This window comes from Streptomyces sp. WZ.A104 (assembly GCF_002382885.1).
Taxonomy (GTDB): Bacteria; Actinomycetota; Actinomycetes; order Streptomycetales; family Streptomycetaceae; genus Streptomyces.
The window spans coordinates 1-93505 of record NZ_NWVL01000029.1 but is presented as its reverse complement, the minus strand read 5'-3'; the positions used below and the strand labels follow the sequence as shown (position 1 = coordinate 93505).

Below are 93505 nucleotides of genomic sequence, written 5' to 3'. Positions count from 1 at the left end.
CGCCCGAAGCCACGGCGGCGGTGCGGACGGTGCTCGGTGAGGGCGGGGCCCCCGAGGCGCTGGCCCGCCCGGCCGTCGGCACCCTGGGCGAGCAGGCGGCCGAGCTGCTGCGCGCCGACCCCTGGCAGCTGCTGGCCGTGCCCGGCGTCCGGCCGGAGCAGGCGGACGGCTTCGCCCGGGCCCTGCTGGGCGCCGGATGCGGCCCGGACGACCGGCGCAGGACGGCGGCCCTGGTCGGCTGGGTGCTGGAGCGCGCCGCCCTCCAGGGCCACACGGCCCTGGACGCCGAAGCCGTACGGGCGGCGCTCGCCGAGCGTGCGGTCAGCGACCCGGACGCGGCGGTGCGGGACGCCGTGGAGGAGGGCGTCGCCCTCGTCTTCCAGGAACGGGAAGAGGAAGACGGAGAGGCCGGGCTCGCCGAGCCGGAGGCGGCCGAGGGCGAAGCGGAGGCGGCCCAGGAAGCCGGTCAGTCCCAGCAGCCGGTCCAGGTGCTGCTGGGCCTGGACCGCTACGCCCTGGCCGAGGAGAGCCTCGCGGACGGCCTGGCCCGGCTGGTGAACGCCTGCGAGAAGGGCGCCGACTGGGCGGAGGCGGCGGGGTCCGCCCCCTCCCCTTCGGCCGCCGAGCTGATCCGTACGGCCGCCTCGGCCGGGCTGGTCGTGCACAGCGGCGGCGAGGCGGCGCGGGCCGAGCCCGCCGCCCTGATCGCGGCGGCGCGCGGGCTGGGCCTGCGGGCCCTGGGCGCCACCCACAGCGAGGACGGCCGCCGACGGCTGGCGGGGGCCACCGGCAACCCGGACTCGGCGGTCACCCTGGCGGGCCTGCTGTCAGGTGCGCAGGGCCCCGGCCGGGACGCGGACGGGGCGCTCGCCCTGGATCTGCTGGTCGTGTTGGACGCCCCACAGCTGGACGTGGAGAGCGCCGCGGTCCTCGTCGAGGCGCTGGCCGACGGCGCCCGGCTGGTGCTGAGCGGCGACCCCGGTGTGCTGGGCTCGGCGGGCGCCGGGCGGGTGTTCGCCGATGTGCTGGCCGCACGTGCCTGCCCGCAGGTCGTCTCCCGCACCCCGGACCCCGGTCCCATCGGTGAGCTGGTCTCCGGCATCGGCATCGGTGAGCTGAGCCAGGTGGAGGCGCCCGGCAAGGAGGTGGTGATCGTCCCGGTCCGTGACGCGGGCGAGGCGGTCCACCGCACCGTTCAGCTGGTCGCGGACTCGGTGCCCCGGGCCTTCTCCATCCCCGCCGAGGACACCCAGGTGATCACCGTGGGCCACGGCGGGGCGGCCGGGACCCGGGTGCTGAACGAGGCGCTGAAGCAGCGCCTCAACCCCGGCCCCGGGCGGTTCGGCGGCTTCGACCCGGGCGACCGCGTGATCCATGTGCCCGCGCCCGGCCGTGCGGTGCCCGGGGTGGTGCGCTCGGCCGACGCCGAGGGCCTGCACCTGGACTGCGGTGGCGTCCCCGTCGTCGTACCGCAGGAGCGGGTGGAGTCGGCGGTACGGCACGGCTGGGCCCTCAGCGCCCACCAGGCAGCCGGAATGCGCTGGCCCGCCGTCGTCGTGGTGCTGCCGGGCGACGCGGCGCAGGGCCTGAGCCGACCGTGGGTCTACACCGCTTTCGGCCGGGGCGAACGTCATCTGTCCGTGGTGCACGGGGTGGACCAGGCGCTCGCGCACGCGGTGGCGCAGATTCCGGCCCCGGAGCGGACGACCCGGCTGCGGCCGCTCCTCGAAGCGCTCCCGACACCCGACGCGGCGTCCTGAGCGGACCCGGCCCCGGACAGCGGTGGGCCCCGGCGCGATGCGCCGGGGCCCACCGTCACGTCCGGTGCGAGAGGGAAGAGAACACCAGAAGCGGGTTTCGGCGTCAGGCGCCGCCCCCGGCCGGTCCGGCGAAGTCCTCCTCCGGCTCGTCCTCCTCGTCGAAGACCGCACTGACGTCGAAGCGGCAGACCACCAGCTCGGGTTCGGCGTCCTCGAAGGGCGCCGCGAGCCATTCGCCCGGTTCCGGAAGCGCGTCCGCGGCCGAGACCCAGAGGGTGGAGTCACCCTCCTCCAGGCCGAACTCCTTGTGCCGGGAGGCGATCTCGTCCGGTTCGTACTCTCCGAAGAGCACGCCGAGCGCCGCATGCACGCTGGTACCGACCACGGGGGCCGAATCCTCCTCGCCCGGCCCCGCGTCGAGGTCGGCGAGGCGCTGGGCCTGAGCGAGGAGGCGCGGGGGCTCCGCGACCGCGTAGTCCCGCCGGATCAGGACGCTGAGCGCGCTGGGCTCCGTGGGGCCCGCGTAGGGCGGCAGGGAGTCGTCCGCGCCGGGGATCTCGAAGGGGGTGACCTCGTCATAGCGGTCGTAGAGGAGTTCGTCGTAGACCTCGGCGGCAGCGGCAAGGGCGTTGAACGCGTCGTAGACGGCGGGGTCGTCGTCCCCGGTACGGCGTTCGACCGCGTCGAGGTGACGGTCGATCGCGGCTTTGACCGCTTCGGCGGCGGCACGTACCTCGGCAGCGGTGGGCTGCGCAGCATCAGACATAGTGCAGACGCTATCCGTACCGGGGCGCTGCCCGCACAATAGATGCGATGCCGGAATACGAATTCATCGACGTGTACGTGCCGCGCGGGGTGTCCCGCAAGGAAGCGGCCCGACTGCTGACCGACCACGCCGAGTACGGGCACTGGGAGCTGGACCGGCTGACGCTGCGCCTGGACGGCAGCCGCCGGGTGCGGCTGCGCAGACGGATCATCCGTCAGCTACGGGCCACCTGGTGACATGGAGCGGGCCCCGCAGCCGCGGGGCCCGCTCCCTGTTCTTCTGTCTGTACGCGCCCGGGCTTCTCCTGCCGTACGCGCCCGGTGTCAGGCCGCGCTGCGGGAGCGGCGGTAGAGCACCGAACCCATACCGGCCAGCAGCAGCCCGGCACTCGCCGGGATGAGCAGATCGAGCCCGCCGGAACCGGTCTGCGCGAGCTGCTCCTGCGGAATGTTCCGGGTCTCGGGAGCGTTCGGCTCGGCCGGCGGGTCGACCGGCTTCTCCGGCGTGACCGGGGGCTTCTCCGGCTCCTCGGGCGGCGGGGGTGGCACCTCGGCGTCGTTGGAGCAGCTGTTACCGAAGGCGGGGTTGAGCAGTCCGCCGATGGTGACGCTGTTCCCGCAGAGATTCACGGGGATGTCGAGCGGTGCCTGGACCAAGTTGCCGGAGAGGATGCCGGGCGAGTCCTGGGCGGTCCCTTCCGCCGAGGCGCCGCCCGGGGCCCGATGACGGCCGTTGCCGGGCTCGGTGTGCCGGTCCGTGGCGGTGGTGTCGCCCGCCTGGGCGCCGTTTCCGGAGCCGTCGGGCGCGGTGCGGTCCTGGGAACCGGCGGACCGGTCGGACTGCGCGGACCGGTCGGATGCTGCCGCTCCGTTTCCACAGTCGTTCCCGCTCGTGGGGTTGAGCAGTCCGCCGACGCTGACGGAGTTCCCGCAGACGTTGACCGGGATGTCGATCGGGACCTGCACCGAGTTGCCGGACAGCACGCCCGGCGAGCCGGACGCCGTACCGGCCGCGCCGGAGTCGGCGTGGGCGTATCCACCACTGAGCGCGAGCACTCCGCCCGCCGCCGCCATGGTGATCAGGCCTTTACGAGTGACCTGTCGCATAGGTTCGTTTCCTGCCTTCTGCCTTCCGAAAAACCCCCGGACATGACCGTGCGGGAGCCGAATGCCGAACGGTCCCGGAGTGCATGGAGTGCACTCCGGGACCGATCGAGCTCAAACCCTTACAGGTTGACGTTCAACGTCACGCGTTGACGCAGGTGTTGCCGAAGGCGGGGTTCAGCAGACCGATCACGGAGACCGTGTTGCCGCACACGTTGATCGGCACGTGGACCGGAACCTGAACGACGTTGCCGGACAGCACGCCGGGGCTGCCGATGGCCGCACCCTGGGCACCCGCGTCGGCCGAGGCCATGCCCGCACCCGCGAGAACGAGGCCACCCGTAGCAGCCGCAACTGCGACGACCTTCTTGATCATTATTCCTCCTAGTTGGAAATGCGGTCCCAGCCGCGGACCGCAAACCTTGTAACGAGGAGGGTCTGAAGGAGCTACGTGTGAACGGCTCGTTTCACTCGTTCGGACATATCCGCACAGGCGGACGATTCAGCGGCGACTCGGCGGCGAACCGGGCACGGTCGGCCGCAGGGCGGTCAGGAGTGGTCGATGAACCGGTCGAGCACCCGTACACCGAACTGGAGGCCCTCGACCGGCACCCGCTCGTCGACGCCGTGGAACATCCCGGCGAAGTCCAGCTCCGGCGGCAGCTTCAGCGGGGCGAAGCCGAAGCCCCGGATGCCGAGGTCGTCGAAGGACTTGGCGTCGGTGCCCGCCGAGAGCATGTAGGGCACCGCCCGGGCGATCGGGTCCTCGGCGACCAGCGCGGTCTGCATGGCGTCCACCAGGGCCCCGTCGAAGGTGGTCTCCAGGGCCTTGTCCGCGTGCACGTCCTCGCGCTTCACGTTGGGGCCGAGGATCCGGTCCAGGTCGGCGAGGAACTCCTCCTCGTACCCCGGCAGGTAGCGGCCGTCGACATGGGCGGTCGCCTGGCCCGGGATGACGTTGACCTTGTAGCCCGCACCGAGCTGCGTGGGGTTGGCGGTGTTCTGGAGGGAGGCGCCGATGAGCTTGGCGATGCCGCCCAGCTTGGCGAGCGTCTCGTCCATGTTCTCCGGGTCCAGCTCGGTGCCCAGCGCGTCCGAGAGCTCGTCCAGGAAGTGCCGCAGCGTCTTGGTGACCCGCACCGGGAACTTGTGGCGCCCCAGCCGCCCGACCGCCTCGGACAGCTCGGTGATCGCGTTGTCCTTGTGGATCATCGAGCCGTGCCCGGCGCTGCCGTCCACGGTGAGCTTCATCCAGTGCATGCCCTTCTGGGCGGTCTCCACCAGGTACAGCCGCAGGTTCTCGTTGACGGTGAAGGAGAAGCCGCCGACCTCACTGATGGCCTCGGTGACGCCCTCGAAGAGCCCCGGGTGGTTGTCGACGAGGTAGCGGGCCCCGAACGTGCCGCCCGCCTCCTCGTCGGCGAGGAAGGCCAGCACGATGTCGCGCGGGGGCTTGCGGCCGGTGCGCATGCGCTCGCGTACGACCGCGAGGGTCATCGCGTCCATGTCCTTCATGTCGACGGCGCCCCGGCCCCAGACACAGCCGTCCGCGATCTCCCCGGAGAACGGGTCGTGCGTCCAGTCCGCCGCGTTGGCCGGGACGACGTCGGTGTGCCCGTGGATGAGGAGCGCCGGCCGGGAGGGGTCCTCGCCCTCGATCCTTGCGACGGTGGAGGCCCGCCCCTTGTGCGACTCGAAGATCTGCGGTTCCAGGCCGACCTCCGCGAGCTTCTCCGCGACGTACTCGGCCGCGAGCCGCTCACCGGGGCCCGAGTGGTCGCCGTAGTTGCTGGTGTCGATCCTGATCAGGTCACGACAGAGGTCGACGACCTCCCTCTCGGCGTCCCCACCGGTGACGGCCTTGCCCGTGCTGCTCTCGCTCACGCTGGTTCCTTCCACTGTCGCTGTGGTGCTCCTCCTCATCCTCCCGCGCCGTCGGCGTACGCCCAAGACCGCCCATCGCCCGTCGTACGGCGTTCCCAGCCACGGGGGCGTGATCGAGCACCCTCGAATGTTTGCTATGGTTTTCCACGTCGGAACGGGCCAGGGCCCGCGAGACAGACACCTTGTCCGGGTGGCGGAATGGCAGACGCGCTAGCTTGAGGTGCTAGTGCCCTTTATCGGGCGTGGGGGTTCAAGTCCCCCCTCGGACACCAGCTAAGACCCCACTTCACGTGGGGTTTTTTGCTTTACCGGGCTGTGGCGTGACCAACCACGTGACCAACAGCCGAGCGATTCCCCAGGTCAGACCAGGGATGACAGGCCGAGTCGGCCCGCTCCGGAGGCGGCGAGCTTCCGCGCTCCGTCCTTACGTGAGTGCCCGTACCGGGCCATGGTGTAGCCCGGCGAGTGGTGCCGGACGTTCGCGGAGGCCCGGCGCTTCTGCTCCTGGGCCCGGATCTGCCGGGCGGTGGGCGGGTGCGCCGTCGCCGCCGGGTCGGCGGGCACCGCCGCGCCGAGGGGGCCCGACCGGATGTTGTGCACGTGACGGACGGACTTGGGGGGGCTCCCACAAACCAAGCAAGCCCCGGCCCATCAGCCGGGGCTTGTTTCATGTTTTCGTTGCCTCGACTACCCCAGCGGGCAGGGCGGTTCCGGACTGGAACGGTTCGGGGAGCACGTCACCAGTGCGACCGAATGGAAGACAGTTCCGTTCAGGTAGTGCCCCAAGGACACGTCCCCGCCCCAGGTCAGCTGTTCCACAGCAGCCTTCACGAGAAGGACCAGCCGAGTCACTTCCCGATCCGCTTCCGATGCGAACCGGGGTGCGAACTCCGCAAGTTGGAGGCCGAGCCATTCCCCAGCTTCCTTCGGTTCCTCCCACGTCCCCCGCACCATGGAGGCCGGTTTCATCAGCCAGTGAGCTGTCTGAATCGGAGGAACGCCCGTTGCCGGGAAGTCGGCCACCGCATTTCGGTAGCGCTCCCTCAACGCCTCCTCGATTCCCACGGGCGGGGCGTGCTCCGGCGGCGGTCGCCGGATGCTCTCGTTGTCGAACGCCTTCTTCTCTCCGACCCATGCGTAACCGTGGTGGTGCACTGCCGCTCCGTTTCGGGCAATGGCGACGGCCCCGCCCGTCGGCGTGTGGGCGGGGCCGTCAGTCAGGTGGTGCTCAGGGATCAGGCGGAGAGGTCGAACCGCGTGGGGTCGATGCCCGCCGCGTCCAGCTCCGCCGTGGTGAACCGCAGCGGCTCAGCACTCGGCCGCTTGCTGTCACCCATGGCCCACGCGCCCGGGCCGATCTTGGCGAGCGTCACGCACGCCTCACCGTCCGGGTGCGTGCTGCCGCCGCACGCCTTCGAGAACTCGGCTCCCTCGATGGAAAGCCCGTACAGGTCGGTCATCGTCGTGCCCTTCCTGATCTGCTTGACGGCCCCACACAGGGCCGTCCCCCGCCCCTAACGGACGGAAGCCTTTGTGACCCTCATGGCTTCGGCTATCTGCTCGACCACGTCGGCGGGGAGCATCCCCAGGTGCACGTACGCGTGGCCGTTGTGGGTGACGGTGGGCCGTATGCCGCTCCACGCGCTCTCGGGGATACCGAGGGCTGCCAGGGCCGCCCGGATTGATTCGGCGGCGTCAGTGGCTCGCGTCCGGCCGTCTCTCCAGGTCTGCATGTCCATCAGTGCCCGGTCCCGTGCATCCGCAGCAAGATGTTGCAGTCAGTAACGGTCGAACCGTCCCGTTCCATCTCAGCGGCCTTCCGGAGCTGCCCCAACCGCGCGCACTCGGGGCAACCCGGTACGGGTCGGGGCGAGGGGCGTTCCTTTCGCATAGGCAGCGCCACCGTTGGTTCGTGCCACCGATTCGGTTCCGTCTTCATCACGCCGCGCCCTCCCGATCGCTTCCGAAGTCGATGGAAGGACCCTAGGAAGTGAGCAGTCGTGGGCTCCACGAACTTGCATGGGCTTGCACGGCAATTTGCTTGGCTGGTAGCACTATTGACGCTGTCTCTGCTGCTCAGCCAAGCTCATGCAAGCCCGAGCAAGCACCTGGACCAGGGAGCCAGCCATGGCCGTAGAGTTTGTCGGTATCGACCCCGACACCGACCGGGACCACTGCCCCACCGTGTGGGCGGACGCGGAAGCTCAGGAGATCTTGTTGCAGGGATGGAAGCCGAGCCCCGAGACCCAGGCGGAGTGCGAGGAGAGCAGCCCCGCGAACGGCCCGGTACCCGACAGCGAAGCCATCGTCAGGATTCCGGCCCGAATGATCCCGATGATCAGGGAGGCATGTGATGCCGTCGAGCGCGCCCAGCTTCGCTGAGCTGCTTGGCCAGTGTGAGCGGTCCGCCGTCCACCTGGAGCTGCGAGACTCCTACGCCCCGACGGACCGGTTCGAGGCATGGAAGCGGGGCGAGCGGATCAATTGGGAGGACCGCGAATCCTGGTGGCACCCCTATGACCAGTTGATCACGGACACCGTGGCCCGGGGCGTGGCGATCCGCCGGGCCCGGGTGATCTCCGAGCCCGTATCGGAGTACATCCGCTGGGAGCACTACGTCACTCACGCCAACGTCACTGCGGGCGAGGAGGTCCGGTGGCTGCCGCGACGACAGACCACGAGCATCCCCCTTCCGGGGAATGACTTCTGGCTGTTCGATGGTGCGCTTCTCCGAGTGCACCACTTCTCGGGTGACGGCGTGGTGGTGGAAGACGAGATCACTGCGGACCCGGAAACCGTGAAGCTGTGCTCCCACGCCTTCGAAGCGGTCTGGGAGCGAGCGATCCCGCACCACCTGTACGAGATCTGACGAAGGCCAGCTCCATGCCCCCACACCCCTCTTCAAGCGTCCAGAAGGCCCGCGAAGACCTCGCCGGCCGTCTGCGCGAAATCCGGAAGGATGCGGGGATCAGCGGGCGGGAGCTGGCTGTCAGGTGCGGCTGGTCCGAGTCAAAGTCGTCCCGGATTGAGAACGCGAAGACCCCTCCCTCGGACGCGGACATCAGGGCGTGGTGCCGGGCCTGCTCCGCCGACGATCAGACCCCTGACTTGATCGCGGCAAACAGGCAGTCCGCCAATGCTCATGTGCAGTGGAGAGGGCTCCAGCGGAGCGGTCTCCGTCGCCTGCAAGAGTCCACCGGGGATCTGTACCAACAAACCAAAACGTTTCGGATCTACGTTTCCGACGTGATCCCCGGATTCCTCCAGACGCCCGGATACGCCGCTGCCCTTCTGTCGTCCATCGCGGACTTCCGGGGAACCCCCAACGACGTGAGTGATGCTGTGGCGGCCCGCATAAGGCGTAACGCGGTGCTGAGCAACGGCGTACACCGGTTCTCGTTCGTCCTGGAGGAGTCGGTGTTGCGGTACCGGCTGTGCGGCGCCGAAACCATGGCGGCACAGCTTGGCCACCTGCTCGGGGTTATGGATCTCCAGAACGTCGCCGTGGGTATCGTCCCGTTCTCAGCACAACGGACCGTGTGGCCCATGCCCACCTTCACGATCTTCGATGACACCAGGGTGCACGCGGACAGTCTGGACGCTGCTTCCACCCTCACGCAGCCCAGCCAGGTCGAGCTGTACGCCAGAGCCTTCGAACGGCTCTCACAGGAAGCTGTGCGGGGAGCAGCTGCACGGTCTCTCATAGCGGGTGCGTTGGCGTCCCTGGACTGAGTCCGGCGGCCAGCAGGAGGCTCTACCGCTCGGAGCTGGACCGGTTGGCCACGTGACCGACGTATGACCAACAGCGGTCCGAAACAGCAGGAAACAGGGGGGAAGCATGACCAACCAAGACTGTCAACTCTGTGCCCTATCGCTGGTATCCTCGCAGGTCACAGGACTAGTGGGCTGGTGCCCGAGTGGAGAGTTCACGTCCCCCTCGGACACCAGCAGGAGCCCCACTTCGGTGGGGCTCTTTTGCGTCACCGGGCGACTACGGAGAGGGGCCGCTGATGAGGGGCCGCAGGAAGGCGCCCGCCTCGCCGCTCCCGCAGCGGGACGGGATCGACCCGGTGCGCGTGCGGTTGCCGGAGGATCCCGAGGGGCGCTGGGGAAGCGTCCGGGAGCATCTTCTTGCGCGGTTCGGCGGGGCGATCGGGGCCGAGCGCGTCGCGGCGATGCTCCGTGAGGGGCGGTTCGTGGGGGCCGAGGGGGCGGCCGTACGGGGCGATGAGCCGTACACCGCCGGGCGGTACCTCTGGTTCCACCGGGACTTCGCGGACGAGGAGCCGGTGCCCTTCCCGGTCGGGGTCGTGTACCGGGACGCGCATCTGGTGGTCGCCGACAAGCCGCACTTCCTGGCCACCACGCCCCGGGGGCGGCACATCACGGAGACCGCGGTGGCCCGGCTTCGGCGGGAGCTGGGGCTGCCCGCCCTTCAGCCCGCGCACCGGCTGGACCGGCTGACGGCGGGGCTCGTGCTCCTCGTGGTGCGGCCCGAGGAGCGGGGCGCGTACCAGACGCTGTTCCGGGACCGGCTGGTGCGGAAGGAGTACGAGGCGGTGGCCCCCTACGACCCGGAGCTGGTCCTCCCACGGACCGTACGGAGCCGGATCGTGAAGGAGCACGGGGTGCTCGCCGCCCGGGTGGAGCCGGGCGAGGCGAACAGTGAGAGCCGGGTGGAGCTGGTGGAGCACCGGGGGCCGCTCGGGCGCTACCGGCTGCTGCCCGCGACCGGGCGGACCCATCAGCTGCGGGTCCATATGAACGCGCTGGGGGTGCCGATCGTCCACGATCCGCTGTATCCGGTGGTGGCAGCGGAGACGCTCCCTGAGGACTTCTCCCGGCCTCTCCAGCTGCTGGCGCGGGTACTGGAGTTCACCGATCCGGTCAGCGGGGAGCCGCGCCGCTTCGAGAGCAGGCTGCGGCTCTCCGCCTGGCCGGAGAGGTGAGGGGGGCGCGGCTCAGTGGCCGCGCTTGATCCAGTCGTCGAGCTGCGGGGCCTCGGCGCCGATGGTGGTGGGGTCGCCGTGGCCCGTGCGGACGGCCGTGTCGCCCGGGAGCGTGAGCAGCCGGTCCCGGATCGAGTCGATGATCGTCGGGAAGTCCGAGAAGGACCGGCCGGTGGCGCCTGGGCCGCCCTGGAAGAGCGTGTCGCCCGTGAAGACCGTACCGAGGCCGGGGGCGTAGAGGCAGACCGCGCCGGGGGCGTGGCCCGGGGTGTGCAGGACCGTGAGGGTGGTGCCTGCCACGGTCAGTTCCTGGCCGTCGGTCAGGGTGCCGTCGGGGGCGCGGTCCGGGTGGGTCCGCTGCCAGAGCGGAAGGTCGTCCGGGTGGAGCAGGATCGGGGCGCCGGTGGCCTCGGCGAGGGCGGGGGCGGCGTCGATGTGGTCGTTGTGCGCGTGGGTGCAGACGATGGCGCGCAGCGTACGGCCGCCGAGTGCGGCCTCGATGGCGGCGGCGTCGTGGGCGGCGTCGATGACGATCGCCTCGGTGTCGTCGCCGACGATCCAGACGTTGTTGTCGACGTCCCACTCGCCGCCGTCGAGGGCGAAGGTGCCGGAGGTGACCAGGTGGTCGATGCGGGCGGCCATCAGAGGACCACCACCGAGCGCAGGACGTCGCCGTCGTGCATCCGGGCGAAGGCCTGCTCGACGTCGCCCAGGCCGATGGTCTCGGTGACGAAGGCGGCGAGGTCGAGGCGGCCCTGCTGGTGGAGGTCGATGAGCATCGGGAAGTCGCGGGAGGGCAGGCAGTCGCCGTACCAGGACGACTTGAGCGAGCCGCCGCGGCCGAAGACGTCCAGGAGCGGCAGTTCGAGCTTCATGTCCGGGGTGGGGACCCCGACGAGGACGACCGTTCCGGCGAGGTCGCGGGCGTAGAAGGCCTGTTCGTACGTCTCGGGGCGGCCGACGGCCTCGATGACGACGTCGGCGCCGTTTCCGCCGGTGAGGGCGCGGATGGCCTCGACGGGGTCGGTGGAGCGGGAGTTGACGGTGTGGGTGGCGCCCATCCTCTTCGCCGTCTCCAGCTTGCGGTCGTCGATGTCGACCGCGATGATCTTCGCCGCGCCGGCCAGCCGGGACCCCGCGATCGCCGCGTCGCCGACGCCGCCGCAGCCGATGACGGCGACCGAGTCGCCGCGGCCGACCTGGCCGGTGTTGATGGCGGCGCCGATGCCCGCCATGACGCCGCAGCCGAGGAGCCCCGCGACCTCGGGGGCGACCTCGGGGTCGACCTTGGTGCACTGGCCGGAGGCGACGAGGGTCTTCTCGGCGAAGGCCCCGATGCCGAGGGCGGGCGACAGCTCCGTGCCGTCGAGCAGCGTCATCCTCTGCTTGGCGTTGTGGGTGTCGAAGCAGTACCAGGGGCGGCCGCGCAGACAGGCGCGGCACTGGCCGCACACCGCACGCCAGTTGAGGATGACGAAGTCGCCGGGGGCGACGTCGCTGACGCCTTCGCCGACCGACTCCACGACGCCCGCCGCTTCGTGGCCGAGGAGGAAGGGGAACTCGTCGTTGATGCCGCCCTGTTTGTAGTGGAGGTCGGTGTGGCAGACGCCGCACGCCTGGATCTTCACGACGGCCTCACCGGGGCCGGGGTCCGGGACCACGATCGTCTCGACCCGCACCGGCTCGTTCCTCCCCGGTGCGATGACTGCCTGGACCTGCTGTGCCATAACCCTGCTCTCCCTGCTCCCGAGCTTCGCGAAGATCGAACGCGGACCACCGTACGCCTCGGGGGCGGGTCCTGTGCCACGTCGCACGGAAGGCTCCGGGGGCTGCCGGACAGCGCCTACGGGGCGAGCACGTCCAGCTCGTGCAGGGCGCCGACCGCGATCTCCTTGGTGATCCGTTCGGCGGCCTCCGGGTCGCCCTCGCGGACCGCCTCGGCGAGCCGGACATGCAGGGTGACGGCGGCCGGGTCGGGATCCTCGAACATGACCTGGTGGTGGGTGCGGCCCGCGAGCACCTCGGCGACGACGTCCCCGAGCCGGGCGAACATCTCGTTGCCGGAGGCGTTGAGGACGATCCGGTGGAAGGCGATGTCGTGTTCGAGGTAGCCCTCCAGTTGCCGGCCGCGCGAGGTGGCGACCATGCCGAGGGCTCGCTCGGTGAGCTCGGCGCACTGTTCGGCGGTGGCGTGACGGGCGGCGAGGGAGGCGGCGACCGGTTCGATCGCGGAGCGCAGCACGGTGAGGGAGCGCAGCTGACGGGGGCGGTCGGAGCCGGCCAGGCGCCAGCGGATGACCTGGGGGTCGTAGACGTTCCAGGCCTCGGTGGGGCGGACGGTCACCCCGACCCGGCGGCGGGACTCGACCAGGCGCATGGATTCCAGGACCCGGACCACTTCGCGGACGACCGTACGGGAGACGTCGAAGCGCTGGGCGAGCTCGTCGGTGCGCAGCACGCTGCCGGGCGGGCACTGGCCGGAGGAGATCTCCAGACCCAGGGTGTCCAGCACATGTGTATGCAGCCCCTGGCTCTGTGTGGTCATGGGTCAAGCCTACGGGGCGACCCCCGGGAACAAAAAGTACGACGTATGCGTCACAGGCACTTGAATAAGTCGTACCTAATGGGTTTCAGTAGCGCGACGGACCGATGTCGAAGAAGACAGCGAGGCACCCATGAGCACCCCCCACGTCGTCGTGGTGATGGGCGTAGCAGGAACCGGCAAGACCACGATCGGTCCCCTGCTCGCCGCCGAACTCGGCGTTCCGTACGCCGAGGGCGACGACTTCCACCCCCCGGCGAACATCGCCAAGATGTCGGCCGGCATCCCCCTGGACGACGACGACCGCCGGCCGTGGCTGGACGCCATCGGCGAGTGGGCGCACGGGCGGGCGGGGCTCGGCGGAGTCGTCTCCAGCTCGGCGCTCAAGCGGATCTACCGCGACCGGCTGCGGGACGGGGCCCCGCACGTCGTCTTCCTGCATCTGACCGGTGACCGGGCGCTGATCGAGGAACGGATGGCGGACCGCAAGGGCCACTTCATGCCCACCGCTCTGCTCGACTCCCAGTTCGCGACGTTGCAGCCGCTCCGGGCCGACGAGGCCGGGGTGAGCGTCGACGTGTCCGGCACTCCTGAGGAAATCACCCAGCGAGCCGTCGCCGCGCTGCGCCGGCTCGAAGACTAAGGACCACCACCGTGACCAGTCTCAGCGTCGAGATGCTGGCAGCGGACGCCGCCGAACCGATCACCTCGGCAGGCAACGCGCAGTTGGGCATCGCCGTACTGGCGGGCATCGCCGTCATCGTTCTCCTGATCACCAAGCTGAAGATGCACGCGTTCCTGGCGCTGACCATCGGTTCGCTGGCGCTCGGCTCCTTCGCCGGGGCGGCGCCGGCCGACACGATCGCCAGTTTCACCGCGGGCCTCGGCTCCACCGTCGCGAGCGTGGGCGTCCTCATCGCGCTCGGCGCCATCCTGGGCAAGCTGCTCGCCGACTCCGGCGGGGCGGACCAGATCGTCGACACCATCCTGGCGAGGGCGAGCCGGGGGGCCATGCCGTGGGCGATGGTCCTCATCGCCTCGATCATCGGCCTGCCGCTCTTCTTCGAGGTCGGGATCGTGCTGATGATCCCGGTGGTGCTGCTCGTCGCCAAGCGCGGCAGCTTCTCCCTGATGCGGATCGGCATTCCGGCGCTGGCCGGGCTCTCCGTGATGCACGGACTCATCCCGCCGCACCCCGGCCCACTGGTCGCCATCGACGCCCTGGACGCCAACCTCGGCGTGACACTGGCGCTCGGTGTGCTGGTCGCCGTCCCGACAGTGATCATCGCCGGGCCGGTCTTCTCCCGCTACGCCGCGCGCTGGGTGGACATCGAGCCGCCGGAGAAGATGATTCCGCAGCGCCCGTCCGAGGAGCTGGACCGGCGCCCGAGCTTCGGCGCCACCCTGGTGACGATCCTGCTGCCGGTCGTGCTGATGCTGCTCAAGGCGCTCGTCGAGATCGTGGTGGACGACCCCGGGAACAGCGTCCAGCGGATCACCGATGTGATCGGTTCGCCGCTGATCGCGCTGCTCGCCGCCGTACTCCTCGGCATGGTCACCCTCGGCCGGGCCGCCGGGTTCACCAGGGGCCGGCTCGCCGGGACGGTGGAGAAGTCGCTCGCCCCGATCGCCGGGATCCTGCTGATCGTCGGCGCGGGCGGTGGCTTCAAGCAGACGCTGATCGACGCCGGGGTGGGGCAGATGATCCTGGACTTCTCCGAGAACTGGTCGGTCCCCGCCCTGCTGCTCGGCTGGCTGATCGCCGTCGCGATCCGCCTCGCCACCGGTTCGGCCACGGTCGCCACCATCTCCGCCGCCGGTCTGGTCGCCCCGCTCGCGGCCGACATGTCGACCTCGCACGCGGCCCTGCTGGTGCTGGCGATCGGTGCCGGTTCGCTCTTCTTCAGCCATGTGAACGACGCCGGGTTCTGGCTGGTGAAGGAGTACTTCGGGATGGACGTCGGCCAGACCGTGAAGACCTGGTCGGTGATGGAGACGATCATCTCCGTCGTGGCGATCGCCTTCATCCTGCCGCTGTCGCTGTTGCTGTAGCGGTCCCGTAGAGCCCCGTACGCCGTGTGCCCGCCCCCGATCCCCTCCGCGGCGGGCACACGGCGTACGTACGGGGTGTTCAGCGGTCGGCGGACTCGCTCTCGGCCGCCTTCTCCAGCCGGAACGCCTCGTTGCCGAGGCCGATACGGGCGTGCACCTCGGGCTTGACCGAACGCAGGACCGTTCCGTACACGAGACCGCCCACGAGCGCGAGGGCGATCACCCCGGGCAGCAGCCAGCTGAGGGCGGAACCGGGGCCGGTGCCGACCAGCACGTCGAAGTCGCGGACGGTGAAGACGGCGATCGACAGGAGCGCGAGTCCGGCGAGGCCGGAGGCGACCAGGCGCGGGGCCTGGGCCCGGCCCGCGCCGCGCTTGACGAAGAAGGCGATGACGGCGAAGGAGGCCGCTGCCATCAGCAGGATCACGCCGAGCGCCCCGACGTTGCCCATCCAGGTGAAGAGCCGCAGGACGGGGACGGCGGGGTCACCGACCGGGTTGTCGTCGGTGAGGGCGAAGGCCAGCACGATCACCACGGAGACGCCGGACTGGAGCAGCGAGCCGGTGCCGGGGGCGCCGCTCGCCCGGTTGGTACGGCCGAAGCGGGCGGGCAGCAGACCCTCGCGGCCCATCGCGAACGCGTAGCGGGCGACGACGTTGTGGAAGCTGAGGAGCGCCGCGAACATCCCGGTGACGAAGAGGATGTGCAGGACGTCGGTGAAGGTGGAGCCGAGCCGCTCCTCGGTGAGGCCGAACAGCAGGCCGGGGCCCTCCTTGAGGGAGGAGCCGGCGATGGAGCCCGGTCCGGCGGCAACGGTCAGCGCCCAGGAGCTGATCGCCAGGAACAGCGCGGCGTAGCCCACGGCGAGGAACATCACCCGGGACACGACGACCTGCGGGCGGCTGGTCTCCTCCGCGTACACCGGGGCCTGCTCGAAGCCGACGAACGCGGCGATGCAGAAGCACAGGGCGGTGCCGAGGCCCACGCCGGTCAGGGTCTCGGGGTTGAAGGCGTGCAGCGACAGGCCCTCGGGGCCCGGCTTGCTCACGGCGGCGATGTCGAAGATCACGACGAGCGCGCACTCGATGACCAGCAGCACACCGAGCACCTTGGCATTGAGGTCGATCTTCAGCCAGCCGAGGACGCCGACGACGGCCGCCGAGACCAGGGCCGGTATCCACCACGCCACCTCGATGTCGAGGTACGTGGCGAAGATGACGGAGACCTCGAAGCCGAGAATGCCGTAGATGCCGACCTGCATCGCGCTGTACGCCACCAGCGCCACGAGCGAGGCGCCGGCGCCGGCGGTCGGGCCGAGGCCGCGGGCGATGTAGGCGTAGAAGGCGCCCGCGTTGTGGACGTGCCGGCTCATCTCGGCGTAACCGAAGCCGAACAGCATCAGGACGATGCCGAGGATGATGTAGAGGAGGGGCTGGCCGACGATGCCCATCACACCGAAGACCGTGGGCATCACCCCGGCGACGACCATCAGGGGGGCGCTGGCGGCGACCACCGAGAGGAGCAGGCCGGAGGTGCCGAGCCGGTTCGCGCGCAGGGCGCGTTCCTCGCCCTTGTAGGTGTTGATCCCGCCGGTATCGGCCGTCACCTTCGTGGTGCCGGTCTCGCTGGAAAACGAACTGCCCGTCGACATGGCGGGGGTGGTCCCTTCTTCGGTGGTGGCGATGGGTGCGACGTGCGTCAGGGGGTGCCGAGTGCGTACGCCCGCGCGGCGGCGAACGCGTCGTGGGGCTCGCGGCCGGAGTACGACCAGGGGGCGGCGGTGGCATGCGGGCCGATGCGGTGGAAGAGTGCGGCGGCCTCGGCGGTCCGGCCCTCGCAGACCTTGGCGTGGGCCAGGAAGTTGAGGTCGACGCGGTGGCGCGGGTGGTCCTCGCGCTCCCACTCCAGCCACCAGTCGAAGGCGGCCTTCATCACCTGGCGGGCCCGGCGCCCCGACCAGTGGCCGGACGCCACCGGGTCGTCGGGCTCGATGCCCGCGGCGGCCAGGACCCGGTAGCGCTCGGCATGGGCGATGACCGGGAGAACGGCCAGCGGGGAGTCGGCGGGGGCCTGTTCGGCGGCCCAGGCGGCGAAGTCGTACACCTCGTGGAGCGGGTCCTGACCGCTCTCGGGGCTGCTTTCGGCCAGCAGACCGGTCATCAGGTGGTGGGCGTGGTGGTGGTCGGGGTGCCGGGAGCGCACTTCCTCGAAGAGCCTGCCGCACTCGTCACCGCCGCCCTCGCGCCCCCGGTCCAGCAGGAGCAGCGCCAGCCAGGGGGTGGGGTCCTCGGGGGTGATCCGGGCCGCGGCCAGACAGGCTTCCCGGGCGCGGACGGCGTCGGCGGGCCTGGCCTTGGGCCGCAGGGCCCGGGCGACGGCGGCGCAGCCCAGCAGCGTGGCGGCGTCTGCGCTCTCGGGTTCGACGAGCAGCCAGTCACCGGCCCAGTCGACGGCGGACGGGGTCCAGGCGAGGGCGAGGCAACGATGTCCGCGGCGGTCCCAGTCCGGCCCGGTGGCCACGAGAAGGGCGCGTGCCTCGGACCACCTGCCCTGGGTGAACCGGTCTCGGACGGCGATGAGTTCGCTGTCGTCGAGGGCGGGGTCGAAGGCACGGTCCGGGCGGCTGCCCCGACGGCGGGAGCGGCCCAGGGGCGGCGGAGGCGGGGACATGCCGCAGACTTCCTTCGACGCGGTGTGCGAGCGGATGATCGCGCACAGCCAAGCGGTAGGCAAGGCCCCGCGTCAAGGGGAGCCTTGCGTCAACTCGGCTCGCTTTCCTGATAGTTGGCTGGAAGTCATCCCGCTGGGCGAGGCGTTCGCACGACGTGCGGGCTGGGCGGGCGGGCACGGAGTGGCGCCTGACACACTGGGGGAATGGAACCTCGCGAACCTCTCAGCCCCTACCTTCTCGCCTTTCCCGGGCCGCTGCGCGACCAGCTGGTGGCAGCGGTCCTGTCCGGCGAGAAGGTGTCCACCTCCGGACTGCTGGCCGAGTACGAACGGGAGCAGGAAGAGCTTCCCCCCGTGGGCGAACGGTCCGCGCTGATCGACTCGCAAGGGCGGGAGGTGGCGGTGCTGGAGATGACCGGCGTACGGGTGCTGCCGCTCGGGGAGGTGGATCTGCAGCATGCGCTGGACGAGGGCGAGGGGTACACGTCGGTGGCCGAGTGGCGGGCGGCGCACGAGGCGTTCTGGCACAGCGCGGAGATGCGGGAGGCGCTGGGCGATCCGTCGTTCACGGTGAACGACGAGACGCTGATCGTGGCGGAGCGGTTTCGCGTGGTCGAGCGGCTGGGGTGAGTACCGGGGCTCTGCCCCGGCCCCCGCTCCCCCATGGCCGGAGAGGCTTGATTCTGCCGCCCGTACCGCGGCCTGCGGGAGGGGTTCAGAAGGCGACCGCTTCCGCCGCGGCCCGGCCCGCCGCCCTGCCCGAGAAGATGCAGCCGCCCAGGAACGTGCCCTCCAGGGAGCGGTAGCCGTGGACACCGCCACCGCCGAAGCCAGCCGCCTCGCCCGCCGCGTACAGGCCGGGCAGCGGGGTGCCGTCGGGGGTCAGGACGCGGGAGGACAGGTCCGTCTCCAGACCGCCCAGGGACTTGCGGGTCAGGATGCTCAGGCGTACGGCGATCAGCGGGCCCGCCGCCGGGTCCAGGATGCGGTGGGGTTTCGCGGTGCGGATGAGACGGTCGCCGAGGTAGGCGCGGGCCCCGTGGATCGCGGTGACCTGGAGGTCCTTGGTGAACGGGTTGGCGATCTCACGGTCGCGGGCGGTGATCTCGCGGCGGAGCTCCTCGGCGTCGATCAGGCCGTCACCGGTCACCGCGTTCATGCCCCGGACCAGGGCCGGGAGGTCCTTCTCGACGACGAAGTCCACGCCGTTGTCCATGAACGCCTTCACCGGTGCGGGCACGTCCGCGCGGGCCCGGCCGATCACGTCGCGGACCGACTTGCCGGTCAGGTCCGGGTTCTGCTCGGAGCCGGAGAGCGCGAACTCCTTGCCGATGATGCGCTGGTTGAGGACGAACCAGGTGTAGCCGTGGCCCGAGCCCATGATGTGTTCGAGCGTGCCGAGCGTGTCGAAGCCGGGGAAGAGCGGGACCGGCAGCCGCTTGCCGCGTGCGTCCAGCCAGAGGGACGAGGGGCCGGGCAGGATTCGGATGCCGTGCCTGGCCCAGATCGGGTGCCAGTTCTCGATGCCCTCGGTGTAGTGCCACATCCGGTCGCTGTTGATGTGGTGGGCGCCCGCCTTCTCGGCGATCCCGAGCATCAGCCCGTCGACATGGGCGGGGACCCCGGAGAGCATCTTCTCCGGCGGGGTGCCGAGGCGCTTCGGCCACTGGGCGCGGACCAGGTCGTGGTTGCCGCCGATGCCGCCGGAGGTGACGATCACCGCTTGGGCCTTCAGCTCGAAGGAGCCGGTGGCCTCCCGGCTGCTCGCGGTGCCGCGCTCGGCCCCGCTGGGCTCCAGGACCTCCCCGGTGACCGTGTCGAGCGCCCCGGCCGTGCGGGCGAGGCCGGTGACCCGGTGGCGGAACCTCAGCCGGACGAGCCCCTTGGCGACGCCCTCGCGCACCCGCCGTTCGAAGGGGGCGACGACGCCGGGGCCGGTGCCCCAGGTGATGTGGAAACGGGGTACGGAGTTGCCGTGCCCGGTGGCGTCGTAGCCGCCGCGCTCCGCCCAGCCGACGACCGGGAAGATCCGCAGCCCCTGCTGGTGCAGCCAGGACCGCTTCTCCCCGGCGGCGAAGTCCACGTACGCCTCGGCCCACCTGCGCGGCCAGCGGTCCTCCTCCTCCCGGTCGAAGCCCGCCGTGCCGTACCAGTCCTGGAGGGCCAGCTCCCGGCTGTCCTTGATGCGCAGCCGGCGCTGCTCGGGCGAGTCGACGAGGAAGAGACCGCCGAAGGACCAGTGCGCCTGACCGCCGATGGACTGCTCGGGCTCCTGGTCGAGGAGGATCACCGAGCGTCCGGCGTCGACCAGTTCGGCCGTGGCCACGAGCCCCGCGAGTCCTGCCCCGATCACGATCACATCAGCGTCGTACGCCATGGGTTCCATCCTGTTCGGGGAGGCTCAGGGGCGGCGAAACGTTCAAGTTACCCGTGCGTCAGATCTTCGGTACCCGCCGGTGCCACGTCAACCACCAGGGTGCGGTTGGATGGGTGCATGAGGCCTTCCGACGAGATCCTGGACATCGTCGACGAGAACGACGAGGTCATCGGGCAGGCCCCGCGCGGTGAGGCGACCGCGCGGGGGCTGCGCCATCGCTGCGTGTTCATCGAGGCGCGTGACGCCGGGGGGCGGGTCTTCGTGCACCGCCGCACGCCCACGAAGCTGGTCTTCCCCTCCCGCTACGACATGTTCGTCGGCGGGGTCGTGGGAGCGGGCGAGTCGTACGACGAGGCGGCGCTTCGGGAGGCCGAGGAGGAGTTGGGGGTGTCGGGGCTGCCGAAGCCCGAGCCGCTGTTCCGGTTCCTGTACGCCGGTGCCGAGCACACCTGGTGGTCCGCCGTCTACCAGGTGCGCTGCGAGCTTCCGGTGGTGCCGCAGGCCGAGGAGGTCGCCTGGCACGCGTTCCTCGACGACGGCGAGCTGGAGCGGCGGCTCGGTGAGTGGGCCTGGGTGCCCGACGGCCTTGAGGCGTACCGCCGGCTGCGGGAGTTCCGGTCCGTCTGAACGTGGACGAGATCCCCTAAGGTGCCCGTGTGAACAAGATCGCGCAGAGCGTACGGCTGTGGTTCGCGCCGCAGCGCGTCCGGGAGGAGGGAAACACCCCCGACTACCGGTTCTCGCTGGCCAACGAGCGGACGTTCCTCGCCTGGATCCGGACGGCTCTGGCCCTGATCGGCGGAGGTTTCGCCGTCGACCAGTTCCTGCCGGAGCTGGCGTGGGGCGTCCGGGCGGGCCTCGCGCTCGGGCTGCTGGCCGCCGGGGTGATGTGCGCGCTGCGCGCGGTCAACCACTGGGCGCGGTGCGAACGGGCGATGCGCCGGGGCGAGGATCTGCCGGTGTCCCGCTTTCCGACGCTGCTGTCACTCGCGGTCGCCGTCGTCGCCGTGGCGATGGTGGTGGTGGTCCTCTTCGGCTGGGAGGGCCGGTGACGGCGGCAGGCGACCGGGACCCGGGGCTCCAGCCCGAGCGGACCCGGCTGGCCTGGCGGCGTACCACGCTGTCCGCCACCGTGGTCGCGCTGCTCGCCGTGCGGCAGGCCTCGCACAGCGGTGCGACCCCGGCCGCGCTGGTCGCGGTGGCGCTCAGCGCGCTGGCCTGGCTGGGGTTGCTGGTGGTGGCGCACCGCAGGGTGGTGCACATGGGCGTGGCGCGTCCGGAGCCGCTCGCGTCCAGCGGGGCGCTGCTGACGGCGCTGTGCACGGTGGCGCTGGCGGGGTTCGCGGCGGCGATGCTGTTCTGAGGCTCCTGGGCCCGGGGAAGCCTCAGGCCTCCCAGTCCACCGTCACCACGATCTTCCCCCGGGTCCGCCCCTCCTCGTTGAGCCGGTACGCCTCGGCGGCCTGCTCCAGCGGGAACACCCGGTCCACGTGGACGGTGACGATGCCCTGTTCGGCCAGCTCCGCGACCTGGGCCAGATCGTTCGCGTCGGGGCGGACGAAGGCGTAGCGGCCACCGTAGGAGAAGACCTCGCTGTCCGCGACGGAGGCGAGCCGCCCGCCGGGGGCGAGGGTGTCGGCGGAGGCGCGCAGCGCGTCGCCGCCCACCGTGTCGAAGGCGGCGTCGAAGCCCTCGGGGACCAGCTCCCGCAGCCGGTCGACGAGCCCCTCGCCGTACTCCACCGGCTCCGCGCCGAGGCTGCGCAGATGGTCGTGGTTGCGGGGGCTCGCGGTGCCGATGACCCGGCAGCCGGTGTGCCGGGCGATCTGGACGGCGAGCGATCCGACGCCGCCCGCCGCCGCGTGGACCAGAACGGTGTCGCCGTCGCGGACCTTCAGGGTGCGGTGCAGCACCTGGTACGCGGTCAGCCCGGCCAGCGGCAGGCCCGCGGCCTCCTCGAAGCTCAGGCTCAGCGGCTTGCGGGCGAGGGTGCGCACGGGGGCGGCGACGTACTCGGCGAACGTGCCGCGCGAGAGGAAGTCCTCGCGTACGTAGCCGATGACCTCGTCGCCCACCGCGAACTCGTCGACGGCGACGCCGGGTTGCACGACGACCCCGGAGACGTCCCAGCCGGGGATCACCGGGAAGACGGCTTCGAGGGCGCCTTGGAGGTAGCCCTCGCGGGCCTTCCAGTCGACCGGGTTGACGGCGGCGGCCCGCACCTTCACCAGGACCGAGTCGGGGCCGACCTTGGGGTCGGGCCGCTCGCCGTACTCCAGGACGTCGGCCGAGCCGTACGCGTTGTAGCTGATCGCCTTCATCCCTCGACCTTCCGCGCAGGTCAGCGATGGCGCAACTCAGGGCCGCGCCCCCACGGGGAGCGGCGGAAGCGAACCCTCCCCGATAACCGGCGCCGCAGGCACTGGACGACATACCGACTGGTCGGCATCATGGTGGGCGTTCGTTCTGTCGCCCCGGAGGTGCGCCCCATGAGTCCCGTCCCCCCACCAGGCATCGACCCCGAGCAGCTGCGCGGACACCTCGACCGCGAGCGCCCCGGGCTGGTGAGCGGGCCCCTCGAAGCGCGGCTGATCGAGGGCGGCCGCTCGAACCTCACGTACGTCGTCGGCGACGGGACGGGCCGGTGGGTGGTGCGCAGGCCTCCGCTCGGGCACGTCCTGGCCACCGCGCACGACATGAAGCGCGAGCACCGGGTGATCAGCGCCCTGCACCCCACCGCCGTCCCGGTGCCGGAGCCGGTGCTGCTCTGCGAGGACGAGACGGTGCTCGGTGCGCCGTTCTACGTCATGGAGTACGTGGAAGGCACCCCGTACCGCACCGCCGAGCAGCTCGCCCCGCTGGGCCCCGAGCGCACCCGGGCCGCGGTCCTCGGGCTCGTCGACACCCTGGTCGATCTGCACGCGGTGGAGCCGGGGGCCGTGGGGCTCGGTGACTTCGGGCGGCCGGACGGCTTCCTGGACCGGCAGCTGCGGCGCTGGGGCAAGCAGCTGGACGCCTCCCGCAACCGTGATCTGGCGGGCATCGACGAGCTGCACGCCTCCCTCGGCCGCGCGCTGCCCTCCTCCCCCGCCCCCGCCGTCGTCCACGGCGACTACCGGCTGGACAACGTGCTGCTGGGCTCCGACGACCGGATCAAGGCCGTTCTTGACTGGGAGATGTCCACGCTGGGCGATCCGCTGACCGACCTCGGGCTGCTCGTGATGTACAGCTCCGATCTCGGTCTGGCCGGCTCCCCGGTCTCCACCACCAGCGGCGCGGCCGGGCACCCGGCCCCCGCCGAGCTGATCGAGCGCTACGCAGCCCGATCGGGCCGGGACACCTCCGCCATCGCCTGGTACACGGCGTTCGCGTGGTTCAAGCTCGCCGTGATCCTGGAGGGCATCCACTACCGCTACACCCTCGGCCAGACCGTCGGCGCGGGCTTCGACCGGATCGGCGATCTCGTCCCCGTCTTCATCGAGCACGGCCTCACCACCCTCCAGGAAGGCTGAACACCCATGGACTTCGCATTCGACGCCCGTACCGAGGAGCTGCGTTCCCGGCTGCTCGCCTTCATGGACGAGCACGTGTATCCGGCGGAGCAGGTCGCCGAGGAGCAGCGGGCGCTGCTGGCCTCGCCGTGGGACACCCCGGCGGTGGTGGGCGAGCTGAAGGCCGAGGCCCGGCGGCAGGGGCTGTGGAACCTCTTCCTGCCGGACGCGGAGTACGGGGCGGGGCTGACGAACCTCCAGTACGCGCCGCTCGCGGAGATCACCGGGCGCTCCCCGCATCTCGCGCCGACCGCGCTGAACTGCGCGGCGCCGGACACCGGGAACATGGAGGTGCTCCTCCAGTTCGGCACCGACGAGCAGCGGAAGCAGTGGCTGGAGCCGCTGCTCGCCGGGGAGATCCGTTCCGCGTTCGCGATGACGGAGCCGGAGGTGGCGTCCTCGGACGCGACGAACATCGAGACCCGGATGATCCGGGAAGGCGGTGACTACGTCATCAACGGGCGCAAGTGGTACATCTCCGGGGCGATGAACCCGGACTGCGCGGTCTTCATCGTGATGGGCAAGACCGACCCGGACGGCGACGACATCCGCCGCCAGCAGTCGATGATCCTGGTCCCCCGCGACACCCCGGGCCTCGAAGTGCGGCGCGCCATGCGGGTGTACGGCTACGAGGACCACTCCCACGGCGGTCATGCCGAGGTGGTCTTCCGCGACGTACGGGTGCCCGCCGCGAACCTGATCGGCGAGGAGGGCGGCGGCTTCGCCATCGCGCAGGCGCGGCTGGGTCCGGGGCGCATCCACCACTGCATGCGGCTGATCGGGATGGCGGAGCGGGCCATCGAGCTGATGTGCCGGCGCGCGGTGGAACGTACGGCGTTCGGCAGGCCGCTGGCCCAGCAGGGCGTCGTGCAGAACTGGATCGCGGACGCCCGGGTGACGGTGGAGCAGCTGCGGCTGCTGGTGCTGAAGACGGCCTGGCTGATGGACACGGTGGGCAACAAGGGCGCGCACACCGAGATCCAGGCCATCAAGATCGCCACCCCGCGCGCGGTCGTGGACATCCTGGACTCCGCGGTACAGCTGCACGGGGCGGGCGGGGTCAGTCAGGACTTCCCGCTGGCGGAGCTGTGGGCGGCGGCGCGGACGCTTCGGCTGGCGGACGGGCCGGACGAGGTGCACCAGCGGTCGCTGGCCCGGCGGGAGATCAAGCGGTACGTCTGAGAGCCGGGTGCGGCCCCCTCCCGCAGGACTGCGGGAGGGGGCCGCACCCGGACTGCCCGAGGGTCAGAAGGTGAGCTTCCAGCCGTCGATGTAGCCGGTGTCGTACCGGGCGACGTCCTGGACGCGGAGCTTCCATTCGCCGTTGGCGGCCTTGTCGGAGGCGTTCACCGTGTACGTCGCGACGACGTTGTCGGCCGAGTCGCCGCCGCTGGCGTTCTTCAGCCGGTAGGCGGTGCCGTCCGGGGCCAGCAGGTCGATGACCAGGTCACCGCGCCAGGTGTGCTTGATGTCCACGCCCACCTGGAGTGCGGCCGGGGCGTTGCCCGTCCGTCCGGTGACCGCGATCGAGGAGGTCACGGCCGATCCGGCGTCCGGGATGGCGACCCGGGTGGGGTTGGAGTAGACGTCGTCCGCGGGCGGTTCGCCCGTGGAGTCCGCGGACAGGGTCCAGATCGCGTGGGCGGCGGCGTCGCTGTTGCGGTCCAGGGCGGTGTCGTTGATGTTGCCCAGGTTGTCGCAGGACGAGTGGTAGCAGCGGTCGAAGGCCTGCCCCGCGGTGCCGCCCCACTTCTGGGCCTGGGCGGCGGACTTGGTGTATCCGGCGCCGGTGAAGAGCCCGCCGACGGGGACGCCCGCGCTCTTGAACGGGGCGTGGTCGGAACGGCCGTCGCCCTCGGTCTCGATCTCGGTGGGGACGCCCAGGCCCGCGAAGTAGTCCTTGAACGTCTTCTCGATGACCGGGTCGTCGTCGTAGACGAAGTAGCCGGCGTTGGGCGAGCCGATCATGTCGAAGTTGAGATAGCCGGAGAGCTTGGAACGCTCGGCGGACGGCAGGTTGTTGACGTAGAACCGGGAGCCGACCAGGCCCAGTTCCTCCGCCCCCCACCAGGCGAACCGCAGGTGCTTGTCGGGCTGGTACCCGGCGCGGGAGACGGCGAGGGCGGTCTCCAGCACGGCCGCCGATCCGGAGGCGTTGTCGTTGATCCCGGCGCCCGAGGAGACGGAGTCGAGGTGCGCCCCGGCCATCAGGACCTCGTTCGGGTCACCGCCGGGCCAGTCGGCTATGAGGTTGTAGCCGGTGGCGCCGTTGGAGGTGAACTGCTGGACCGTGGTGGTGTATCCGGCCGCATCCAGCTTGGCCTTCACGTAGTCGACGGACGCCTTGTAGCCGGGGCGGCCGTGGGCGCGGTTGCCGCCGTTGTTCGCGGCGATCGTCGAGAACTGCGAGAGGTGGGCCTTGACGTTGGCCAGGGGGATGTCGGGGGCCGCCGCGGCGGCAGCCACCGGTGTCGTCGCCCCGGCCGCCTGCGCGGTGGGCGCGGCGGTCGCGAGGAGGGCTGCGAGGGCGACGGCGGCGATGGCCGCCGGGGATCTGCGCAGGGTGAAGCGGTTCGGTCTCATTCACGGGCTCCGGATTCCGTTGGGGACTGACGGAACGTGCGGGGGGTACCCGGCCGCGCGGTGCCCGGCCGGGTCCTGGAGCTGGCTGTGCGCGATGCGTGACCGATGCTCAAGGAAATGACAGTACTCCGTCAAGAGCGGAAACCGGACAAGTCCGTTCTATTAACGAACCAACCCTCGCCCGTGAACGTCTGCGCCTCCGGGGGAGGCCGGACATGCCTCATACATCCAGACTCACCCCGCCGCGCGGAACGGGCCAGTGGATCGTCGCCGCCGCGAGCCGCCCTGGGCCTACGGGCGCAGCGCCCTCAGCAGCAGGTCCGCGAGGTGGTCGGCGACCTCCTGGCGACTGAGCGGGCCGTCGGGGCGGTACCAGGTGGAGAGGTGGTGGACCGAGCCGAAGTGGTAGTCGACGACCAGGTCGGCGGGGGTGGCCGAGGAGAAGACACCGCTGCGCTGGCCCTCCTCGATCAGGGCCCGGAACCGCTCGTGATAGCGGCGGCGCTCCACCCGTACCTGCTTGTTCTTCTCCGGGCTCAGATGGTGCATGGAGCGGAAGAAGATCGCCGCGTCGTCCAGGTTGTCGATGGTCGTCACGACCACGTCGGCCGCCGCGTCGCGCAGCCGCTCCTCCACGGGGGCGTCGGCGTCCGCGAAGGCGTCCAGGCGCTCCTGCTGGAGCCGCAGCACCCGGGCGTAGACCTCCTGGAGCAGATCCTCCTTGGAGCCGAAGTAGTGGTAGAGCGCCCCCTTGGTGACGCCCGCCGCCTCGACGATCTCCTGGACCGAGGTGCGGTCGTACCCGCGCTCGGCGAAGAGCCGGGTGGCGGCGGCCAGCAGCCGTTGGGGGACGGGAGTGCCGTTCTGGTCCGTCGCCTTGGCCATGAGCCGCCACCTTCCTTTCGTACCGTGCGTGTGCTGTTTCGACGCCGTTCTAACGGGAGGAACGCAGTTCCCGCCTGAGGATCTTCCCACTCGCCGTCTTCGGCGGCTCGGTCAGGATCACCAGCTCGCGCGGATACTTGTACACGGCAAGCCGTTCCTTGCAGTACACACCGAGTTCGTCGGGTTCCACGGAGGCTTCCGGACGCGGGCTGACGCAGGCCCGGACGGTCTCTCCCCGGTACGCGTCCGGCGCGCCCACGACCGCCGCCTCGCGTACCGCCGGGTGGGTGCGGAGGACGTCCTCCACCTCGCGGGGCCGCACCTTGAACCCGGAGGCGGGCCGCGCGGCCCGGGGCCCGGTCGACGGCCGCCGGAAGGCGTGCAGCACGGTCGGGGGCGGGGTGACGGGGGCGCGCTGGACCTCGCCGAGCAGGGCGAGCCATGGCTTGGCCGCGCAGGGGGAGGTGCCGGGGGCCACGTCGCTCACGCTCCGCCCGCCTCCTCCCACTTCTGCTGGAGGCGGTTCATGCTGCCCATCCAGCGGTCGGGGTCGGCGGCTCGGGCCTGGTAGTACCCGGCCACCTCGGGGTGCGGCAGGACCAGGAAACGGTCTGCCTCCATCGCGTCGAACAGCGCGTCGGCAACGCCCTCCGGCTCGATGGCGCCGGGCGCGAGGACCAGCTCGCCGGCCGAACCCGCGGCGGTGAGCATGTCGGTCCGCACGCCCTGCGGGCAGATCGCGTGGACCTTGACCCCCCGGTGCCGGTAGGTCAGCGAGAGCCATTCGGCGAAGGCGACCGCCCCGTGCTTGGTGACGCTGTAGGGAGCCGCGCCGATCATCGTCAGCAGCCCGGCGGCGGATGCGGTGGTGACGAAGCGGCCGCCGCCGCGCTCCAGCCACTCGGGGAGCAGGGCCCTGGCCGCGCGGACGTGGGCCATGACATTGACGTCCCAGGCCGCCGCCCAGACCTCCTCGTCGGCGAACGCGTCGCCGGGCGAGGCCAGGCCCGCGTTGGCGCAGTAGACGTCCACCGTGCCGCCCAGCGCCTCCCGGGCCGCGTCCACGACGCCCGAGGCGTCCCCGGCGACGGCAGAGCCGCCGATCTCCTTCGCCAGCGGCTCGATCCGTGCCAGGTCGAGGTCGTTGACCACGACCCGCGCCCCCTCGGCGGCGAACCTGCGGGCCAGAGCGGCTCCGATACCGCCTCCGGCCCCGGTGACCACCACGCCCGCGCCCCGCACCGTATCCATCGCCGTCCTGCCTCTCTCCCGCCCGGTCCCGTCCGGCCGGTCCCGCCGGCCATCGGCAGACTAACCGGTCGGTATGTACTCGGGGAAGGGCCGGGAGGAGGGATGGCCGGGGCCCGGAGTGCGGGCTCGGGAACCGGCGCGGCGCGGGTCGTTCCGTGCTGGCCCCGCCCGCGCTAGCGTGCGTGGGCATGACAGTCGGCTCGATCACGGGGGCGCGATCATGGAGGTAGCTCAATGAGTCTGTCCCGACGTGGCCTGCTGGCCGCCGGAGGCGCCGTCGGCGCGCTCGCGGCGACGGCGACGGGCGCCGCTCCCGCCTCGGCCGCCGCCCCGGGGCACCGTCCCGGACCCGGGCGGGGCCGGGTCCGTACCGGCTTCGACCGGCTGGCGGCGGACGGGTACCGGCTGCTGCGGGGCCAGCGGGTCGGCGTCGTCACCAACCCGACCGGGGTCACCGCGGACGTCCGGCACATCGTCGATGTGATGCACCCGGACTCGCGGGTGAACCTGACCGCCGTCTTCGGCCCCGAGCACGGCTTCCGGGGCACCGCTCAGGCGGGCGGTTCGGAGGGGCGTTACGACGACCCGGCGACCGGGCTGCCGGTCTACGACACGTACCTCAAGAGCGGGCAGCCGCTCGCGGACATCTTCACCGCCTCGGGCGTGGACACGGTGCTCTTCGACATCCAGGACGCGGGCGCGCGCTTCTACACGTACATCTGGACGCTGTACGACTGCATGGAGGCGGCCGCGCTCGCGGGCAAGCGGCTGGTGGTGCTGGACCGGCCGAACCCGGTTACCGGGCGGGCGGCTCTGGGGCCGGTGCTGGACCCGGCGTTCGCCACGTTCGTCGGCCGCCGGGAGATCGCCCAGGCGCACGGGATGACGGTGGCGGAGCTGGCGCTGTTCTTCAACGCGGAGTTCCTGCACGAGAATCCCGTACGGCTGGACGTGGTGAGGATGTCCGGGTGGCGGCGCTCGGACTTCTTCGACGACACCGGGCTGCCCTGGGTGCCGCCGAGCCCGAACATGCCGACGCCAGGGACGGCCCTCGTCTACTCCGGCACCTGTCTCTTCGAGGGCACCAACCTCTCCGAGGGCCGGGGCACCACACGGCCGTTCGAGCTGCTGGGCGCGGAGGGCATCGACCGCCGCTGGGCGGCCGCCGCGAACGCGCTGGAGCTGCCGGGCGTCGCCTTCCGCGAGGCGTACTTCGCGCCGGTGTTCTCCAAGTTCGCGGGGAAGACGGTGGGCGGGGTGCAGGTGCACGTGCAGGACCGGGAGGTCTTCGACCCGGTCCGCACCGGCATCGCCCTGCTGGTGACGGCGAGGGAGACGTGGAGCGGCTTCGCCTGGCGCCCGGACCGCTGGATCGACAAGCTCACCGGCAGCACCCGGGTCCGCACGATGATCGACGCGGGCGCGGACACCGACGCGGTGGCGGGCGCCTGGCAGGAGGACCTGGCGGCCTTCCGGGCGAAGCGGCGACGCTATCTGCGGTACGGGGGGTAGCGGGGGCGGAGAGGGTGGCGCCGGGCGGCCTCTCAGGCACCGAGGTCCAGGTCGCCGAGGTACTCGCCGTCCTCCGTCAGCCCCCGCTTGCGGTAGCCGAGCCGGAGGTAGAACTCCTCCGGTCCGCCCTCCCCCGGGTGCCAGGTCACGGTCGAGCGCCTCCCGCCGCGCCGCCGGATCTCCTCGTTCACCGCGCCCACCGCGAACCGCCCGTACCCCCGGCCCTGCTCCCCCGCGGCGACGGCGAGCCGCCAGAGCCCGGAGCGCGGCGGGGCGTGTGGCACCCCCGCGTCGTAGTCGAAGGACACGTCGAAGAAGGCCATCACGAAGCCCACGATGCGCTCGCCGTCACAGATCAGCCGGGGCCAGGCGACCTCGGGGTGCACGTAGGCCTCGGCCAGGGACTGCGCGACGGGCGAGACGAACTTCCGCTGCTCGGGCGCGACTTCCAGCCGACAGGCGGCGATGACGTTATCGGGGGTGACCTTTTCCAGGCGCGGGTGACTCGCTGTCATGCGCACACCCAACCGCACCCGCCCGGGTCGCCGCCACCGCATTCCGGCGCGGCCGCACGCCCTCTCACCACCTGCCCGCGCGCCGTTCCGCTTCCGCCCGCGCCACCCCGCCCGACATGGGGAGTCTCAGCCAATGGACGGGTTTCATCTTTCGACGGAGCCGAAACGGGCAATCGTACGTCCATTCCTTGACGTCCAAGGACGAGCGACGGAGGTGGAGAGTGCCATGGCCGGTTTCCGGAGTCTGGCGAGACAGGTCCGCGATCCGCTGGGCGATCTGGCCCTGCGGCGGTATTCGTTGCGCAAGTGCCTGGAGAGATTCGCCCCGTACGGTCACCGGGCGACCTGGGACCATCTGTGCGCCCGGCACGGGATCGATCCCGAGGACCGGGCACCCGATCCGGCGCGCCTGGTGAGCGCGCTGGAGGAACTGGAGGAGGCGCGGGCCGTCTGGCTCGCGTACGAGGCGGGGTTCGCCGAGCGGCGGCGGCGCGAGAAGCACGCGGGGCTGCGGCGGCCAGGCGCGTTCGACGACTGGCACCGCCGTACCTGGGGCGGGCACGGGGTGGCCCGCTGCGCCGACCCCGGGGTGCACCCCACCGAACCGCTGGCCGAGGTGCTGCGCCGCCTCATCGCCGCCCTCGGTTCCGGACCCGGCTCCGCCTGCCCGGTCTGCGCGGGCACCGGCATCGAGTGGCAGGAACGGGGACGCGAGTCCTGGGCGGGTCCGGTGTGCACGGGCTGCGGGATCGCGGTGCCCCGGCCCGCCCTGACGGACCGCACGCTGGCGATGGCCCGGCTGCCGCGACACCGGAAGCCCACCGCGACGGCGGCGTAGCACCCAGGGGGTGGCTACGAGGAACGCTTGCGCTCCGGCATCAGACGGGAGCCGGTGATCCGCTCACCCGTGATGTCGTCGGGGTTGGACAGCACACAGGTCTCCAGCGACAGACAGCCGCACCCGATGCAGTCGGTCAGATGGTCGCGCAGCCGGTGCAACTGCTCGATCCGCTCGTCGAGTTCCTTGCGCCAGACCTCGGAGAGCCGAGCCCAGTCCTCGTGGTTCGGCGTGCGCTCCTCGGGCAGCTCGGCGAGCGCGTCCCGGATCGTGGCCAGCGGGATGCCGACGCGTTGTGCCGCCCGCACGAAGGCGACCCGGCGCAGCGCGTCGCGGGAGTAGCGGCGCTGGTTGCCGCTGGTGCGACGGCTGCTGATCAGGCCCTTGGCCTCGTAGAAGTGCAGGGCCGAGACAGCGGCCCCGCTGCGCGCCGAGAGCTGGCCGACCGAGAGTTCGTGGAGTGTCTGTGGGATCTGGGGCACTCCTCAAACCTACTGCCATGTCGTTGACAGGAACGCGCCGCACCATGATGCTGAGCAAGCGCTTAGACATCGCGCCGGAGGGTGCGGCGAGCCGGAAGGCAGGGACCGGGAACATGGCAGAGCCGAAGATCTTCACGTCCGCACAGGAGCTGCGGGACGGAGTGGGCGAGCAGCTGGGACACAGCGACTGGCTGGAGATCGAGCAGAAGAGGATCGACCAGTTCGCCGAGGCGACCGGCGACCACCAGTGGATCCATGTGGACCCGGAGCGCGCGAAGGAAGGACCCTTCGGCACGACGATCGCGCACGGCTATCTGACGCTGTCGCTGCTGCCCGCGCTGGTGCCGCAGGTGATGCGGGTCGAGGGCATGAAGATGGGCATCAACTACGGGACGAACAAGGTCCGTTTCCCCTCGACCGTCCCGGTGGGCTCCCGGCTGCGGGCCACGGCGGTGCTCCGGAGCGTCGAGGAGGTGGGCGGCGGCGTGCAGGTCACGGCCGTCGTCACGGTCGAGCGCGAGGACAGCGAGAAGCCTGCCTGCGTGGCCGAGTCGGTGTCCCGCTACTACTTCTGATCCGGGGCCGTGAACACCTGCGGCCCGGGGGCCGAGACCGCGTACGATCCGGAGCCGTGACTACCTGCGGTCCGGGGCCGTACGGGCTCCGACCATCCGCAGGACGAGGCCGGCGTACAGCTCGCCGACCTCGTCGGGCGTGCGGCTGCCCTGGGCGTTGAACCAGCGGGCCACATCGATGCAGAGGGACAGCACCGCGAGCGTGGTGCCGGGAATGTCCGGGACGTCGAACTCACCGTCCCGCACACCCTCGCTGATGATCCGGCGCACCACCGCGTCGCTCTTGCGGCGCAGCGCGACGATCTCCGTACGGTGCTCGTCGCCGAGGGCGTCGAGCTCGTACTGCACGACCCGGGCGGTGGTGTGCCGCTCGGCGTGCCAGCGGACGAAGGAGCGGGCGGCCCCGGCGAGCCGCTCGGCGGCGGTGCCGTCCCGGTCCGCCTCGGCCTCCAGGACATACAGCGCCCGTTCGTGGCCGATCTTGCTGATCCGGTGGAGCAGCTCTTCCTTGGTCTTGTAGTGGATGTAGAGGGCAGCGGGGCTCATCCCGGCCCGCCCGGCGATGTCACGGGTGGTGGTCGCGTGGTACCCGCGCTCGGCGAAGGCGTCCACGGCGGCGACGAGGAGCCGCCTGGCCGCCTCGGGAGTGACCTCGCCCCACGGGGCGTCCTCGCCGCTCGTCTCCTCCGCCGTACTCATCGCTCAGGGCCCCTCTCCGTCAACAGGACGAACACCATACCCCGAACCTGAGCAAGCGCTTAGGGCTGTCTCCGCTCAGAGCCGTCTCGCCGTCCTGCCGGGTCAGAGCTTCTGGAAGGGGTCGTGCTCGGCGAGGATCTTCTCCAGCCGGGCCTGGTCCACCCGGCTGACGATCTGCCCGGCCTCCTGGCGGTCCCGGATCACCTTGGCCAGCGTGAAGCAGGACGTGACGAGGTAGAGCACGCCGATGGCGAGGAAGCCGCGCACCCAGGCGTCGGCGTCGAGGAAGAAGATACCGAGGGCCACCGCACCCATCGCCACCAGGAAGGAGGCGACGGCCTGGCCGTAGAAGGCGGCGGTGCTCTGCTGCTTGACCGATGTCGTGTCACTCATGGGTCGAGCATCCGCCGGCGTGGCGCACGCCACATCCGCGCACGTACTCAGGCGGCTACTCAGACACCCGTGCGAACCGGGGCCGACGGCGCTCAGAACGCGGAGACACCCGTCAGCGCGCGGCCGATGATGAGCTTCTGGATCTGGCTGGTGCCCTCGTAGAGCGTCATCACCCGGGCGTCCCGCAGGAGTTTGCCGACCGGGTACTCGTCGATGTAGCCGTAGCCACCGAAGACCTGGAGGGCGTTGCCGGCGCAGCGGACGGCGGCCTCGGAGGCGTACAGCTTGGCCTTGGAGGCGGCGGTGGCGAACTCCTGGCCCCGGTCGACCAGATCAGCGACCCGCCAGGTGAGCAGCCGGGCGGCGTCCACGTCCACGGCGATGTCGCTCAGCAGCTCCTGGACGAGCTGGTGGCGGGCGATGGCCTTGCCGAACTGCTCGCGCTCACCGGCGTAGCGCACGGCCGCGTCCAGGGCGGCCTGGGCGATGCCCACACAGCCCGCGGCGACCGACATCCGCCCCTTGGCCAGGGCGGACATGGCGATGGAGAAGCCCTTGCCCTCGGGGCCGAGGAGGGCGGCCGCGGGTACCCGGACATCCTCCATCACCAGTTCGGCGGTGGCCTGGCCGCGCAGGCCGAGCTTGCCGTGGATGGCGCGCCGGGTGAGGCCGGGGGCGTCGGCGGGGACGAGGAAGGCGGAGACCCCGCGGTGGCCGGGGGCCTCGTTCGTGCGGGCGAAGAGCAGCACCACGTCGGCCCAGGTGCCGTTGGTGATGAACATCTTGGTGCCGTTAACGACGTAGTCACCGCCGTCGCGTACGGCCCGGGTGGCGAGGTTCCCGGCGTCCGAACCGGTGCCGGGCTCGGTGAGGCCGAAGCAGCCGATCGCCTCGCCCGCCGTCAGCCGGGGCAGCCACTGCCGCTTCTGCTCCTCGCTCCCCCAGGACGCGAGGGTCTTGGCGACCAGACCGAGCGATACGGAGACGATGCCGCGCACGGAGGAGTCGCCGCGGCCCAGCTCCTCGGTGACCAGACAGTAGGAGAGGTGGTCCCCGCCGGAGCCGCCGTACTCCTCGGGGACGGTGAGCCCGAGGAAGCCGAGGTCCCCGAGCTTCTTCACGATCGACCTGTCGACATTCTCGGCCCGGTCCCACGCGGCGGCGTGTGGCGCGACCTCGCGGGCGACGAAGTCCGCCGCCAGCTTGCGGACGGCTTCCTGCTCCTCACTGAGCGTCAGGTCCATCGTGCGCCACCCCACCTCTCGCCAGCGCTTTAATTAGCACTGCTAGTTTCTGGCTCGGGGGCCCTACTATGGGCCGCATGGCCCGACCGCGCAAGCCCCTCCTCAGCAGAGACCGCATCGTCGGGGCGGCGAGCGCGCTCGTGGACGCCGAGGGGCTCGACGCCGTCTCCACCCGTCGTCTTGCGGCGGTCCTGGGCGTCAGCGGGCCCTCGCTCTACAACCACTTCCGCAACAAGGACGAGATCCTCGACGCGGTCGCCGACGCCGTCTCCGTACAGGTCGACCTGTCGATGTTCGAGGAGTCGGACCCGCGCGACTGGCGTGCGGCCCTGCACGACTGGGCGCTGTCCTACCGGGCCGCCCTCGCCGCGCATCCGCACATCGTGCCCGTGCTCGCCCGGGGCCCCGGGCGCCGTCCGGCGGGGCTGCGGGTCGCCGACGCGGTGTTCGGGGCGATGGTGGGGGCGGGGTGGCCGCCCGCGCAGGCGACCCGGATCGGGGCGCTGATGCGGTACTTCATCACCGGGTCCGCGCTGGGGTCCTTCGCCGGGGGGTTCGTCGACGACGAGAGTGCCTACGACCCGGCCGACTACCCGCACCTGGGCCAGGCGCACCTGTTGGCCGACCGCCGGCGGCAGGTGGACGACGGGGCGTTCGAGGTGGGGCTGCGGGCGTTGCTGGACGGGCTGGCGCTCCAGTACGAGGAGTACGCACGGCCTGCGGCGCCGTCGCCCGGCCGCTTTGACGATTGACGGTCCTCGACAATCGAGTGGGTGCCGAAGCGTCCCGACCCTACGGTCGTGGCCATGACGACGCCCCCGACACTCCTTCCGGTCCCCGTACCGGCCCGCCAGTGGCGCACCCCGGCCGCCGCCTGCACCACCGTCGTGCTGTGGGCCTCCGCCTTCGTCTCGATCCGCAGTGCGGGCGAGGCGTACTCCCCCGGTGCCCTGGCCCTCGGGCGGCTGCTGGCGGGGACGCTGGTGCTCGGGGCGATCCTGCTCGTACGACGGGAGGGGCTGCCCGGCAAGGGTGCCTGGCCGGGGATCGTCACCTCGGGGCTGCTGTGGTTCGGGCTGTACATGGTGGTCCTGAACTGGGGCGAGCGGGAGGTGGACGCGGGCACGGCGGCGATGCTGGTGAACATCGGGCCGATCCTGATCGCCCTGCTGGGCGCCCGGATGCTCGGCGAGGGGCTGCCGCGCCGACTGCTGGCGGGGATGGGCGTCTCGTTCGCGGGCGCGGTCGTGGTCGGCCTCGCGATGTCCGGACACGGCGGCTCCTCCGTGCTGGGCGTGGCGCTGTGCCTGCTGGCCGCGCTGGCGTACGCGGCGGGCGCGGTGAGCCAGAAGCCGGCCCTGGCGCACGGCTCCTCGCTCCAGGTCAACACCTTCGGCTGCCTGATCGGGGCCGTCGCCTGCCTGCCGTTCACCGGGGCGCTGGTCTCCGAGGCGGCCGACGCGCCGCTGTCCGCCACGCTGAACATGGTCTACCTGGGCGTCTTCCCGACCGCGCTGGCCTTCACGACCTGGGGCTACGCGATGGCCCGGACCACCGCGGGCCGGATGGGCGCGACCACGTACGCGGTTCCGGCGCTGGTCGTGGGGATGGCGTGGGTGCTGCTGGACGAGGTGCCGACCTCGCTCGGCATCGTCGGCGGGGCGCTCTGCCTGGCCGGGGTGGCGGTCTCCCGGAGCCGTCAGCAGACTGGCTCCACACGCGGAAATCCGGCCCGGCCGGTGGAGGGATCCCGTCATGACCCGGAGCGCCAAGCGGAACGGACGTAGCGGAACCAAGGGAAAGGCCGGACGAGGCGGCGGCAGCGCCCCGGAGGCGGACCGGCGGGCGGCGGAGGCGGACCGGCGGGCGGCCCGCTACGGCGGGTCGCTTCTGGACGGGTTCGCGGTGGCCGACAGCGGTGACGACGATCCGGTCCTGGTGACCCCGGAGGGACATGCGCGTGACGCCTGGCGGGAGGACTACCCGTACGACCGCAAGCTGCGCCGCCGCGACTACGACCGGGCCAAGCGGGCGCTCCAGATCGAACTGCTGAAGCTCCAGCACTGGGTGAAGGAGCGCGACGAGCGGCTGGTGATCCTCTTCGAGGGGCGGGACGCGGCGGGCAAGGGCGGCACGATCAGACGGTTCACCGAGCACCTCAATCCGCGCGGTGCGCGGGTGGTGGCGCTGGAGAAACCGACCGAGCGCGAACGCACCCAGTGGTACTTCCAGCGCTATGCGGCGCATCTGCCGAGCGCCGGGGAGATCGTCCTGTTCGACCGGTCCTGGTACAACCGGGCGGGCGTGGAGCGGGTGATGGGGTTCTGCACGACCCACGAGTACCTGGAGTTCATGCACCAGGCGCCGGGCTTCGAGCGGATGCTCGCCCGGGACGGCGTCCGCCTGGTGAAGTTCTGGTTCTCCGTCTCCCGCAACGAGCAGCGCAACCGGTTCATGATCCGGCAGATCGACCCGGTACGGCGGTGGAAGCTGAGCCCCGTCGATCTGGCGTCGCTGGACAAGTGGGACGAGTACACCGAGGCCAAGGAGCTGATGCTCTTCCACACCGACACCGCCGACGCGCCCTGGACGGTGGTGAAGAGCAACGACAAGAAGCGGGCCCGGCTGGAGGCGATGCGGCATGTGCTGGACCGCTTCGACTACCCGGGCAAGGACCCGGAGGCGGTCGGGGTGCCGGACCCGCTGATCGTGGGCCCGGCCTCCCGGCTGTTCGAGGAGGGCGAGATGGACGCCCGGCTGCTGGGGCCGGTGACATCGACGTCCCGGACGACGGACTACTGACCCTCTCCCCGGTGTCCTGGGTCATGAATTCCGGAAGACCACCAGGGCTCGGCCGCCCTTGCCCGCGACCATGTTGTCGAAGGCGGCGGGAATGCCGTCCAGGGCGATGCGCTCGGTGACCATCATCGACAGGTCGAAGCGGCCCGCGCGGATGTGGTCGGCGAGGGCGGGCAGATCGCGGGCCGGGTCGCTGTTGCCGTACACGCAGCCCGTCAGGGAGCGGCCCCAGTGGAAGATCTCCAGGGCGTTGAAGGTGACCTCCTGGTCCTTGCCGCCGATGCCGACGACCGTGGTACGCCCGCCGCGCCGGGTGGACTCCCAGGCGGCGCGGATGGTCGCGGGCCGCCCGACGCACTCCACGGCGACGTCCGCGCCCTGGCCTCCGGTCAGTTTGCGGACCTCGCGCGCGGTGGTGGCGGAGGCGATGGCGTAGTCGGTGGCTCCGGCCTGCCGGGCGAGCTCCTCCTTGGCCGGGGAGACGTCGACCGCGATGATCCGGGAGGCGCCCGCGATCCGGGCGGCCTGGAGCACGGCGAGGCCGACGCCGCCGATCCCGAACACGACGACGCTCTCGCCCTCACGGACCCGGGCGCTGTGGTGGATCGCCCCGTAGCCGGTGAGGACCGCGCAGCCGAGGAGCGCGGCGTCGGTGAGAGGGACGCCGTCGGGGGCGGGGAGCACGCAGTTCGCGGCGACGACGGTCTCCTCGGCGAAGGCCGCGACGTTGAGCCCCGGGTGGAGCTCCGTGCCGTCCGCCGTACGGGCATGGAGGTTGGCGGTCCCCTTGAGGGCGTCGGCGCAGAGCCACACCTCGCCGATCCCGCAGTGGAAGCAGGCCCCGCAGGAAGGCGCCCAGTTGAGGACGACGCCGTCGCCCGGGGCGACATGGGTGACACCCTCGCCGACCGCCAGGACGGTTCCCGCGCCCTCGTGGCCGAGGACGGCGGGCACCGGGACGCGCATGGTGCCGTTGGACAGGGACAGGTCGGAGTGGCAGACCCCGGCGGCGGCGAGCGCGACGCGCACCTGGCCGGGGCCGGGCTCCGGCAGGACGATGTCGGTGATCTCCAGCGGAGCTCCGACGGCGGGCAGTACGGCGGCGCGGACCACGAACAGACTCCTGGATGAGGGACTTATGGGACGGTTGCGGGTTCAGAACTGGAGCGACTTCGTCTGGAGATACTCCGCCAGACCGTGCGCCCCCAGCTCGCGCCCCACCCCCGACTGCTTGTAACCGCCGAACGGGGCCAGCGGGTTGAACCGCCCGCCGTTGATGTCGACCTGCCCGGTGTCCATCCGGCGGGCGAAGGCCACCGCCTCCTCGTCGTCCTTGGCCCACACGGCGCCCGCCAGCCCGTAGACGGTGTCGTTGGCGATCCGCAGGGCATCGTCCACGTCCTCGTAGCGGAGGATCGAGACGACCGGGCCGAAGATCTCCTCCTGGGCGATGGTCATGTCCGGGGTGACGTCGGCGAAGACGGTGGGGCTGACGTAGTAGCCGCTCTCCAGAGGGGCTTCCGGGCCGCCCGCGACCAGCCGGGCGCCTTCCGCGACGCCCCTCTCGATGTAGCCGCGCACCCGGGCCTGCTGCTTGGCGTTGACGAGCGGGCCGACCCGCTCCCCGGCGACGTACTTGGTGACGGCGTTCGCCGCGAGCTCCACGGCCTCGTCGTACCGCTCGGCGTCCACGAGCATCCGGGTCCAGGCGCTGCACGTCTGGCCGGAGTTGGTCATCACGTTGGCGATGCCGACGTTGACGGCCTTGGCGAGGTCCGCGCCGGGGAGGATGACGTTGGCGGACTTGCCGCCCAGTTCGAGGGCGACGCGCTTGACGGCGGCCCCGGCGGTGGCCCCGATCTGCTTGCCGACGGCGGTGGAGCCGGTGAAGGAGACCAGGTCGACGTCCTCGTGCGCGGCGAGCGCCTGGCCCGCGACCGGTCCGAGGCCGGTGACGAGGTTGAAGACGCCGGGCGGCAGACCTGCGGCCTCGGTGGCCTCGGCGAAGAGCTGGGCGGTGAGCGGGGTGTCCTCGGCGGGCTTGAGGACGATCGTGCAGCCCGCGGCGAGGGCGGGGGCGACCTTGGCGACGATCTGGTGGAGCGGGTAGTTCCACGGGGTGATCGCGCCGACGACGCCGACCGGCTCCAGGAGCACGGTGGAGTTGCCGATCCGCTCCTCGAAGGTGTGGCGCGCGGCCAGTTCGGCGTACGAGGAGGCGACCAGCACCGGGACGCCCGCGTGGACCATCTGCGAGAGCGGCAGCGGCGAGCCCAGCTCGGCGGTGATCGTCTCGGCCAGCTCGTCCTTGCGGGCGGCCAGCGCGTCGGCGAGCGCGGTGAGCCGGGCCGCGCGCTCGGCGGGCGGGGTGGCGGCCCAGGCGGGGAGAGCGGCCCGCGCGGCCCGTACCGCCGCGTCGACGTCCTCGGCCGTGCCCGCCGGCACGTGGGCGATGACCTGCTCGTCGGCCGGGTTCACGACCGCGATCGTGTCCCGGCCGACGGCGGGCCGCCACGCGCCGTCGATGTACATCTGGTCATGGGCCTTCATGGCTGTTTCCTCCCGGACGTGCTGTGCGGAGCGCCGAAGCCGTGCGGCGGGCGCGGGGCCCTGCCACACCCGCCCAAACTAGCGCCGTTAGTTTTTCGGCGCCAGGGAGCCTCCGGAGACACCGGTCACGCCGGTCATGCCGGAGTGCGCGCCGGGCGCGGGCGCCTTCCGGCGGCGGCCCTCCGGCGGGTGCCGTCCGGCGAGTGCCGTCCGGCGAGTGCCGTCCAGATGGTGCTAGATGGTGCCGAAGAGGATGCCCGCCCCGAGCACGACGAGGGAGGTGAGCACGGCCCACTTGACGGTGAACCGGGTGTGGTCGCCGAACTCGACCTTCGCCATGCCGACGAGGACGTACACGGCGGGTACCAGCGGCGAGGACATGTGCAGCGCCTGGCCCGCCAGGGAGGCGCGGGCGATCTCCAGCGGGGAGACCCCGTGGGCGGCCCCGGCCTCGGCGAGGACCGGGACGACGCCGAAGTAGAAGCCGTCGTTGGACATGAAGTACGTGAGCGGCAGGCTGAGCAGGCCGGTGACGATGGCCATGTGCGGGCCCATCGCGTCGGGGACGGCGCTCACGACCCAGTCGGCCATGTGCTCGACCATGCCCGTACCGGTGAGGACACCGGTGAAGACGGCGGCGGCGAAGACCATGCCGGATACGTTCAGGACGTTGTCGGCATGGGCGGCGATCCGGGCCCGCTGGTCCGGCATGCGGGGGAAGTTGACGGTGAGGGCGAGGGCCGCGCCGAGCAGGAAGAGCACCGGGATCGGCAGCAGCTCCATGATCATCGCGGCCAGCAGGGCGACGGTGAGGCCGGCGTTGAACCAGTAGAGCTTCGGGCGGAGCGTGGACCGGTTCGGGTCCAGGCCCTTGAACTCCTCCTCGTCGTCGCCTTCGTCCTCGTCGGGGTCCGCGTCCGTGAACCCCGAGGCGGTGCCAGAGGAGTCGGAGCCCGAGGCGGCGCCTGAGGAATCCGGGCCCGCGGCGGTCCCCGAGGAATCCGGGTCCGAGGCGGCCGGGCCCTTGCGGAGACGGTCCTCGCCGCCCGTGCCGACGGCTCCGACCGCCACGGTCTCCGGCTCCGCCTCCCGCACGAGCTCCTCGTCCAGTGTGAGCAAGCCCAGGCGCCCGCGCTCGCGGCGGCCGAGCACGTACGCCAGCAGGAACACCGCGAGCAGTCCGACGGCGAGCGCCGGGATCATGGGCACGAAGATCTCGGAGGCGTCCAGTTCGAGGGCGGTCGCGGCGCGGGCGGTGGGTCCGCCCCAGGGAAGGGTGTTCATGACGCCGTTCGCGGTGGCCGCCACGCCGGTCATCACGACGAGGCTCATCTTGAGGCGTTTGTAGAGCGGATACATCGCCGAGACGGTGATCATGAAGGTGGTGGAGCCGTCGCCGTCCAAGGAGACGATCGCGGCGAGCACCGCCGTACCGACGACGATCCGCAGCGGGTCGGCCTTGCAGAAGCGGAGGATGCCCCGGACGATCGGGTCGAACAGGCCGACGTCGATCATCACACCGAAGTAGATGATGGCGAACATCAGCATGGCGGCGGTCGGCGCGAGGTTGCCGACGCCGTCGATGACGTAGTCGCCGAGCTGCGCTCCCTGCCCGACGGCGACACAGAACAGTGCGGGGATCAGTACCAGCGCCGCGATCGGCGACATCTTCTTCGTCATGATCAGGACCAGGAAGGTCGCGATCATGACGAAGCCGAGGATTGTCAGCATGGGGGATACCTAACGTTCATCCTTGAACTCCCACCGGTCTCGGCGGTCCGGACGACGTTAGGGGTCCTCTCGTAGCGTTAACAAGATGTCGACGCGTGAGCAATACGAGCAAAACCCCAGGTCAAAGCGCTGCCGCTAGGGCAAGGGGGTGACGGATACCGGAATGGCGTTCAGCACGGCCGTACCGGACAGCGGGTCCAGAAAAGTGCCGTCGAGCAGCTGGTTCACGTTCGCCCCGGGGTGGGCGGCGGCCACCGACATACGGGTCCCGGGGCGGCTGTGGCCCCAGCCGTGCGGGAGGCTCACCACTCCGCTGCGTACGGTTTCCGTGATCTCGGCGGGGGCCTCGACCGCGCCGCCGGAGGACTCGATCCGTACGGTGGCCCCGTCCACGAGCCCCAGGCGGGCCGCGTCGTCGGGGTGGACCTGGAGGGTGCAGACGTTGGTACCGCCGCTCAGCGAGCCGACGTTGTGCATCCAGCTGTTGTTGGAGCGCAGATGGCGGCGGCCGACGAGGACGAGCGGGGCGGGCCGCTCCCCCAGCGCCCGGCGCAGGCGCGGCAGATCGGCGGCGATCGGGGCGGGGAGCAGTTCGATGCGGCCGGAGCGGGTGCGCAGGATTTCCGGGAGCCGGGGCCGCAGCGGGCCGAGGTCGATGCCGTGGGGGTGGGCGAGGAGCTGCTCCAGCGTCAGACCGTACGGGCCGAGGCGCAGCATGAGGTCGAGGCGCCGTTCGGGCCCGCTCTCGCCGGTGAGTTCTGCGGCCAGTTCCTTCGGGGCCCCGGCCCGGGTGAGCGCGGTGTCGATGGCCAGGTCGTCCACGGCGGAGGGCGGGGCTCCGTGCTTCCCGCTCACCGCGAGGATCAGCCGGGCGAGGACCTCGCTCTCGTCCATCCGTCCGTCCTCCAGGAGGACGGGGGCGCGGGTGTAACGGACCTGGTTGTGCACGGCGAAGGAGTTGAACGCGAAGTCGAAGTGGGCGCTCTGCGAAGGCGGCGGCGGGGGCAGGACGACGTCGGCGCGGCGGGAGGTCTCGTTGAGGTACGGGTCGACGCTGACCATGAAGTCGAGCCGGTCGGCGAGGGCCGCGTCCAGGCGGTCGCCGTCGGGTGCGGAGAGTACGGGGTTGGCGGCGAGGACGAGCAGGGCACGGATGCGGCCCTCGCCCGGGGTCTCGATCTCCTCGGCCAGGGCGGCGATGGGCAGTTCGCCCTTGGCCTCGGGATGCCCGGAGACCCGGCTCACCCAGCGCCCGAGGGTGAAGCCCTTGCCGGGGGCGGCCGCACGTGACCCGGGGGCGGCTTCGCGCGGGGCGCGCGCGGTCGCGGTCGCGGAGAGCGGGAAGAGCGCGCCGCCGGGGCGGTCCAGGTTGCCGGTGAGGATGTTGAGAACGTCCACGAGCCAGCTGGCGAGGGTGCCGTGCTCGACGGTGCAGCTGCCGATCCGCCCGTAGACGGCGGCAGTCGGGGCGGCGGCCAGTTCACGGGCGAGCGCGGTGGTGGTGGCCGCATCCACGTCACAGGCGGCGGCGACCGCCTCCGGGGTGAAGTCGGCCAGGGAGGAGGCCAGTTCGTTGAGCCCTTCCAGGTGCTCGGCGAGCGGTCCGGGGGCGGCGAGCTTCTCGGCGATGAGGGTGTGCGCGATCGCCGCCAGCAGCAGGGCGTCCGCGCCGGGCCGGATCGCGATGTGCCGGTCGGCGAGGCGGGCTGTGCGGGTGCGGCGCGGGTCGATGACGGTGAGGGTGCCGCCGCGGCGGCGCAGCGCCCTGAGCCGGCCGGGGAAGTCGGGGGCGGTGCAGAGACTGCCGTTGGACTCCAGCGGGTTGGCGCCGATCAGGAGAAGGTGGTCGGTGCGGTCGAGATCCGGTACGGGGATGGCGTGCGCGTCACCGAAGAGGAGGCCGCTGGAGACGTGCTTGGGCATCTGGTCCAGGGTGCTCGCGGTGAACACGTTGCGGGTGCGCAGGGCCCCGAGCAGCAGGGGCGGGTAGAGGGCGCCCGCCATCGTGTGCACGTTGGGATTGCCGAGGACCACGCCGACGGACTGCTGCCCGTGGGCCTCGGCCAGGGCCGGTACGCGCTCGGCGATCAGGTCGAACGCCTCGCTCCAGGAAGCGTCGTGGAACTCCCCGTCCGCACCGCGCACGAGCGGGACGCGCAGCCGTTCGGGGTCGGCGTCCAGGCCTCCGAAGGACGCGCCCTTGGGGCAGATGAAGCCCCTGCTGAAGATGTCGTCGCGGTCGCCGCGCGCACCGGTCACGGTGGCCCCCTCGATGGTGAGGGTGAGGCCGCAGGTGGCCTCGCAGAGGGGACAGATACGCGGTGCGGTGCGGGAGTCGTGGGACATGGGCCCTCCCCGGGGCGGCTGCGGCGACGGCACGCGGACATGGGCCGGGCGGGGGTGGGAGCCCCGGCGGGACCGAGCATACCGACCGGTACGCACGGCGGGGAGGCGTCGTACGGCACGGATCGACGACGGCGCGGACCGGGGGGCGACAGCGACGGGAGCACACACCGAGACGACGTCGGCCGGGGTGACGTGGACCGGGGCGGCACCGACCGGGGGCGGCACCGGCCGGGCACGATCTCCTCGCACCCCCGCCCGGGGTCAGGCGCGGCGAGCGGCCCAGACGGTGCGCTCGGTGCGTACCGTCAGGTCGTCGCGGCGCAGGATGCCTCGCGGGTCAGCCGTGTCGAGGAGCTGGTCGAGCGCGGTGAGGTCCTCGGGGGACAGTTCGTCGGCGACGGCGCCGCGGATGCGGCTCAGGACGCCGAGGGCGTAACGACCGATCGCTTCGCCGCGGTCGCCCTCGATGTTCACGGTGATGGTGCGTTCGTCCTCGACGGTGAAGCCGGCGGTGGACAGCATCGGGCCCCAGTCGGCGCCGCGGTGGGGCAGGTGTTCGGCTTGGCGGCGGTCGGCTGCGGCATGGACGCGGTCTTCCAGGCCGGGGCTGCCCTGGGGAGCGTTCTCGGGCAGGAATCGTGGGTGGCCGGCCAGTTCGACGACGGCGAACAGGCCGCCGGGGGCGAGCGTGTCGCGGACGGTGCGCAGTGCGCGCTCGGGGTGGGTCATGTGGTGCATCGAGGCCGATGCCCAGATCAGGTCGGGTGAGCCGAGGTCGGGCCAGGCGGCGGCGTCGAGGTCGGCCTGCACGGTGCGCACCCGTTCCTCGACCCCGCGGGCACACGCCTTGGCGCGCAGGCGCCGGAGGTGTTCGGCGGACATGTCGACAGCGGTGACGTACGCGTCGGGGAAGCGGTCGAGGAGGGCGAAGGTGCCCGCGCCCGTGCCGCAGCCCAGGTCCACGACGTGGTGGGGGCCGTTCCGCAGGGGTAGCGATGCGGTGATGGAGGCGGTGTGCTCGGCGAGGACTTCGGCGTCCAGGTCGAGGATCTCCGCCTGCCCAGCGCTGTCCCGCTCGTGGTGGTGGCCGGGCGAAGCGCCGTGGTGGTGGGTATGCGGGTGTGTTTGGCTCATGCTCTTCACCCTAGAACCGCTATGCGCCAGGGGCGAAACATCTTGCCGCTTTCGCAAGCCGATGGCGGCGGATGCTGCCTGACGCGCAAAACAGGAAGCGCGGCGCGGGACAAGGAGCACGGCGCAGGACAAGAGGTGACCGCCCCGGAGGCCGCCACGCGGGCTCGCGCCGTCACTCGGGAGCGCCGTCACTCGGGAGCGTCGTCGCCGTCGTCACGCTGGTGGCCACGGCGGGCATCCCGGTCGAAGAGGCCCAGGATCTCGCAGGGCCCGCCCTCGGCGCCGATCGCGTGCGGCATCATCGTGGGGAACTCGGCGGCCTGGTTGGTCTCGACGCGGAAGCGGCGCCGGCCGAGCATGAGGATCGCGGTGCCGGACAGCACGACGAGCCATTCGCGCCCCGGATGGGCGCGCATGCGGGCGGGATTGTCGGGCGGGGGGTCGGTCAGGCGCTGGCGCACCACGCTCATGCCGGGGTCGGCCTTCAGGGTCCAGCGCATCCGGCCGTGAACGCTGTCGATCGTCGGGCTGGTGATGACGTCGTCGGTGGCGGTCTCCACGAGCTGGTCCAGCGTGGTGTCCAGGGCGCGGGCGAGGGTGACCAGCTGGTCGAGGGCGAGGCGCCGCCGGCCGTTCTCGATGCGGCTCAGCGACGACTGGCTGAGGTGGGCACGGGTGGCCAGTTCCTCCAGCGACAAGCCCTGCGCGACCCGGAGCGCGCGGATACGTCTGCGTACGAGGCTGTCCAGCTCACCACTCTCTTGCGTCATGAGCAACATCTTATGCCCTGAATGCAAGACAGGGTCGGCTTCGTGTTCAGGTGGTCCGCGCCGGCCAGGCAGACCGCCGAGGCCCTCGCGGCCCGCCGACCGCACGCCCGCCGCCCGCACGCGAGCCCGCACGCCCGCGCGCTCAGCTCAGTCAGTCAGTCAGTCAGTCAGTCAGTCAGTCAGTCAGTCAGTCCAGCGTCTGCGCGAGGTACGCCCTGACGAGCGTCCGGGTCTCGGCGACGATGGCCACGTCGCCGGGCGGGTCCGTACGGAAGGCGAGCTGGAGCAGGGCGTCGGCCGCTTCGACGCTGACCAGGATCGCCCGGGACAGACCCTCGTCGGGCCGGCGGCCGAGATGCCCGGCGAGCAGCCCGGCGAGCCGGTCCGCCAGGCGCCGGTTGGCGTCGTCCGACGCGTCCTCGGCCGGGAACGGCGGCCCGAAGTCGACCAGGGCGAACCCGGGAACGGTCCGCTTCATCGCCAGGTACTCGTCCAGCACCGCGTCGATGGCCGCGCGCCAGTCGTCGGCGGGGAGGGCGGCGAGCCGGGCGGCGATGCGCTCGGCGTAACTGTCCAGGTTGCGCAGCGCGAGGGCGTCGACAAGGGCGCGCTTGTTGGAGAAGAACCGGTAGACGGAGCCGATCGGCACTTCGGCGCGCTCGGCGACAGCACGCGTGGTGAGCTGCTCGTAGCCGGTCTCGTCCAGGAGCGCGGCGCAGGCGTCGAGTATCCGGGCCAGGCGGTCGGCGCTGCGCTGCTGCACGGGAGCGCGGCGGAGGTTCGGGTTCGCATGGGGCACGGGCTCCATGATGCCGTGGCCCCCGCGCCCGCCGAACAGCGGCGGCACCCCTCCGGGGAAGCCGGTACCCACCACGAACGGCCCGCCACGTGCCGTATGCCGTTGACGTCCCCCCACTCCTATTCCTACGGTAGAGCATAGGATTCGTTGTCCGGCGGATCCGAGGGCTTCTTGGGCACCAGGAGTGCGGGATGAGCGCGATCGAGCAGGCGAGGAAGACGGCCGAGGGGCTGACGTACTCCTCCGGATTCGGCAATGAGCACAGCTCGGAGGCGGTCCCCGGGGCGTTGCCGCACGGCCGTAACTCCCCCCAGCGCGCCCCGCTCGGGCTGTACGCGGAGCAGCTGAGCGGCTCCGCCTTCACCGAGCCGCGCGCCCACAACCTCCGTTCCTGGCTCTACCGAGTCCGCCCCTCCGCCGCGCACCCGGCCTTCACCCGGATCGACAACGGCGGGCTGCGCTCGGCGCCCTTCACCGAGTCGGCGCCCGACCCGAACCGGCTCCGCTGGAACCCCCTGCCCGACCCCGCGCCCGGCACGGACTTCCTCAGCGGGCTCTGGACGCTGGGCGGCAACGGGGACGCCACTCAGCGCAGCGGGATGGCGATCCACCTCTACCACGCCAACTCCTCCATGACGGACCGGGTGTTCGGCGACTCCGACGGCGAGCTGCTGATCGTGCCCGAACGCGGCGGGCTGCTGCTGCGCACCGAACTGGGCCTGCTGCGCGCCGAACCGGGCCACATCGCGCTGATCCCGCGCGGCGTCCGCTTCCGGGTGGAGCTGCTGGAGGAGACCGCGCGCGGTTACGTCTGCGAGAACTACGGCCGCCCGTTCGCGCTGCCCGACCTCGGCCCGATCGGCGCCAACGGCCTGGCGAACGCCCGGGATTTCCTCTCCCCCGTCGCCGCGTACGAGGACGACGACCGCCCGGTGGAGGTGGTGAACAAGTTCTGCGGGAACCTCTGGTCGGCAACGTACGACCACTCGCCGCTCGATGTCGTCGCCTGGCACGGCAACTACACCCCGTACGTCTACGACCTGCGCCGATTCAACGTGATCGGCACGATCAGCTACGACCACCCCGACCCGTCGATCTTCACGGTCCTGACCTCGCCGTCCGACACCCCGGGGCTCGCCGGGGTGGACTTCGTCGTCTTCGCCCCGCGCTGGCTGGTCGGCGAGGACACCTTCCGGCCGCCGTACTTCCACCGGAACGTGATGAGCGAGTACATGGGCCTGATCGAGGGGGCGTACGACGCGAAGGCCGACGGCTTCGTCCCCGGCGGTGGCTCCCTGCACAACATGATGTCGGCCCACGGCCCGGACCGGGAGACCTTCGACCGGGCGAGCGCGGCGGAGCTGAAGCCGCAGAAGATCGACGACGGTCTGGCCTTCATGTTCGAGACCCGCTGGCCGGTCACGGCGACCGCCCAGGCGGCCACCGCCGACCACCTGCAACGCGGCTACGACGACGTGTGGCAGGGTCTGAGCCGCAACTTCCGGCCGTAGGCGGCACCCGCCGGCCGTAGTCGGCACCGGAAGAGCACGCACGGGCGGTACAGGACGGGACGTGACGGGGACGGACATGACCGAGAGCCATGAGCAGGCCGGGGCGGACAGCGGCGTGGACCAGCCACACCACCCGCCCGCCTTCGCCCCCGACTCCCTCGTACTGAACCGGAAGCTGCCGCTCTGGTATCAGGTCTCGCAGTCGCTGCGGGCCTCGATACTGGGCCGCCCGCAGGACGCCTCCGCCCGGCTGCCCACCGAGGAGCAGCTCGCCGCGCACTACGGCGTCAGCGTGCTCACGATGCGCCAGGCACTGAAGGAGCTGGAGACCGAAGGGCTGATCAGCCGGCACCGGCGGCGCGGCACGTTCATCGAGCCGCGCGCCCGCCGGGTCTCGCCGGTGCGGCTGCTGGGCTCGGTCGACGCGATCGTCGCCCAGCAGTCCGGGGAGGCGACGACGGTTCTCGGCCACGGGGCGGTACCGGTGCCGGGCGATCTCGCGGAGTTCTTCCCGGACTGCGGCGAGGTGGTCAGCTACCGGCGGCTGCGCCGCGACGGCGAGAGCGACGAGCCGACCAACTGGGCGGAGAACGCGGTACGTCCCGACGTCGCCGCCCGGATCGACGTCACCGACCTGGAACGCTGGCCGATGACCAAGGTCCTGCGCGATGCCGTCGGGGTGAAGATCTCCCGGATCACCGACACGGTGGAGGCCCGCCTCGCCGACCCGGTCACCGCCGAACTGCTCCGGGTCCCGCTGCTCAGCCCGATCCTGCACTACACGGGCGTGACGTACGACGAGGAGGGGCGCGTCGTCGACGTGGCCCGCATCCGCTACCGGGGCGACCGCTTCTCGTTCTCCGTGACGGTGGAGGCGCACTGACCCGATCCCGCGTGCCCGCCCCCGCCGCTACGATGCGCGAGGGTCACTGCGGACAGGGGAGGACGGCTCGGTGGCAGCGCGCAGGACGGCGGCGGCCGGATCCGGCGGGGACACGGAGTCCTCACCGCCGGACGCTCCCTCACCGCAGGAAGGCTCCTCACCGCAGGACGCCTCCTCGCCGCTCGACGGGTTCGTACCGCTGGACGAGCTGATGCCGTGGTCGGTGCGTCCGCTGAGGACCGGCCGCTCCTGGATCGGCGGCCCCGACCCCGCCGCGCTCCGGGCCCGCTGGGAGCGGCTGGCCGCCGCCGAGGGCGCCGAGCAGGAGCGGCTGTTCGGCCCCACCCGTACCCGTACGCCGCACACATCGGTCGCCGCACTGCCCGGGCAGTCCACCGGGACGGGCCGCTTCGCCCGAGAGCCGGGCGACTGCCCCGGTCCCGTACGGATCCTGCACGGACCGTTCGACGAACAGTGGCTGCTCCCGGACCACCGGCTGATCGACGCGGCCCGCCCGGAGCTGTGGCGGGTCGCCGACGGGCAGCAGCTCTTCGCGGTCGAACACGGTTATGTGCCCCGGTCCGCCGGGCCCCTCCCCCTGTCCGTGAGCCGTCTCCTCCCCGACGGCCACTCCCCCGCCGGGCGGCCGGGCCGGATCAGGCCGCTGTACCGGCGGCCCGGCGCCACCGAACCCAATCTGGCACCGGGCCTGCTGGATGTGGTGCGCGCCCGGCTGGGGCCGGAGATCACCCCCGAAGCCGTACTGGCCTGGGCCCTGGCCGCCGCCCGGCCCTCGCCTTCCGGCTGCCGGGTCCCGCTGCCCGCCGACGCCGAGGTGTGGGCACAAGGAGTGGAGCTGGGCCGGGAACTGACGCGCATCCAGCTGCGCGGGGCCCGGGGCGGGGAACGCCCCCGGTTGCCGGGCGGGCGCAGGCCCTATGTACGGGCGGCGCTCCCGGCCCGGCCGACGGAGATCGCGTACGACGCGGAGGCCGAGGTCCTGATCGTCGGCGATGGCCGGATCTCGCCGGTGGCGGCGGGGGCCTGGGAGTTCAGGGTGAGCGGCGTACGGGTGCTGGAGCTCTGGTTCACCCGCCGGGCGGCGGCAGCGGCGGGTGCGGCGGCCGAGGGCGCGGAGGGGCTGGCGGCGGTCGGTGCGCGTGGGTGGACCCGGGAGTGGACCTCGGAGCTGCTGGAGCTCGTCTCCGTACTGACGCTCCTGGACGGGCTGCGCCCCCGGCGGGAGGCCTTGCGGTCCCGGCTGGAGGGGGTGCCGCTGATCTCCCGGGACGAGCTGCGGGCGGCCGGGGTGCTGCCGGTCCCGGCCTCAGCACGGCGCCCCGCCTCGGTCCTGGGGCACCAGGAGGAAGGGCCGGAGGGACAGTTCGCGCTGCTGTGAGGGCGCAGGACCCTGGTACGAGGGGGGCCGGGGGTGGCGGAAGGGCCGGTCGGCAGGGTAAGCACGGGCCATGAACACTCAGCCCCTCCCCCTCGAAGGCCTCACCGTGGTCGCCGTCGAGCAGGCCGTCGCCGCCCCCTTCGCCACCCGGCAGCTCGCCGACCTCGGAGCCAGGGTCATCAAGGTGGAGCGTCCGGACGGCGGCGACTTCGCGCGCGGCTACGACACGGCGGCACGCGGTCTCGCCTCGCACTTCGTCTGGTGCAACCGGGGCAAGGAGTCCCTGGCCGTCGACCTGAAGGACCCGCGCGGACTGGCTGTGGTGCGTGAACTGATCGCCGGGGCCGATGTGTTCGTGCAGAATCTGGCGCAGGGGGCGGCGGCCCGGCTCGGCCTCGACGCCGCGGCCCTCTGCACCGAACACCCGCGTCTGGTGGCGGTCGACATCTCCGGTTACGGGGCGGGCGGACCGTACGCCCACAAGCGGGCCTACGACATGCTCGTGCAGTGCGAGGCGGGCCTGGTCTCGGTGACCGGGACCGCCGGGCAGCCGGTGAAGGCGGGCGTTCCGGCGGCGGACATCGCGGCGGCCATGTACGCGTTCTCGGGGGTGCTGGCGGCGCTGCTGCGGCGGGCGGGCACCGGGCGGGGCGGGCCGGTGGAAGTGTCCATGCTGGACGCGCTGGCCGAGTGGATGGGTCATCCGCTGCACCAGGGGATGCACGGCTCGACACCCCCGGAGCGCACCGGGCTCGCGCACTCGGTGATCGCCCCGTACGACGCCTACGCCACGGCGGACGGCGAGCAGGTGCTGCTCTCCGTGCAGAACGACCGGGAGTGGCGGCGGCTGACGGAACAGGTGCTCGGGCGGCCCGAGCTGGCCGAGGACCCGGACTTCGCGACGAACGCGGCACGCACCGCCCACCGTGAACGGACCGATGAGGCGGTGGCCGGGGCGCTGGCGAAGCTTACGGGGCGGGAGGCGCTGGCCGGGCTGGAGGCGGCGGGCATCGCCTGTGCCCGGCTGAACACGGTGGCCGACGTGGCGGCGCATCCGCAGCTGGCGGCGCGGGACCGGTGGCGGGAGGTGGGGTCGCCGGTGGGGCCGTTGCGGGCGCTGCTGCCGCCGATCACGCTGCCGGGGAGCGAGGAGGCGCGGATGGGGTCCGTACCGGCGCTGGGTGAACACACCGATGTGCTGCTGCGTGCCCTGGGGATGACGGACGAACAGACATCGGCGCTGCGCCGGGACGGAGTGATCGCCTGAGCCGACCCGAGCGGTGGGCCGGTCCGGAGGGCGATGACGCGCGTGGGTCAGCGGCGGCTGCCGAAGAGCGAACGCCGCAGTCGCCGCAGCGGCGCGAAGAGCGAGACGCGCGCGCTCCTGCTCCTGCGGGTGTGCGAGACGTCACGCGAGGTCAGCTCGCGCATCAGCAGCGTCGCTTCCGCCGACTCGCGCTGCGGGACGACGGGGCCGCCGAGCACCGCCAGATGGCGGTCGAGGCGCGTACTGGTCGCACCGCTTCCGCAGGTAATGGCAGGTACACGCGCCCTGCTCCGCATCGTTATCTGTTCCATGTCACTCCCCACCCGTACAAGGGCACCCGGTCCGGGCAGGTTAACCCTATCGTCCCTCAGTGACACCCGTGTATCCCGGCCACAGGATTGCGCACACACGTACGGAGGTTGACAGGCCGTTACCGAATGCGCGCGATTCCAGGGCGACTTGGGGCAGTTCGGCGGGTTTGCCCCTTGGGTTGCCCGCCGCTCGACCGTGGAGCGGGAGGCCTCGATCGGCGAGGACTCCCGCGTGGGGGACGGTGGGTGGCGGAACTCGTGTGTCAGAGAGCGGACTTGAGGACCGGGAGATAGCCGCCCGACTGTCCGGCGGCGGTGGGGTGGTATGACTCACCGATGTTGAGCCAGTTCACGCTGTGCAGCCAGGAGTTGCCCGAGCAGATCTCGTGTCCGGTGAAGGTGGGGCGGACATCGCCGAAGGTGAAGCCGTGGTCCGCCGCGCGCTTGGCGGTGGCCGTGTTGAGGTGGTCGGACGCGCCGTTGATGGCCGCGCGCTCCTTCTCGCTCAGACCGGCGATGCAGCTGCCGCCGAGCCGGTAGAAGCGGGGGTAGCCGAGGACGACGACCTGGGCCGAGGGGGCCTTGGCGCGGATCGCCGCGTACACGGAGTCGAGCCGGCCGGGCAGGGTCGAGTCGACGTAGGCGCGGGCGGTGGCGATCCGGTTGAGACAGGCCGCCTCGGACTGCAGGACACAGGTCGTCATGACGTCCGCGAAGCCCGCGTCGTTGCCGCCGACGGAGATCGACACGAGGTCGGTCGAGGCGTTCAGCGGTCCGAGCTGCCCGCTCGTGACGTCGTTGGTCCGGGCACCCGAGCAGGCGGTGAAGTGGAACGAGGCGGGGGAGTTGGCGGCTGCCCAGAGGGCGGGGTAGGCGCGGGAGCTGCGCTTGCAGCTGGAGCCGTCGTAAGCGCCGGCTCCGACGCCGGAGGAGTACGAGTCGCCGAGCGCGACGTAGTCGACGGCCTTGACGGACGCGTCGGCGTGCGCGATCCCCGCACCGGTCAGGGCGAGAACTGCACCGAGCAGGAGAGAGGACGAGAACGCCACGAGTCTGGACATTTTCATGGGACCTCCTTGAGCAGGGGGTATCTGCCTACTCCGTAGTAGCAGCACCCCGACCACACTGGAAGTGTCCATGCCAAAAATAGATCCGGAGTGCTTCCGTCCGCCCCCGCGAGTTCACCCGGTGCGCCCTCGGGCCCCGGTGAGCTCCCGTCAGTTCCCGCCGCGCTTCCTGGGGAAACCCGGGTGCACGGGCTGCCCCCGTGCCGGATCATGGACGCCATGCCTGCCTCCCCCGAATCCGCTCTGCCGATCCGGCTCACCGTCGACGACAGCGATTCACCGTCCGACGTCGTCGACGCGCTCTTCCTCGGCCGCTTCGCGACGGGCGAGCAGCCGTACGCGCACAGCTCGTCCCTCGACCGGGTCAAGGCCGGGGCGACCCTGCTGCCCCCGCACGCCACGGTGTTGCGGGCCGCCCGCGACGACGACCGCAGCGCCACGCTCGCCGAGGGCGAGGGCTGGACCCTGCTGGCCTCCCGGTGGAACCGCGGCGCTGACGTCACCGTCACCGCGACCAGCGCGGAGCTCGCGGAGCGGATTCTCGGCGAGGCCACGGAAGGGGCGCAGGACGAGCCGGAGCCCCAGCCCGACAACGTGACCATGGGCTTCTGGTACGTCTCCCCGCGCCGCGGCCCCTACCGCACCACCCGCCGGATCACCGCCGGGAGCTGGGACGAGGTCCGCCCCAACTACACCGCGCCGGTGGCCGACGCCATGGACCGGCTGATGAAGGTGACCCCGGACGACATCGCGGGGCGGCTGCTCCTGCTGCACGGCCCGCCCGGCACCGGCAAGACCTCGGCCCTGCGCACTCTGGCCCGCTCCTGGCGCGACTGGTGCCAGGTCGACTGCGTGCTGGACCCCGAGCGGCTGTTCAACGACGTCGGCTATCTGATGGACATCGCGATCGGCGAGGACGACGGCTCGGCGAAGGGCGGCCGGTGGCGGCTGCTGCTCCTGGAGGACTGCGACGAGCTGATCCGCGGCGAGGCCAGGCACACGGCGGGCCAGGCTCTGTCCCGGCTGCTGAACCTGACGGACGGTCTGCTGGGCCAGGGCCGGAACGTTCTGGTGGGGGTCACCACCAACGAGGACCTGGAGCGGCTGCACCCGGCGGTCGTCCGGCCGGGCCGGTGTCTGGCCCGGATCGAGGTCGGCGGGCTGACCCGCCAGGAGTCGTCGGCCTGGCTGGGCACGGAGGAGGGCGTGAGCCGGGAGGGCAACACGCTCGCCGAGCTGTACGCGCTGCGCCGGGGCATCGGCCCCGCTTCGGTGCCGAAGCAGGACGCGGGGGCGGACGCGGGGCTGTACTTGTAACTGCTGGCGGTTGACGTACGCCCCCTGCCGCGCGGGGCAGGACGACCGCGGGCACGGACAAGGCTACGGATCAGTCCCCGTACTACGGATCAGTCCCCGTACGCGGCCCGCACCGCGTCCCGGGCGAGTGCCAGGGCCTGTTCCCGGGTGAGGCCGAGCCGCTCGGCGGTCTCCGCGTAACTCTGCGCGGCGGTCGCGGCCCGCTGCTCGGCCGCTCCCCCGGCGGCCGCGACGAAGGTCCCGTTACGGCCCCGGGTCTCGATCACGCCGTCCGACTCCAGGGCGCGGTAGGCCTTGGCCACCGTGTTGGCGGCGAGGCCCAGCTCCTCGGCGAAGCCGCGTACGGTCGGGAGGCGGTGGCCGACGGGCAGGGCTCCGGAGCGGGCCAGTTCGGAAAGCTGGTTGCGCAGTTGCTCGTACGGGGCGATGCCGGAGTCCGGGTCCAGCACGATCTTCGCAGTCACGGGCTTCTCAGTCACGGGCCGATTCTCCCCCACCGGCGGAAATCCGGTTCTCCAACACCGGCGAAAAAGGAGAGGCGCCCGGGGCCCGGCTGCACCTACCGTCCCCCGCATGACTGTGATCGTGCGCGATTTCCGGCCGTCCGACGCCGAGGAGTGGACCCGTGTCCGCCGGGCTTCGGTCCCCTACATGGTGGCCACCCCCGAGCAGGTACTCCACGACCAGGCCCACGCCCATCCGGACCGGCACTACCGGCTGCTGGTCGCCGAGGAGGACGGTGAGATCATCGGTACGGCGCAGGCGGGCATCAGCCACGACAGTCCGGAACCGGGGCAGGGGTTCGTCACCCCGCACACGCGCCCCGGCCGCACCGGCCGCGGCGCGGGCTCGCTGCTGCTGAGCACGGCGGAGGAGCACCTGGCGCAGGCCGGGGCCACGGTGGTGTACGCGTGGGTCCTGGACAACCCGGAGAGCCTGGGCTTCGCCCATGACCGGGGCTATCTGCCCAAGCGCTCCGCCCACTTCCAGCGTCTGGACCTGGCGGGCGGTTCCCTGCCGCCGCGTCAGGAGGTTCCGGCGGGCGTCGAGCTGAGGACGGGCGCCGACTTCGCCGACGATCCCCGGCCACTGTTCGACGCGGACGTCGAGGCGACGGCGGACGAGCCGGGTGACATCCCCATCGAGCTGGACGACTACGAGGACTGGCTGACGAACATCTGGCGGCATCCGGCCTTCGACCAGGAGCTGACCTCGGTGGCGCTGGTGGACGGGAAGGTCGCGGCGTTCAGCGCGGCCACCACCGACGGAGCGCGGACCTATCTGAGCGCCATGACCGGCACCCTGCGGGACTTCCGGGGGCGGGGCCTGGCGAAGCTCGCGAAGAACGACTCGCTGCACCGGGCGCGGGCCGCCGGGTACACGGACGCGTACACCTCCAACGACGCGGGCAACGGGCCGATGCTGGCCGTCAACGAGTGGTTCGGCTACACGGTCTGCGCCACGGAGGTCCGGCATGTCCGCACCCTCCCCTGAGCCCGGCGCGCCCCGCGCTGGCGGCGCCCGGGACGTGGTCGTCGCCCTGACCAAGGCGGGCCGCACCAAGATCAGGTATCCGGCGGAGCTGGTCCGCGACGACAGCGTCCGTATCACCGTACGGGCCCCGTGGGCCGCGCCCGGGGTGCGGGACTTCGGCTTCGTCCGGTTCGAGCCGGGCGATGTCCTCACCGAGCACTACTGGCGTGACCGGTGGTTCGCGGTGAAGGAGGTCCGGGGCGGCGACGGCGGGCTCAAGGGCTGGTACTGCGACATCACCCGGCCCGCCGTCCTGGCCGACGGGGTGCTGGAAGTCGAGGATCTGGACCTGGACCTGTGGGTGTCGGCGGACGGCTCGTCCGTACTCCGGCTCGACGAGGACGAGTTCGAGGCGAGCGGCCTGGCCGGTCGCGACCCGGCGGCGGCCGGGGCGGCGGCCTCAGCCCTGGACGAGCTGGAACGCCTGGCCCGGACCGAAGGGCTGGCCGGTCTCCTCTCCTGAGCCCCTCACCGGTCGGTGTGCGGAGGGGCCGCGGGCCGGTGAGCTCGTGGGAGCTGCCCGCCACCGGGAGCGGCCAACTGCCGGTGGCGGCCGGGATCAGCTGGTGAACACCACGGGGAGGCGGCCCGGTCAAGGGCGGGGACGGAAGCCGGCGACCAACTCCACCTCGTATCCAGCCGGGTCCTCCAGATAGGCGGCGCAGTGGGTCTCACCGCCCGCGAACGGATGGCGGTCGGGGAACAGCAGGCGCCAGCCGTGCTCGGGGGCCTCGGCCGTCAGCGCGTCGAGGGCGGCCCGGTCCGCGACATGGAACGCCAGGTGGTTGAGGCCGGGGCGGCGGCGGTCGTGGCCGTCGGCGGCGAGGTCGGGCGACTGCTCGACCACGACATAGGCGTCGCCGCGCCGCCAGCTTCGGCCGTGCGCCCAGCGCTGGTACGGGACATGGCCGAGGCGGCCCAGCAGCCAGCCCCAGCTGCGTTCCGCCCCCGCCAGGTCCGCCACCCACAGCTCGATGTGGTGCACGCGCCCGGTGACCTCTCCGGCGGCGGGCAGCGGGACGCCCCGGCGGACGCGGCCCGGCTCGTACGCGATGGGGTCCCCGTCCCGGTGCCAGTGGATCATGAAGTGCTCCCCCGCCCGGTAGCCGTCCAGGCCAGCCCGGCAGTAGGCGACCATGTCGTCCGGCAGGGCTGCCAGCGGGGACCAGACCAGCTCGGAGCACTTCTCCGGCTCGGCGTTGCGCGGTGGGCACTCCGGGTCGTACTCCGCGACGAAGAACCAGCCCATGCGGGCGCCGCCGCCGGGGCCCCGGTGCTGCATCACGAGCGCCACTCTCAGCTCGTCGGGGTCCAGATCGAGGCCGATCTCCTCGGCGGCTTCCCGGATCATCGCCTCGCGGACGTCCTCGCCGTCCTCCGCGTGGCCCGAGGGCATGTGCAACAGGCCGTCCGCATAACCCGTGTTGGAGCGGCGGGCGAGCAGCACGTCGGGGCCCCGGCGCAGGATGAGGTGGACGTCGACAACCTCGGTGTGCCGGTGCGGGGGCATCGCGCGGGCCACCAGGGCGTAGCGCTCGTCATCGACCTCCCCGCCCCACAGCCGCGCGTCGGCGGCGAGGTCCTCGTGGTGGACGCGCTCGGTGTGCGCGGAGAGCAGAGGGGTCAGCGTGGCGGCGGACAGCCCCACCCCGCCCCACACCCCTTCGACGAGGACCAGCCGCCCGCCCGGCTTCAGCAGACCGAACCAGTGCTCCAGGGCCGCCGCCGGATCGGGCAGCAGCCAGAGGACATGGCGGGCCACGATGGCATCGAACGCGCGCTCCCCGACCGGGGGCCGGGCGGCGTCCCCGACCAGCACCTCGGCTCCGGTCCCGGCGAGCTTGGCCCGGGCCCGGTCCGCCATCCGGGGCGAGCGGTCGACGGCGGTGACACGGTGGCCCTGGCCCGCGGCGAGCAGGGAGAGACTGCCGGTGCCGCACCCCAGGTCCAGCACATCGCCGCGGACGGCGGGCAGCCAGCTCTCCAGCCGCCCGGCCCAGGCCTCGCGCACCGCGGGGTCGAGGAGTCCGTGGTCGGGCTCCTCGTCGAAGGATCCGGCCGCCGCGTCCCAGTCGATCGTGGTCATGGTGTCGATGCTCTCAGCCACCACTGACAGTGCGGGAGTCCTCGGCCGTTTTCCGGCCGCCGCGCCTTCTGACGACCAGCCGGTGGACGAGCGGCCAGGCCACGATCAGCGCCACCATCGCGTGGACCGTGACGGAGAAGGGGGTGTTGACCAGCCGGTCGCGCCGCCGTCGCTGATCCGGAGTGCGCGGCGCAGCTGCTGTTCGGCGGCCGGGCCGAGGATCACCCCGATGACGGCGGGCAGCACCGGCAGTCCGTAGCGCCGCATCCCGAACCCGATCAGTCCGATGACCAGGAGGACCACCAGGTCGAGGGACTCTCCGCCGACCGCGTACGCGCCGACGGCGGCGAAGACGAGGATGCCCGCGTACAGGGAGGCGATGAGCCCCCCCATCGATCGGCCATCGCCCCTCCCCCTCCCCCGCAAGGCCTGTGCACCCTTCGTCTCGTCGTCGAGTATCAGGCACCCCACCGACAGTCGTCGTGCACGGCCGGATACGAGACTTCCTGAGCGCCCTCTTAGCCTCGCCTTAACGGCACCATAAGGATCGCCATCACCCTGCCCCAGCAGGCGTTTTCGGCGTTTCGAGCGGCTAGCTTGCTGATCGCCCAACCCCGCAGCCGTGCCGTTCCAGAAGGAGATCCACCCATGACCGCTCGACGCAAGGCCACCGGGATCCTCGCCCTCGGTTTCGTCCCGATCGCGCTGGCCGGGCCGGCCGCCACCCCGGCCGTCGCGCACGGTTCGCTGACCGATCCGGTGAGCCGGGTGTCCGCGTGCTTCGCGGAGGGTCCGGAGAGCCCGAAATCGGCGGCGTGCCGGGCTGCCGTCGCGGCGGGCGGTACGCAGGCGCTGTACGACTGGAACGGGGTGAACATCGCCAACGCGGCGGGCAAGCACCGCGAGCTGATCCCGGACGGCAAGCTGTGCAGCGCGGCCAACGACAAGTTCAAGGGGCTCGACCTGCCGCGCGCCGACTGGCCGGCCACCGCGATGTCGGCGGGCAAGCACACGTTCCGGTTCCGCGCGACGGCCCCGCACAAGGGCTCGTTCGAGCTGTACATGACCAAGCCCGGCTATGACCCGACGAAGCCGCTGGCCTGGTCGGACCTGGAGGCGAAGCCCTTCGCGGAGGCCGCCGAACCGGTGCTGGAGAACGGTTCGTACGTCTTCGACGGCACGATCCCCGAGCGCGCGGGGCGGCAGCTGATCTACACGGTGTGGCAGCGCTCCGACTCCCCAGAGGCGTTCTACGCCTGCTCCGACGTGACGTTCGGCGGCGGTTCGGCGGGCAGCGGCACTCAGGACGGCGGGGCGGAGAAGGAGGAGGGGCAGCAGGGCGGTGGCTCCGGTGCCCAGGCCCCGGCTCCGGCCCCCTCCGCGCCCTCCGAGGACGCGATCGCCGAGGGCGCCGAGAAGTCCTCCGTCGAGCACAACGGGCACGGCGACGACGACGCGAACACCGGGGCGAAGGTCAACACCGCCGCTCCGGCCTCCCCTTCGGACAAGGACAAGGACAAGGACAAGGCCGACAGCGCGGGCGAGGGCAACGCTCCCGAAGTCAACACCGCGAGCAAGGACGAGGTGCTCGCCGAGACCGGTGGCTCCGGCAGCAGCACCTACCTCGCCATCGGGGGCGCCGGGGTGCTCGCCGCCGGTGCGGCCGTGCTGTTCGCCTCGCAGCGCCGCCGGGCCGCCGCGTCGACGGGCCGTCACAGTCGCTGACCGGCACTGACCGGCGCAGCAGCCTTCCGTACCCCTGCCGCGTCCCTCCGGGACGTCGGGCGCGGCAGGACGTGACGGGCCGGGGCCCGCCGTCCGCCCCACCGGACGGCGGGCCCCGGCCCGTTGTCGTATCGCGATGTGCCGTAACGCGTCGTCGGGGCCCGCGGGTCAGCCGATCACCGAGGCGCAGGTGGTCGGAGTGGCACGGGCCGGGTCCAGGGCGTTGGCCACTTCATGGAAGGCGATGCGGTCGATGGTGCCGATCGCCACGTGCTCGGACAGGTCGAGCGGGCACAGGTCCTGGAGGAGGACGTTACGTACGTTCGGGCCGTCCAGGTACTGCGTGCGGTACGGGGTCACGACCTGGTCGTACTTGGTCGCGATGACGGTGTAGCGAACACCGGGGACGGTGTCGCCGCCCGCGGTGAGCTTGGTGATGAAGGGCGAGCCGGCGACCTGGTCGGCGAGGCCGGGCGTCTTGTCGGTGATGAACTTCTCGACGCCGGGGAAGAACGGCAGCAGCTTGGTGAGGCCGAGCAGCGTGGTGCCGTGGTTGCTCGGGGCGATGCCGACGAGGGCGTTGACCTTGTCGGCGCCGCCGAGGAACTTCAGGTAGTAGTTCGGCATCATGCCGCCCTGGGAGTGCCCGACGATGTCGGCCTTCGGGGCTCCGGTGGCGGCGAGCACCTTGTCGACGAACACATCGAGCTGTTCGGCCGACTTGTCGACAGGGCCGAGGCCGTGGAAGAACGGCACGCCGGGGAGCTGGCCGTAGTCGAGGGAGAAGACGCAGTAGCCCCGGTTGACCAGGTAGGGGGCGAGGAACAGCCAGTTGTCGATGGAGTTCCCGAAGGTTCCGTGGACCAGGACGACCGGGCGGGGATGGGCGGCGGAGGGCTTGCAGGAATAGTCGTTCCAGCCACGGGAGGTGGCCGTCGCGGCGGCGGGGGTGGCCGCGCTCGCGGTCGCGGTGGGGGCGACGAGAACGGTGAGGGCGAGTAGCAGGGCTGCGAGAGAGGTGCGCACGCGGGGAACGCGCGCAGCACGGATCCAGGGCAGCATCGTGTGGTCTCCTTGCGGCTCAAGGGAGTGCGATGGCGGTGCGCCCTGTGGCCCGGACCACAAGCTCTGTGTGCTCATGCCAAATTACGCACGAGTAAGGTGGGGAGGGAAGTTACGCGTCGGTAAAAACTGGCGCGGTGTCACCGTAGATCAGGTGATGGACGTCCGGGGATCGGGTCATGGACGCCGGAGACCGGGTCATGGGTGTCCGGAGACCGGGGCATGGGTGTCAGTTCAACCCCGTCGGGAAGCGCCGGACGCCCCGCGTGTCAGTTCAACCCCGTCGCTCAGGCCGCGAGTCCCGCCGGTTTCACCGCGCCGGGCCCGAACCTCTCCCGCAGCCGGTCCGCCACCTCCTCGATCCGGCGCGTCCGCTCGTCCGCCGGGTCGAAGGTGAGCTGACGGGAGGCGCGTCCGGCGTCGGCCAGCCCCTCCGCGCGCAGCGCGATCCCCCGCACCCGGGCCCGCTGGAGCCCGAAGGACTCGTGGATGCGGTAGGCGAGCGCGGTGAGCGCGGCCGAGTGCGCGGTGGGCTCCCGCAGCGTCCGGCTCCGGGTCAGGGTCGCGTAGCCGGTCCGGTTCGCGAACCGCACCGAGACCGCGAGCGACCCGCACACCCGCCCCTCGCCCCGCAACCGTGCCCCCAGCTCCTCGGTGAGCGAGAGAAGCGCGCGGCGGTGCCGCTCGGGGGCCAGTTCGTCGCACGGGAAGGAGCGTTCGGCGGCGATCGAGCGGGCAGCCGCGTTCGGAGCGACCCGCGTACGGTCGATACCCTGCGCCCGCTCCCACACCTCGCGCCCGGTGCGTACGCCGGTGATGCGCTGAAGCGTGGCCAGGGGTGCGGCGGCGATCCGGCCGACGGAGTCGAGCCCGTATCCGCACAGGGTGCGCGCCGTGGCTGCCCCGACACCGTCCAGGGCGACGGCCGGGAGCGGCGCGAGGAACGCCGCCTCCTCACCCCGGTCCACCACGAAGGTGGTCCCGGGCGCGGCCCGCCGGGCGGCCGTCCGGGCCACGAGGGGGTTGCTCCCCGCCCCGATCGCACAGTCCACGCCGTGCAGGGCGAGCGCCCGGACCCGGATCAGCGAGGCCAGGCCCCGCGCGTCCCGCCCGAAGTAGCGCAGTGCGCCGCTCACATCGGCGAGCGCCCCGTCGGGCGGGGCGGCCTCGACGACCGGGGTGAGCGTGCCGAGCAGGGCGAGCAGACCGGTGTAGTCGGCGCTGTCGGGGGGCCCGCCGGCGGTCCTGCGGAACCGCAGGGAGAGGACGCACGGGCCTTTTGCCCCACTGCCGTTCATCCCGCGCTCCCTTGCGACTGGTGCCACAACTTCCTTCCCGTGGGCGTCCCTTCGCCGGGTGGCTGAAGGTCGGCCCAGGGGTTCATCTCGTAGCCGGTCTCCATCCGTATACGACGTCCGGGCCCGGAGGCCCCTTCCCCGGCCTCCCCCTCGGCGCCCTCCCCGGCCCCCTCTTCCGGGCCCTCCGCCAGCCGGGCCGCCACCGCGTCGAGCCCTCCGGTGCGCCGGAGTTCGGCCAGCTCCGCGAGGTTCCAGGCGGCCGCCCCCACCACGCTCAGGCTGCGCGCGCCGCGCCGCTGCACCACCCCGCGCACCAGCAGCAGCCAGGAGTGGAAGACCGTGTGGGCGCAGACGGCGTGACTGTCCTCGAAGAACGCCAGGTCGGCCAGGCCGGTGCCGTCGTCCAGGGTGGTGAAGACGACCCGGCGGCCGGAACGCATCGGCGGCGTCTGGGTGGCCACCTTGGCCCCCGCGACCAGCACGGTCTCCCCGTGCCGGGCCTCGCGCAGCCGTTTGGCGGAGACCACGCCCAGCTCCTTCAGGAAGGCCTGGTGGTCCCCCATCAGATGGCGTGAGACATCCATGCTCAGCACCCCGAGCTCGGCACTCAGCCGCTCCGCCTCGTTGAGGTCGGGCAGCCCGACGGAACCTGTGCGGTGCCCCTCCCCCAGCGGGAGCTGGTCCCCGCCGGCACCGGAGCCGGAGCTCCGGTGGGCCCGGTGCAGCTCGGAGAGGTGCAGCAGCAGGTCGCGGCGGTTGGCGCCGAAGGCGTCCAACGCGCCCACCTGCGCGAGCCGTTCGGCGATCGGGCGGCCCGGGCGGGCGCGCTGCCAGAAGTCCAGCAGCGAGGCGTAGGGCTGCCCCTCCTCGATCCGGGCGGCCTCGGCCTCGCTGATGCCGTGGACGTCCGAGAGCGCGAGCCGCAGCCCCCAGACTCCCTTCCGACCCCCCTCATCGGGCACCAGTTCGATTCTATGGGCGACCGCCGAACGGTTCACATCCAGTGGCAGTACCGGCACCCCGCGCCGCCGGGCGTCCGCGAGCAGCAGCCGCTTCGGGTACATCCCGGGGTCGTGCGTGAGCAGACCGGCGTAGAAGGCGGCCGGGTGGTGCGCCTTGAGCCAGGCCGACTGGTACGTCGGCACGGCGAACGCGACGGCGTGCGCCTTGGCGAAGCCGTAGCTGCCGAACGCCTCGATGATCCTCCAGGTGCGGGCGATCACCTCGTCGTCGTACCCCATGGCCGCCGCACGCCGGGGGAACCACTCCCTGATCAGCTCCTGCGACTCGGGGTGGGAGAGTCCGCGCCGCACCCGGTCGGCCTCGCCCCGGCCGCAGCCGGTCATGATGTCGACGATCTCGATGATCTGCTCGTGGAAGACGACCACGCCGTAGGTGCCGCTCAGCGCTTCCGCCAGGTCACGGTGGGGGTAGCGGACCGGCGCGCGGCCGTGCCGGGCCTCGATGAACGGCCGCACCATGTCGGCCGCGACCGGCCCGGGCCGGAACAGCGAGATGTCGACGACCAGGTCGTGGAAGGTGGCGGGCTGGAGCCTGGCGACCAGGTCGCGCTGGCCCGGCGACTCGATCTGGAAGCAGCCCAGCGTCTCGGCGGTGCGGATCAGCCGGTACGTCTCCGGGTCGCCCGGCGGTACGGCGTCCAGGTCCACGTCCGTGCCCGAGGCGCGTTTCAGCTCCGCGACGGCGTGCGCCATCGCCGACTGCATCCGTACGCCCAGCACATCGAGTTTGAGCAGCCCGAGGTCCTCCACGTCCTCCTTGTCGAACTGCGCCATCGGGAAGCCCTCGCCGCTGGTGGGCATGACCGGCGCACGGTCCATCAGCCCGGCGTCCGAGAGCAGCACCCCGCACGGGTGCATGGCGATTCCGCGCGGCAGTGCGTCGAGCCCCTCCACCAGCTCCCACAGCCGCCCGTACTTCTCCCGGTTCCGTGCGACCTCCTTCAGCTCGGGCAGCTCCTCCATCGCGGCGCGGGCGTCGCGGGCGCGGATGTGCGGGAAGGCCTTGGCGAGCCGGTCGGTCTCGGCCGGGTCCATGGAGAGCGCCGCCCCGACGTCCCGGATGGCGTGGCGCACCCGGTAGGTCTCGGGCATGGCCACGGTGGCGACGCGCTCGGGTCCGAAGCGTTCGATGATCCGGCGGTAGACGTCGAGGCGGCGGGCCGATTCGACGTCGATGTCGATGTCGGGCAGCACGAAGCGGCGCTTGGACAGGAAGCGCTCCATCAGCAGTCCGTGCTCGACCGGGTCAGCGTGGGCGACACCGAGGAGGTGGTTGACCAGGGACCCCGCTCCGGAGCCGCGCGCGGCGACCCGGATACCCATCTCCCGTACGTCGTCGACCACCTGGGCGACCGTCAGGAAGTAGGAGGCGAAGCCGTGGTGGGCGATGATGTCCAGCTCCTCGCGCATCCGCTCCCAGTAGGCGCGGTCACGGTCGTAGCCGCGCCGCACCATCCCGGCGGCGGCCCGGGAGGTCAGCACCCGCTGGGCGGTACGCCGGCCGACGCCCACCAGATGCGGTTCGGGGAAGTGGATGCCGCCCAGCCCGAGGTCGGCGGCGGGGTCGACGCGGCAGGCCTCGGCGGTGTGCCGGGTCTCCGCCAGCAGCCGGGCCGCCGCGCCCTGCCCGAGCCCGGCGGCGGAGGCGATCCGCTCGGCGGTCTCCCGCATGGCGCCCTCGCCCTTGAGCCAGCGCTCACCGCTGTCCAGGGGCGAGCGGCGCGGGTCGAGGGGGACGAGCCCGCGGGCGGAGTCGAGGACGTCGGCGATGGGCCCCTGCCCCGGGTCGGCGTACCGGACGGCGTTGGTCAGCACGGCCCGTACACCCTGTTCCGCGGCGAAGCCGAGGGTACGGGCGGCCAGCCGCAGCGATCCGGGGCCGGTGCCCGCGCGGCCGTGGTGGACGGCTTCGAGGCGCAGGTCGTCGCCGTACACCTCCCGCCAGGGCGCGAGCAGCGCGGCGGCCCGGTCGGGGCGTCCGGCGGTGAGCGCCCGGCCCACTTCGGAGGCGGGCCCGAGCAGTACGGTCAGCCCGTCGGCGGGCAGTGCGGCCCGGGCGACGAGGGGCGGGCCCGCGGCACCGGCGTCCCTACCGCCCGCGCCCCGCGCGTGGGCGGCGGTGACGAGACGGCACAGCCCGGCCCAGCCGCGTGCGCCGTCCCGGGCGAGGAAGGTGACCCGGGGTGCGGATTCATCGACGAAGGCACCCCCGCGTACCGGGGTGCGCGGACGCACGGCCCGGCCCGGCCCCTTCGCGTACGGCTCCACCGCGAGGTCCGCCCCGAAGAGCGGCCGGACGCCGACCCTCTTCTCCCGGCAGGCCTTGGCGAAGCGGACCGCCCCCGCGAGGGTGTCGCGGTCGGTCAGCGCGAGGGCGTCCATCCCCCGTTCGGCGGCACGCTCGGCGAGCCGCTCGGGGTGCGAGGCCCCGTACCGCAGGGAGAACCCCGAAACGGTGTGCAGATGCGTGAACCCGGACATCCGCACCTCCTTGACCGCTACGACCGTTCCGCCACTCACCACCCCCTGCTCTCCACCATAGACCAAGCTTCGAACATTCGTACGATAACCAATGTGGGTCGCACCACGCCGACCCACCGCCCCGCACCCCCCGTTCCCCCCTTCTCCGATCCACCCCTTCCGCCATTCAGCCCTGTCCCGCCTGCGCGGACACCGTCCCGACCGGACGGTTGGGGCATGACTTTCGTCGACGAGGTGAAGAACGCCGTCACTCCACGGGCCGCCCTGCTCGTCATCGGGGTGCTCGGACTGCAACTGCTGTTCATCGCGTCCTACGTCGGGGCCCTGCACAAGCCGAAGCCGACGGACGTCGCGTTCGGGGTGGTGGCACCGCAGCAGATGTCCCAGCAGCTCGTCGACCGGCTCGACGACCTGCCCGGCGGGCCGCTGGACCCCCGTACGGTGAGCAGCGCCGCCGAGGCTCGCGATCAGATCATGAACCGCGAGATCGACGGCGCCCTGATCGTCGCGCCGGAGGGCCGCACCGACACCCTGCTGGTCGCCTCCGGCGGCGGAACCGCCCTGACCACCGCGCTGGAGCGAATCCTCAGCGAGGCCGACGCCTCCCAGCAGCGGGCCGTGCGGACCGTGGACGTCGCCCCGGCCTCCGACGAGGACTTCAACGGACTCTCGTCCTTCTACCTGGTCGTCGGCTGGTGCGTGGGCGGCTACCTCTGCGCCTCGATCCTGGCGATCAGCGCCGGCGCCAAGCCCGCCAACCAGCAGCGCGCACTGATCCGGACCGGGACCATGGCGCTGTACTCGATCGTCGGCGGCATCGGCGGCGCGATCGTCATCGGCCCGATCCTCGGTGCGCTGCCCGGCAGCTTCTGGGGGCTGGCCGGCCTGGGCGCCCTGGTCGTCTTCGCGGTCGGCATGACCACGCTCGCCCTACAGGCCCTGACCGGCATCGTCGGCATCGGCCTGGCCGTCCTGATCATCGTCATCGCGGGCAACCCGAGCGCGGGCGGCGCCTTCCCGCTGCCGATGCTCCCCGACTTCTGGCGGACGATCGGGCCCGCCCTTCCCCCGGGCGCGGGCACCTGGGTGGCCCGCTCCATCGCCTACTTCCAGGGCAACGCGGTCACCGGCCCGCTCCTGGTGCTCTCCGCCTGGGCGGTCGTCGGCACGGCCGTGACCCTGCTCCTGTCGATGCGGCGCCGGCCGGAGAAGGGCGCGGCCCTCACCTCCTGACGATCCGCCCGTGAGGCCGCCGACGATCCACTCGTGGGGCCGCTGACGACCCGCCCGTGGGGCCGCCCGGCGGCCCCATCTGACGTACACCCCAACTTCTGATGTCAGGTTGACTTGACGCCTAGACATGACAGGTCCATGACGACATCGTGGAGCCGCCTCGTACCACCCGACGAGGAGCACGGCCGGGACACCCCCCTTCCACCCCCACGGAGGTCGCTCATGCGTCGTCGATTCACCGCCCCGCTCGCCGCGGTCGCCCTGTCCCTCCCGCTCACCCTGATCACCGCCGGTTCGGCCGCGGCAGCCCCCGCCGACAAGCCCCAGGTCCTCAGCTCCTGGACCCAGACGAGCGCTTCCAGCTACAACGCCTGGAACGCCGCACGCAACAACCAGGGCGCCTGGGCCGCGTACGGCTTCAACTGGTCCACGGACTACTGCAGCAGCTCCCCCGACAACCCGTTCGGCTTCCCCTTCCAGAACTCCTGCGCCCGCCACGACTTCGGCTACCGCAACTACAAGGCCGCAGGCACGTTCTCCGCACACAAGAGCCGCATCGACTCCGCCTTCTACGCGGACCTCAAGCGCGTGTGCGCCGCGTACTCCGGCGCCAAGCGCACCTCGTGCAACAGCACGGCCTGGACCTACTACCAGGCCGTGAAGATCTTCGGCGTCGCCCCGGCCGAGACCGCCCCCGGCGATCTTCCCCAGGCCGCCTGACCCGTCACCGCTCTTTCGCGCACGGGAAGAGGCCCCCGGTCCGGCCGGGGGCCTCTCCTCGTTGCCGTACTCAGGACGCGTACGCCCTCGGGGTCAGCGGTCAGCCGATCTCGGCGCCGTAGGCGGCCAGCGCCTCCGGTACCGGCTGGAAGAAGGTCGTACCGCCCGAGGAGCAGTCGCCGCTGCCGCCCGAGGTCAGGCCGAGTGCGGTGCCGCCCGCGAAGAGGGCGCCGCCGCTGTCGCCCGGCTCGGCGCAGACCGTCGTCTGGATGAGGCCGCGGACGATGTCGCCGTTGCCGTAGTTGACCGTGGCGTCCAGCGCGGTGACCTCGCCCTCGTGCACCTGGGTGGTCGAGCCGCTGCGGGTGACCGCCTGGCCGACCGTGGCGTCGCCCGCCCGGGTGATCTGCCGGGTGGAGCCGTTGTAGAGGTTGACCTCGCTCGGGCGCGCGATGTCCGAGGTGTACTTGACCAGGCCGTAGTCGTTCTCCGGGAAGCTGGAGCCCTCGGTCCTCCCGATCTCCGAGCCGCCCTGGGTGTCCGACCAGCTGGCGACCGACTCGGTGCAGTGGCCGGCGGTCAGGAAGTACGGTTCGCCGTCCTTGACCACGTTGAAGCCGAGCGAGCAGCGGGAGCCGGAGCCGAAGATCGCGTCGCCGCCCGCGATCAGCGGCTTGAACTCGCCCGCCGTCCTGTTCAGTTCGGCCGTGCCTCCGAGCCCCTCGACCACGGCCGAGAGCTTCTTCCAGGCCGCGCCGTCGACCGTGCTGTCGGCGGTGACGAGCACCTTGTTGGTAACCGGGTCGACCGCCCAGGAGGTGCCCGGGATCGTCGCCTTGTCGGTGAGGGCCTGCCGGGCCGACTTCAGCTCGGCGAGGGAGTTCTCCACGATCCTGGCCCTGCCGCCCGCCTGGCGGACCCGCTCGGCGGCGGCCTCGTCGACGACGTTGACGACGAGGGCCTTCGCCTTCGTGTCGTAGTACGTCCCGGCCGCGTCCGTGCCCAGGTCCCGGTCGAGAGCGGAGGCCAGCTTTCCGGCCGCGTCCGCGCTGAGCGCCTTGACCGTGAACTCGGATACCTCATCGCTGGCGTTCGCAGTCTGGAACGTGAATCCCGCTGCGACCAGAGCGACGACGGCCGAACCGGCCAGCGTCGCGCGCTTCCTGGATATGCGTCGATGCTTCAACTTCGACCTCCTGTGGGGCCGCGCACGGAGCAAGTGGGGTGCCCGTACACGGAGGATGGGGCGCCCACTATTCCGAGGTCGCCGATAGCACACAAGGTCGACTTCGAGACGTGCACACCACACCGACGCTTCGCACGCGGGGCGTTCACTTACCCCGGGTCACGCCATGTCGGTTCCGTTTGCGAACACCCGGTGCGATCATCGGCGGCCCCTGAGTGAGGACTAGTCCTGTCCGGTATTCGCCCAGCCGGTCCGGATGGCGCACCCACTTGTCCGGATTCCGACGGAGATCGTCCGCCGGGAGCCTCTCAGAGCCTTCACAGTTCCTGTCACCGAACAGTCCCCGTAACGCCTCTGATGGGTCATCATCGAACGACGGCACACGCCGGGCACGCCGTGCCCGGACCGGCCGGGTGACCGATCTGAGGAGGCGCGGGTGCGCAGTCGGGTGCGCGCGGCGGACGGGCGGCATCTGATGGTCGAGCGGCTGGGCGATCCGCGGGGCAGACCGGTCTTTCTGCTCCACGGGACCCCGGGCAGCAGGCTCGGGCCCGCTCCCCGCGGCATGGTCCTGTATCAGCGCCGCACACAACTGATCACCTACGACCGCCCGGGGTACGGCGATTCGGACCGGCACGAGGGCCGCCGGGTCGGCGATGTCGTCGAGGACGTCCGGGCGATCGCCGATTCCCTGGGCCTTGCCCGCTTCGCCGTCGTGGGCCGCTCCGGCGGGGCCCCGCACGCGCTGGCCTGCGCGGCCCTGCTGCCCGAACGGGTCACGCGCACCGCCGCCCTGGTCCCGCTCGCCCCCTGGGGCGCGGCCGGGCTCGACTGGTTCGACGGGATGGCCGCGTCCAATGTGGACGCGTACTCCACAGCGGCAGCCGACCCGGACGGGCTCGCGGAGTCCTTCATCGTCCGCTCGGCGCAGATCCGGCGCGACCCGGTGAAGCTCCTGGACGATCTGCGCCGGGAGCTGACCGACTCCGACCGGGTGGTGGTCAATGACGCGGGCATCCGGTCGATGCTGTTGCGCAACTACAGCGAGGGGCTGCGCATCTCGGCGTACGGCTGGATCGACGACGCCATCGCCTTCTGCAGCCCCTGGGGCTTTGAACCCTCCCGGATCAGCGGCCGGGTGCTGCTCTGGCACGGGGTGAAGGACGTGTTCTCCCCGGTCGGCCACTCCCGCTGGCTGGCCGGGCAGATCCCGGGTGCCACCGCCGTACTGGAGCCGGCGGCGGCACACTTCGACGCGTTCTCCGTCCTTCCCCGCGTCCTCGACTGGCTGCTGGACGACCGGGCCGATCCGGACCGGCCGCTGCCCTCCGCCGTACCGCTCTGACGCGGGGAGAGCAGCGCCGCGCCGGGCCCGTACGCCAGGGCCCGGCGCAGAGATCAGGCTCGCCCGATCACACCGCCAGCGGTTCCAGTTCGCGCCGGAACCTGCGCTCGTCCCGCGCCATCCGGGTCAGCGGGTGGTCGTCTCCCAGCTGGCGGGCCAGCTCGTCGACGACCTCCGCCCGCACGTGCAGGGCCTCGTCCTTGCGCCCCATGGCATCCAGCGTGACCGCGATGTTCGAGGTCATCGCCAGTGTCTCCGGGTGGTGCGCCCCGAGGGCCTCCTTGAGCTGACCGGAGACCGTGCGCTCGGTCCTCAGGACGAGGTCGAGATCGCCCGCTTCGGCCGTGGCGTTGGCCAGGTTCATGACGCAGAACAGCGTGTGCGGGTGATCGTGCCCGAAGATGTCCCGCATCGAGGCGACCACGCGGCGGTGCACCCGCTCCGCCTCCTCCGCCTCTCCCACACCCGACAGATAGATGCCCAGGTTGTTCTGGGCGGCCAGGGTGGAGGGGTGCTTGTCCCCCGGCACCTTCATGTACTGGTCGACGACCTCCTGGGCGGTCTCCCGGGCCTCCGCCGCCTCGCCCGCCGCGAACAGGTCGGCGGCCAGATTGAGGTCGCAGGCCAGCGAATCGGGGTTGGCGGTGGTGTACTTCGCCCGGTACCGGGCGCGGGTGGCGACCGTCAGCCGGTGCGCGTCCTCCAGCCGGCCGGCCCGCCGCAACGACACCGCCAGGCTCTTCGCGGCGCTCAGGGTGGTGGGGAAGCTGCGCCCCAGGGTCCGCTTGCAGCTGTCGTAGGCGCGGCTGAGCAGGCCCACGGAGTCCTCGTACCGCCCGACCTCCCGCAGATCGCGGGCCAGGTTCATCGCGGAGGACAGGCTGTAGGGGTGCTCCGGGCCGAGCACCTGGGAGCGCAGGTCGTAGACGTCCTGGTCGATCTCGCGGGCGCGGGCGTACTGGCCGACGCTGCGCAGGTTCAGGGCCAGGTTGTTGGCGGCGGCCAGGGTCCGGGGGTGGGAGTCGTGGAAGATCTGGCCGAATCCCTCGTGGGCCTCGGTCGCCATCTCGATCGCCCGGCCGTAGTCCCCGAGCAGCCCGAGGTCGATGGCCAGGCTGCTGGTGGTCATGTAGGTGTGCGGGTGCTCCGGGCCCAGCACCTCGCGCTGCCGCTGGAGCGTGAACTCGTCGAGCTCCTTCGCCTCCACGTAACGCCCGCGGGTGCGCAGGATGTTGGAGAGGTGGAAGCAGAGGTACAGGTACTGCAGGTCCCGCTCCCCCAGCTTCTCCTGCCAGATCTCCCGCAGCTCGTCTCCCAGCGCCCCCGCGGTCCTGACGTCGCCGCGCTTCCAGAGGTAGCGGACCCGGTCGATCAGGAGCCTGCGGGTCTCCGGCTCCTTGCAGTTGCGGGCGTCGGAGGGGCCCAGGTGCGGCCAGATCGTCGTGAAGCGCGGCCAGGTGTCCGGGTTGTCGATCGGCTCGTCGTCATCCGGGCGGGCGCCGGCCAGGATGCGGTGGACGACGTGCCGGGCCTCGCGCTGCTCCTCCTCGCTGAGCTGCGCCTTGATCACGGCCTGGACGAGGCGGTGCACCTGGATGGAGTTGGAGACCTGGTCGACCTTGGCGAGGGCGAACCGGCCGATCTCCCGGATGACCCGGCCCAGCACCAGCTTCTCCTGGAGCGAGGAGTCGTACGGTTTCAGCGCGTCGATCATCTCCTTGCTGTAGAGGAGGTTCGCGGAGATCGGTTCCGGGGCGAAGAAGGCGCAGAGCTGGAGCAGCCGTACGGCCGCGGGCGAGCGCTCCTTGAGCCGGGCGATGGAGATGTTCCAGGTGGCGGCGACCGGTTCCGGGTAGCCCGCGGGCTGGTTGAGGGCGAGGACCTGGGGCGCCTGCTGGGCGAGCTGTTCGAGATAGGCGTCGATGGGGGTGGCGGTCTCCGCGATCCAGGCCGCCGCCTGCTCGACGGCGAGCGGCAGGTCGCCCACGGCGGTGGCCACCTGGTCGGCGTCCTCGTCGCTGAGCCCCGGGGCCCGGCGCTGGAGGTGCTCGATGGACTCCTCGCGCAGGAAGACGTCCACGGGCAGGGCGTCCCCGTGCTGGGACCAGCTCTGGTTGCGGGAGGTCACCAGGATGTGGCCGGAGCCTCCCTGCGGGAAGTAGCGGCGCAGCTGCTCGGGGTCGTCCGCGTTGTCGAAGACCAGCAGCCAGCGGTCCGAGGGCACCCCGCGCCGCAGCAGGTCGACGGCCTCCTGCGAGGCGACCGCCATGTCGTCGCCGCCCTGGGCGCCGAGCCGGACGGCGAGTTCGGCGAGCGAGGCGACCACGTCGTCGGGCTGTTCGGACGATATCCACCACACCAGGTCGTAGTCGGCCATGAAGCGGTGCACGTACTCCAGGGCCACCTGGGTCTTGCCGACACCGCCGAGTCCGTACAGGGTCTGCGGCTGCGGCAGGACGACGGCCAGACCGCCGCCGAGCTGGTCGCGCATCCGCTCCAGGACGAGCGAGCGGCCGGTGAACCCGGGGTTGCGGGGCGGTGCGTTCCAGATCCTCGGTACGGTGCCGGGGAACCGGGGCCCCGGGGCCACACCGTCGACCAGCTGCACCGGCCGGTCCAGGGCGCGCATCAGGGCCGTGGTGGCGTGCACCTCGTCGAGGCGGAAGAGGTCGACCGGGTTGCGGTCGATGTAGGGGGCGCTGAGGCGTACGTCGCCGACCCGCAGGGGCAGCAGCTGGCGGCGGCCGCCGCCCGGGTCCTCGGCGACCGCCCGCTCCCACAGCTCCACGCCGCGCTGCGACTTGAGGTAGGCGGTGGAGAGCAGCACCACCGTGCGGGCGGTGTTCTCGGTGGCGGGGCTCGCGGTGTCCTCGGGCGGGCGGTCGGCGGAGACGTCTCGCGGGACGACCCGGAAGCCGGCCCGGGTGAGGACGGACTCGATCCAGTCGGCCCACATCCGGTTCTCCGCCACATAGCTGAGGAAGAGGTCGGCGGGCAGGGCGGGCCTGCGCCGGGTGAAGGCGTCGCGGATCCGCAGGCGGACCTCTTCGCCGATCGGGGGCATCGAGGTGATCTCGCGGCCGGTGATGACCGCGGTGAGCCGTTCGAAGGCGGAGAGCAGCGAGTTGGTCAGCCCGGCCTCGTCGCCGAAGGTGGCGAGTGTCTCCTCGTAGGCGTAGTAGGGGCGGTAGGGGATCTCCACCGCGCCCCAGTAGGCGGTGAGTTCGTCGCCGGACATGTCACGGGGCAGCCGGTCGAACTTGAGCCGGGCCAGTGCCCGTCCGGCGTCCGCCTTCTCCTTCTCGCCCTCGTCGATACGCATGGGGACGGGGAAGATGGAGATGGGACGGCCGGTGTAGCGCTCGGCGATCTGGCGGGCCACGGAGGCCGCGCCGTCGATGGACTGGTCGCTGAGGGTGAAACAGTCGACGAGCACGTCCGGGAGATGGACGGTGCAGATGTCGGCGATGTCGCTGAGGCCGGTCCGGCTGTCGATGAGGACGTAGTCGTAGTTGGCCTTCATGTCGTCGCGCAGCGCGTCGAAGAAGTGGCCGCCGCCGAGCCGGTCGTAGAAGTTGTCCCAGTCGAAGGTGGAGACGGTCGCGGAGTACTCGCGGTTCTGCCGTCCGGCGGAGACGAAGTCGAGCGTGCCGCCCTGCGGGAACTCCCAGCCGAGCGTCTCCGGGGTCAGCGACACGGCGTGCGGCTGGATGCGGGCGTAGTCGCGGTGCCAGTCGTCGGCGCGCTGGGCGGGGCTGGTCGCGGCCCAGGCGTACTCGGTGATCAGGTCGATCACTCCGGTGGTGGCGCCGAGGGTGGCGGGGTCGAGGAAGGGGTGGAAGAACCGGTGGAGTCCGGGCGCCTCCAGGTCCCAGTCGACGGCCAGCACCCGCTTGCCGTTGGCCGCGAGGATCCAGGCGGTGTTGGCGAGGGCCATGGTGCGCCCGGTACCGCCCTTGTACGAGTAGAAAGTGACGATGCGTCCGTCACGACCGGTACTCATATGTCCTCCGCTTCCGTCGCGAGGTCGTGCGGATCGGGTGTGTAGCTGGTGGCGCCCATGGGGCCGGTGAGCCGGGTCCGTTCACTGTGTCCGCCGCCGGTGCCCGGCGGGTAGGCCGTCGCGTGTCTCAGATACTGCTGGGCGGCCACCTCGACGACCTGGGGCAGGAGTTGCCCGAAGGCCTCCATCGTGGGCACGCCCCGGGCGGCGGCCCGGCAGAAGGTCCGGCCGTGGCGCATCCTGGCGGGCATGGTCGCTTCGAGTTTCCCGGTCAGCTCGGCCTCCGCGGCCCGGCTCTGGTGGTCGTCGCGGCTCCACGGCACGACCATGGTCACCCAGGGGCGGTTCTCGGCGTCGAAGGCGGCGAGCCTGAGGCGGCGGTCCTCGTCCTGGAGGGCCCAGCGGTCGACGATGAGGATCTCCGGGGTGCTGGGCGGGGCCTTGCCCTCGGGCTGGCCCGACTCCTCGTCGAAGGAGGTGATCTGGGCCTGGTAGTTGAGCGAGCGCACCAGCTCCTCGGCGACGTAGGCCAGGGGGCGGGCGGCGTCCGGGTGGTAGGGGTTCCAGTCCTGCGGGTGGTCGCCGTAGTAGTCGGCGTCGCGCCCCTCCGGCAGCTCGTGGCGGGTGGGTGCGGCGATGGTGATCCGCATCGGCCGGGGGGCGCCGACCCCGCTGCTGGGGGAGCCGAAGGCACTGGGAGCGAGGCGGTAGTCGACGGGGCGGCCGGTGTCGATACGGACCGAGTCGGCGACGCTGACGATGCGTTTGGCCAGTTCGTAGACGGCCCGTTCGTACTCCTGGGCGAAGAGCCTGAGCTTGATCAGGCCGTAGAGGCCGTCGCTGACGTAACGGTCCCCGAAGTCGCGGTGGTTGAACTGTAAGCGCTCAGCCGATCCGGGGAGCTGGCTCGGCGGCACCGGCACCCAGAGGGCGGGGACGATGGCCTCGGCGGGCTGGTTGGAGCGGGCCCGGTGGTGGATGGCGCGCTGCTCGAAGGCGTACCACTCCTTGCCGCACATCTCGCTGGCGAAGTAGCGCGGCGAGAACAGCGGGACGAAGACCCGGCAGGTGGCGAGGACGTCACCGAGCCGTTCCGACCAGCCCTCCCCGGAACGTATCTCCCGGTCCATGAATCCCGCGGGCGCGCCCGCGGGCAGGTCGGTCATGGCCATCACATGACCGCAAAGATCTTGGAAAAGCCGCTCGACCCACATATCGGGGTCCGTACCACCGCCGTACCCCGGTGTGTGGGCGTAACTCAGAAAGAAGTACGGCCGATGGTCCGCCGCTCGCTGCTGCGTCGATGCGTGCACACGACCCCCGTCCTGTATGAGCACCCGCACCCAAGGTCGGTGATGAATGCGAGCGGATTCATCATTCCGGAGTGGACCTTGTTCCACCCCCCTGACGTTCAGTCATTCAACGCCGCTTTCCAGTCATTCATACCCAGGTTTCGTCAGAGTCTTTCTTGATCGAAAGTAATCCTGGGGTGCTTATCCCTGCTTGTCCCCGTGTGTACCGCGCCACTCCCCCGGTGCACCGCCCCGCTCGCCTCCTTGCGCAGGAGATCCAGCAGCCGCAGCCCGTCCACCGTCGGCTCGGCCGCCCCTTCGAGGAGGTCGAGCGCTTCGGGCACCCCCCGGAGGAAGCGGGGGTCCAGCGCGGCGAGCCCCACGCGCTCATAGGCGTCGGCCAGCAGCCGGGAGAACGGGACCTCCTCTTCCTGCCAGGGCGACCGATGGGCCCAGGCCCCGTCCGAGGCGTAGAGGTCCGTGACGTCGAGCAGGGCCCGCAGTCCCGTACGCCGGTGGCCCCGCAGCAACGCGAGCGCCAGCTCCTCCGCGCCCCCCGTCACCGGCAGGCCGAGCGCCCCGTAGCCGTGCGGCCGCCCCTCCTGCCGCCCCGGCCCGCACGGCACGGGCGGCTGCACCGGTGTCAGCGTCGTCAGACCGGCCGCCGCGGCCGCGGCCTGCTCCGGGGCGGCCTCCGCCAGCAGCGCCCACGCCCGGCCGATGACCGCGGCCCACCGGTCCGCCGCGTCCGGCGCGAGGCGCGGTGCGGCGGGTGCGGTGAAGCAGTCGCGGTACGGGTCGAGGTCGTCGAGCAGGAACGCGGGGGCACCGGCGGCCGCGAGCCGTCGGACCGGGCGCCAGCCGGGGGCGTCCCTGCCGTCCAGCGCGATCGCGCGGCGGGTGCCGTCCCCGCTCCGGACCTCGAACCCGTCGCCGGTGGCGCGCACCGAGACGCGGCCGCTCTCCCCGGGGCCACCGAGCCGCAGCTCGCCGAGGGTGGGCAGGGCGATGCGTCCGGCGCGGTACGTGACGGGGACGGCCAGGTCGAGACCCCCCCGTACGGCCGCCGCCGCGACCTGGGCGGAGAGCCGCAGCGCGGCGCCGACGGCCTCCGGGCTCCCGGCGCGCAGCCCTTCGAGCACGTCCAGCAGCCAGGTGCGCGCATACGGGTGGGCCAGGACCTCGTCGAGGGCGGCGGCACCCGACTCGCAGGACTCGGCCTCGGCCGCGATCGCCCAGGCCTCGTCCCACTCCTGCCCCGCGCGGCCGTCGAGATCGGCGTGCAGCAGGGCGAGCAGAGTGCGGGTCAGATCCTGCTGGGCGGCGGCCAGGTCCGCCGGGTCGCCCAGCGCCGGGGAGACGGTGGCCGACTCGGTGCGCTGCTGGATGCCCCGGACGAGCGCCTCCAGGTCGGCGCAGTAGACGGAGGGGTTGTCGAAGCCGCCGCTCGCCGAGCGGTAGCGGTGGGTGTAGAGCCCGCCGCCGCACGAACGTACGACGGGGCACCGGCGGCAGGCCTCGCCGACCCCGGCCAGGCCGAGCTGCCGGGCCCGGACTCCCGGGTGGTCGGCGACCTCGTCCAAGGAGTGGGTGAAGACGTCGAAGCCGGTGGCGGCCGCGCCCTCGTAGGCGCTCTTGAGCGAGTCGACCTGCTCCAGCTGGCCGTCCGTCTCGACGACGACGAGGTCGGTGGGGGCCAGGCCCAGGGATTCGGTGAGGCTGGGGCCGCCGCCGAGGGTGGAGAGCACCGAGGAGAAGAGGCGGACCGGAACCGGTCGCCCCTGTTCCTGCCAGCGGTCGAAGACCGCGAGGAGCCAGGTGGCGTACGCGGTGGGCGATCCGTCCGGGCGGGGCGGCGGCTCGTCCCAGGTGGCGTGCGGGAGGAGGAAGTCGACCAGCGGCGGTTCGAGTTCGGTCAGGGCGTCCAGGACCGCGACGGGGTCGTTCTCGATGTCGATGGTGCACAGGAGGCCGAGGTTGAGATGGCGGTAGCGGTCCTGGCCGAGCAGCTCCACGGCCTTGAGGACCAGGGGGTGGCTGCTGCGCCCGTCGGCGTAGCGGCGGTGGCGGTCGTTGGCGGCCTTGTCGCCGTCCAGCGAGATGCCGACCTTGACGCCGAACTCGTCGAAGAGGTCCAGATAGCGGGGGCTGAGCTGGAGGCCGTTGGTGTGGATGCGTAGATCCAGGTCGGCGATGCCCGCGAGCGCGGAGCCGAACTCCTCGCAGACGGTCCGCAGCCGTGCGGGACCGGCGAGCAGAGGCTCCCCTCCGTGCAGGATCACTGTCACGGAGGGCAGTGCATGAGTCCCGGCGTGCTCAGCGAGGCGCTGGGCCGTCCGGCGAATGACGTGGTCAGAGATAACCTTCGGCCTGGTTCGCCAGCTCTGATCCGCGTGTTCATAGACATAGCAATGGTCGCAGGCGAGATCGCACCTGCTGTGAACCTTCAGAACGATTTCGCGGAATGGCACCGCGGGTCCTGTCATTTCACCAGTCTAGCCAGCTGCTGACACCTCGTCATACCAGCTGGCGGGTATCGCTGGTGAGTCGCCTACAGCGCGGAGTTGAAGGTGGCGGTCCGCGTGGAACGACCGGTCGTCGATGCGAACACGCGCCCGAGCTTCAGCGCGGCAGCGCTGTCCGAAGCCTCGATCTTCGCGAGTGGAACACGACTCTTCTTCGCAACAGCGAAGGAGGGAGAGGATTCGTAGGTCTTCACGGCCGTCCTTGATGGGTTCGTTCCGGACACGGAATGAGCACCGGCAACTGCACCATTGCAGTGTCCGGCGGCACGACTTTACTCTCATACCCCGCGCGCGCAACTCTTGCGCGCGGGCACAACCTCCGGTGAACGCGCGGCTGCTCCAAATGGATCGGAACATTTCATTCCGTCATGCGGGAAAAACGGTACGGGACAAAGGAGCGATCATGACGGCGATTCCGGGACCCCTGCAGAGCATGGTCTTCAGGAACGCCGACCTGCCCGTCCTGTTCCATCACACGGACGCCATCGCCGTCGCCCGTCAGCGCGAGGCCGTGAACACCACCCGCGGACAGCTGGCCCTGCTCGCCGCGGGAGCCGTGCCCGCGGCCCTGCCGTGGCAGGTCCAACTCGGAGGATCGTTCCAACTCCTCGACGCAGCAGCGGCGTTGGCGTACCTCGGTGTCCTGATCGCGACCTTCCTCGCCTCCCACCGCAAAGCAAAGTCGCACTGGCAACTGAATCGCTCGGCGGCCGAGTTCATCAAGTCCAACTGCTGGCGATACGCGGTCCACGGCTCGCCCTTCGACAGCTCGGCCGAACACCCCGAAGCCCTGTTCGCCAATCGTCTCGAAGAAGGCCTTCAGGAACTGCGGAAAGTGGGCTGGGCGGACCCTCGCGAGGAGCTGGTGGATTCCGGCGGCGGCCTCATTACGGAATCGATGCGCACCTTGCGGAACAAGGCCTACACCGTCCGCAAGGAAACATATGTACGGGACCGGCTCATCGAACAGCGGCGCTGGTACCGCAGACGTCAGCAGGTCTCGCGGCGCGGGGCCCTCCTGTGGTCGGGGGCCGTCGTCGCCCTGACCCTCCCGGCGCTGGCGCTCAGCCTGCTCCAGACCTTCGGAGTGGGGCGCGCCTTCGGGCTGACCGGGGTGCTGTCCGCGGCCGCCGCCGCCTGCCTCGCCTGGAACGAGATGCGCCGTCACCATCCGCTGATCTCGGCTCATTCGCTGGTGGAGCAGGACCTGGAGTCGATGCAGGCCGCGATGGAGACCACCCTCACCGAGCGGCAGTGGCCCGCCGCGGTGTTCGAGACCGAGCGGATCGTCTCGCCCGAACACACCGACTGGCTGGTCAGACACCGGGTATGAGCCGGGCGGAACCGGCGGGGGCTCAGGTGCGCAGTACCCCGTCGCGCCAGATGACGGTGACCGGGCGGCCCAGGGCGCGGGCGTATGTCACGATGTCGCCCGTCCCGCCGAGGCCACGGGCCGGGCGGCCGTCCCAGACGGCCAGCAGCCGGTCGCAGTGGTCGGCGATGTAGGCGCCCGCCGCGTAGTACGCCTCGTCCGTGGAGTGGGGGAAGTCCAGCCGGACCTCCTGGGCCGCGCGCGCCCTGAGCCCCCGGTAGCGGGCCAGGTCGACGGCGTTCTCGAAGCAGGCCTCGTAGTCGCCGCTGGGAATCACCGCCGTCAGCTTGGCCCCGCAGGCCAGGGCCAGGTCGGCGAAGAGCTGGTCGGCGCCGACCGCCAGGCTGGAGAGCGCCTCGGTCGCGCCGTCGAGGCCGCACAGCTCGGCCCGCAGCCCCGCGAGCACATGGGCCTCGGCCTCGGCGGGGATGGAGCGGTGACCGGTCACACCGATGCGATTCACGGACCTGCTACCCCCTGATGCCGTCGTGGCGCCATCCTCTCAAGAGCTCCCCGACGAGCGGGAGCCCCCGTCCGGAATTCCGGACGGGGGCTCGTATGTACGGATACGGCTCCGGGCGCGGCCCGGTGCGCCGGTCAGTACACGCTCACGCCGTACGCGTTCAGGGCTTCGACGACCGGCTGGAAGAAGGTCGTGCCCCCGAATGAGCAGTTGCCGCTGCCGCCGGAGGTGAGACCGATCGCCCGGGTGCCGGAGTAGAGCGGGCCGCCCGAGTCGCCGGGCTCGGCGCACACGTTGGTGCGGATCATGCCGTAGACGACGTCGCCGCCGCCGTAGTTGACGGTGGCGTTGAGTCCGGTGACCGATCCGCTGTGGGTGCCGGTCGTGGAGCCTCGGCGGGTGACGGCCATCCCGACGGTGGCGTTGGCGGCGCTGGTGATGTCCTGGCCGCCGACCGTGCCGTTCTTGGGAATGGTGGTGTTGGTGTAGCGCACGATGCCGTAGTCGTTGTTCGGGAAGCTGGACGCGGCGGTCGTGCCGAGCACGGTGGTGCGGGCGGAGTTGGCCCACCAGGTGCCCGTCCCGTTGGTGCAGTGACCGGCGGTCAGGAAGTAGTAGGTACCGCCCCTGCGGACGTTGAAGCCGAGGGAGCAGCGTCCGGTGCTGGAGTAGATCGCGTCGCCGCCGGAGATCAGTTTGGTGAACTTCCCGGGCGTGCGCTCGATCGTGAGGGCGGAGGCGTTGGCGCCGGCCGCCTTCTTGATCCGGTTGATCTCGTCCTGTGTGACCGTGCTGTCCACGGTGACGAGGAGGCGCTTGGTCCGCGGGTCGATGTTCCAGGCGGTGCCCGCGATGTCGGCGCCGAGCACGGCGTCACTCGCCGCGGTCAGCTGGTTGGCGCTGAACGTACGGGGGGTTTCGGCGTTCGCGGTGGGGATGGCCATGGCCGCGACGGCGGCGAGCCCCGCGAGGACGGCCGTGGTACGGACGCCTCTCGTCACGCTGGAGCGGTTGCTGGTGCGCTTGATCCTCACTTCGGGTTCCTCCGAGGGGAATCGGGGGCCCTCCTGTGGGGTGGTGGGCCCGTGAGGCGCAGTCGGGGGCCTGCCCGGATTCCGGAGTTGCCGTGCCCCTGACAATCGCTGACGGGAGTATCGAGGGGGCCGGACAGGCGGCGCAAGCATGCCTTTCGGCCACGCGGGCCCCACACGTATCCGGCCCCGGAAGCCGTGGGGCTGCCGGGGCCGGAGGGACGTCTCGCGGGTCAGGCGTCGACGCGGTTCCGCTCCCCTGCCGGGACCGCCACGGTGAGCGTGTTGCCCGGGGGCGGGAAGGGGCAGATGAAGTGATCGGCAAAGGCACAGGGCGGCAGCAGGGCACGGTTGAAGTCGACCTGCACGCCGCCGTCCCCGTCCGGTGCGCCGGGGCGCAGGAAACGGAAGCGGTAGCTGCCGTTTCCGCTGGTGGCGTCGGCGAAGACGGCCCACAGGGAACCGTCGGGCTCGACCGCCACCTGGAGCGTGTGCTCGTCCCCGTCCACCGTGAAGGCGAGCTCCCCGCCGAGCCCGAGCCCCCGCTCGACCCCGTCGGCGTTGGCCACCCGCAGGGTCCGGTCACCGTCGTACGGACGGAAGGTGCCGGGCAGCGCCCAGCGGGGGTCGTACGGGGTGGCCTCAATGGTCGAGAAGGCGTGCCGGGCCGGCGAGTCCGGGTCGAAGTCCCTTACCGCCCAGAGCCCTTCGCGGCGGAGCACAACCAGCCGCCGGACCCCCTGCGTCACCCGGGAGTCGTCGATGGGGCCGCGGTCCGCGCCGAGCCGGACCTCGCCGGTCAGCGGCCTGCCGTCGACAACGATGCCGTCGTCCGCGGTGGCCGTGAGGACCACCTCGTCGCCGTCCTCGCGCCAGTGACCCGGGACGGCCGGAATTCGCCCTTCCGGGTAGTCGGAGAGCCAGTGGGTTCCGGTCAGGGAGAGAGGGCCGTACGGGGCGGCGACCGCGACGACGCGCCCCGCGTGCCACCGCTGCCAGTCCCGCGCGGCGTCCGGGCCGCCAACCTGCTCCTGCTGCGTCGCGTCCGTGCTCATGCGCTCAACCTTTCCATACGGCTCGGCGGGGCCGAGGTGCGACCGCAGCGGGGAGCCCCTGAGGTGACCCGGCGCGACCTGACGCCGCCTCAGCAGTCGCAGCCGCAGGATTCGCCGCAACAGCAGCAGCCCTCGCCGCACTGGCCGCAGCAGTCGCACACCTCGCAGCAGTCGCCGCAGCTGCTGCACAGCCCCTCCCGCCGCTCCCGGCTCCAGGGGTCCTCGAAGGTCCCGCAGCACATCTGGCAGGTGCAGGCGAGTCCGGCCCACACCAGGCACCCGCCGATCAGCCCGCGCCGGTCACGGGGCGGCTGCGGCGGGGGCGGCGGGGAGCCCGGGCCCCCAGGAGCGTACGGATGACCCGGCGGCGACCCGAAGGCGCCGTCCGGGGTCAGCGGCCCCCGGCCCTCCCCGGGCTGCCGGTGCGAGCAGGACGGGGAGCCGAACGCCCGGTCGACCGAGCGCCGCAGTTCGTGCGCGAGCAGCACGTGGACGAGCTTGCCGTCCACGAACTCCACCTCGCGCAGCGCGAGCCGTACGCCGTGCAGCGCGTCGTCACACAGCCGGCGCGCCTCGGTGAGCGGGGTGCCGGTCACGGTGAGGGGGTTCCAGGCGCCCGACGCGGCGTCAGCTTCCCGGTCCTCCACGGCGTCCAGCAGATGCGCGAGCCGCCCGAAGAGCCTGCCCGCCTCCGCGAGCGGCGCGGCGTTCTGCGGCTTGCCCGCGAGGTGGGCGGTGTGGGCGAAGGCTGCGGCGGTGGCCGTCTCGGTGGGTTCGGTGACCGTCAGCAGCGGGGTGCCGGGCCCGGCGAGCGTCTCGATCCCGGTCTGCCGGTCGACCGCGTCGACCAGGAGGGCGGTGTCGAAGCCGAGTGCGGCCCCGGTCCGGGCGCCCGCGCGGTCCCAGCCCGCGGCCACCCGGCGCGCGGCGGCGGCGACCGGGCGGCGGGCCAACACCCCGTCCCGGTCTGCGACGTGGTCGCGGACCTTCGCCGAGGCGAGGACGAGCGAGACAGCGGCGGCGAGCCTGGCCCCCTCACCCCGGGCGACCGGGGCGGTGCGCATGGCACGCAGCGGGCAGGGGCCCGCGGTGCGGCGGCCGGCCGGGGTGAGCCCTGCCTGAGCCTCCGTCAGGACCGAGACGATCAGACCATCATAGTTCGTGACAATCCGGGCGAACTGTCCGTGATCCGCCCTCAGGGCCAGGCAGAGACCGCAGAGATGGGCCATCCACTCGGTCCGGAGCCCCTCGGAGAGCCGGTGCGCACAGGGCCTGACGATTCCGAACACGGCGATCCCCCGCGAGCTGTTCCGGCCGGTGCGCGCCGCTCGTGCACCGGAGCGTCGTGCATCGTATCGAGCGATCCGTTCACCCGTACGTCCCCTCCATCACCCGTACGGACCGGAGCATCGTATTTTCCTTTCACAACCCGCCTTATACGGTCAGAAACCTGACGAACTGCCACATCTTCTGCACCAGTACCGTCACGAATCACCTGCGCGCCGACTATCCACTTGGCGCGGTATCCGCATCATGGACGACCATAGGGATACGAAAGAGATGCGGAACACCAAGGAACCGCGGTGAGAGGAGGCGTCCATGGGATCGGTGCGCAAGGCGAGTGCCTGGCTGGGCCTCGTAGAGGACAACGACGAGCGGTACTACGACGACGAGTACGCCGAGGGCGCGGAGACCGGCACGAACAACCAGGCCTGGGTCACCGACCCACGGGTGCAGGTGGCCGCCGAGGCGGCCGAGGAGCAGGACCGCCGGATCGCCACGGTGACCCCGGACAGCTTCCGGGACGCCCGGGCCATCGGTGAGCTGTTCCGGGACGGTGTCCCGGTGATCGTCAACCTCACGGCCATGGACCCCGCCGACGCCAAGCGCGTGGTGGACTTCGCCGCCGGGCTGATCTTCGGTCTGCGCGGTTCGATCGACCGGGTGGCCACCCGGGTCTTCCTGCTGTCCCCAGCCGACACCCAGGTGGTGGCCGGTGAAGCCGCCGGCCGTACGACCGACGGCTTCTTCAACCAGAGCTGAGCAGGGCGCTCGCCGGAAAGTTCCGGTCAGCGTCTCCGGTCGGCGCGCCCCTTCGGACGTGCCGGGGTCACCGGAAGGCGTCGAGACCGGTGAGCGCCTTGCCCAGCACCAGCTGGTGCATCTCCACGGTGCCCTCGTAGGTGAGCACCGACTCCAGATTCGTGGCGTGCCGCATCACCGGATACTCCAGCGAGATCCCGTTGGCCCCGAGGATCGTGCGCGCGGTGCGGCAGATCTCGATGGCCTCCCGCACGTTGTTGAGCTTGCCGAAGCTGACCTGCTCGGGGCGGAGCCGTCCCGCGTCCATGCGCCTCCCCAGATGGTGGGCGAGCAGGATGCCCTTGTGCAGCTCCAGGGCCATGTCCGCCAGCTTGGCCTGGGTGAGCTGGAAGCCGCCGATCGGCCGGCCGAACTGTTCGCGGCTCCTCGCGTAGTCGAGGGCCGACTCGAAACTGGCCCGCGCCGCGCCCATGGCGCCCCAGACGATGCCGTACCGCGCGTGGCTCAGACAGCTGAGCGGGCCGCGCAGCCCCTTCGCGCCCGGGAGCACCGCGTCGGCGGGCAGCCGGACCCCGTCCATGACCAGTTCGCTGGTGACCGAGGCGCGCAGCGACCACTTGTGCCGGATCTCCGGGGCGGAGAAGCCGGGGGTGCCGGTCGGAACGACGAAGCCGCGGATGCCCCGGCCCTCGTCGCCCTCGTCGGTCTGCGCCCAGACGATCGCGACCCCGGCGACCGAGCCGTTGGTGATCCACATCTTGCGGCCGGTGAGCACCCAGTCCTCGCCGTCGCGCTTGGCGTACGTCCGCATCCCGGCCGGGTCGGAGCCGTGGTCCGGCTCGGTCAGGCCGAAGCAGCCGATGATCTCGCCGGACGCCATGCCGGGCAGCCACCGCCGCTTCTGCTCCTCGGAGCCGAAACGGTGGATCGCGTACATGGCGAGCGAGCCCTGTACGGAGACGAGCGAGCGGATCCCGGAGTCGGCGGCCTCCAGCTCCAGGCAGGCGAGACCGTACTGGACGGCGCTCGCCCCGGCGCAGCCGTAGCCCTCCAGCGACATGCCGAGAGCCCCCAGCGCCCCGAGCTCGCGGGCCAGCTCCCGGATGCCGGGCAGCTCGCCGTTCTCGTACCACTCGGCGATGTGCGGCAGGACGCGGTCGGCGGCCCAGGTGCGGACGGTGTCGCGGATCGCGAGGTCGTCGGGGCCGAGCAGGTCGTCGATGCCGAGGGGATCCGATGCGTCGAACGGCGGGAGCTTCGACGGCTTCGCGGACTCGGTGCTGGACATGAGGGTGCCTCCGGCGGCTCGCACGGTGCTCGGAGGACCGGGAGACACCCCCGCCCTCCGGAAACTAGCAGTGGTAGTCAGGGCGTTCGTGCTGACGTTACGGCTCAGTGCGCCGCTCGTCCAGAGCCGGCCGCCTCGGCGGGCTCGCGCCGCGCGGGCAGCGTCAGACGCGGGGCCGGGCGCTCCTGGACGGCCGGGGCGACCGGCCGGACGGCATCGGCGCCGGCCCGGAGACAGGGCTCCTTCGGCGGGCAGTCCATGGCCTTCGGCAGCCGCAGCGCGGCGAGCGCGCCGAGCAGCAGCAGCCCTGCGCTGACGAAGAGCGTGATGTGGAGTCCGCCGACGAAGGCGTGCCGGGCCGTGGAGCGCAGCAGCTCGCCCATCGGACCGCCCAGCTGCGCGGCGACCTGGTAGGCCTCACCCAGCGAGTGGGAGGCCTCGGCGCCCGCCCGGGCGGGGACGCCCTTCTCGCGCAGGGAGGCGAGGCCGGGGGCGTAGGCCGCGTTCATGACACTGCCGAGCAGGGCGATGCCGAGGCCCGCGCCCAGCTGGTACGAGGTCTCGCCGATCGCCGCCGCGCCACCGGCACGCTCCGGCGGGGCGTCGCTGAGCATCGACTCGTACGCCCCGAAGAGTGTCGTCTGAAGTCCGAAGCCGAGCAGGACGAAGGCGCAGGTCAGCAGGGCGGGCCGGTCGTGGTGGCCCATCGAGGTGAGCAGCAGCACCGAGGACGCGGTGAGGACGAAGCCCCAGCCCACCATGCGGCGCGGGCCCAGCCGGCGCAGGGTGTACGAGCCGGTGGCTCCCGCGGCCATCGCGGCGAACGTCAGCGGCAGCAGCCGCAGCCCGGTCTCCAGCGGGCTGAGCCCCAGCACCAGCTGGAGGTACTGCACGGCGATCAGCTGAAGGCCGACCAGGGCCAGCATGGCGAGGACGATGCAGCCGACGGCGGTGGAGAAGGCCGGGCGGGCGAACATCGTGATGTCGATGAGCGGATGCGTACGGCGCTTCTGGCGGCGCACGAACACGATCAGAAGCGCGAGGCCGAGGGCGAGCGGGCCGAGCGCGACCGGGTCGAGGAGGCTCGCGCCGCCGCCGAGGCGCTTGACACCGAGGACGACCCCGAGCACTCCGGCGGCGGCGGTCAGCGCGCCCAGCACGTCCCACGGGCCGTCGGCGCCGCCGCGCGACTCGGGCAGCAGCCAGCGGCCCAGCGGCAGGATCACGGCCATCAGCGGGATGTTGATCAGGAAGACCGAGCCCCACCAGAAGTGCTCGACCAGGAAGCCGCCGACGACCGGCCCGGTGGCCGCCCCGACCGCGGCGACCGCGGTCCACACCCCGATCGCGAGCGCCCGCTCCCGGCGGTCGGGGAAGACCTGGCGCAGGATCGACAGGGTGGCGGGCATGATCATCGCGCCGCCGACGCCGAGCAGGGCGCGGGCCGCTATGAGGACGCCGGGGGTGTCGGCCGTCGCGGCGAGCGCGGAGGCGATGGCGAAGATCGCGTAGCCGAGGAGCAGGACCCGGCGCCTGCCGATCCGGTCACCCAGCGTGCCGAAGAGGATGAGCAGCGAGGCGCAGACCAGGGGGTAGGAGTCGACGATCCACAGCAGGGCGGTGCCGCTCGGGCGCAGGTCCTCGGTGACGGCCGGAACAGCGACGTGGAGCACGGTGGCGTCCAGTGCGACGACCAGGAGACTGAGGCAGAGGACCACGAGGACGACCCAGCGATTGGCGTCGGCGGCGGCTCGGCGCAGCCGGACTCCGGCCGTGGTCGTCCCGGACATCTACGTACCTCCCGATGAGTCCCTCGCGCTCGGCGGACCGACGGTGACGTGGGGCGCGCCCCTGGGGGCCTGCCGATCACCTCGGGCCCGGCATCGACGGGCGAGTGCGCCGTCAGCGTACGCGAGTTCGGTGAGGTCACACGTGGTCCACCTCATACCCCGGTCCGCCACACAGTGTGTCGTACGCCACGCCGGGACCCGTACGGGGGCTCCCCGGCCCGGCGTGCGCCCAGCCCCCCGAATGGCGGGATCAATTCCGGCGGGTTCCCGCGGAGCCAATTCATCGGGAGATCAAACACGCTTCCGAACGGGACTCGCGGGCAATTGGCCGCAAGATCAAGGAGATTCTTCTCCGCGCCCGAAAAAGAAGCCGTTCTGAGACAAAGTCCACATCACATCGTCATCACAAAGCGGCCGGATTGGCCTGCTCGCACGCTCACTCGCTGTAACGTCGATTGGGTGCGTACCGACATCTTTGCCCGGCTGGACCGGGAGCCGGAACCGCCGAAGATAGAGCCACCGCGGATGAGCCGTCACCGCATCGCCCTCTTCGGCGGGACGTTGGCGTTCTATCTCGCCATCGTCTTCGCGGTCCTGGTCACCTCCTGGCTGGTGGCCCTGGACTGGAAGGTCATGCTGTTCCGGCCCTACCAGCAGTGGCCCGAACTGCACCCCTTCCTCGACTACTACGTCGTGCTCGGCCAGCGCGGCCCCACGGCGGTGATGGTCGCCTGCTGGCTGGGGTGGCGCTCCTGGCGTCAGCACACACTCCGCCCGCTGCTGGTCCTCGGCACGTCCCTGCTGCTGCTCAATGTGACGGTGGGCGCGGTCAAGCTGGGCCTCGGGCGGCTGGGCCCGCACTACGCGACGCAGATCGGCTCGGCCGAGATGTTCGCCGGCGGCGATATATTTCCTTCGGGACACACCGCCAACGCCGTCGTGACCTGGGGAATCCTGGCCTATCTGGCCACCACGCCACGTGCCAGGCGCTATCTGTCGGCCCTCTCCGCGACGGTCTCGCTGGGCGTCGGCCTCACCACCGTCTACATCGGTACGCACTGGCTCAGCGATGTCCTGCTGGGCTGGGCGGCCGGGCTGCTGATCCTGCTGGCACTGCCCTGGTTCGAGCCGCTGATCGCGCGGACCGAGGCCTGGATCTTCGCGATGCGCCGGCGGTGGCGCGAGCGCCTCGGCGGCTCCCGTCCGGAGCCCGTCGCCGAGGAGGGCCCGCAGCCGGTGCTGCTCCCCCAGTCGCTCGGCGCCGACGGCCTCGCCACCGAGGCCGCCGCGATCGATCCGGCCCTTGCCGCCGGTCATCCGGCACCCGGGGGCAGGGCCCGGGCCCACGCGGCGCAGCCCGTGCGGCCGGGCCGCTGAACGCCCCCGCCCCGTTGCCGCGGGGACGGTACGCACAGCCCGGCCCCCGCATGCCGAAGGCCCCGACCACGGTCGGGGCCTTCGGCCGTCGAGGGGTGTGCGGCGGTTCAGCCCACCCAGCAGCGCGTCACGGTGCCGTCCTCGACCTGGAAGTTGATGCGCCCGTGGCGGAACTCCATGGTGAGGAAGGTGCCCGGCGGAACCGCCCGGACCGTGTCCCAGCCGCGGCTTCTCGCCTGCTGCTCGGCGGCGTCGGCGCCGAGACCGACGTACGAATCGGCGGCGTCGTCCGGCTGTGCTGGAGGGGTCGGTAGAGATGCCATGCCCTCACCGTAGGCGGCCCCGGACCGTGACGGAAGGCCGGGCCGGGAGGGGACGCCGTGCATCTCCGGATGCCGTGGCGGTCACGCTTGTGTCACAGGATTCCCACACCTGTATACCGGTGGCTTTTCACTCGAACGGGCCGCCCGGAAGCATCTGTACGAAATGGCCGACGCCCCGGATCGGTCCGGTGGCGGAGGTCGTGACGGCACTCCGGAATCACCGGGATGACCTTCTTCTTTTCCATCCGGGCGGGGCATCACCCGAATGACCGGGCACCGTGATTTTCCCCGTTCCTTAAACGGGACCCGCTTTTCTTCACGTTTCTCTCACTTCTCGTGCGGGAGCACGCTTCCCGCACGAGGGCGCACGACCGGAGTCTCACGATCCGCCAAGCGCGCGAGTGAGCCGGTCCCGGGCCTCCCGCATCACCTCGGTGAGCTCGGGCGGTTCGACGACCTCGAAATCGATCCCCATCATCAGCACGTGGATCACCAACACCTCAAGATTCGGAGCGCCCGCGGTGAGCCGGCAGGTGTCCGCGTCCACGGCCTCCAGCACCCCGGCGGACGGCGACACCCGCCGGGCCGCCTCCGCCAGCGGGGCCTTCAGCAGGATGACCGCCCGGGCCGCGTAGGCGGAGACCGCGACGCCCCGGGAGACGTACGCCGCCAGGTCTTCGGCGGGCGGGGTGCGCGGGGAGAAGCGGGGGCCGTGCGGCGGGGTGGGGGTGATCCGGTCCGCCCGGAAGGTACGCCAGTCCGCCCGGTCCAGGTCCCACGCCACCAAGTACCAGCGGCGCTCGGTGCAGACGAGCCGGTGCGGCTCCACGGTCCGGCGCGAGACCGCCCCGCCGTGGGTGCGGTAGGCGAACCGCAGCCGCTCGGCGTCCCGGCAGGCGCTCGCCAGCTCGGTGAGTACGGCGGGATCGACGGCGGAGGCGTCCGGCCCGTGGACCATCGGCACGGTGAACGCGCCGAGTGCGCTCACCCGGCGGCGCAACCGGTTCGGCAGCACCTGCTCAAGCTTGGCGAGCGCCCGTACGGAGGACTCGCCGATGCCTTCGACACCATGGCCGGTCGCCGTGCGCAGGCCCACGGCGACCGCGACGGCCTCCTCGTCGTCCAGGAGCAGCGGCGGCAGCTGCGCGCCAGCCCCGAGCTGATAGCCGCCGCCGGTGCCCCGGCTGGCGTTCACCGGGTAGCCGAGCTCGCGCAGCTTGTCGACGTCCCGCCGCAGGGTGCGCGGAGTGACGCCGAGCCGGTCGGCGAGATCGGCGCCGGACCAGTCGCGGTGGGCCTGGAGCAGTGAGAGCAGGCGCAGCAGCCGTGCCGAGGTCTCCAACATGCGGGAGAGTCTGCCAGGGCTTGCGGACAGCTTGTGTCCGCAAGCCCTCATCCGGCCGCGGGTGAGGACGCAAGCCGTACGCAGAGATCGTTGTCGGCGGTGTAGCAGGGTGTGGCGAGCACCCCGTCGGCGGCCGCGCGGCCCGGGTAGACGAAGGACTTGTTGCGGGACCAGACGTCGTCGAGGATGCGCGAGATCCTGACGCCGGCCGCCCGCTCGGCCGGAACCAGCCACAGCTGCCAGAGCTGCTCCCCACGCACCGGCCCGGTGACCAGCGCGGCGAACGGCAGAGCGAAGGAGAAGCCGCCGGACGGCGCGCCCGGCGAGCTGAGCGGGAAGCGGTGCACCCGCTCCGGCTCGCCGGGGAGCCGTGCTTCGACGACCGCCGTCTCCCCCGCCGTGACGCCGTACAGCACGCCCTCGGCCGTCATGCCCGACGGGCCGACGGAGATGGCCCCCGCCTCGGCGTGCGGGGCGCGGACCCAGCAGCGCAGGGCGAGCCGGCCGTCGGCGGTCGGGTAGGGGACCCGGGCGCTGACCTCGGGGGTACGGGTGTCCGGGCTGCGGTCGACGAGGGCGCGCAGATCCCGCAGTCCCGGCTCGACGGTCCGGGTGCCCTCGCCCCCGGGCTCCTCGACATAAGCGTCCCAGCGCCCCTCGGGCAGTGCGGTGGTGGGCGGCAGGACGGCCCGCAGCCGCCGCCCGGGCCCGGACCGGCTGAGCGGGAGCCGCACCTTACCGCCGGGGCGGCTGCCCGCCGCGCCCCGGCGGCGCAGCAGCAGCACGGCGTCCGGATCGGGGGCGGCCGCGGGGGCCAGGTCGAAGGTGAGCGCTCCGGCCGGATCGGCGGCGCAGTCGGCGCGTACGGCGGCTGTGGCGGTGGCGTCGGTCATGCGGCCCTTCCTCTGCGGAGTGCGTCAGCGGCCTTGTAGCGCAGGGCGTACGCCCCGTCGAGCACGCTGCCCCGGGTGCGGTGCAGCGCGGTGCGCAGGGCGCTGTGGCCCCGGCCCTGCGCGCCGCGGGCGACGAGCTCGGTGAACAGGCTCTCGTGGCGCTCGGCGATCCGCGCCGGGTCGAAGCGTGCCGATGCGTCGAGCGCCGCGCGGCCCATCCGGTGGCGCAGTTCGTCGTTCTCGATCAGCTGGAGCAGCGCGGCGGCGATCGCGTCGGGGTCGCCCACCGGTACGAGTCGGCCGTCGGCGCCGTCCTCGATGATCTCGGCCGGTCCGTGCGGGCAGTCGGTGGCGACGACGGGCAGGCCGCCGCGCATCGCCTCGACGATGGTCATGCCGAAGGACTCGCGGTCCGATGCGACGGCGGCGATCGACCCCTTGGGCCACTCGGCCTCCATCGGGTTGGCCGAGCCCATCAGGAACACGTGGTTGTGCAGGCCGAGTTCGTCGATGAGTGCGCGCAGGGCGGCCTGTTCGTCGCCGGTCGCGTCCCCGCCGCCGTAGATCCGCAGCCGCCAGTCCGGGCGGGCGGCCGAGACCTGGGCGAAGGCCCGTACGAGCAGGTCGTAGCGCTTGACCCGGGTCAGTCGGCCCGCCGCGACGACCCACTTCAGGTCGCCCCCCGCGGGCGGACAGGCGGGCTCGGGGACCGCGTTGGGGATGGCCTCGATCCGGACACCGGGCAGCTTCAGGCGGCTTCGGTAGTCGTCCGCGTCCGCGCGGGTGACCGTGGTGAGCGCGTCGAGCAGGGTGTACCGGTGGGCGATCTCACGGCGCAGCCGGTAGCTGTGGCTGTCCAGCGTCAGGTGCTCCTGCCCCACGCGTACCGGCCCGCGGCGGGTCTGGCGGCTGAGGTGGACGTTGAGTCCGGGGCGGGTCCCGACGACGACGTCCGCCTCGATCCCCCGGAGGTGGGCGGCGATCCGGGCATCGGTGAGCCGGCTGTACTGCTTGTGCCGGCTGTCGCCGCGCGGGAACACCGCGGCGGGCCGCGCGTGTTCGGCGGCATCCCCGTCGTAGGCCGCGCTCTTCTTGCGCAGGTCCACGAGGTGGCGCAGCGTCACACCCTCGGGTGCGCCGAGGGCGGGTGCCTCGCGGTGGCGGAAGACCGACACGATCTCGACGTCGTGCTGTTCGGCGAGCGTGCGGGCGAGCGTGAAGGTCGTCCGGATTGTTCCCCCGATCCCATAAGCATTGTGAAGAAGAAATGAAATATGCATGGTGTCGCTGTTTTCCCCCTGGTCGACCTGGTCTGCCAGGCTGCGCTTCCCGGCGGATTTCCCCTCTGTTCACCGGTCTGTTCACCGGCACTTCCCTCCGAGCTTGACGGGGAACGATGTCGGGAGGTTGCCCGCACCCGGGTAAAACCTCCGGAAGGCGCGCCGCAGGCGGCCACGGACGGCGCTCGACCCGTGCGTCGACTCCTCGACGTACCGATGTGTCGACCTGTGCCGCACTTCCGTCCGCTCCGGTGCGTGACCCCGGCCACAGCTCCCGCGTTGTCTCTTCATGAGTCGGGAACCGCCCGGCCCACGCACCGAGTTCGAGGAGCCACCCGTGCCGCGCATGCTCGACGTCAGCCAGGACGTACGCGCCGAGATCGGCGACGACGAAGCCGACCGGCTGCTCGTCGGCGACGACACCCCCGGCAGTTACGACTGCACTTCCTGCCGCACCCCCGGCGACTCCGACCAGGAACGCACCAGCACGGTGCTGTTCATCGGGGACGAGACCGCCGTGCTCGCGTTCGCCCACGCGACGTGCATCCCTTCGCAGGTCGTCAAGGTCGCGGAAGAACAGCTTCAGGGCGCGGTGCGCAGCATCACCGGCAGCGAGCAGAAGACAACGGAGGGGCTCATGCCCGAACAGGCCGTCCTCGGCATCACCAGCGGACTCGTCCTCATCGAGGACGATCTCCGCCCGGCCCTGGTCGTCGAACCGACCGGTCCGGTCGCCCGGCCCGGCACCGACGGCAGCGGGGGTGACGAATTTCTCCAGCTGCTGCTGGAGCAGGGCTTCCGCCCCGCCGATCTGAATGGACTCCCCGAGGTCCTCCCCGGCTGGTCCGTGCTGCTGGCGGTGGGCCAGCTGCACGCCGTGCTCCAGCCGAGCGCGGGCGGCGGAAACCCGGTCGCCTGGTGGCAGGCCCACCAGCCGCTCCAGGTGACCGAGGGCTGGCGGGCCGCGGTCAACAAGACGCAGACGGTCCTCGTCTTCGCCGCCCCGGCCGGGACGATCGGCCAGCAGCCGCGCGAGGACCTGCTCCGGGACGCCCTGGAGAAGGCCGCGGTCAACGGGCTCCTGGTCGCCGCCACGATGCCGCTGGCCGGGACCTGAGCATGACCGCCCAGCTCGGGCACCCCCGCCGAACAGCGTTTTCTCCGGTGGGGCCGCATCCGACGGGCGGTGAGGTCGTTGGCACCTACGTGCACTCATACG

At 71.8% G+C, this 93505-nt stretch carries 86 protein-coding genes, 1 tRNA gene and 3 pseudogenes; 36 read left to right on the top strand and 54 right to left on the bottom strand.

Annotated features, from left to right (window positions below):
• Positions 1-1760, top strand: a 1760-nt coding sequence (locus CIB93_RS17685) for an ATP-dependent RecD-like DNA helicase (protein ID WP_096627892.1), incomplete at its 5' end; no start/stop codon positions are given.
• A 103-nt stretch (positions 1761-1863) separates the two neighbouring features.
• On the opposite strand, the gene CIB93_RS17680 is transcribed toward CIB93_RS17685, so the two are convergent.
• A complete protein-coding gene (locus CIB93_RS17680) occupies positions 1864-2526 on the bottom strand; it encodes a hypothetical protein (protein ID WP_096627878.1) in 663 nt (220 codons plus the stop codon).
• A 47-nt stretch (positions 2527-2573) separates the two neighbouring features.
• On the opposite strand from CIB93_RS17680, the gene CIB93_RS17675 reads away from it, so the two are divergent.
• Positions 2574-2762 carry a DUF5703 family protein gene (locus CIB93_RS17675; RefSeq protein ID WP_014157168.1) on the top strand — a complete coding sequence of 63 codons (189 nt, stop codon included), beginning with the start codon at positions 2574-2576 and terminating at the stop codon, positions 2760-2762.
• Between the two features lie 87 nt (positions 2763-2849).
• Here CIB93_RS17675 and CIB93_RS39430 read toward each other — a convergent pair whose 3' ends face one another.
• The 3 genes from CIB93_RS39430 to CIB93_RS17660 all read right to left on the bottom strand — a co-directional run bounded on the left by CIB93_RS39430 (position 2850) and on the right by CIB93_RS17660 (position 5513).
• Positions 2850-3632, bottom strand: a complete 783-nt coding sequence (locus CIB93_RS39430; protein WP_096627876.1) for a chaplin — start codon at positions 3630-3632, stop codon at positions 2850-2852.
• A 139-nt stretch (positions 3633-3771) separates the two neighbouring features.
• A complete protein-coding gene (gene chpH, locus CIB93_RS17665; protein WP_003970136.1) occupies positions 3772-4005 on the bottom strand; it encodes a chaplin ChpH in 234 nt (77 codons plus the stop codon).
• A gap of 173 nt (positions 4006-4178) precedes the next feature.
• Positions 4179-5513, bottom strand: a complete 1335-nt coding sequence (locus CIB93_RS17660; RefSeq protein WP_096627875.1) for a M20/M25/M40 family metallo-hydrolase — start codon at positions 5511-5513, stop codon at positions 4179-4181.
• 184 nt (positions 5514-5697) lie between these two features.
• Here CIB93_RS17660 and CIB93_RS17655 point away from each other — a divergent pair.
• A tRNA-Leu gene (locus CIB93_RS17655) sits at positions 5698-5785 on the top strand.
• Positions 5786-5873: 88 nt separating this feature from the next.
• Here CIB93_RS17655 and CIB93_RS17650 read toward each other — a convergent pair.
• The 4 genes from CIB93_RS17650 to CIB93_RS17635 form a co-directional block, all read right to left on the bottom strand.
• Positions 5874-6113 (bottom strand): hypothetical protein, encoded by a 240-nt coding sequence (locus CIB93_RS17650; protein WP_179500148.1) that lies wholly within the window; start codon positions 6111-6113, stop codon positions 5874-5876.
• Positions 6114-6200: 87 nt separating this feature from the next.
• Positions 6201-6668, bottom strand: a complete 468-nt coding sequence (locus CIB93_RS38890) for a hypothetical protein (RefSeq protein WP_096627872.1) — start codon at positions 6666-6668, stop codon at positions 6201-6203.
• Between the two features lie 80 nt (positions 6669-6748).
• Positions 6749-6973 carry a DUF397 domain-containing protein gene (locus tag CIB93_RS17640; protein WP_096627870.1) on the bottom strand — a complete coding sequence of 75 codons (225 nt, stop codon included), beginning with the start codon at positions 6971-6973 and terminating at the stop codon, positions 6749-6751.
• A gap of 54 nt (positions 6974-7027) precedes the next feature.
• Positions 7028-7246, bottom strand: coding sequence for a hypothetical protein (locus CIB93_RS17635; protein ID WP_257002234.1), 219 nt, complete (start codon positions 7244-7246; stop codon positions 7028-7030).
• A 394-nt stretch (positions 7247-7640) separates the two neighbouring features.
• On the opposite strand from CIB93_RS17635, the gene CIB93_RS17630 reads away from it, so the two are divergent.
• From CIB93_RS17630 to CIB93_RS17615, 4 genes are all read left to right on the top strand, one after another.
• Complete coding sequence (locus CIB93_RS17630; RefSeq protein ID WP_096627867.1) at positions 7641-7895, top strand: hypothetical protein; 255 nt, start codon at positions 7641-7643, stop codon at positions 7893-7895.
• Positions 7867-8382: a DUF6879 family protein gene (locus tag CIB93_RS17625; RefSeq protein WP_096627865.1), complete on the top strand. Its 516-nt coding sequence runs from the start codon at positions 7867-7869 to the stop codon at positions 8380-8382. Before CIB93_RS17630 ends, CIB93_RS17625 begins: the two co-directional genes overlap by 29 nt.
• A 14-nt stretch (positions 8383-8396) precedes the next feature.
• Entirely contained in the window at positions 8397-9245 is an 849-nt protein-coding gene (locus CIB93_RS17620) for a helix-turn-helix transcriptional regulator (RefSeq protein WP_096627863.1), read from the top strand.
• Between the two features lie 278 nt (positions 9246-9523).
• Complete coding sequence (locus tag CIB93_RS17615; RefSeq protein ID WP_096627862.1) at positions 9524-10462, top strand: RluA family pseudouridine synthase; 939 nt, start codon at positions 9524-9526, stop codon at positions 10460-10462.
• Between the two features lie 12 nt (positions 10463-10474).
• Here the strand turns inward: CIB93_RS17615 and CIB93_RS17610 are convergent, their stop codons facing one another.
• The 3 genes from CIB93_RS17610 to CIB93_RS17600 all read right to left on the bottom strand — a co-directional run bounded on the left by CIB93_RS17610 (position 10475) and on the right by CIB93_RS17600 (position 13007).
• On the bottom strand, positions 10475-11104 hold the full coding sequence (locus tag CIB93_RS17610) for an MBL fold metallo-hydrolase (protein ID WP_096627860.1): 630 nt from the start codon (positions 11102-11104) through the stop codon (positions 10475-10477).
• Positions 11104-12189, bottom strand: coding sequence for an S-(hydroxymethyl)mycothiol dehydrogenase (locus CIB93_RS17605; RefSeq protein ID WP_096627859.1), 1086 nt, complete (start codon positions 12187-12189; stop codon positions 11104-11106). The genes CIB93_RS17610 and CIB93_RS17605 overlap by 1 nt, the downstream gene beginning before the upstream one ends.
• Positions 12190-12305: 116 nt before the next feature.
• The gene (locus CIB93_RS17600) at positions 12306-13007 is read right to left on the bottom strand and encodes a FadR/GntR family transcriptional regulator (RefSeq protein ID WP_096627857.1); all 702 of its coding nucleotides are present in this window, start codon (positions 13005-13007) and stop codon (positions 12306-12308) included.
• Between the two features lie 130 nt (positions 13008-13137).
• Between CIB93_RS17600 and CIB93_RS17595 the strand changes: the two genes are divergently transcribed.
• Complete coding sequence (locus CIB93_RS17595) at positions 13138-13647, top strand: gluconokinase (protein WP_096627856.1); 510 nt, start codon at positions 13138-13140, stop codon at positions 13645-13647.
• Between the two features lie 11 nt (positions 13648-13658).
• Positions 13659-15056 (top strand): GntP family permease, encoded by a 1398-nt coding sequence (locus tag CIB93_RS17590; protein ID WP_096627853.1) that lies wholly within the window; start codon positions 13659-13661, stop codon positions 15054-15056.
• 79 nt (positions 15057-15135) lie between these two features.
• Here the strand turns inward: CIB93_RS17590 and CIB93_RS17585 are convergent, their stop codons facing one another.
• Complete coding sequence (locus CIB93_RS17585; RefSeq protein ID WP_096627851.1) at positions 15136-16707, bottom strand: APC family permease; 1572 nt, start codon at positions 16705-16707, stop codon at positions 15136-15138.
• A gap of 47 nt (positions 16708-16754) precedes the next feature.
• Positions 16755-17726: a hypothetical protein gene (locus CIB93_RS17580; protein ID WP_096627849.1), complete on the bottom strand. Its 972-nt coding sequence runs from the start codon at positions 17724-17726 to the stop codon at positions 16755-16757.
• Positions 17727-17930: 204 nt separating this feature from the next.
• Here CIB93_RS17580 and CIB93_RS17575 point away from each other — a divergent pair, with 204 nt between their 5' ends.
• Positions 17931-18356 carry an ASCH domain-containing protein gene (locus tag CIB93_RS17575; RefSeq protein ID WP_096627847.1) on the top strand — a complete coding sequence of 142 codons (426 nt, stop codon included), beginning with the start codon at positions 17931-17933 and terminating at the stop codon, positions 18354-18356.
• A gap of 85 nt (positions 18357-18441) precedes the next feature.
• Here CIB93_RS17575 and CIB93_RS17570 read toward each other — a convergent pair whose 3' ends face one another.
• The gene (locus CIB93_RS17570) at positions 18442-20103 is read right to left on the bottom strand and encodes an FAD-binding dehydrogenase (protein WP_096627846.1); all 1662 of its coding nucleotides are present in this window, start codon (positions 20101-20103) and stop codon (positions 18442-18444) included.
• Positions 20104-20220: 117 nt separating this feature from the next.
• Between CIB93_RS17570 and CIB93_RS17565 the strand changes: the two genes are divergently transcribed.
• From CIB93_RS17565 to CIB93_RS17555, 3 genes are read left to right on the top strand one after another with little or no spacing between them, the layout of a single operon-like run.
• Positions 20221-20730 carry an NUDIX domain-containing protein gene (locus CIB93_RS17565; RefSeq protein ID WP_096627844.1) on the top strand — a complete coding sequence of 170 codons (510 nt, stop codon included), beginning with the start codon at positions 20221-20223 and terminating at the stop codon, positions 20728-20730.
• A gap of 29 nt (positions 20731-20759) precedes the next feature.
• Positions 20760-21155 (top strand): YidH family protein, encoded by a 396-nt coding sequence (locus CIB93_RS17560; RefSeq protein ID WP_096627842.1) that lies wholly within the window; start codon positions 20760-20762, stop codon positions 21153-21155.
• Positions 21152-21466, top strand: a complete 315-nt coding sequence (locus tag CIB93_RS17555) for a DUF202 domain-containing protein (RefSeq protein WP_096627841.1) — start codon at positions 21152-21154, stop codon at positions 21464-21466. Before CIB93_RS17560 ends, CIB93_RS17555 begins: the two co-directional genes overlap by 4 nt.
• Positions 21467-21488: 22 nt before the next feature.
• On the opposite strand, the gene CIB93_RS17550 is transcribed toward CIB93_RS17555, so the two are convergent.
• A complete protein-coding gene (locus CIB93_RS17550) occupies positions 21489-22424 on the bottom strand; it encodes an NADP-dependent oxidoreductase (protein ID WP_096627839.1) in 936 nt (311 codons plus the stop codon).
• A gap of 168 nt (positions 22425-22592) precedes the next feature.
• Here CIB93_RS17550 and CIB93_RS17545 point away from each other — a divergent pair, with 168 nt between their 5' ends.
• Together CIB93_RS17545 and CIB93_RS17540 are read left to right on the top strand one after the other, a co-directional pair.
• Entirely contained in the window at positions 22593-23615 is a 1023-nt protein-coding gene (locus CIB93_RS17545; RefSeq protein ID WP_096627838.1) for a phosphotransferase family protein, read from the top strand.
• 6 nt (positions 23616-23621) lie between these two features.
• Positions 23622-24836 carry an acyl-CoA dehydrogenase family protein gene (locus tag CIB93_RS17540; RefSeq protein ID WP_096627836.1) on the top strand — a complete coding sequence of 405 codons (1215 nt, stop codon included), beginning with the start codon at positions 23622-23624 and terminating at the stop codon, positions 24834-24836.
• 63 nt (positions 24837-24899) lie between these two features.
• On the opposite strand, the gene CIB93_RS17535 is transcribed toward CIB93_RS17540, so the two are convergent.
• The 4 genes and pseudogenes from CIB93_RS17535 to CIB93_RS17520 all read right to left on the bottom strand — a co-directional run bounded on the left by CIB93_RS17535 (position 24900) and on the right by CIB93_RS17520 (position 28373).
• Positions 24900-26237, bottom strand: a complete 1338-nt coding sequence (locus tag CIB93_RS17535) for a M28 family metallopeptidase (protein ID WP_096627835.1) — start codon at positions 26235-26237, stop codon at positions 24900-24902.
• A 291-nt stretch (positions 26238-26528) separates the two neighbouring features.
• Positions 26529-27122, bottom strand: coding sequence for a TetR/AcrR family transcriptional regulator (locus tag CIB93_RS17530; RefSeq protein WP_096627833.1), 594 nt, complete (start codon positions 27120-27122; stop codon positions 26529-26531).
• Between the two features lie 49 nt (positions 27123-27171).
• A pseudogene (locus tag CIB93_RS17525) lies at positions 27172-27459 on the bottom strand (long-chain fatty acid--CoA ligase); the annotation flags it as partial.
• Positions 27460-27605: 146 nt separating this feature from the next.
• Positions 27606-28373: an SDR family oxidoreductase gene (locus CIB93_RS17520; RefSeq protein ID WP_096627832.1), complete on the bottom strand. Its 768-nt coding sequence runs from the start codon at positions 28371-28373 to the stop codon at positions 27606-27608.
• A gap of 234 nt (positions 28374-28607) precedes the next feature.
• On the opposite strand from CIB93_RS17520, the gene CIB93_RS17515 reads away from it, so the two are divergent.
• Positions 28608-29885: an exo-beta-N-acetylmuramidase NamZ domain-containing protein gene (locus CIB93_RS17515; RefSeq protein WP_096627830.1), complete on the top strand. Its 1278-nt coding sequence runs from the start codon at positions 28608-28610 to the stop codon at positions 29883-29885.
• Positions 29886-29917: 32 nt separating this feature from the next.
• Here the strand turns inward: CIB93_RS17515 and CIB93_RS17510 are convergent, their stop codons facing one another.
• Positions 29918-30400, bottom strand: a complete 483-nt coding sequence (locus tag CIB93_RS17510; RefSeq protein ID WP_096627828.1) for a GNAT family N-acetyltransferase — start codon at positions 30398-30400, stop codon at positions 29918-29920.
• A 226-nt stretch (positions 30401-30626) separates the two neighbouring features.
• Between CIB93_RS17510 and CIB93_RS17505 the strand changes: the two genes are divergently transcribed.
• Positions 30627-31238: a hypothetical protein gene (locus CIB93_RS17505; protein WP_096627826.1), complete on the top strand. Its 612-nt coding sequence runs from the start codon at positions 30627-30629 to the stop codon at positions 31236-31238.
• 14 nt (positions 31239-31252) lie between these two features.
• On the opposite strand, the gene soxR is transcribed toward CIB93_RS17505, so the two are convergent.
• Complete coding sequence (soxR, locus tag CIB93_RS17500) at positions 31253-31720, bottom strand: redox-sensitive transcriptional activator SoxR (RefSeq protein WP_096627824.1); 468 nt, start codon at positions 31718-31720, stop codon at positions 31253-31255.
• Positions 31721-31833: 113 nt separating this feature from the next.
• On the opposite strand from soxR, the gene CIB93_RS17495 reads away from it, so the two are divergent.
• The gene (locus CIB93_RS17495) at positions 31834-32295 is read left to right on the top strand and encodes a MaoC family dehydratase (protein ID WP_096627891.1); all 462 of its coding nucleotides are present in this window, start codon (positions 31834-31836) and stop codon (positions 32293-32295) included.
• A gap of 60 nt (positions 32296-32355) precedes the next feature.
• Here the strand turns inward: CIB93_RS17495 and CIB93_RS17490 are convergent, their stop codons facing one another.
• The 3 genes from CIB93_RS17490 to CIB93_RS17480 all read right to left on the bottom strand — a co-directional run bounded on the left by CIB93_RS17490 (position 32356) and on the right by CIB93_RS17480 (position 34631).
• On the bottom strand, positions 32356-32994 hold the full coding sequence (locus CIB93_RS17490; protein ID WP_096627822.1) for a TetR/AcrR family transcriptional regulator: 639 nt from the start codon (positions 32992-32994) through the stop codon (positions 32356-32358).
• A 102-nt stretch (positions 32995-33096) separates the two neighbouring features.
• A complete protein-coding gene (locus tag CIB93_RS17485; RefSeq protein ID WP_015607581.1) occupies positions 33097-33387 on the bottom strand; it encodes a YiaA/YiaB family inner membrane protein in 291 nt (96 codons plus the stop codon).
• A 92-nt stretch (positions 33388-33479) separates the two neighbouring features.
• On the bottom strand, positions 33480-34631 hold the full coding sequence (locus tag CIB93_RS17480) for an acyl-CoA dehydrogenase family protein (protein WP_096627820.1): 1152 nt from the start codon (positions 34629-34631) through the stop codon (positions 33480-33482).
• A gap of 77 nt (positions 34632-34708) precedes the next feature.
• Between CIB93_RS17480 and CIB93_RS17475 the strand changes: the two genes are divergently transcribed.
• Genes CIB93_RS17475 through ppk2 form a run of 3 tightly spaced genes read left to right on the top strand, consistent with a single transcriptional unit; the run spans position 34709 to position 37433 of the window.
• Entirely contained in the window at positions 34709-35383 is a 675-nt protein-coding gene (locus CIB93_RS17475; RefSeq protein WP_096627889.1) for a TetR/AcrR family transcriptional regulator, read from the top strand.
• A gap of 54 nt (positions 35384-35437) precedes the next feature.
• The gene (locus CIB93_RS17470) at positions 35438-36418 is read left to right on the top strand and encodes a DMT family transporter (RefSeq protein ID WP_096627818.1); all 981 of its coding nucleotides are present in this window, start codon (positions 35438-35440) and stop codon (positions 36416-36418) included.
• Positions 36387-37433 carry a polyphosphate kinase 2 gene (gene ppk2, locus CIB93_RS17465; RefSeq protein WP_096627817.1) on the top strand — a complete coding sequence of 349 codons (1047 nt, stop codon included), beginning with the start codon at positions 36387-36389 and terminating at the stop codon, positions 37431-37433. Before CIB93_RS17470 ends, ppk2 begins: the two co-directional genes overlap by 32 nt.
• Before the next feature lie 21 nt (positions 37434-37454).
• Here the strand turns inward: ppk2 and CIB93_RS17460 are convergent, their stop codons facing one another.
• The 7 genes from CIB93_RS17460 to CIB93_RS17430 all read right to left on the bottom strand — a co-directional run bounded on the left by CIB93_RS17460 (position 37455) and on the right by CIB93_RS17430 (position 46769).
• A complete protein-coding gene (locus CIB93_RS17460; protein ID WP_096627815.1) occupies positions 37455-38543 on the bottom strand; it encodes a Zn-dependent alcohol dehydrogenase in 1089 nt (362 codons plus the stop codon).
• A 42-nt stretch (positions 38544-38585) separates the two neighbouring features.
• Positions 38586-39980: an aldehyde dehydrogenase family protein gene (locus CIB93_RS17455; protein WP_096627813.1), complete on the bottom strand. Its 1395-nt coding sequence runs from the start codon at positions 39978-39980 to the stop codon at positions 38586-38588.
• Between the two features lie 234 nt (positions 39981-40214).
• On the bottom strand, positions 40215-41711 hold the full coding sequence (locus CIB93_RS17450; protein ID WP_096627811.1) for a CitMHS family transporter: 1497 nt from the start codon (positions 41709-41711) through the stop codon (positions 40215-40217).
• A 135-nt stretch (positions 41712-41846) separates the two neighbouring features.
• Positions 41847-44057, bottom strand: coding sequence for a molybdopterin-dependent oxidoreductase (locus CIB93_RS17445; RefSeq protein WP_096627810.1), 2211 nt, complete (start codon positions 44055-44057; stop codon positions 41847-41849).
• A gap of 261 nt (positions 44058-44318) precedes the next feature.
• On the bottom strand, positions 44319-45191 hold the full coding sequence (locus CIB93_RS17440; RefSeq protein WP_096627808.1) for a class I SAM-dependent methyltransferase: 873 nt from the start codon (positions 45189-45191) through the stop codon (positions 44319-44321).
• 188 nt (positions 45192-45379) lie between these two features.
• Positions 45380-45961, bottom strand: a complete 582-nt coding sequence (locus CIB93_RS17435; RefSeq protein WP_218839786.1) for an XRE family transcriptional regulator — start codon at positions 45959-45961, stop codon at positions 45380-45382.
• Between the two features lie 187 nt (positions 45962-46148).
• On the bottom strand, positions 46149-46769 hold the full coding sequence (locus CIB93_RS17430; RefSeq protein ID WP_096627888.1) for a TetR/AcrR family transcriptional regulator: 621 nt from the start codon (positions 46767-46769) through the stop codon (positions 46149-46151).
• A gap of 182 nt (positions 46770-46951) precedes the next feature.
• Between CIB93_RS17430 and hmgA the strand changes: the two genes are divergently transcribed.
• From hmgA to CIB93_RS17410, 4 genes are all read left to right on the top strand, one after another.
• The gene (gene hmgA / locus CIB93_RS17425; RefSeq protein WP_096627804.1) at positions 46952-48271 is read left to right on the top strand and encodes a homogentisate 1,2-dioxygenase; all 1320 of its coding nucleotides are present in this window, start codon (positions 46952-46954) and stop codon (positions 48269-48271) included.
• Between the two features lie 76 nt (positions 48272-48347).
• Positions 48348-49154, top strand: coding sequence for a GntR family transcriptional regulator (locus CIB93_RS17420; RefSeq protein ID WP_096627886.1), 807 nt, complete (start codon positions 48348-48350; stop codon positions 49152-49154).
• Between the two features lie 70 nt (positions 49155-49224).
• Entirely contained in the window at positions 49225-50553 is a 1329-nt protein-coding gene (locus CIB93_RS17415; protein WP_096627802.1) for a type ISP restriction/modification enzyme, read from the top strand.
• Positions 50554-50623: 70 nt separating this feature from the next.
• Positions 50624-51820, top strand: a complete 1197-nt coding sequence (locus CIB93_RS17410) for a CaiB/BaiF CoA-transferase family protein (RefSeq protein ID WP_096627801.1) — start codon at positions 50624-50626, stop codon at positions 51818-51820.
• A gap of 47 nt (positions 51821-51867) precedes the next feature.
• Here CIB93_RS17410 and CIB93_RS17405 read toward each other — a convergent pair whose 3' ends face one another.
• Together CIB93_RS17405 and CIB93_RS17400 are read right to left on the bottom strand one after the other, a co-directional pair.
• A complete protein-coding gene (locus CIB93_RS17405) occupies positions 51868-52131 on the bottom strand; it encodes a hypothetical protein (RefSeq protein ID WP_096627799.1) in 264 nt (87 codons plus the stop codon).
• 263 nt (positions 52132-52394) lie between these two features.
• On the bottom strand, positions 52395-53198 hold the full coding sequence (locus tag CIB93_RS17400) for an SGNH/GDSL hydrolase family protein (RefSeq protein ID WP_096627797.1): 804 nt from the start codon (positions 53196-53198) through the stop codon (positions 52395-52397).
• Positions 53199-53417: 219 nt separating this feature from the next.
• Here CIB93_RS17400 and CIB93_RS17395 point away from each other — a divergent pair, with 219 nt between their 5' ends.
• Positions 53418-54515: a DUF5925 domain-containing protein gene (locus CIB93_RS17395; protein WP_096627885.1), complete on the top strand. Its 1098-nt coding sequence runs from the start codon at positions 53418-53420 to the stop codon at positions 54513-54515.
• 89 nt (positions 54516-54604) lie between these two features.
• On the opposite strand, the gene CIB93_RS17390 is transcribed toward CIB93_RS17395, so the two are convergent.
• Positions 54605-54979 carry a GntR family transcriptional regulator gene (locus CIB93_RS17390; protein WP_096627883.1) on the bottom strand — a complete coding sequence of 125 codons (375 nt, stop codon included), beginning with the start codon at positions 54977-54979 and terminating at the stop codon, positions 54605-54607.
• Between the two features lie 109 nt (positions 54980-55088).
• Here CIB93_RS17390 and CIB93_RS17385 point away from each other — a divergent pair, with 109 nt between their 5' ends.
• Both CIB93_RS17385 and CIB93_RS17380 read left to right on the top strand, forming a co-directional pair.
• A complete protein-coding gene (locus CIB93_RS17385) occupies positions 55089-56009 on the top strand; it encodes a GNAT family N-acetyltransferase (RefSeq protein WP_096627796.1) in 921 nt (306 codons plus the stop codon).
• A complete protein-coding gene (locus CIB93_RS17380; RefSeq protein WP_179500147.1) occupies positions 55990-56511 on the top strand; it encodes a DUF402 domain-containing protein in 522 nt (173 codons plus the stop codon). Before CIB93_RS17385 ends, CIB93_RS17380 begins: the two co-directional genes overlap by 20 nt.
• Positions 56512-56640: 129 nt before the next feature.
• Here CIB93_RS17380 and CIB93_RS17375 read toward each other — a convergent pair whose 3' ends face one another.
• Positions 56641-58134 carry a trifunctional class I SAM-dependent methyltransferase/NUDIX hydrolase/VOC family protein gene (locus tag CIB93_RS17375; protein ID WP_096627881.1) on the bottom strand — a complete coding sequence of 498 codons (1494 nt, stop codon included), beginning with the start codon at positions 58132-58134 and terminating at the stop codon, positions 56641-56643.
• Positions 58135-58147: 13 nt separating this feature from the next.
• A pseudogene (locus CIB93_RS17370) lies at positions 58148-58506 on the bottom strand (tripartite tricarboxylate transporter permease); the annotation flags it as partial.
• A gap of 276 nt (positions 58507-58782) precedes the next feature.
• Here CIB93_RS17370 and CIB93_RS17365 point away from each other — a divergent pair.
• Positions 58783-59859, top strand: a complete 1077-nt coding sequence (locus CIB93_RS17365; RefSeq protein WP_096627793.1) for a lytic polysaccharide monooxygenase — start codon at positions 58783-58785, stop codon at positions 59857-59859.
• Positions 59860-60027: 168 nt separating this feature from the next.
• On the opposite strand, the gene CIB93_RS17360 is transcribed toward CIB93_RS17365, so the two are convergent.
• The 3 genes from CIB93_RS17360 to CIB93_RS17350 all read right to left on the bottom strand — a co-directional run bounded on the left by CIB93_RS17360 (position 60028) and on the right by CIB93_RS17350 (position 65722).
• Positions 60028-60921, bottom strand: coding sequence for a triacylglycerol lipase (locus CIB93_RS17360; RefSeq protein ID WP_096627791.1), 894 nt, complete (start codon positions 60919-60921; stop codon positions 60028-60030).
• Positions 60922-61208: 287 nt separating this feature from the next.
• A complete protein-coding gene (locus CIB93_RS17355; protein WP_096627790.1) occupies positions 61209-62219 on the bottom strand; it encodes a hypothetical protein in 1011 nt (336 codons plus the stop codon).
• The gene (locus CIB93_RS17350; protein WP_096627788.1) at positions 62216-65722 is read right to left on the bottom strand and encodes a DNA polymerase III subunit alpha; all 3507 of its coding nucleotides are present in this window, start codon (positions 65720-65722) and stop codon (positions 62216-62218) included. Before CIB93_RS17350 ends, CIB93_RS17355 begins: the two co-directional genes overlap by 4 nt.
• 216 nt (positions 65723-65938) lie before the next feature.
• Between CIB93_RS17350 and CIB93_RS17345 the strand changes: the two genes are divergently transcribed.
• Together CIB93_RS17345 and CIB93_RS17340 are read left to right on the top strand one after the other, a co-directional pair.
• Complete coding sequence (locus CIB93_RS17345; protein WP_096627787.1) at positions 65939-66955, top strand: DUF3533 domain-containing protein; 1017 nt, start codon at positions 65939-65941, stop codon at positions 66953-66955.
• A 222-nt stretch (positions 66956-67177) separates the two neighbouring features.
• Positions 67178-67675 (top strand): phospholipase, encoded by a 498-nt coding sequence (locus CIB93_RS17340; protein ID WP_096627785.1) that lies wholly within the window; start codon positions 67178-67180, stop codon positions 67673-67675.
• Between the two features lie 100 nt (positions 67676-67775).
• Here the strand turns inward: CIB93_RS17340 and CIB93_RS17335 are convergent, their stop codons facing one another.
• On the bottom strand, positions 67776-68954 hold the full coding sequence (locus CIB93_RS17335; RefSeq protein ID WP_179500146.1) for a S1 family peptidase: 1179 nt from the start codon (positions 68952-68954) through the stop codon (positions 67776-67778).
• A gap of 343 nt (positions 68955-69297) precedes the next feature.
• Here CIB93_RS17335 and CIB93_RS17330 point away from each other — a divergent pair, with 343 nt between their 5' ends.
• Positions 69298-70206, top strand: coding sequence for an alpha/beta fold hydrolase (locus CIB93_RS17330; RefSeq protein ID WP_096627782.1), 909 nt, complete (start codon positions 69298-69300; stop codon positions 70204-70206).
• A 67-nt stretch (positions 70207-70273) separates the two neighbouring features.
• Here the strand turns inward: CIB93_RS17330 and fxsT are convergent, their stop codons facing one another.
• The 4 genes from fxsT to fxsA all read right to left on the bottom strand — a co-directional run bounded on the left by fxsT (position 70274) and on the right by fxsA (position 78220).
• Complete coding sequence (fxsT, locus tag CIB93_RS17325; protein ID WP_096627780.1) at positions 70274-74209, bottom strand: FxSxx-COOH system tetratricopeptide repeat protein; 3936 nt, start codon at positions 74207-74209, stop codon at positions 70274-70276.
• Positions 74206-75546, bottom strand: coding sequence for an FxsC protein (fsxC, locus tag CIB93_RS17320; RefSeq protein WP_179500149.1), 1341 nt, complete (start codon positions 75544-75546; stop codon positions 74206-74208). The genes fxsT and fsxC overlap by 4 nt, the downstream gene beginning before the upstream one ends.
• 119 nt (positions 75547-75665) lie before the next feature.
• The gene (gene fxsB, locus CIB93_RS17315; RefSeq protein WP_096627777.1) at positions 75666-77987 is read right to left on the bottom strand and encodes a radical SAM/SPASM protein FxsB, inactivated metallohydrolase extension form; all 2322 of its coding nucleotides are present in this window, start codon (positions 77985-77987) and stop codon (positions 75666-75668) included.
• Between the two features lie 65 nt (positions 77988-78052).
• Entirely contained in the window at positions 78053-78220 is a 168-nt protein-coding gene (gene fxsA, locus CIB93_RS17310; RefSeq protein ID WP_096627775.1) for an FxSxx-COOH cyclophane-containing RiPP peptide, read from the bottom strand.
• A gap of 209 nt (positions 78221-78429) precedes the next feature.
• Between fxsA and CIB93_RS17305 the strand changes: the two genes are divergently transcribed.
• Complete coding sequence (locus CIB93_RS17305) at positions 78430-79359, top strand: DUF4231 domain-containing protein (RefSeq protein WP_096627774.1); 930 nt, start codon at positions 78430-78432, stop codon at positions 79357-79359.
• Positions 79360-79381: 22 nt separating this feature from the next.
• Here CIB93_RS17305 and CIB93_RS17300 read toward each other — a convergent pair whose 3' ends face one another.
• The 4 genes from CIB93_RS17300 to CIB93_RS17285 all read right to left on the bottom strand — a co-directional run bounded on the left by CIB93_RS17300 (position 79382) and on the right by CIB93_RS17285 (position 83236).
• A complete protein-coding gene (locus tag CIB93_RS17300) occupies positions 79382-79861 on the bottom strand; it encodes a hypothetical protein (RefSeq protein ID WP_096627772.1) in 480 nt (159 codons plus the stop codon).
• A gap of 134 nt (positions 79862-79995) precedes the next feature.
• Entirely contained in the window at positions 79996-80895 is a 900-nt protein-coding gene (locus tag CIB93_RS17295; RefSeq protein ID WP_096627770.1) for a S1 family peptidase, read from the bottom strand.
• Between the two features lie 230 nt (positions 80896-81125).
• Positions 81126-81947 carry a DUF1684 domain-containing protein gene (locus tag CIB93_RS17290; RefSeq protein WP_096627769.1) on the bottom strand — a complete coding sequence of 274 codons (822 nt, stop codon included), beginning with the start codon at positions 81945-81947 and terminating at the stop codon, positions 81126-81128.
• A gap of 89 nt (positions 81948-82036) precedes the next feature.
• Entirely contained in the window at positions 82037-83236 is a 1200-nt protein-coding gene (locus CIB93_RS17285) for a DUF5685 family protein (protein ID WP_096627767.1), read from the bottom strand.
• A gap of 310 nt (positions 83237-83546) precedes the next feature.
• Between CIB93_RS17285 and CIB93_RS17280 the strand changes: the two genes are divergently transcribed.
• Entirely contained in the window at positions 83547-83990 is a 444-nt protein-coding gene (locus CIB93_RS17280) for a cell division protein SepF (protein ID WP_096627766.1), read from the top strand.
• 67 nt (positions 83991-84057) lie between these two features.
• Here CIB93_RS17280 and CIB93_RS17275 read toward each other — a convergent pair whose 3' ends face one another.
• Positions 84058-85278, bottom strand: coding sequence for an acyl-CoA dehydrogenase family protein (locus CIB93_RS17275; RefSeq protein ID WP_096627764.1), 1221 nt, complete (start codon positions 85276-85278; stop codon positions 84058-84060).
• Positions 85279-85382: 104 nt separating this feature from the next.
• The gene (locus CIB93_RS17270; RefSeq protein WP_096627763.1) at positions 85383-87068 is read right to left on the bottom strand and encodes an MFS transporter; all 1686 of its coding nucleotides are present in this window, start codon (positions 87066-87068) and stop codon (positions 85383-85385) included.
• A 459-nt stretch (positions 87069-87527) separates the two neighbouring features.
• Between CIB93_RS17270 and CIB93_RS17265 the strand changes: the two are divergent.
• Positions 87528-88602 (top strand): annotated as a pseudogene (locus CIB93_RS17265) (phosphatase PAP2 family protein).
• Here the strand turns inward: CIB93_RS17265 and CIB93_RS17260 are convergent.
• From CIB93_RS17260 to CIB93_RS17245, 4 genes are all read right to left on the bottom strand, one after another.
• Positions 88553-88768, bottom strand: coding sequence for an I78 family peptidase inhibitor (locus CIB93_RS17260; RefSeq protein WP_096627879.1), 216 nt, complete (start codon positions 88766-88768; stop codon positions 88553-88555). The pseudogene CIB93_RS17265 and the gene CIB93_RS17260 overlap by 50 nt on opposite strands.
• A 379-nt stretch (positions 88769-89147) precedes the next feature.
• Positions 89148-90113: a YafY family protein gene (locus CIB93_RS17255; RefSeq protein WP_096627761.1), complete on the bottom strand. Its 966-nt coding sequence runs from the start codon at positions 90111-90113 to the stop codon at positions 89148-89150.
• A 47-nt stretch (positions 90114-90160) separates the two neighbouring features.
• The gene (locus CIB93_RS17250) at positions 90161-91006 is read right to left on the bottom strand and encodes a transferase (RefSeq protein WP_096627760.1); all 846 of its coding nucleotides are present in this window, start codon (positions 91004-91006) and stop codon (positions 90161-90163) included.
• Positions 91003-92286: a glycosyltransferase family 4 protein gene (locus CIB93_RS17245; RefSeq protein ID WP_096627758.1), complete on the bottom strand. Its 1284-nt coding sequence runs from the start codon at positions 92284-92286 to the stop codon at positions 91003-91005. Before CIB93_RS17245 ends, CIB93_RS17250 begins: the two co-directional genes overlap by 4 nt.
• Positions 92287-92623: 337 nt before the next feature.
• On the opposite strand from CIB93_RS17245, the gene CIB93_RS17240 reads away from it, so the two are divergent.
• A complete protein-coding gene (locus CIB93_RS17240; RefSeq protein ID WP_096627756.1) occupies positions 92624-93403 on the top strand; it encodes a hypothetical protein in 780 nt (259 codons plus the stop codon).
• Positions 93404-93505 lie beyond the last annotated feature (102 nt).

What these genes read in the sequence shown, in the direction of transcription:
- CIB93_RS17360 (WP_096627791.1), bottom strand. Translation starts at nt 60,921, where the DNA reads ATGCTGCCCTGGATCCGTGCTGCGCGCGTTCCCCGCGTGCGCACCTCT.
- CIB93_RS17435 (WP_218839786.1), bottom strand. Translation starts at nt 45,961, where the DNA reads ATGACGCAAGAGAGTGGTGAGCTGGACAGCCTCGTACGCAGACGTATC.
- CIB93_RS17365 (WP_096627793.1), top strand. Translation starts at nt 58,783, where the DNA reads ATGACCGCTCGACGCAAGGCCACCGGGATCCTCGCCCTCGGTTTCGTC.
- CIB93_RS17605 (WP_096627859.1), bottom strand. Translation starts at nt 12,189, where the DNA reads ATGGCACAGCAGGTCCAGGCAGTCATCGCACCGGGGAGGAACGAGCCG.
- CIB93_RS17505 (WP_096627826.1), top strand. Translation starts at nt 30,627, where the DNA reads ATGGCCGGTTTCCGGAGTCTGGCGAGACAGGTCCGCGATCCGCTGGGC.
- CIB93_RS17585 (WP_096627851.1), bottom strand. Translation starts at nt 16,707, where the DNA reads ATGTCGACGGGCAGTTCGTTTTCCAGCGAGACCGGCACCACGAAGGTG.
- CIB93_RS17615 (WP_096627862.1), top strand. Translation starts at nt 9,524, where the DNA reads ATGAGGGGCCGCAGGAAGGCGCCCGCCTCGCCGCTCCCGCAGCGGGAC.
- CIB93_RS17480 (WP_096627820.1), bottom strand. Translation starts at nt 34,631, where the DNA reads ATGGACCTGACGCTCAGTGAGGAGCAGGAAGCCGTCCGCAAGCTGGCG.
- CIB93_RS17540 (WP_096627836.1), top strand. Translation starts at nt 23,622, where the DNA reads ATGGACTTCGCATTCGACGCCCGTACCGAGGAGCTGCGTTCCCGGCTG.
- ppk2 (WP_096627817.1), top strand. Translation starts at nt 36,387, where the DNA reads ATGACCCGGAGCGCCAAGCGGAACGGACGTAGCGGAACCAAGGGAAAG.
- CIB93_RS17305 (WP_096627774.1), top strand. Translation starts at nt 78,430, where the DNA reads ATGACGGCGATTCCGGGACCCCTGCAGAGCATGGTCTTCAGGAACGCC.
- CIB93_RS17405 (WP_096627799.1), bottom strand. Translation starts at nt 52,131, where the DNA reads ATGGAACAGATAACGATGCGGAGCAGGGCGCGTGTACCTGCCATTACC.
- CIB93_RS17595 (WP_096627856.1), top strand. Translation starts at nt 13,138, where the DNA reads ATGAGCACCCCCCACGTCGTCGTGGTGATGGGCGTAGCAGGAACCGGC.
- CIB93_RS17420 (WP_096627886.1), top strand. Translation starts at nt 48,348, where the DNA reads ATGACCGAGAGCCATGAGCAGGCCGGGGCGGACAGCGGCGTGGACCAG.
- CIB93_RS17570 (WP_096627846.1), bottom strand. Translation starts at nt 20,103, where the DNA reads ATGGCGTACGACGCTGATGTGATCGTGATCGGGGCAGGACTCGCGGGG.
- CIB93_RS17470 (WP_096627818.1), top strand. Translation starts at nt 35,438, where the DNA reads ATGACGACGCCCCCGACACTCCTTCCGGTCCCCGTACCGGCCCGCCAG.
- CIB93_RS17270 (WP_096627763.1), bottom strand. Translation starts at nt 87,068, where the DNA reads ATGTCCGGGACGACCACGGCCGGAGTCCGGCTGCGCCGAGCCGCCGCC.
- CIB93_RS17675 (WP_014157168.1), top strand. Translation starts at nt 2,574, where the DNA reads ATGCCGGAATACGAATTCATCGACGTGTACGTGCCGCGCGGGGTGTCC.
- CIB93_RS17245 (WP_096627758.1), bottom strand. Translation starts at nt 92,286, where the DNA reads ATGCATATTTCATTTCTTCTTCACAATGCTTATGGGATCGGGGGAACA.
- CIB93_RS17475 (WP_096627889.1), top strand. Translation starts at nt 34,709, where the DNA reads ATGGCCCGACCGCGCAAGCCCCTCCTCAGCAGAGACCGCATCGTCGGG.
- CIB93_RS17385 (WP_096627796.1), top strand. Translation starts at nt 55,089, where the DNA reads ATGACTGTGATCGTGCGCGATTTCCGGCCGTCCGACGCCGAGGAGTGG.
- CIB93_RS17625 (WP_096627865.1), top strand. Translation starts at nt 7,867, where the DNA reads ATGCCGTCGAGCGCGCCCAGCTTCGCTGAGCTGCTTGGCCAGTGTGAG.
- CIB93_RS17575 (WP_096627847.1), top strand. Translation starts at nt 17,931, where the DNA reads ATGGAACCTCGCGAACCTCTCAGCCCCTACCTTCTCGCCTTTCCCGGG.
- CIB93_RS17530 (WP_096627833.1), bottom strand. Translation starts at nt 27,122, where the DNA reads ATGGCCAAGGCGACGGACCAGAACGGCACTCCCGTCCCCCAACGGCTG.
- CIB93_RS39430 (WP_096627876.1), bottom strand. Translation starts at nt 3,632, where the DNA reads ATGCGACAGGTCACTCGTAAAGGCCTGATCACCATGGCGGCGGCGGGC.
- CIB93_RS17490 (WP_096627822.1), bottom strand. Translation starts at nt 32,994, where the DNA reads ATGAGTACGGCGGAGGAGACGAGCGGCGAGGACGCCCCGTGGGGCGAG.
- CIB93_RS17545 (WP_096627838.1), top strand. Translation starts at nt 22,593, where the DNA reads ATGAGTCCCGTCCCCCCACCAGGCATCGACCCCGAGCAGCTGCGCGGA.
- CIB93_RS17375 (WP_096627881.1), bottom strand. Translation starts at nt 58,134, where the DNA reads ATGACCACGATCGACTGGGACGCGGCGGCCGGATCCTTCGACGAGGAG.
- CIB93_RS17550 (WP_096627839.1), bottom strand. Translation starts at nt 22,424, where the DNA reads ATGAAGGCGATCAGCTACAACGCGTACGGCTCGGCCGACGTCCTGGAG.
- CIB93_RS17620 (WP_096627863.1), top strand. Translation starts at nt 8,397, where the DNA reads ATGCCCCCACACCCCTCTTCAAGCGTCCAGAAGGCCCGCGAAGACCTC.
- hmgA (WP_096627804.1), top strand. Translation starts at nt 46,952, where the DNA reads ATGAGCGCGATCGAGCAGGCGAGGAAGACGGCCGAGGGGCTGACGTAC.
- CIB93_RS17440 (WP_096627808.1), bottom strand. Translation starts at nt 45,191, where the DNA reads ATGAGCCAAACACACCCGCATACCCACCACCACGGCGCTTCGCCCGGC.
- CIB93_RS17485 (WP_015607581.1), bottom strand. Translation starts at nt 33,387, where the DNA reads ATGAGTGACACGACATCGGTCAAGCAGCAGAGCACCGCCGCCTTCTAC.
- CIB93_RS17250 (WP_096627760.1), bottom strand. Translation starts at nt 91,006, where the DNA reads ATGACCGACGCCACCGCCACAGCCGCCGTACGCGCCGACTGCGCCGCC.
- CIB93_RS17565 (WP_096627844.1), top strand. Translation starts at nt 20,221, where the DNA reads ATGAGGCCTTCCGACGAGATCCTGGACATCGTCGACGAGAACGACGAG.
- chpH (WP_003970136.1), bottom strand. Translation starts at nt 4,005, where the DNA reads ATGATCAAGAAGGTCGTCGCAGTTGCGGCTGCTACGGGTGGCCTCGTT.
- CIB93_RS17635 (WP_257002234.1), bottom strand. Translation starts at nt 7,246, where the DNA reads ATGCAGACCTGGAGAGACGGCCGGACGCGAGCCACTGACGCCGCCGAA.
- CIB93_RS17430 (WP_096627888.1), bottom strand. Translation starts at nt 46,769, where the DNA reads ATGGAGCCCGTGCCCCATGCGAACCCGAACCTCCGCCGCGCTCCCGTG.
- CIB93_RS17395 (WP_096627885.1), top strand. Translation starts at nt 53,418, where the DNA reads ATGCCTGCCTCCCCCGAATCCGCTCTGCCGATCCGGCTCACCGTCGAC.
- CIB93_RS17380 (WP_179500147.1), top strand. Translation starts at nt 55,990, where the DNA reads ATGTCCGCACCCTCCCCTGAGCCCGGCGCGCCCCGCGCTGGCGGCGCC.
- CIB93_RS17580 (WP_096627849.1), bottom strand. Translation starts at nt 17,726, where the DNA reads ATGTCCCCGCCTCCGCCGCCCCTGGGCCGCTCCCGCCGTCGGGGCAGC.
- CIB93_RS17350 (WP_096627788.1), bottom strand. Translation starts at nt 65,722, where the DNA reads ATGTCCGGGTTCACGCATCTGCACACCGTTTCGGGGTTCTCCCTGCGG.
- CIB93_RS17630 (WP_096627867.1), top strand. Translation starts at nt 7,641, where the DNA reads ATGGCCGTAGAGTTTGTCGGTATCGACCCCGACACCGACCGGGACCAC.
- CIB93_RS17610 (WP_096627860.1), bottom strand. Translation starts at nt 11,104, where the DNA reads ATGGCCGCCCGCATCGACCACCTGGTCACCTCCGGCACCTTCGCCCTC.
- CIB93_RS17290 (WP_096627769.1), bottom strand. Translation starts at nt 81,947, where the DNA reads ATGAGCACGGACGCGACGCAGCAGGAGCAGGTTGGCGGCCCGGACGCC.
- CIB93_RS17515 (WP_096627830.1), top strand. Translation starts at nt 28,608, where the DNA reads ATGAGTCTGTCCCGACGTGGCCTGCTGGCCGCCGGAGGCGCCGTCGGC.
- CIB93_RS17445 (WP_096627810.1), bottom strand. Translation starts at nt 44,057, where the DNA reads ATGTCCCACGACTCCCGCACCGCACCGCGTATCTGTCCCCTCTGCGAG.
- CIB93_RS17680 (WP_096627878.1), bottom strand. Translation starts at nt 2,526, where the DNA reads ATGTCTGATGCTGCGCAGCCCACCGCTGCCGAGGTACGTGCCGCCGCC.
- CIB93_RS17450 (WP_096627811.1), bottom strand. Translation starts at nt 41,711, where the DNA reads ATGCTGACAATCCTCGGCTTCGTCATGATCGCGACCTTCCTGGTCCTG.
- CIB93_RS17495 (WP_096627891.1), top strand. Translation starts at nt 31,834, where the DNA reads ATGGCAGAGCCGAAGATCTTCACGTCCGCACAGGAGCTGCGGGACGGA.
- CIB93_RS17355 (WP_096627790.1), bottom strand. Translation starts at nt 62,219, where the DNA reads ATGAACGGCAGTGGGGCAAAAGGCCCGTGCGTCCTCTCCCTGCGGTTC.
- fxsT (WP_096627780.1), bottom strand. Translation starts at nt 74,209, where the DNA reads ATGAGTACCGGTCGTGACGGACGCATCGTCACTTTCTACTCGTACAAG.
- CIB93_RS17340 (WP_096627785.1), top strand. Translation starts at nt 67,178, where the DNA reads ATGCGTCGTCGATTCACCGCCCCGCTCGCCGCGGTCGCCCTGTCCCTC.
- CIB93_RS17520 (WP_096627832.1), bottom strand. Translation starts at nt 28,373, where the DNA reads ATGGATACGGTGCGGGGCGCGGGCGTGGTGGTCACCGGGGCCGGAGGC.
- CIB93_RS17345 (WP_096627787.1), top strand. Translation starts at nt 65,939, where the DNA reads ATGACTTTCGTCGACGAGGTGAAGAACGCCGTCACTCCACGGGCCGCC.
- CIB93_RS17400 (WP_096627797.1), bottom strand. Translation starts at nt 53,198, where the DNA reads ATGAAAATGTCCAGACTCGTGGCGTTCTCGTCCTCTCTCCTGCTCGGT.
- CIB93_RS17640 (WP_096627870.1), bottom strand. Translation starts at nt 6,973, where the DNA reads ATGACCGACCTGTACGGGCTTTCCATCGAGGGAGCCGAGTTCTCGAAG.
- CIB93_RS17260 (WP_096627879.1), bottom strand. Translation starts at nt 88,768, where the DNA reads ATGGCATCTCTACCGACCCCTCCAGCACAGCCGGACGACGCCGCCGAT.
- CIB93_RS17410 (WP_096627801.1), top strand. Translation starts at nt 50,624, where the DNA reads ATGAACACTCAGCCCCTCCCCCTCGAAGGCCTCACCGTGGTCGCCGTC.
- CIB93_RS17455 (WP_096627813.1), bottom strand. Translation starts at nt 39,980, where the DNA reads ATGAAGGCCCATGACCAGATGTACATCGACGGCGCGTGGCGGCCCGCC.
- CIB93_RS17510 (WP_096627828.1), bottom strand. Translation starts at nt 30,400, where the DNA reads ATGACAGCGAGTCACCCGCGCCTGGAAAAGGTCACCCCCGATAACGTC.
- CIB93_RS17600 (WP_096627857.1), bottom strand. Translation starts at nt 13,007, where the DNA reads ATGACCACACAGAGCCAGGGGCTGCATACACATGTGCTGGACACCCTG.
- fxsB (WP_096627777.1), bottom strand. Translation starts at nt 77,987, where the DNA reads ATGACAGGACCCGCGGTGCCATTCCGCGAAATCGTTCTGAAGGTTCAC.
- CIB93_RS17255 (WP_096627761.1), bottom strand. Translation starts at nt 90,113, where the DNA reads ATGTTGGAGACCTCGGCACGGCTGCTGCGCCTGCTCTCACTGCTCCAG.
- CIB93_RS17275 (WP_096627764.1), bottom strand. Translation starts at nt 85,278, where the DNA reads ATGTCCAGCACCGAGTCCGCGAAGCCGTCGAAGCTCCCGCCGTTCGAC.
- CIB93_RS17535 (WP_096627835.1), bottom strand. Translation starts at nt 26,237, where the DNA reads ATGAGACCGAACCGCTTCACCCTGCGCAGATCCCCGGCGGCCATCGCC.
- CIB93_RS17280 (WP_096627766.1), top strand. Translation starts at nt 83,547, where the DNA reads ATGGGATCGGTGCGCAAGGCGAGTGCCTGGCTGGGCCTCGTAGAGGAC.